114 protein-coding genes (2 of these 114 only partly in view) are annotated in these 112,377 nt (G+C 63.9%); 61 read left to right on the top strand and 53 right to left on the bottom strand.

What is annotated here, in order from left to right; all coding sequences use genetic code 11:
- The 6 genes from HCR84_RS15420 to HCR84_RS15395 form a co-directional block, all read left to right on the top strand.
- Nucleotides 1-136 carry the end of an ROK family transcriptional regulator gene (locus tag HCR84_RS15420; protein ID WP_244972511.1) on the top strand. Its footprint begins 1,100 nt before the window's first position, so 136 of the gene's 1,236 nt are visible here — the last part of the coding sequence; the start codon falls outside the window, past its left edge; it ends in the stop codon at nt 134-136.
- Nucleotides 137-170: 34 nt separating this feature from the next.
- Complete coding sequence (locus HCR84_RS15415; protein ID WP_235940726.1) at nt 171-1,055, top strand: ABC transporter permease; 885 nt, start codon at nt 171-173, stop codon at nt 1,053-1,055.
- Nucleotides 1,056-1,057: 2 nt separating this feature from the next.
- Nucleotides 1,058-1,831 (top strand): ABC transporter ATP-binding protein, encoded by a 774-nt coding sequence (locus HCR84_RS15410; RefSeq protein ID WP_195706660.1) that lies wholly within the window; start codon nt 1,058-1,060, stop codon nt 1,829-1,831.
- A 75-nt stretch (nt 1,832-1,906) separates the two neighbouring features.
- A complete protein-coding gene (locus HCR84_RS15405) occupies nt 1,907-2,914 on the top strand; it encodes an aliphatic sulfonate ABC transporter substrate-binding protein (protein WP_166979584.1) in 1,008 nt (335 codons plus the stop codon).
- Between the two features lies 1 nt (nt 2,915).
- A complete protein-coding gene (locus HCR84_RS15400; RefSeq protein ID WP_276511780.1) occupies nt 2,916-4,412 on the top strand; it encodes a sulfatase family protein in 1,497 nt (498 codons plus the stop codon).
- 49 nt (nt 4,413-4,461) lie between these two features.
- Nucleotides 4,462-5,904 carry a sulfatase family protein gene (locus HCR84_RS15395; protein ID WP_166979588.1) on the top strand — a complete coding sequence of 481 codons (1,443 nt, stop codon included), beginning with the start codon at nt 4,462-4,464 and terminating at the stop codon, nt 5,902-5,904.
- A gap of 7 nt (nt 5,905-5,911) precedes the next feature.
- On the opposite strand, the gene HCR84_RS15390 is transcribed toward HCR84_RS15395, so the two are convergent.
- The 3 genes from HCR84_RS15390 to HCR84_RS15380 are packed head-to-tail and all read right to left on the bottom strand — an operon-like array spanning nt 5,912 to nt 7,793.
- Complete coding sequence (locus HCR84_RS15390) at nt 5,912-6,889, bottom strand: zinc-binding dehydrogenase (protein WP_166979590.1); 978 nt, start codon at nt 6,887-6,889, stop codon at nt 5,912-5,914.
- A 17-nt stretch (nt 6,890-6,906) separates the two neighbouring features.
- Complete coding sequence (locus HCR84_RS15385; RefSeq protein WP_166979592.1) at nt 6,907-7,329, bottom strand: organic hydroperoxide resistance protein; 423 nt, start codon at nt 7,327-7,329, stop codon at nt 6,907-6,909.
- Nucleotides 7,326-7,793 (bottom strand): MarR family winged helix-turn-helix transcriptional regulator, encoded by a 468-nt coding sequence (locus HCR84_RS15380; RefSeq protein WP_195706659.1) that lies wholly within the window; start codon nt 7,791-7,793, stop codon nt 7,326-7,328. Before HCR84_RS15380 ends, HCR84_RS15385 begins: the two co-directional genes overlap by 4 nt.
- Nucleotides 7,794-7,902: 109 nt before the next feature.
- Between HCR84_RS15380 and HCR84_RS15375 the strand changes: the two genes are divergently transcribed.
- Entirely contained in the window at nt 7,903-8,934 is a 1,032-nt protein-coding gene (locus tag HCR84_RS15375; protein WP_491562677.1) for a formylglycine-generating enzyme family protein, read from the top strand.
- A gap of 303 nt (nt 8,935-9,237) precedes the next feature.
- Here the strand turns inward: HCR84_RS15375 and HCR84_RS15370 are convergent, their stop codons facing one another.
- The 5 genes from HCR84_RS15370 to HCR84_RS15350 form a co-directional block, all read right to left on the bottom strand.
- The gene (locus HCR84_RS15370) at nt 9,238-10,215 is read right to left on the bottom strand and encodes an ArsA family ATPase (protein WP_166979595.1); all 978 of its coding nucleotides are present in this window, start codon (nt 10,213-10,215) and stop codon (nt 9,238-9,240) included.
- Nucleotides 10,206-10,502, bottom strand: a complete 297-nt coding sequence (locus HCR84_RS15365; protein WP_235940725.1) for a cory-CC-star protein — start codon at nt 10,500-10,502, stop codon at nt 10,206-10,208. Before HCR84_RS15365 ends, HCR84_RS15370 begins: the two co-directional genes overlap by 10 nt.
- A gap of 4 nt (nt 10,503-10,506) precedes the next feature.
- A complete protein-coding gene (locus HCR84_RS15360) occupies nt 10,507-12,234 on the bottom strand; it encodes a carbon starvation CstA family protein (protein WP_166979597.1) in 1,728 nt (575 codons plus the stop codon).
- Nucleotides 12,235-12,376: 142 nt separating this feature from the next.
- Complete coding sequence (locus tag HCR84_RS15355) at nt 12,377-12,940, bottom strand: DUF421 domain-containing protein (RefSeq protein WP_235940724.1); 564 nt, start codon at nt 12,938-12,940, stop codon at nt 12,377-12,379.
- Between the two features lie 69 nt (nt 12,941-13,009).
- Nucleotides 13,010-13,318 carry an antibiotic biosynthesis monooxygenase family protein gene (locus HCR84_RS15350; RefSeq protein ID WP_166979599.1) on the bottom strand — a complete coding sequence of 103 codons (309 nt, stop codon included), beginning with the start codon at nt 13,316-13,318 and terminating at the stop codon, nt 13,010-13,012.
- Nucleotides 13,319-13,337: 19 nt separating this feature from the next.
- On the opposite strand from HCR84_RS15350, the gene HCR84_RS15345 reads away from it, so the two are divergent.
- Complete coding sequence (locus HCR84_RS15345) at nt 13,338-14,213, top strand: methyltransferase domain-containing protein (RefSeq protein ID WP_166979601.1); 876 nt, start codon at nt 13,338-13,340, stop codon at nt 14,211-14,213.
- A gap of 151 nt (nt 14,214-14,364) precedes the next feature.
- Nucleotides 14,365-15,828, top strand: a complete 1,464-nt coding sequence (locus HCR84_RS15340; RefSeq protein ID WP_166979603.1) for an HNH endonuclease signature motif containing protein — start codon at nt 14,365-14,367, stop codon at nt 15,826-15,828.
- 155 nt (nt 15,829-15,983) lie between these two features.
- On the opposite strand, the gene HCR84_RS15335 is transcribed toward HCR84_RS15340, so the two are convergent.
- The 7 genes from HCR84_RS15335 to HCR84_RS15305 all read right to left on the bottom strand — a co-directional run bounded on the left by HCR84_RS15335 (nt 15,984) and on the right by HCR84_RS15305 (nt 19,729).
- The gene (locus HCR84_RS15335; protein ID WP_208322079.1) at nt 15,984-16,241 is read right to left on the bottom strand and encodes an NAD(P)H-binding protein; all 258 of its coding nucleotides are present in this window, start codon (nt 16,239-16,241) and stop codon (nt 15,984-15,986) included.
- 101 nt (nt 16,242-16,342) lie between these two features.
- Nucleotides 16,343-16,840, bottom strand: coding sequence for an NUDIX domain-containing protein (locus tag HCR84_RS15330; protein ID WP_208322078.1), 498 nt, complete (start codon nt 16,838-16,840; stop codon nt 16,343-16,345).
- 69 nt (nt 16,841-16,909) lie between these two features.
- Nucleotides 16,910-17,149 carry a hypothetical protein gene (locus HCR84_RS15325; protein WP_166979609.1) on the bottom strand — a complete coding sequence of 80 codons (240 nt, stop codon included), beginning with the start codon at nt 17,147-17,149 and terminating at the stop codon, nt 16,910-16,912.
- A 32-nt stretch (nt 17,150-17,181) separates the two neighbouring features.
- Nucleotides 17,182-18,201, bottom strand: coding sequence for an LLM class flavin-dependent oxidoreductase (locus HCR84_RS15320; RefSeq protein WP_166979611.1), 1,020 nt, complete (start codon nt 18,199-18,201; stop codon nt 17,182-17,184).
- A gap of 68 nt (nt 18,202-18,269) precedes the next feature.
- Complete coding sequence (locus tag HCR84_RS15315; RefSeq protein ID WP_166979613.1) at nt 18,270-18,644, bottom strand: VOC family protein; 375 nt, start codon at nt 18,642-18,644, stop codon at nt 18,270-18,272.
- A 93-nt stretch (nt 18,645-18,737) separates the two neighbouring features.
- A complete protein-coding gene (locus HCR84_RS15310; RefSeq protein ID WP_166979615.1) occupies nt 18,738-19,085 on the bottom strand; it encodes an iron chaperone in 348 nt (115 codons plus the stop codon).
- A gap of 41 nt (nt 19,086-19,126) precedes the next feature.
- On the bottom strand, nt 19,127-19,729 hold the full coding sequence (locus HCR84_RS15305; RefSeq protein ID WP_166979617.1) for a nucleoside deaminase: 603 nt from the start codon (nt 19,727-19,729) through the stop codon (nt 19,127-19,129).
- A 135-nt stretch (nt 19,730-19,864) separates the two neighbouring features.
- Between HCR84_RS15305 and glsA the strand changes: the two genes are divergently transcribed.
- Both glsA and HCR84_RS15295 read left to right on the top strand, forming a co-directional pair.
- Nucleotides 19,865-21,241 (top strand): glutaminase A, encoded by a 1,377-nt coding sequence (gene glsA / locus HCR84_RS15300; protein ID WP_166979619.1) that lies wholly within the window; start codon nt 19,865-19,867, stop codon nt 21,239-21,241.
- A gap of 55 nt (nt 21,242-21,296) precedes the next feature.
- Nucleotides 21,297-22,265 (top strand): Gfo/Idh/MocA family protein, encoded by a 969-nt coding sequence (locus HCR84_RS15295; RefSeq protein WP_166979621.1) that lies wholly within the window; start codon nt 21,297-21,299, stop codon nt 22,263-22,265.
- A gap of 43 nt (nt 22,266-22,308) precedes the next feature.
- Here the strand turns inward: HCR84_RS15295 and HCR84_RS15290 are convergent, their stop codons facing one another.
- Nucleotides 22,309-24,606, bottom strand: coding sequence for a heavy metal translocating P-type ATPase (locus tag HCR84_RS15290; protein ID WP_166979623.1), 2,298 nt, complete (start codon nt 24,604-24,606; stop codon nt 22,309-22,311).
- Complete coding sequence (locus HCR84_RS15285) at nt 24,603-26,633, bottom strand: cytochrome c oxidase assembly protein (protein ID WP_195706658.1); 2,031 nt, start codon at nt 26,631-26,633, stop codon at nt 24,603-24,605. Before HCR84_RS15285 ends, HCR84_RS15290 begins: the two co-directional genes overlap by 4 nt.
- A gap of 107 nt (nt 26,634-26,740) precedes the next feature.
- Here HCR84_RS15285 and HCR84_RS15280 point away from each other — a divergent pair, with 107 nt between their 5' ends.
- The gene (locus tag HCR84_RS15280) at nt 26,741-27,316 is read left to right on the top strand and encodes a DUF5134 domain-containing protein (RefSeq protein WP_166979625.1); all 576 of its coding nucleotides are present in this window, start codon (nt 26,741-26,743) and stop codon (nt 27,314-27,316) included.
- Nucleotides 27,316-28,290: a CopD family protein gene (locus HCR84_RS15275; protein ID WP_166979627.1), complete on the top strand. Its 975-nt coding sequence runs from the start codon at nt 27,316-27,318 to the stop codon at nt 28,288-28,290. Before HCR84_RS15280 ends, HCR84_RS15275 begins: the two co-directional genes overlap by 1 nt.
- On the opposite strand, the gene HCR84_RS15270 is transcribed toward HCR84_RS15275, so the two are convergent.
- The 3 genes from HCR84_RS15270 to HCR84_RS15260 all read right to left on the bottom strand — a co-directional run bounded on the left by HCR84_RS15270 (nt 28,277) and on the right by HCR84_RS15260 (nt 30,297).
- Complete coding sequence (locus HCR84_RS15270) at nt 28,277-29,083, bottom strand: M56 family metallopeptidase (RefSeq protein WP_166979629.1); 807 nt, start codon at nt 29,081-29,083, stop codon at nt 28,277-28,279. The two genes, HCR84_RS15275 and HCR84_RS15270, sit on opposite strands and share 14 nt — an antisense overlap.
- Before the next feature lie 7 nt (nt 29,084-29,090).
- Nucleotides 29,091-29,474: a BlaI/MecI/CopY family transcriptional regulator gene (locus HCR84_RS15265; protein WP_166979631.1), complete on the bottom strand. Its 384-nt coding sequence runs from the start codon at nt 29,472-29,474 to the stop codon at nt 29,091-29,093.
- 121 nt (nt 29,475-29,595) lie between these two features.
- On the bottom strand, nt 29,596-30,297 hold the full coding sequence (locus tag HCR84_RS15260) for a TetR/AcrR family transcriptional regulator (RefSeq protein WP_166979633.1): 702 nt from the start codon (nt 30,295-30,297) through the stop codon (nt 29,596-29,598).
- 137 nt (nt 30,298-30,434) lie between these two features.
- Here HCR84_RS15260 and HCR84_RS15255 point away from each other — a divergent pair, with 137 nt between their 5' ends.
- The 6 genes from HCR84_RS15255 (at nt 30,435) to HCR84_RS15230 (ending at nt 38,940) form a co-directional block, all read left to right on the top strand.
- Entirely contained in the window at nt 30,435-33,059 is a 2,625-nt protein-coding gene (locus HCR84_RS15255; protein WP_235940723.1) for a beta-glucosidase family protein, read from the top strand.
- Nucleotides 33,056-34,714, top strand: a complete 1,659-nt coding sequence (locus tag HCR84_RS15250) for an ABC transporter substrate-binding protein (protein ID WP_235940722.1) — start codon at nt 33,056-33,058, stop codon at nt 34,712-34,714. The genes HCR84_RS15255 and HCR84_RS15250 overlap by 4 nt, the downstream gene beginning before the upstream one ends.
- Before the next feature lie 67 nt (nt 34,715-34,781).
- On the top strand, nt 34,782-35,813 hold the full coding sequence (locus HCR84_RS15245) for an ABC transporter ATP-binding protein (RefSeq protein ID WP_166979636.1): 1,032 nt from the start codon (nt 34,782-34,784) through the stop codon (nt 35,811-35,813).
- Nucleotides 35,810-36,790: an ABC transporter permease gene (locus tag HCR84_RS15240; RefSeq protein ID WP_166979638.1), complete on the top strand. Its 981-nt coding sequence runs from the start codon at nt 35,810-35,812 to the stop codon at nt 36,788-36,790. Before HCR84_RS15245 ends, HCR84_RS15240 begins: the two co-directional genes overlap by 4 nt.
- A gap of 3 nt (nt 36,791-36,793) precedes the next feature.
- Nucleotides 36,794-37,843 carry an ABC transporter permease gene (locus HCR84_RS15235; protein WP_218043583.1) on the top strand — a complete coding sequence of 350 codons (1,050 nt, stop codon included), beginning with the start codon at nt 36,794-36,796 and terminating at the stop codon, nt 37,841-37,843.
- Entirely contained in the window at nt 37,840-38,940 is a 1,101-nt protein-coding gene (locus HCR84_RS15230) for an ABC transporter ATP-binding protein (RefSeq protein ID WP_218043582.1), read from the top strand. Before HCR84_RS15235 ends, HCR84_RS15230 begins: the two co-directional genes overlap by 4 nt.
- 48 nt (nt 38,941-38,988) lie before the next feature.
- Here the strand turns inward: HCR84_RS15230 and HCR84_RS15225 are convergent, their stop codons facing one another.
- Nucleotides 38,989-39,786, bottom strand: a complete 798-nt coding sequence (locus HCR84_RS15225) for an SDR family NAD(P)-dependent oxidoreductase (protein WP_218043581.1) — start codon at nt 39,784-39,786, stop codon at nt 38,989-38,991.
- 98 nt (nt 39,787-39,884) lie between these two features.
- Nucleotides 39,885-40,217 carry a hypothetical protein gene (locus HCR84_RS15220; RefSeq protein WP_166979642.1) on the bottom strand — a complete coding sequence of 111 codons (333 nt, stop codon included), beginning with the start codon at nt 40,215-40,217 and terminating at the stop codon, nt 39,885-39,887.
- A gap of 101 nt (nt 40,218-40,318) precedes the next feature.
- On the opposite strand from HCR84_RS15220, the gene HCR84_RS15215 reads away from it, so the two are divergent.
- Nucleotides 40,319-40,690, top strand: a complete 372-nt coding sequence (locus HCR84_RS15215) for a VOC family protein (RefSeq protein WP_166979643.1) — start codon at nt 40,319-40,321, stop codon at nt 40,688-40,690.
- A gap of 131 nt (nt 40,691-40,821) precedes the next feature.
- Here HCR84_RS15215 and HCR84_RS15210 read toward each other — a convergent pair whose 3' ends face one another.
- Entirely contained in the window at nt 40,822-41,433 is a 612-nt protein-coding gene (locus tag HCR84_RS15210; protein WP_166979645.1) for a YdcF family protein, read from the bottom strand.
- A gap of 311 nt (nt 41,434-41,744) precedes the next feature.
- Between HCR84_RS15210 and HCR84_RS15205 the strand changes: the two genes are divergently transcribed.
- Both HCR84_RS15205 and HCR84_RS15200 read left to right on the top strand, forming a co-directional pair.
- Entirely contained in the window at nt 41,745-42,557 is an 813-nt protein-coding gene (locus HCR84_RS15205; RefSeq protein ID WP_166979647.1) for a hypothetical protein, read from the top strand.
- A gap of 219 nt (nt 42,558-42,776) precedes the next feature.
- Entirely contained in the window at nt 42,777-43,229 is a 453-nt protein-coding gene (locus HCR84_RS15200) for an NUDIX domain-containing protein (RefSeq protein ID WP_244972510.1), read from the top strand.
- On the opposite strand, the gene HCR84_RS15195 is transcribed toward HCR84_RS15200, so the two are convergent.
- Nucleotides 43,226-44,638 (bottom strand): xylulokinase, encoded by a 1,413-nt coding sequence (locus HCR84_RS15195; protein WP_166979649.1) that lies wholly within the window; start codon nt 44,636-44,638, stop codon nt 43,226-43,228. The two genes, HCR84_RS15200 and HCR84_RS15195, sit on opposite strands and share 4 nt — an antisense overlap.
- 119 nt (nt 44,639-44,757) lie before the next feature.
- Nucleotides 44,758-45,519 carry a DeoR/GlpR family DNA-binding transcription regulator gene (locus HCR84_RS15190; protein WP_166979651.1) on the bottom strand — a complete coding sequence of 254 codons (762 nt, stop codon included), beginning with the start codon at nt 45,517-45,519 and terminating at the stop codon, nt 44,758-44,760.
- 197 nt (nt 45,520-45,716) lie between these two features.
- Here HCR84_RS15190 and HCR84_RS15185 point away from each other — a divergent pair, with 197 nt between their 5' ends.
- The 12 genes from HCR84_RS15185 to HCR84_RS15130 all read left to right on the top strand — a co-directional run bounded on the left by HCR84_RS15185 (nt 45,717) and on the right by HCR84_RS15130 (nt 58,722).
- Nucleotides 45,717-47,081, top strand: coding sequence for an ABC transporter substrate-binding protein (locus HCR84_RS15185; RefSeq protein ID WP_166979653.1), 1,365 nt, complete (start codon nt 45,717-45,719; stop codon nt 47,079-47,081).
- A gap of 99 nt (nt 47,082-47,180) precedes the next feature.
- A complete protein-coding gene (locus HCR84_RS15180) occupies nt 47,181-48,143 on the top strand; it encodes a carbohydrate ABC transporter permease (protein ID WP_166979655.1) in 963 nt (320 codons plus the stop codon).
- Entirely contained in the window at nt 48,143-49,015 is an 873-nt protein-coding gene (locus HCR84_RS15175; RefSeq protein WP_166979657.1) for a carbohydrate ABC transporter permease, read from the top strand. Before HCR84_RS15180 ends, HCR84_RS15175 begins: the two co-directional genes overlap by 1 nt.
- Before the next feature lie 43 nt (nt 49,016-49,058).
- On the top strand, nt 49,059-49,880 hold the full coding sequence (locus tag HCR84_RS15170; protein WP_166979659.1) for a DeoR/GlpR family DNA-binding transcription regulator: 822 nt from the start codon (nt 49,059-49,061) through the stop codon (nt 49,878-49,880).
- Nucleotides 49,877-51,367, top strand: a complete 1,491-nt coding sequence (locus HCR84_RS15165; RefSeq protein WP_166979661.1) for a mannitol dehydrogenase family protein — start codon at nt 49,877-49,879, stop codon at nt 51,365-51,367. The genes HCR84_RS15170 and HCR84_RS15165 overlap by 4 nt, the downstream gene beginning before the upstream one ends.
- 39 nt (nt 51,368-51,406) lie before the next feature.
- Nucleotides 51,407-52,264: a metallophosphoesterase family protein gene (locus HCR84_RS15160; RefSeq protein ID WP_235940720.1), complete on the top strand. Its 858-nt coding sequence runs from the start codon at nt 51,407-51,409 to the stop codon at nt 52,262-52,264.
- Nucleotides 52,265-52,380: 116 nt separating this feature from the next.
- Entirely contained in the window at nt 52,381-53,985 is a 1,605-nt protein-coding gene (locus HCR84_RS15155) for a PTS sugar transporter (protein ID WP_166979663.1), read from the top strand.
- Nucleotides 53,986-54,028: 43 nt separating this feature from the next.
- The gene (locus tag HCR84_RS15150; protein WP_166979665.1) at nt 54,029-54,676 is read left to right on the top strand and encodes a TMEM175 family protein; all 648 of its coding nucleotides are present in this window, start codon (nt 54,029-54,031) and stop codon (nt 54,674-54,676) included.
- 54 nt (nt 54,677-54,730) lie between these two features.
- Nucleotides 54,731-55,534 (top strand): DarT ssDNA thymidine ADP-ribosyltransferase family protein, encoded by an 804-nt coding sequence (locus tag HCR84_RS15145; RefSeq protein WP_166979667.1) that lies wholly within the window; start codon nt 54,731-54,733, stop codon nt 55,532-55,534.
- Between the two features lie 70 nt (nt 55,535-55,604).
- Nucleotides 55,605-56,588 carry an alpha/beta hydrolase gene (locus HCR84_RS15140; RefSeq protein ID WP_166979669.1) on the top strand — a complete coding sequence of 328 codons (984 nt, stop codon included), beginning with the start codon at nt 55,605-55,607 and terminating at the stop codon, nt 56,586-56,588.
- Nucleotides 56,585-58,060, top strand: a complete 1,476-nt coding sequence (locus tag HCR84_RS15135; RefSeq protein WP_166981796.1) for an alcohol acetyltransferase — start codon at nt 56,585-56,587, stop codon at nt 58,058-58,060. Before HCR84_RS15140 ends, HCR84_RS15135 begins: the two co-directional genes overlap by 4 nt.
- A complete protein-coding gene (locus tag HCR84_RS15130; RefSeq protein WP_166979672.1) occupies nt 58,057-58,722 on the top strand; it encodes a DUF6320 domain-containing protein in 666 nt (221 codons plus the stop codon). Before HCR84_RS15135 ends, HCR84_RS15130 begins: the two co-directional genes overlap by 4 nt.
- 8 nt (nt 58,723-58,730) lie before the next feature.
- Here HCR84_RS15130 and HCR84_RS15125 read toward each other — a convergent pair whose 3' ends face one another.
- From HCR84_RS15125 to HCR84_RS15115, 3 genes are read right to left on the bottom strand one after another with little or no spacing between them, the layout of a single operon-like run.
- A complete protein-coding gene (locus tag HCR84_RS15125; protein WP_166979674.1) occupies nt 58,731-59,174 on the bottom strand; it encodes a rhodanese-like domain-containing protein in 444 nt (147 codons plus the stop codon).
- Between the two features lie 2 nt (nt 59,175-59,176).
- Nucleotides 59,177-59,782, bottom strand: coding sequence for a bifunctional 4-hydroxy-2-oxoglutarate aldolase/2-dehydro-3-deoxy-phosphogluconate aldolase (locus HCR84_RS15120; protein WP_166979676.1), 606 nt, complete (start codon nt 59,780-59,782; stop codon nt 59,177-59,179).
- Nucleotides 59,783-59,784: 2 nt separating this feature from the next.
- Entirely contained in the window at nt 59,785-60,726 is a 942-nt protein-coding gene (locus tag HCR84_RS15115; RefSeq protein WP_166979678.1) for a sugar kinase, read from the bottom strand.
- 168 nt (nt 60,727-60,894) lie between these two features.
- On the opposite strand from HCR84_RS15115, the gene HCR84_RS15110 reads away from it, so the two are divergent.
- From HCR84_RS15110 to HCR84_RS15100, 3 genes are read left to right on the top strand one after another with little or no spacing between them, the layout of a single operon-like run.
- Nucleotides 60,895-62,175 carry an alanine racemase gene (locus HCR84_RS15110; protein WP_166979681.1) on the top strand — a complete coding sequence of 427 codons (1,281 nt, stop codon included), beginning with the start codon at nt 60,895-60,897 and terminating at the stop codon, nt 62,173-62,175.
- A 36-nt stretch (nt 62,176-62,211) separates the two neighbouring features.
- On the top strand, nt 62,212-63,780 hold the full coding sequence (locus HCR84_RS15105; RefSeq protein WP_166979683.1) for an N-acyl-D-amino-acid deacylase family protein: 1,569 nt from the start codon (nt 62,212-62,214) through the stop codon (nt 63,778-63,780).
- Between the two features lie 2 nt (nt 63,781-63,782).
- Nucleotides 63,783-64,517: an IclR family transcriptional regulator gene (locus HCR84_RS15100; protein ID WP_166979685.1), complete on the top strand. Its 735-nt coding sequence runs from the start codon at nt 63,783-63,785 to the stop codon at nt 64,515-64,517.
- Nucleotides 64,518-64,569: 52 nt separating this feature from the next.
- Here HCR84_RS15100 and HCR84_RS15095 read toward each other — a convergent pair whose 3' ends face one another.
- The 4 genes from HCR84_RS15095 to HCR84_RS15080 all read right to left on the bottom strand — a co-directional run bounded on the left by HCR84_RS15095 (nt 64,570) and on the right by HCR84_RS15080 (nt 67,854).
- Nucleotides 64,570-65,838 (bottom strand): ATP-binding protein, encoded by a 1,269-nt coding sequence (locus tag HCR84_RS15095; protein WP_195706657.1) that lies wholly within the window; start codon nt 65,836-65,838, stop codon nt 64,570-64,572.
- Nucleotides 65,839-65,955: 117 nt separating this feature from the next.
- Nucleotides 65,956-66,630 carry an HAD-IA family hydrolase gene (locus tag HCR84_RS15090; protein WP_218043580.1) on the bottom strand — a complete coding sequence of 225 codons (675 nt, stop codon included), beginning with the start codon at nt 66,628-66,630 and terminating at the stop codon, nt 65,956-65,958.
- Nucleotides 66,631-67,029: 399 nt separating this feature from the next.
- A complete protein-coding gene (locus HCR84_RS15085) occupies nt 67,030-67,431 on the bottom strand; it encodes a GNAT family N-acetyltransferase (RefSeq protein WP_166979689.1) in 402 nt (133 codons plus the stop codon).
- Nucleotides 67,432-67,536: 105 nt separating this feature from the next.
- Complete coding sequence (locus tag HCR84_RS15080; RefSeq protein ID WP_434063562.1) at nt 67,537-67,854, bottom strand: winged helix-turn-helix transcriptional regulator; 318 nt, start codon at nt 67,852-67,854, stop codon at nt 67,537-67,539.
- A 160-nt stretch (nt 67,855-68,014) separates the two neighbouring features.
- Here HCR84_RS15080 and HCR84_RS15075 point away from each other — a divergent pair, with 160 nt between their 5' ends.
- Nucleotides 68,015-68,659, top strand: a complete 645-nt coding sequence (locus HCR84_RS15075; protein WP_166979693.1) for an NAD(P)-dependent oxidoreductase — start codon at nt 68,015-68,017, stop codon at nt 68,657-68,659.
- 23 nt (nt 68,660-68,682) lie between these two features.
- Here HCR84_RS15075 and HCR84_RS15070 read toward each other — a convergent pair whose 3' ends face one another.
- Genes HCR84_RS15070 through HCR84_RS15060 form a run of 3 tightly spaced genes read right to left on the bottom strand, consistent with a single transcriptional unit; the run spans nt 68,683 to nt 70,851 of the window.
- Entirely contained in the window at nt 68,683-69,906 is a 1,224-nt protein-coding gene (locus tag HCR84_RS15070; protein ID WP_166979695.1) for an APC family permease, read from the bottom strand.
- A gap of 55 nt (nt 69,907-69,961) precedes the next feature.
- A complete protein-coding gene (locus tag HCR84_RS15065; protein ID WP_166979696.1) occupies nt 69,962-70,693 on the bottom strand; it encodes a VOC family protein in 732 nt (243 codons plus the stop codon).
- Nucleotides 70,690-70,851 (bottom strand): ribbon-helix-helix domain-containing protein, encoded by a 162-nt coding sequence (locus HCR84_RS15060; RefSeq protein ID WP_166979697.1) that lies wholly within the window; start codon nt 70,849-70,851, stop codon nt 70,690-70,692. Before HCR84_RS15060 ends, HCR84_RS15065 begins: the two co-directional genes overlap by 4 nt.
- Before the next feature lie 194 nt (nt 70,852-71,045).
- Between HCR84_RS15060 and HCR84_RS15055 the strand changes: the two genes are divergently transcribed.
- The 10 genes from HCR84_RS15055 (at nt 71,046) to HCR84_RS15010 (ending at nt 86,907) form a co-directional block, all read left to right on the top strand.
- Entirely contained in the window at nt 71,046-72,203 is a 1,158-nt protein-coding gene (locus HCR84_RS15055) for an exonuclease SbcCD subunit D (RefSeq protein ID WP_166979698.1), read from the top strand.
- Nucleotides 72,200-75,151, top strand: coding sequence for an AAA family ATPase (locus tag HCR84_RS15050; protein WP_166979699.1), 2,952 nt, complete (start codon nt 72,200-72,202; stop codon nt 75,149-75,151). Before HCR84_RS15055 ends, HCR84_RS15050 begins: the two co-directional genes overlap by 4 nt.
- An 85-nt stretch (nt 75,152-75,236) precedes the next feature.
- The gene (locus HCR84_RS15045; protein WP_166979700.1) at nt 75,237-76,448 is read left to right on the top strand and encodes a hypothetical protein; all 1,212 of its coding nucleotides are present in this window, start codon (nt 75,237-75,239) and stop codon (nt 76,446-76,448) included.
- Between the two features lie 75 nt (nt 76,449-76,523).
- Nucleotides 76,524-78,689 (top strand): LPXTG cell wall anchor domain-containing protein, encoded by a 2,166-nt coding sequence (locus HCR84_RS15040; RefSeq protein WP_166979701.1) that lies wholly within the window; start codon nt 76,524-76,526, stop codon nt 78,687-78,689.
- Between the two features lie 118 nt (nt 78,690-78,807).
- Complete coding sequence (locus HCR84_RS15035; RefSeq protein ID WP_166979702.1) at nt 78,808-80,196, top strand: HNH endonuclease signature motif containing protein; 1,389 nt, start codon at nt 78,808-78,810, stop codon at nt 80,194-80,196.
- Nucleotides 80,197-80,217: 21 nt separating this feature from the next.
- A complete protein-coding gene (locus tag HCR84_RS15030) occupies nt 80,218-81,168 on the top strand; it encodes an arsenic resistance protein (protein WP_166979703.1) in 951 nt (316 codons plus the stop codon).
- A gap of 84 nt (nt 81,169-81,252) precedes the next feature.
- Complete coding sequence (locus HCR84_RS15025) at nt 81,253-81,612, top strand: GntR family transcriptional regulator (protein ID WP_166979704.1); 360 nt, start codon at nt 81,253-81,255, stop codon at nt 81,610-81,612.
- Nucleotides 81,609-82,490, top strand: a complete 882-nt coding sequence (locus HCR84_RS15020; protein ID WP_166979705.1) for an ABC transporter ATP-binding protein — start codon at nt 81,609-81,611, stop codon at nt 82,488-82,490. The genes HCR84_RS15025 and HCR84_RS15020 overlap by 4 nt, the downstream gene beginning before the upstream one ends.
- An 11-nt stretch (nt 82,491-82,501) precedes the next feature.
- On the top strand, nt 82,502-83,221 hold the full coding sequence (locus HCR84_RS15015) for a hypothetical protein (RefSeq protein WP_166979706.1): 720 nt from the start codon (nt 82,502-82,504) through the stop codon (nt 83,219-83,221).
- A gap of 122 nt (nt 83,222-83,343) precedes the next feature.
- The gene (locus HCR84_RS15010) at nt 83,344-86,907 is read left to right on the top strand and encodes a TM0106 family RecB-like putative nuclease (protein WP_166979707.1); all 3,564 of its coding nucleotides are present in this window, start codon (nt 83,344-83,346) and stop codon (nt 86,905-86,907) included.
- A gap of 11 nt (nt 86,908-86,918) precedes the next feature.
- Here HCR84_RS15010 and HCR84_RS15005 read toward each other — a convergent pair whose 3' ends face one another.
- Both HCR84_RS15005 and HCR84_RS15000 read right to left on the bottom strand, forming a co-directional pair.
- Nucleotides 86,919-87,305, bottom strand: coding sequence for an META domain-containing protein (locus HCR84_RS15005; RefSeq protein WP_235940717.1), 387 nt, complete (start codon nt 87,303-87,305; stop codon nt 86,919-86,921).
- Entirely contained in the window at nt 87,295-87,597 is a 303-nt protein-coding gene (locus HCR84_RS15000; RefSeq protein WP_166979708.1) for a 4a-hydroxytetrahydrobiopterin dehydratase, read from the bottom strand. The genes HCR84_RS15005 and HCR84_RS15000 overlap by 11 nt, the downstream gene beginning before the upstream one ends.
- Nucleotides 87,598-87,713: 116 nt before the next feature.
- Here HCR84_RS15000 and HCR84_RS14995 point away from each other — a divergent pair, with 116 nt between their 5' ends.
- Complete coding sequence (locus HCR84_RS14995; RefSeq protein WP_166979709.1) at nt 87,714-89,399, top strand: glycoside hydrolase family 13 protein; 1,686 nt, start codon at nt 87,714-87,716, stop codon at nt 89,397-89,399.
- 132 nt (nt 89,400-89,531) lie between these two features.
- Here the strand turns inward: HCR84_RS14995 and HCR84_RS14990 are convergent, their stop codons facing one another.
- Entirely contained in the window at nt 89,532-90,041 is a 510-nt protein-coding gene (locus HCR84_RS14990) for a GNAT family N-acetyltransferase (RefSeq protein ID WP_244972508.1), read from the bottom strand.
- Nucleotides 90,042-90,115: 74 nt separating this feature from the next.
- Here HCR84_RS14990 and HCR84_RS14985 point away from each other — a divergent pair, with 74 nt between their 5' ends.
- Complete coding sequence (locus tag HCR84_RS14985) at nt 90,116-92,182, top strand: oxidoreductase (protein WP_166979711.1); 2,067 nt, start codon at nt 90,116-90,118, stop codon at nt 92,180-92,182.
- Here HCR84_RS14985 and map read toward each other — a convergent pair.
- The gene (gene map, locus HCR84_RS14980; protein WP_166979713.1) at nt 92,160-92,936 is read right to left on the bottom strand and encodes a type I methionyl aminopeptidase; all 777 of its coding nucleotides are present in this window, start codon (nt 92,934-92,936) and stop codon (nt 92,160-92,162) included. The genes HCR84_RS14985 and map overlap by 23 nt on opposite strands.
- A 48-nt stretch (nt 92,937-92,984) precedes the next feature.
- On the opposite strand from map, the gene HCR84_RS14975 reads away from it, so the two are divergent.
- On the top strand, nt 92,985-93,260 hold the full coding sequence (locus tag HCR84_RS14975) for a helix-turn-helix domain-containing protein (RefSeq protein ID WP_166979715.1): 276 nt from the start codon (nt 92,985-92,987) through the stop codon (nt 93,258-93,260).
- Between the two features lie 144 nt (nt 93,261-93,404).
- Nucleotides 93,405-94,868 (top strand): HNH endonuclease signature motif containing protein, encoded by a 1,464-nt coding sequence (locus HCR84_RS14970; RefSeq protein WP_166979716.1) that lies wholly within the window; start codon nt 93,405-93,407, stop codon nt 94,866-94,868.
- A 167-nt stretch (nt 94,869-95,035) separates the two neighbouring features.
- Here the strand turns inward: HCR84_RS14970 and HCR84_RS14965 are convergent, their stop codons facing one another.
- On the bottom strand, nt 95,036-95,797 hold the full coding sequence (locus HCR84_RS14965; RefSeq protein WP_166979718.1) for an SDR family NAD(P)-dependent oxidoreductase: 762 nt from the start codon (nt 95,795-95,797) through the stop codon (nt 95,036-95,038).
- 57 nt (nt 95,798-95,854) lie between these two features.
- Here HCR84_RS14965 and HCR84_RS14960 point away from each other — a divergent pair, with 57 nt between their 5' ends.
- The gene (locus HCR84_RS14960; protein ID WP_166979719.1) at nt 95,855-96,478 is read left to right on the top strand and encodes a nucleoside/nucleotide kinase family protein; all 624 of its coding nucleotides are present in this window, start codon (nt 95,855-95,857) and stop codon (nt 96,476-96,478) included.
- A 30-nt stretch (nt 96,479-96,508) separates the two neighbouring features.
- Nucleotides 96,509-97,576, top strand: coding sequence for a VanZ family protein (locus HCR84_RS14955; RefSeq protein ID WP_166979720.1), 1,068 nt, complete (start codon nt 96,509-96,511; stop codon nt 97,574-97,576).
- A 9-nt stretch (nt 97,577-97,585) separates the two neighbouring features.
- Here the strand turns inward: HCR84_RS14955 and HCR84_RS14950 are convergent, their stop codons facing one another.
- The 6 genes from HCR84_RS14950 to HCR84_RS14925 form a co-directional block, all read right to left on the bottom strand.
- Nucleotides 97,586-97,975 (bottom strand): VOC family protein, encoded by a 390-nt coding sequence (locus HCR84_RS14950; protein ID WP_166979721.1) that lies wholly within the window; start codon nt 97,973-97,975, stop codon nt 97,586-97,588.
- Nucleotides 97,972-98,253, bottom strand: a complete 282-nt coding sequence (locus HCR84_RS14945) for an ArsR/SmtB family transcription factor (RefSeq protein ID WP_166979722.1) — start codon at nt 98,251-98,253, stop codon at nt 97,972-97,974. The genes HCR84_RS14950 and HCR84_RS14945 overlap by 4 nt, the downstream gene beginning before the upstream one ends.
- 244 nt (nt 98,254-98,497) lie before the next feature.
- Nucleotides 98,498-99,646: a PheS-related mystery ligase SrmL gene (srmL, locus tag HCR84_RS14940; RefSeq protein ID WP_166979723.1), complete on the bottom strand. Its 1,149-nt coding sequence runs from the start codon at nt 99,644-99,646 to the stop codon at nt 98,498-98,500.
- A gap of 211 nt (nt 99,647-99,857) precedes the next feature.
- Complete coding sequence (locus tag HCR84_RS14935; RefSeq protein ID WP_235940715.1) at nt 99,858-100,199, bottom strand: heavy-metal-associated domain-containing protein; 342 nt, start codon at nt 100,197-100,199, stop codon at nt 99,858-99,860.
- Between the two features lie 31 nt (nt 100,200-100,230).
- A complete protein-coding gene (locus HCR84_RS14930; RefSeq protein ID WP_166979724.1) occupies nt 100,231-100,512 on the bottom strand; it encodes a metal-sensitive transcriptional regulator in 282 nt (93 codons plus the stop codon).
- A 60-nt stretch (nt 100,513-100,572) separates the two neighbouring features.
- On the bottom strand, nt 100,573-100,875 hold the full coding sequence (locus tag HCR84_RS14925) for a hypothetical protein (protein WP_166979726.1): 303 nt from the start codon (nt 100,873-100,875) through the stop codon (nt 100,573-100,575).
- Nucleotides 100,876-100,997: 122 nt separating this feature from the next.
- Here HCR84_RS14925 and HCR84_RS14920 point away from each other — a divergent pair, with 122 nt between their 5' ends.
- Nucleotides 100,998-103,082 carry a heavy metal translocating P-type ATPase gene (locus HCR84_RS14920; protein ID WP_166979728.1) on the top strand — a complete coding sequence of 695 codons (2,085 nt, stop codon included), beginning with the start codon at nt 100,998-101,000 and terminating at the stop codon, nt 103,080-103,082.
- On the opposite strand, the gene HCR84_RS14915 is transcribed toward HCR84_RS14920, so the two are convergent.
- From HCR84_RS14915 to HCR84_RS14905, 3 genes are all read right to left on the bottom strand, one after another.
- Complete coding sequence (locus tag HCR84_RS14915; RefSeq protein ID WP_166979730.1) at nt 103,066-103,989, bottom strand: NADP-dependent oxidoreductase; 924 nt, start codon at nt 103,987-103,989, stop codon at nt 103,066-103,068. The genes HCR84_RS14920 and HCR84_RS14915 overlap by 17 nt on opposite strands.
- A 61-nt stretch (nt 103,990-104,050) precedes the next feature.
- Nucleotides 104,051-104,221, bottom strand: coding sequence for a hypothetical protein (locus HCR84_RS14910; RefSeq protein ID WP_166979732.1), 171 nt, complete (start codon nt 104,219-104,221; stop codon nt 104,051-104,053).
- Nucleotides 104,222-104,271: 50 nt separating this feature from the next.
- On the bottom strand, nt 104,272-104,451 hold the full coding sequence (locus tag HCR84_RS14905; RefSeq protein ID WP_166979734.1) for a hypothetical protein: 180 nt from the start codon (nt 104,449-104,451) through the stop codon (nt 104,272-104,274).
- 89 nt (nt 104,452-104,540) lie between these two features.
- Between HCR84_RS14905 and HCR84_RS14900 the strand changes: the two genes are divergently transcribed.
- From HCR84_RS14900 to HCR84_RS14890, 3 genes are all read left to right on the top strand, one after another.
- The gene (locus tag HCR84_RS14900; protein ID WP_166979736.1) at nt 104,541-105,821 is read left to right on the top strand and encodes a M18 family aminopeptidase; all 1,281 of its coding nucleotides are present in this window, start codon (nt 104,541-104,543) and stop codon (nt 105,819-105,821) included.
- 73 nt (nt 105,822-105,894) lie between these two features.
- The gene (locus HCR84_RS14895) at nt 105,895-106,278 is read left to right on the top strand and encodes a VOC family protein (protein ID WP_338040104.1); all 384 of its coding nucleotides are present in this window, start codon (nt 105,895-105,897) and stop codon (nt 106,276-106,278) included.
- Nucleotides 106,279-106,569, top strand: a complete 291-nt coding sequence (locus HCR84_RS14890) for a hypothetical protein (RefSeq protein WP_166979738.1) — start codon at nt 106,279-106,281, stop codon at nt 106,567-106,569. It abuts the gene before it with no gap.
- 42 nt (nt 106,570-106,611) lie between these two features.
- Here HCR84_RS14890 and HCR84_RS14885 read toward each other — a convergent pair whose 3' ends face one another.
- From HCR84_RS14885 to HCR84_RS14875, 3 genes are all read right to left on the bottom strand, one after another.
- Complete coding sequence (locus HCR84_RS14885) at nt 106,612-108,219, bottom strand: multicopper oxidase family protein (protein WP_166979740.1); 1,608 nt, start codon at nt 108,217-108,219, stop codon at nt 106,612-106,614.
- Between the two features lie 258 nt (nt 108,220-108,477).
- Nucleotides 108,478-108,876, bottom strand: a complete 399-nt coding sequence (locus HCR84_RS14880) for a transferase (protein WP_166979742.1) — start codon at nt 108,874-108,876, stop codon at nt 108,478-108,480.
- A gap of 203 nt (nt 108,877-109,079) precedes the next feature.
- Nucleotides 109,080-110,111 (bottom strand): LLM class flavin-dependent oxidoreductase, encoded by a 1,032-nt coding sequence (locus HCR84_RS14875; RefSeq protein ID WP_166979744.1) that lies wholly within the window; start codon nt 110,109-110,111, stop codon nt 109,080-109,082.
- A gap of 179 nt (nt 110,112-110,290) precedes the next feature.
- Between HCR84_RS14875 and HCR84_RS14870 the strand changes: the two genes are divergently transcribed.
- The 3 genes from HCR84_RS14870 to HCR84_RS14860 all read left to right on the top strand — a co-directional run bounded on the left by HCR84_RS14870 (nt 110,291) and on the right by HCR84_RS14860 (nt 111,949).
- Entirely contained in the window at nt 110,291-110,743 is a 453-nt protein-coding gene (locus HCR84_RS14870; protein ID WP_166979746.1) for an SRPBCC family protein, read from the top strand.
- Nucleotides 110,740-111,072: an ArsR/SmtB family transcription factor gene (locus HCR84_RS14865; RefSeq protein WP_244972507.1), complete on the top strand. Its 333-nt coding sequence runs from the start codon at nt 110,740-110,742 to the stop codon at nt 111,070-111,072. The genes HCR84_RS14870 and HCR84_RS14865 overlap by 4 nt, the downstream gene beginning before the upstream one ends.
- Nucleotides 111,073-111,154: 82 nt before the next feature.
- Complete coding sequence (locus HCR84_RS14860; RefSeq protein WP_166979748.1) at nt 111,155-111,949, top strand: alpha/beta fold hydrolase; 795 nt, start codon at nt 111,155-111,157, stop codon at nt 111,947-111,949.
- A 10-nt stretch (nt 111,950-111,959) separates the two neighbouring features.
- Here HCR84_RS14860 and HCR84_RS14855 read toward each other — a convergent pair whose 3' ends face one another.
- Nucleotides 111,960-112,377, bottom strand: partial view of an MFS transporter gene (locus HCR84_RS14855; RefSeq protein WP_195706656.1) — the end only. The gene runs 911 nt beyond the window's last position; the window shows 418 of its 1,329 coding nt (coding positions 912-1,329); its start codon lies off the right edge, out of view; the stop codon is at nt 111,960-111,962.

The raw sequence follows: 112,377 nt of genomic DNA, 5'->3' as shown, positions 1-112,377 counted from the left end.
TGCCCAGCTCTACGACAACGATGGCGCACTCGGCGCCATCGCCGCCATCTTTCACCAGTCACCGCTTCTCGCCGGATACCCCGAGCCCTCAACGCCCGCCGAGCAGCAGCAGTCGCAAAGGAGCGCGAACTCATGACGCTTTCCACCGCCCATAACGAACGAGTTCTGCCATGGAACGAGTAGCAGAGATGACGAACCCCACAGACAGAGAAAAGCAGTCGCCCGTCACCGCGGGAGGCTCGGCAACCGTAACGATGGCAGTGGCGTCAGACTCACCGAAACCGCCTTCCGGCGCGAAGAAGAAGATGACGAAGCGCTCGAAGCTGCTCACCCTCAATGTGATCTCCGTCGTCGGCGGCATCGGAATCTGGTGGACGCTCGCGCTCGCGGGATTTCAGTTTCCGACCCCTCCCGAGGTGATCGAGAAGGGCGTGCAACTGTGGGCGTCCGGTCTTCTGCAGCAAGACCTGGCAGCCAGCCTCGGCCGTGTGCTCACCGGCTTCATCCTCGGCTCGGCCCTCGCCATTCCCGTCGGGTTTCTCATGGGCTGGTACACGATCGGCCGTGGGCTCTTCGAACCGTGGATTCAGTTCTTCCGCACGATCCCGCCGCTGGCGCTTCTCCCTCTCGTGCTCGTTCTGCTCGGTATCGGCGAAGTTCCCAAGATCTTCGTGATTTTCCTTGCCGCCTTCCTCGTCTGCGTGATCTCCACCTACCAGGGCGTCGTGAGCGTCGACCGAACACTCATCAACGCAGCGCGCGTACTCGGTGCGAAAGACGGGACCATCTTCGCTCGCGTCGTGGTTCCGGCATCCACGCCTTTCATTCTCGTCGGCATGCGCACGGGTCTCGGCTCCTCATGGGCGACACTCGTTGCCGCCGAGCTTCTCGCCGCTCCGGCCGGGCTCGGGTACCGAATGCAGCAAGCGCAGCTGTACTACGACCTCGCGACAATCTTCGTCGGCATCGTCTGCATCGGCATTCTGGGCCTCGTCATGGACAGGCTTCTGCTGCTCGCCGAGAGCAGACTCACGGGCTGGCAGGAACGGATCTGATCATGGTAGCCGCAACGAAAACAGCAAAGATCTCAATTCAGAACGTTCGCAAGACGTTTCAACTGAAGAACAAGGAATTCGTCGCTCTCGAGAAGGTGAACCTCGACATCGCCGACAACGAGTTCGTCACCGTCGTCGGCCCATCCGGATGCGGTAAGTCGACGCTCATGAACATTCTCGGCGGGCTCGAAGAAGCAACGGGCGGACAGGCCCTCGTCGATGGGCGCAGCGTGTCTGGTCCCGGCCCAGAGCGCGGCGTGATTTTTCAGCAGTACGCTCTCTTCCCTTGGCTCACCGTGCGCAAGAACGTGGAGTTCGGCCTCAAGGTCGCCGGCGTGAACGCAAAGGATCGACGGGAGCGCGCCGAGCACTTCATCGACATGGTGGGCCTCAGCCAGTTCGCCGATGCTCTGCCGAAGATGCTGTCCGGAGGAATGAAGCAGCGCTGCGCCATTGCCCGTGCCTACGCGGTGAACCCGTCAATTCTGCTGATGGACGAGCCATTTGGCGCTCTCGATGCGCTCACGAGAGTCAAGCTTCAGGAACAGCTTCTCGACACCTGGAACCGTGAGAAGCGCACAGTCATGTTCATCACGCACGACGTCGATGAGGCCGTGTTCCTTGCCAATCGCGTCGTCGTGATGGCGGCACGGCCCGGCCGTATCCACGAGGTCATTGATGTGGATCTGCCGTACCCGCGCACCGAAGAAGTCCGGCTGAGCCCGGAGTTCGCCGAGCTGCGCAATCGCGTGTGGCACGCGGTGTATCACCAGTAACCCCGGTAACAGCACCGGATCCTCGCCGCCTGAGTCCCCTCAGTCGGCCCCAACCCCCATGAAAGGGACTGCATCATGTCATTCACCACAAAGCTGCTCGGCACCGTCGCCGCCAGCGTCACTGTGGCCCTCGCGTTGGCAGGCTGCTCAAGCGGAGCAACAGATGACGCCGGCAACGAGGTCGAGGCCATCGACGTCAACTTCGGCTACATCGCCGATTACAACGGAACAAGCCTGCTCGCGATTGCCAAGGATCAGGGCCTATGGGAGAAGAACGGGGTGAACATCACAACGACGCCGTTCACCAACGGCCCTCTCCAGATTCAGGCACTGGGAACAGGAGATCTGGACTTCGGCTACATCGGACCGGGCGCGTTCTGGCTGCCAGCATCCGGGCAGGCAAAGCTCGTTTCGATGAACACCCTCGGTCAGGCCGACCGTGTCGTCGCTCAAGAGGGCATCGAGTCGATGGAAGACCTCCGAGGCAAGACTGTCGCCGTTCCCGAGGGAACCTCGGGCGATATGATCCTCACGCTTGCGCTCGAAAAGGCAGGCATGACGAAAGACGACATCAATGTCGTGAACATGGAGCCGTCGGCGATCGTCTCTGCGCTCGCGTCGAAGAAGGTCGACGGAGCCGGCTTCTGGTACCCCGCATTGGCAACGGTCAAGGAGCAGGTGCCCGGGCTCGTCGAACTCGCCGAGAACAAGGACTTCGAAGACACCATCGCGTTCCCCACGGCGTTCGTCGCGGGAAATGACGTCGTCGAAAAGCAGCCGGAGAAGCTCGACCGCGTGCTCAAGGTACTTCGCGAGGCGATCGAATACCGCGCGAACAACGTGGATGAGTCCATTCAGCTCACCGCTGACTTCTCGGCGCTTGACCCCGAAAAGGTGAAGGCCGACGCGGGAAACGTGCAGATTCTGAGTCTCGACGAGATCGACACGCTCACAGAAGACGGCTCGGTGAATGAGTGGCTCGAAGGCATGAACGACTACTTCGTGGATGCCGGAAAGCTGCCCGAGCCGGTTGACCCCGCCGACTACTACACCGGTGATCTCTTCCTGAAAGCAGGCAAATAAGTTGTCACAAGCCAGGAACATCCTCTTTCTGATGACCGACCAGCACCGGGCGGACACGCTCGGCGCCTATGGAAATCAGCTCGCGGAGACGCCCGCTCTCGATGAGCTCGCTCGCACGGGAACACGATTCGACCGGTGGTACACACCGAGCGCGATCTGCACCCCTGCGCGGGCGAGCCTGCTCACAGGCCAAGCGCCGTTCCGACACAAGCTTCTCGCCAACCACGAGCGCAATGTCGGGTACATCGAGGATCTGCCCGAGGACCAGTACGCGTTCTCTGCCGATCTTCGGGCGGCCGGGTACAACTGCGGGCTGATCGGCAAGTGGCACGCGGGAACCGAGCGCACGGCCGCCGATTTCGGGTTCGACGGGCCCGATCTCGCCGGCTGGCACAACCCGGTTGAGCACGAGGACTACCTGGCATACCTGCACGACAACGATCTGCCCGCATACGAGATCAGCGATCAGATTCGTGGGACGCTGCCGAACGGCGGGCCGGGCAACCTGCTCGCCGCTCGGCTGCACCAGCCCGTTGAAGCGACGTTCGAGCATTACCTCGCATCACGCACGATTGAGATGCTCGAGCGCTACGCTGCCGATTACCGTAACGACGGTCAGCCCTTCTACCTTGCACTCAACTTCTTCGGCCCGCACCTGCCGTACGTTGTGCCGGATGAGTACTTCGACATGTTCGATCCAGAAGTCATCGAGATGCCGAAGTCTGTTGCTGAGACGTTCTCGGGCAAGCCGCAGGTGCAGCAGAACTACAGCGACCACTGGGCATTCGACACGATGCCGCTCGAGACGAGTCGCAAGCTCATCGCGATCTACTGGGGATATGTCGCGCTAATCGACAGCCAGATCGCCCGGGTCATGGAGGCCATGACTCGCCTCGGACTCGTCGATGACACTGCCGTGTTCTTCAGCTGTGATCACGGCGAGTTCACGGGCTCGCACCGCCTGCACGACAAGGGCCCGGCGATGTATGAAGACATCTACCGGACCCCGGGCATTGTGCGCATTCCCGGCGCTCCCGCGGGGCAGGTGCGCAACGAGTTCGTCAGCCTGCTTGACTGCACAGCGACGTTCCTCGAGCTCGCGGGGCTCGACCCGGCTCCCGCCGTCGATTCGCGCAGTCTTGTTCCGCTTGTCGAGGGTGAGACTCCCGAGTGGCAAGAAGACATCGTGTGCGAGTTTCACGGACATCACTTCCCCTACCCGCAGAGGATGCTGCGCAATGACCGCTACAAGCTCATCGTCAATCCGGACTCGGTGAATGAGCTCTACGATCTCGAGCGCGACCCGGATGAGCTTCTCAACGTCTACGCGCTTCCGGATATGGCAGAGACGCGCAACGAGATGATGGAGCGACTGTACGCGCTGCTTGTGGAGCGCGGCGACAAGTTCTACCACTGGATGACGTCGATGTACCCGGTCGGCGGCGTCGCCTATGACCCGTCGTTGAGCGGTTTCGACGACGAGGCGTACCAGAAATAGCCTTCCGGCACGGCCAGTGGCAGCATCAAGCGATTCTCGAGAGGGAGCAATGACCGAGCCGAGCGGGCGCCCCAATATCGTCTTCATGCTGACCGACGATCACGCGGCTCACGCGATCAGCGCCTACGGCTCCGTCGTTAACCGCACGCCGCGCATCGATGAGATCGCTGACGCCGGCGTGCGCCTCGACAACTGCTTCTGCACGAACTCGCTGTGCACGCCGAGCCGGGCATCGATTCTCACCGGAACGTACAGTCACATCAATGGCGTGACGACGCTCGAGACGCCTATCGACGCAAGCCAGCCGACGTTTATCTCCCAGCTGCGGGCCGCCGGGTATCGCACGGCTGTCGTCGGCAAGTGGCATATGGGAGAGGGCGATGGTCACGACCCGCAGGGATTCGACTATTGGGCAGTACTGCGCGATCAGGGGGAGTACGTCGACCCCCAGATTCTCACGAAGGATGGCGTCGCCATTGTGGACGGCTACGCGACAGACGTGATCACCGATCTCGCTCTTGACTGGCTTGAATCGCTCGAGGGCGACGAGCCGTGGTGCGTGCTCATTCACCACAAGGCGCCTCATCGGCCGTGGGAACCGGATGAGAAGCACAAAGGCATGTACTCGGATCCGATTCGGGTGCCCGACACCTTTGACGATGACTACTCAACGCGCACGTCTGCGGCGCACCGTGCGGCAATGCGCATCGCCGATCACTTGACGCTGGCAGATCTCAAAGAGTCACCACCAGCCGATCTCACTTACGAGCAGGCGGTGCTGTGGAAGTACCAGCGGTACATGGAGGACTACCTCGCGTGCGTCGCGTCTGTTGACGACAACGTCGGTCGTGTCACCGACTGGCTGCGCGCCCGTGGTGAGTTCGACGACACCCTCATGATGTACAGCTCCGATCAGGGTTTCTTCCTCGGCGACCACGGCTGGTTCGACAAGCGCTTCATGTACGACGAATCGCTGCGCATGCCGATGCTGATCAGCTGCCCGTCGCGCATTCCGCACCGCGACGAGCCGCTCGAGCAGATCGTCACGAACGTCGATTTCGCGCAGACGATCCTCGAGGCGACGGGAACCGATGCGCTCGAACGCATGCAGGGCATGAGCATCTGGCCGCAGCTCACGACCGACCCTGGGCGACCCACGCGCCGTGCCATGTATTACCGTTACTTCGAGAACGACGACATCAATCACCATGCGTTTGCGCATTACGGCATGCGCACGGAACGATACAAGCTCATCTACTTCTACAACGACGGCCTCGGGCTGCCCGGGTCATCGGGCCGAACCTACCCTCCCGAGTGGGAGCTCTACGATCTTCAGAACGATCCAGAAGAATGTCGCAATGTGTACGGCGACGCCGCGTACGCTGACCTGCGCGAAGAACTGACGGTGCGACTCTGGATGCTGCAAGCCGAACTGCGAGACGAGCCGCACCCGTCGCAGCCGGTTCCGGCGTTGCTTCGTGACCGTGCCTGAAGATCGATCAGGGCTTCAGGAGTACCTTGCCAACGCGACCGGGGGTGAGGCTCGCCGTGACCGCGTCGCGCACATCGTCGAAGCCAAATGTCGCGGAGACGGGAAGCGTCAGCTCCCCAGACGACACGCGTGTCGTGAGCTCAGCGAACAGCTCACCCTTTGTTGCGGCATCCATCTCTTTGTTGACGATGCTCCCCCAAAACCCCTTCACCGTTGCCTGCTTGAAGATGAGGTCGCCTGACGAAAGCTCAACGCGTGAGCCGTCCATTGCGCCGAAGACGACAAGCGTGCTGTTCTTGGCGAGAAGCGACAGTACGTCGCCGGCCGAGGAGCCGCCAACCGAATCCACTCCGGCGACAATCGGGGCGCCGCTTGTGATCGCTGCGATGTTGTCACGCCAGGCGGCATCACTCGTGGACACGACGTTCGTAATTCCCTGGTCGCGAAGCTGGTCGACGGCCTCCTGGCGACGAACAAGGCCGACAACATGGATGCCGCGTGCCGCCGCGAGCTGAGCCACCATGCGTCCCACCGCACCGTTTGCCGCGTTCTGCAGCATCCATTGGTCTTTCTCGAGGCCCAACGAATGCAGCAGGCTGATCGCGCTGAACGGCATAGAGACGAACTGTGCGGCTGACTCATCGGGAAGCGCGTCGGGAACAGGGATGAGGCCCGCCGCCTTCGCCGTGAAGTACTCGCCCCACACGCCGAACGTTCCGCCTGTGACGACGCGCTGTCCGACCTCGAGGCCCTCGACTCCGGGGCCGAGGGCGTCGATTGTTCCGACGGCCTCGGTTCCGGCCTGCGCCGGAAGCTCCGGAACGAAGCCATAGGTTCCGCGAACTGTCCACAGGTCGTGGTTGTGAATGGGGGAGAGCAGCGTCTTCACGCGCACCTCGCCCTCGGCCGGCTCGGGGAGCGGGACCTCTTCGACGGTAAGTACCGTTTCGGGCTCAGCGAAACTGTGATGAATGATGGCGCGCATGTGGTTCTCCTTTCGAGTCAGTCGTCTGAGACGCTGATTGTGACGTCGATGTTGCCGCGTGTGGCATTTGAGTAGGGGCAGACTTTGTGTGCAGCATCCGCAAGTTCTTGCGCTTTCTCGTGAGAGAGCTCCGGAATCACGACTTCCAGGTGCACGGCAAGCTCGTAGCCGCCTGTGCCATTTGGTCCGATGTGCACGCGACCACCCACCGATGATTCGGCGATCGCGATCTTCTGGGAACGGGCGACGCCCTGGAGGGCGGAATGAAAGCAGGCGGCATACCCGGCGGCAAAGAGCTGCTCCGGATTGGCACCGGCACCGGGTCCTCCCATCTCGACCGGAACGGCCATGTCAAGCGCGAACGACCCATCGCTTGATGTGACGCGTCCGTTGCGTCCTTCGCCGCTCGAAAGCGCCTCCGCCGTGTAGAGAATGTTCACGTTGCTGCCTTTCCTTTGAGTCCTGCGTGTGGAGCCTGCGCTGCTGAGTGCATGGTCGCAGTCAGCTGCTGGAGCGTGTCGATCAGCTCGCGAGCGGCGTCCTTGCCGGCGAGCCCTGTGCCCTCTGCGATGGTTCCGGGGATGTGAGACAACTCGGAGCGCAATTCAATGCCGCGCTTACCAAGGGCGACGGTCACGATTCGATCGTCGGGCGATCGTCGTTCTCGACGAACCAGTTCTGAGCTCTCCATGCGGCGCAGCAGCGGCGACATCGTGCCCGAGTCCAACTGCAGTCTCTCGCCGAGAGACGAGACGGTCTGGTCGTCCTCGACCCACAGGGTCACGAGAACGAGGTATTGGGGGTATGTCAGCCCCCATGGTTCGAGCAGAGCTCGGTATGCCTGGGTGGTCGCACGTGATGCTGCATAGAGCGAAAAGCACACCATGTCATCTGTCACTGCCATAATCCCAATATTGCACACAACCAAGTTGTGGACAACCTAACTAATGATTGTCTGAGAAGAGCCGTGCGCAGGCACTGCATATCAGCCGAAGCTAAGCTGTTAGCCACGGGTGGCGACGCTCGATTCTGCGACAACGAAGGTGGGACGCTCAGTGGATGATATGGCGCGGATTCCCGCGGGCGAGTTCCGCATGGGTTCAGAGGGTTATTACCCAGAGGAAGGCCCGGTCTTCATGACGCGCGTCGATGAGTTTCTCATCGACAGGCAACCCGTGACCAATGGGCAGTTTCGTACATTCGTCGAGGCCACAGGGTTCGTCACAGTGGCTGAGATGGGCCTCGACGCTGAAGAGTTCCCCCAGCTGAGCGAGGCCGACCGCGCTCCGGGCAGTCTCGTATTCCATGAGACCGACGGCCCCGTCGACCTGCGCAATTGGCGCGCATGGTGGAGCTGGGTGCCCGGCGCCGACTGGCAGCATCCGTTTGGACCCAACTCGAGCATCGAGGGCAAAGACGATCACCCCGTCGTGCAGGTCTGCTACACGGATGCCGCGGCCTACGCCGCCTGGGCAGGCAAGCGGCTGCCGACGGAGCAGGAGTGGGAGCGTGCCGCCCGCGGAGAGCTCGACGGCGCAGACTTCGCCTGGGGCGACGATCTGACGCCCGGCGGTGAATTGCGCGCGAACACGTGGCAGGGAAACTTCCCCTACGAGAACACGGGGGCACGCGGCTGGAAGGGCACTTCTCCCGTCGGCACGTTCGAACCAAATGGATACGGCCTTGTCGACATGATTGGCAACGTGTGGGAGTGGACGTCGAGCGCGTTCACCGCGAGCCATCGTGATGAGGCCCTCGAGGCGAGTCTCGCCGCACCCGTCGGGCGGTCCCTGCTCACGGCATCGCCCGCCGCGGCCGAGCCGGCAGAAGGCTGCGGCTGCGGGTGTGGGCCGGAGTCATCGCGGCAGGCCGCGGCCAGCCCGACGTCGGCGCTGCCCGATTCGAGCATCAGTCACGTGACAAAGGGCGGATCGCACCTGTGCGCCCCCGAGTACTGCCAGCGGTATCGGCCAGCGGCGCGCTCGCCGCAGACCGAAGATTCAGCGACGACGCACCTCGGGTTTCGCTGCGCCCGCTCAGCCTGACGACCGAGGTGCCCACATCGCCCTGATCACGCGCCAAACGGGGGTATTGCTTTGCTCTTCGCGGGCGGGGACAATTAAGTTCAGAGATCGGAGTGAACGATGTATCCCGCACCAATGGCGATGTCGCCGGAGGTTCAGGCCGTTGTCGAACGCGAGCGGCAGAAGCTACCCGGATGGGTAGTCGACGTCCACCGGAATTGGCGTCGATCCCGCCGCCGCACTCGCAAGTTGGCCCGCACCACCTAAGGGTTCCACACACGTGTGAGCCGGCCGGGAGCAGCTCCCGACCGGCGCACCGTAACGTCACAGTTCTGGTGCTGTGACGAGATGCTCAGCAAGCTCGCTCAGGGCGTCGGCACCCGCAAGGTCGCCCGCGAGCAGCGGAATCTGAGTGATCGGGATGCCTCCGACGGCCTCGCGGAGCCGGGCAAGGTGCTCCTCCTCCCGCGCACGGCGGTCGGCGAGCACCTCGCCCGCGTCGGAGGGCGAACGACGGTTGACGACGATCGACGAGGCGTCGATACCGAGCTCGGTGAGCTGTTGCACCACGTCAATCGATTCGGCGACGGGAAGGCGCTCGGCAATGCTGACGACGATGAACGATGTAGCAAGCGAGTCGGTGACGAGACTACGCAAGAGCTCAAAACGGTCACGACGCGCAATGAGCGTTCGACGCAATTCTGCGTCTGCCGACGGCTCGTCATCTTTCGTGCCGACGACGCTGCGGGCCGCTGCCGCGAAACGCTCGGAACGGTCGCGGCTGGCAAGCAGCGTCTCTGTCCAGGTTGTGAGTTTTTCGGGAAGCGAAAGCAGCCGCAGCGTGTGGCCGGACGGCGCGGTGTCGAAAATCACGAGATCGTGAGTGTCGCGACTGATCTCGACGAGCTCGGCAATGCGCTCGAGCACGGCAGATTCGTGGCTGCCTGGTGCTGATTTCGCCTGGTCGAGGTGCTGTTGCGCCGACGCGTGAAGGCGGTCTGGAAGCAAGCGCATCATCGTCGCTGCAACGGTGGCGAAGTGACGTTCGATTGTCGCCTGCGGGTCGATCTCGACAGCATCCACGAACCCGTCTTCGTGCGTGAAGACGCGCGCCAGGCCATCGGAGAGCTGCCGATCCCACGCATGGCCGAGGTTGTGCGCCGGGTCGGTCGAGACGACCAGTACGCGCCCGCCGTCACGTGCGTAGGCGAGGGCAAGGGCAGCCGAGACAGATGTCTTTCCGACCCCGCCCTTGCCCCCGACGAACAGAATGCGGCGCGAGCGCGCCAGGTCTAGCAGCATGCGATGTGATCCAAGGGGGAGTTGGGGATGCCGATGCGCCTGTGCCACGCGTGGAAGTCCTCCCAGACGGCGGGCATCAGCTCTGCCGAGTAGAACGCCGCAGGGTCGGGAACCCCCAGCGCCTCGCCCAGCACGACAATCATGAACAGGTCATCTTCGTCGCGTTTTTCTCGAAGGAAGGTTTGTCGGTACGGGCCGACGTAGAACTCGTGCAGGCCATCGCGAAAAGCGGCCCAGCGCCGAGAGAAATCCTCCCGGCGCTGGGGCGCGCTTTCCGCTGGTGTCACGACGTCAGACGTCTTCTCGCACAGCGGAGAGCTCGGCATCCTCATGCTCAGGCTCTGGCGGTTCCTTCGCCGCGCGGCGCATGGCGAGCACGGCTTCGATGGCGACCCAGATGCTCGCAACGATGATAATCACATCGAGGGCGAACAAGAGCCAATCGGCGTTGCCGGGTTCCGTGAAGCTGGCGAGCTGTTCGATCGCCGCCCAGAATGACAGCACGAACACCAGCACCAGAGGGATGATCGCCGGGAGTGGGTTGCGCCTCTTTCGAATCAGCATCACCGCGATGATCGACAGAGACAGCGAAGCCATGATCTGGTTTGTCGTGCCGAACAGCGGCCAGATGCGCAGGCCGCCTTCACCCCCGAGCCCCTGCGAGAACGTCAGTCCGAGGCCGACAACGAGAACGACGAGAGTGGCTGGAACCTTGGTGATCTTGAACCTGAAGACATCCCCGATTTCTTGCACAACAAAGCGGAGAAGTCGGATGCCGGTGTCCATCGTTGTCGCAGCGAACAGCACAGCCATGGTGGCCAGCACGGTTGCGCTCAAGGATGCGGGGAGGCCGAGACCGTTTTCCATGAGGGCGCCGCCGCCCTGCACGAAAGCGTCAACGCCGCCTGCTCCGAACGAGCTGTAGATCTCGTCCCAGGCGGCAGCGGACTTGATTCCGCCTATGACCGCAAGGATCGTTCCGAGCGAGAGCAGTCCCTCTCCGACGGCCCCGAAGTAACCGACGAATCGAGAGTCTGTTTCTTTGTCGAGCTGCTTGGAACTCGTGCCAGAGGAGACCATGCCGTGAAACCCGGAAATGGCGCCGCAGGCGATCGTCACGAACAGCAGCGGAACCATGCTCGGTGTTCCCGCAGGGAGATCAGTGTTGATCATCGGAGCCACGATCTCGGGCTTCACTGCTGAGAAAAGCGTGGCAACGAGCACAGCACCGAAGAGGAGGATCAGACCGACGAAGAGCTGTACGCCATTGATGTAGTCGCGCGGCTGCAGAAGCACCCATACCGGCAACAGCGATGCGATACCGCCGTAGACAAAGAGCGCGACGATCCAGAATGTCGCCGGGCTCATGCCGAGTGTTGACTCAGGAAGCACAACAGGCACGCTGTTGCCGAGAACAATCAATGCGTATAGGGCAACCACACCGACAACAGTCACCGGAATCAGCGGCCACCGCAGACGGTAGACCGCCACGCCAACAAGCAGAGCGACGACGATTGCGCCCCAGGTGGGAATGACCGCGGTCGGCGTGCTGATGAGCAGGTTCTTGATCACGACGGCAAATGCCGCGATCACCATGAGCAGCAGCAGGAAGATCACGATGAGGAAGAGGTTCGCACCACGCTTACCGATGTAACGGCCCGAGAGCGCGCCAATCGAGCGGCCCTTGTTTCGCACCGAGGCCCACAGTGTGCCGAAGTCGTGCATTCCCGCGAAGAAGACGGTGCCGAGAGTCACCCAGAGGAAAGCGGGCAGCCAGCCCCAGATGACGGCAATCGCGGGGCCGACGATGGGCGCGGCACCTGCCACTGACGTGAAGTGGTGTCCCCACAGAATGTATTTGTTGGTGGGAACGTAGTCGACGCCGTCGTTAAGCTCGTGGGCTGGCGTCTTGAACTTTTCGTTGAGCTTGTATACCCGCTTTGCAAGGTATTTCGAATAGACCAGGTAGCCGATGACAAACATCGCCAACCCAATGATCATGAGAATAAGGGAACCCATGGAGTTCTCCCCTTTCGCGGCGTGCGCCTCTGCAGCGTGGCGGCGGCCCCGATGCCGTCGCTCCCATCGACGCTATCAGAATCTGTGAATAACCTGTGCAAAATTTCCCGACGGGGGGATGCTGTGGGTCTCGTGGCCGAGGCTACTCTGCGGCGCGAAGCTCGGAGGGGATGCGGTCGGCTCCGACGACGCCGTGCAGGAACTCCGGTTCGATCAACTCACCCCGCTTGAGCACACTGATCTGACCTGTCGGTTCGAGAATGACGCAGGCGACCTCGGAGGATCGTCTGACGCCGGAATGCCGCAGTGTCGAGTACACCTCGTCCGCGATGATGTGTGTGCGTGCAAGGTTGTCTCGAAGAAGCTCGTCGCCGGCCATGAGCACGACGGCGGGGTTGTTCACAAGGCGCGCGGCGCCGCGAATGCGCCTGATCTGCCCCGTGACTGCCTGCAGAATCAGCAGGGTGGCCAGACCGAGAAGGCCAGCGAACAGCGTCGGCGTATCGCCGAGGATCGCACGACCGATGACGGCGCCAAGCGCAATGATCGCCGCGAGGTCGAAACTTGACAGACTCGCGAGGGTTCGCTGCCCGAGGACGCGGACGAGGAGGAGCACTCCGCCGTAGAAAGCAATGCACGAGATGACGACGCGAATCGCATCGTCCCAACCGAGCCCGTATTCGACCCACATGTCGTATCCAGCCACATTCCGCACCTCTCTGTCCGCACAGCAGACCGGCGCGATTATTTCACAATGGAGCCGTCGGGACGATTCCTATCGTTTCGGCTTCACGTCCAGTACAACCTGAAACTCGAGCACGTTCGCCTCTGCGAAGACCGGCTTTCCCTGCTCGCCCTTGTGGGAGGCACGAGCCGACCCATCGCGCCACATTTCAAATGATTCGTCGTCTTCCCAGCGGGTAACGATGAAGTAGCGGTCGTCGCCAGCGACGGGGCGCAGCATCTCGAATCCCAGAAACCCGGGGGAATCGTCGATCGTGCGCGCTCGATTGATGAAGCGGCGCTCGAACTCGGCGCGTGCTTCCTTCGGAACGCTCACTGCGTTGATCTTCACGACAGCCATAGTTCAAGTCTAGATTCGGATGCTGTGGGTCGCCCCCGCGGCATCCGTGAATATTCTTCTGCCCCGCACCGGTTCGATAGTGTTCCCTCACGACGACCCGGGAGCAGGCATGGCCGATCAAGGCGACATCGACGAGCGCATTCGCACGTACTACAGGGAGCAGTTCGATGAGGGCGCTCGCCTCACAACCCGGTCGTCGCAGGGCGTGCTGGAGCATCGCCGAACGCAAGAGCTCATCGCGGAGCACGTCGAGTCGGGGCGCGTTATCGACATCGGAGGGGCCACGGGCGTTCACGCGTTGCCATTGCTGCAGCGTGGAGTCGAGGTCGAGCTGATCGATCCGGTGGCAGAACAGGTCGGGAAGGCACGAACCGCGGGCATCAGCGCGCGTGTGGGGGACGCCCGCGACTTGCCGTTTGCCGATGATGAGTTCGACGCTGCACTCATGCTCGGCCCGCTGTACCACCTCGCGGCTGACGATGACCGAGTGCGTGCGCTTCGCGAGGCCTCGCGCGTGACGCGGTCGGGCGGCATTGTCTTCGCTGCGGCGCTTTCCCGAGAAGTCGCGTTTCAGGCAGCGACGCTTACGCGTGAGCCGCACTTGACGTCGGAGCTCACGAACCTGTTCGAGAACGGCGCACCGATCGCCGGCGGTCGATTTCCGGCGGGCCACTTCCACACGGCGGACGAATTGGCGGCCGAGGTGACGGCGTCCGGGCTTGATCTGATCGACGTGCACGGTGTCGAGGGCCCCAACGGTCTTTTGCTTGAGAACGTTGATGTCGGGAACGAGCAGTTGACGGATGCCGCTCTCGCGCTCGCCCGGAGGGGCAGCACAATTCCTGGAATCCGCGACTTGAGCATCCATCTGCTGGCCATCGCTCGCGTACCGTAGCGACGCCAGCAATGCGGAGGGTCACCGCGGAGAACGCCCCCTAGGCTGTTTCTTCGTCCACAGGCAGATACTTTGGTGAGTTATCCACAATGGGTGGTTGACCGGGTGTTCTGTCGGTGGGAGTGTCGGTGGGTCCTGCGATACTTTGGTCATGCAGGAAGCAGTCGCGGCACCTGGTTTCGAACCCAATGAGGGTGCGGATGCTGTCGCTGCGCGCACCGCTGATGGCGCTCTGGCGGGTGTGGCTGAGCTTGCGTCGATCGACCCGACGGAACTCTCCGCGAATGCCCTTCTGAACTACGTCGGCGTCCTGGGAAACATCACCCGCCTTGTCGAAGGCCGCCAAGTCACCAATGTGGGCGATATTGCCCGCCGTTCTGACACGGATGCTGGGTTTGATGGTCTTGCTGCCCGTCACGGGGCGAAGAGCCCCACGGCATTGTTTGAGGTGATCACGGGGGCGAAGAACTCCACAGTGTATCGGTTCGCGACAGTCGCCAAACACACAACACCGAGAGTGTCGGATACCGGTTTGCCCCTCGACCCGGTGTTCGCCCAGACGGCGCAGGCGTTGTCGGAGGGCACGATTGGTCTGGATGTTGCCGAGTCGATCACCAGCACGTTGGCACCGATTCTGCCCCGGGTTTCCCCCGAGCAGATCGACTGGGCCGAGAAGACGCTGATTGGTAATGCGACGGGTGCGTTCGGTGAAGTGCCGTTCACGGCCGATGCTGTGCGGCAGCAGGCCCGCGTGTTTCGTGTTGCTCTGGACCCTGACGGTGTCGAACCCACAGCGGAAGAACTCCATGAGGCACGCAAACTGGTCTTCAAACACCAAGACGACGGATCGATGAAGATCACCGGGGTGCTCTCACCGGAACAGGCTGCGCAGGTGACACCGGTGTTTGACGCGTGCATGTCAAAGCGCACGTCGCCGACGTTTATGCATGCTGAGGAGCTCGCCGCGACCAAGCAAGCACCCGAGGAGCGGACAAAGCAGCAGGAACGCGCAGACGTGTTCACGTCGATCATCGCCGGTGTGGGGAAGATGACCTCCACACCGAAACTGCACGGCCGTGGCCCAACAGTGATGGTGACGGTGAAGAACGAGGACCTCGACGCCGGTACCGGTGCAGCCTGGTCACCGGGAACACCAGCACCATTACCCATGTCGTTCGTGACACAGATGCAGTGCGATGGCGACACCCGCCAGGTGCACATCGACGAACACGGCGACGTGCTCAACCTCGGGACCGCGCAACGGTTCTTCACCGCGAAGCAGCGTTTGGCGTTGATCGCCCGCGATGGGAACACCTGCGCGGCTGCCGACTGTGACATTCCGGCGTGGCTGTGTGAAGCGCATCACGTGCAAAGATGGGAAAACGGCGGCCGAACAGATGTTGCAAATGGCCTGATCGTCTGCTGGTTTCACCACAGACTCCTCGACCACGGCGAATGGTCCCTCACCCGCGACAAAAACGGCCACCCCAGACTGACCCCACCAGACTGGTACGTGAATCGACGGTATCTAGGACAACGACGCCGCATCACAGACAACGAAGACGACGACCGTGACCCTCCAGACGACCGGCGAGATACCGGGCCGCGCACCTGACGTACGCGGCGGCCCCGGAACACCATACGCACGAGTCAAATCACTCGCAGCGCTATGAGGTGTGCTCTGGTACCGCGGAATTCAGAATTTTTGATCACGTATAGCAACGAGATTCCGCGATCAGGGCTGTGGAGTGCGACCGTGCTCCTCCGTTGCTATTTGGCGTCGGTGACGACGACCGTCTGACGGATAAAGCTGTTGTCAACGGCGGTATCGAGCACGAACTCAGCAACATTCGCGCGAGATGTCGAGGGGAAGAGTGGCAACTTCGTGACCTTCTCCAGCATGACCGTGGTGCGCTGAGTAGTGTCGCTGGCATTCAACGATCCCGGGTATGCGAGAGTCCATTTCGCGTCACTGTCCGATAACAGCACCTCCGATGCTGCATTGTTTGCGTAGGTCTTTCGGAGCATGGTGCGGAATATCGGGCGGTCGATGCGATCACGGTGCTGACAGTGACGTCGCCGACGACGATCTGGGTGCCCCGAGTTGCCAGCCGCGTTGGCGCTATTAGTCATTCTGAGGCAGATATCTTCTTGGATTTATACACGCGGCCGTCGGGTAAGTTTCGGAAGCCGCGAATCCAATCAATTACCGCCGCTGGATAGAGGGGCACTTCTGTGTCGGCATCGTCGAATGGCCGCCACACGACAGGTGCAACCGAACCGTCAGACTCAGTCAAGGTGCCACCGTCGTCAGAGGGCGATGGTTCCAGACGGCCAGAGTACAAAGCGACGATCTCATGGCCGAGCTCCCCGTTGTAGTGAAAGATGTTCTCGAGCATGCCGAGGTGAGTGAGGTCAAGAATGCGGGCTCCGAGTTCCTCCTCGACCTCACGGATGATCGCCTCCCTGTGCGTCTCTCCGAGTTCGACGCTGCCCCCGACCAGTCGGTGAAAACCCCGTGGGCTTTCGCTCGTCGGCGCATTGACGCTGACAAGATGGCGAGAGTCGTCGACATGCGGTGCGATCAGCATGGCTTTGACGCGAATGTAGGAGCGATCAACGGGCATGGATCTCATTGTTCCGCGCGCGGCCCGAACCCGCCATCTGAAATTCATGAGTTGGAAACTGCGAGCCGCTCAGCGGTGGCCGGAGCGTATTCGGGGATAGAGCCAAAACAGAGCGATCGTTCCGACGACTGCGCGCACAGCGGCAAAGATGAGCGCCCACCAGCCAACGGGATTATCACCGATGAGCAGCGCGACCCCGATGATGACGAGAACGACGTCGGCGGCATACGGAACTCTCAGCCAGAACAGCAGCCGTGCTTCTGGCGAACGAGCAGCATCTGCGTCGCCCGCAGGCTCCTTGTCGCTCATGCGTCCCGCGCCGGCTCAGCGCCCGTCACGAGTCACCGCCAACCGAGCCCTGGCGCCACGAACTTCACGACGCTCTCGAGCAGCGTCGCGTTGTATTCGACCCCGAGCTGGTTCGGCACCGTGAGAAGAAGCGTGTCTGCCTCCGCAATGGCGGAGTCTTCTGCGAGCTCGGCCACGAGAACATCGGGCTCGCCGATATAGCTTTTGCCGAAGCGCGCCAAGCCACCGTCAAGGTGTCCGACCTGATCGGCACTCTCTGCCTGCGCCCGCAGCCCGAAATAGCGACGATCGTCGTCAGTGACAAGCGGCATGATGCTGCGGCTCACCGACACCCGCGGTTCGCCGTCGTGACCAGCATCCGCCCATGCCTGTCGGTACAGGCGAATCTGCTCAGCCTGAAGCTCATGGAAGGGAACTCCCGTGTCTTCGGTGAGGAGAGTCGAGCTCATGAGGTTCATGCCCTGGGTGCCCGTCCACTCTGCTGTGGCCCGCGAACCGGAGCCCCACCAGATGCGCTTCTCGAGCCCGGGAGATCGCGGCTCGATCGCAAGTGCACCCATATGTCCCGCCATCTGGGGATTGGCCTTCGCGACTCCAGAGCCAATGATTGCCGCTCGGAACACCTCGGTCTTCTGGCGCGCGAAGTCTGCGTCTGTCGTGTCTGCAGGTGTGACGTAGCCGAATGCCTCGAAGCCGCGATCGGCGTGCTCGGGTGAACCGCGACTGATGCCGAGCTGCAGGCGCCCGCCGCTGATCAGGTCGGCAGCAGCCGCTTCCTCAGCCATATACAGAGGATTCTCGTAGCGCATGTCGATGACGCCGGTGCCGAGTTCGATTCGGCTCGTTCGTGCGCCCATCGCTGCGAGCAGTGGAAACGGAGATGCAAGCTGAGGGGCAAAGTGGTGCACGCGCACGTATGCGCCGTCGACACCGACCTCTTCCGCCGCCTCTGCGAGTTCGATCGTTTGCGTCAAGGCATCCTGAGCCGTGTGCACGCGCGAGCCCGGAACGCTCTGGTAATGACCAAACGACAGAAAGCCGATGTTCTTCATAGCCAGGTCAGCGTTGCGATCCTCGCGCTTATTCCCGGTCTGACTCCGCGCCGTTTTCGGGGCCTTGATCAGGACCGGTGGGCAATGTGGCTGGCGACGTTGATCGTACGGCCGCTGGGGTCGCGGACGAAGAAGCGCCGAATGCCCCAAGGCTCATCCCGAAGCTCGCGAATGACGCTAAGCCCGTCAACAACAGCACGCCTGTGCGCCTCATCGACGTTGGCCACCTCAACTGAAACGTCAACCTCGAGCAGTTCCGGGTCGAGCGCAGTCGGGCTACTCCAGGCGATGATGATCTGCGTTGTCGGTGTACTCGTCGACGCGAGCATGAGCATCCCGTCTTCATCCATCGCCACCCGAAAGCCGAGAAATTTCTCATAGAACTCGCGTGTTTGGGCGAGATTGTTCGTCGTGATTACGGGCATCGCGCGGCGGATCTCCATGCGTACCTGCATACCACAGCGCATGCGGATTCACCGTTGATAGATGGCGTTTGACCGGCTACTCGTCCGGGATCAGAACGCCGCGGATCTCACTCACACTCCGAGGTCCTTCCGGGACGCCAGGGCGAGCCGTCGAACGAGGTCGTCCGAAATTGGTTTGCTGGCCGAGAAGGTGACGCCGGTCTTGCTCGCCTTGAGTCGGGCAGCTGCGATGTCGTCTGCGAGCGCCGTGATGGCACCAGGTGACAGGTAAAGGCCACACTGTTGGCTGAACGCGGCGTAGCCGGCGACGATGGAGCCTGCCACCTCAAACCCGGGCATGTTGTACTTCATGACTTCAACTGCATCCGGGAGGGAAGCAGAAAGCTGTGCGCGCACCTGCTTCAAGGTCGGTTGAAGGGCTTCGGGAGCCTTCGTGATGTATGAGTCATGATCCGACATCGCTGTGAATCCTCTCTAGCTTTCTGGTTTCTGGCCGCCCTCTACGCGAGCGGGATGCCCGCTGAACCCTTCGACCGCTGGTACGTCGCCGACAGCTCGTCGTATGTCGCGGCAATGCACGCGATCTGACCATCGAGCTCAGACGGGCCGGCGATCGCGTGACTTGTGAAGAACTCGTTGTCTCGGTTGTAGAGGTCACGGCCCGGCGCCGGAGCGTCGCGGTCGGGGTCCGGCACCGCGTAGACAGCCTTCAGAATGCGGATGTCGTGGGGAATCGCAAACGAGTCGGCCGAGTCCTGGTGGCTGAACAGGTATGCGAACTCGGTGAAGCCGGCCCACGCGATTCCCGACAGGCACAGGGAGCACGGTTCGTGCGTGGCGAGGAAGACGCAATCGGCGGGATCTGGGCGTTGCGCAGAGGGCAACTCGTGGAAGCGCTTGATGGCGTGGATTTCGCCGTGCCAGAGCGGATTCTCCACCTCATTATTCGTCTCGGCGACAATGACGGACAGGTCGTCTCGTCGCAGGATCGCTGCCCCGAAGAGCTTGTTCCCGAGTGCGACCCCCTCGCGAGTGAGCGGGACGATGTCGTGCTCGATGACATCGAGGAGGCGCGTCGATGTGTCCACCGTGCCGAAGGTCATGAATGGAATCATAATTCCGAACAACGAAAATAGCCAGAGCTGACGGGCCATCCGATGCACGCAGGAACACGGGCTTCGGGCCGATGAACGAATCGTGGATGCTGTCTCGGCACTTCTGGCACGTAGCATGGGCAAATGAGGTCTCCCGCGACGCTTTCTGACATCGTCACCTCGTTTCTCGACGTCGTGCACGATCGGCTTCTCGCAGATCGCCGCGGTGACGTTGCCGATTACATTCCCGAGCTTGCCGATGCCGCGCCCGATCAGTTCGGCATCGCCCTGTGCGGTTTGAACGGCCGGGTGTACGAGAGCGGCGATACCGACGTTCCCTTTACGATCCAGTCGGTGTCGAAGGCGTTTGTCTACTCGCTTGCCCTCGACGACATTGGCATGAACGCCGTGCATGACCGCGTTGGTGCCGAGCCCAGCGGCGAAGCGTTCAACTCTGTGAAGCTCGAGTCGAGCACAGGTCGACCGCCGAACCCCATGGTGAATGCCGGTGCGATCGTCACGACGTCTTTGGTCAACGGGTCAACGCCAGAGCACCGCTTCAAGCGCATCCTCACCCGCCTGAGTGCATTCGCCGGCCGTGACCTGTCGATCGACGAATCCGTCTTCACGTCGGAACGCATTTCCGGTGACCGCAATCGGGCGCTCGCCTACCTCATGCGCAGTGCCGGATCGCTGACGGCAGACGTGAACGAGACGCTCGACGTCTACTTCCGTCAGTGCTCCGTTCTCGTCACCTCTCGCGACCTCGCCGTCATGGGGGCAACGTTGGGCAACGGTGGTGTCAACCCCATCACCGGCCGCCGCGTCACCAGCGCCGAGACCTGTCAGCACGTCATGACGATCATGGCCACATGTGGAATGTACGACTACGCGGGCGAGTGGCTGCTGCGTGCGGGGCTGCCAGCGAAGTCGGGCGTTGCCGGAGGGCTTGTCGCCGCATCACCTGGTGAGTTTGGCCTCGGTCTCTTCAGTCCGCGCCTCGATCACAGCGGTGCGAGCGTTCGGGCGGTCGTCGCGGCCCAGCAGCTGGCCCGTCGTTTCGGGCTGCACATTCTGCACCGCCCACTGTCCCTTTCGGCCGCAGAGGTCTCGTCGGCGTCGGAGGAGCTCGACGAAGGGCTCGGTGCGATTCAGGATGCTGACGCAGCACAGCTTCTCGCCGACAACGCCGACGATCTCGCCGTGTGGCGCTTGCGTGGCTACATCGACTTCGATGGTGCTGAGCGACTCATTCTCGATCTTGAGGACTGGCTCGAATCGCGGCCGCCCGATCGCATTGCGCCTGCCGTGATCGTGCTCGACCTCACCGAGGTGACGCAGCTGCAGTCGGTTGCCGTCTGGATGCTCGCTGCTCTCGCCTCGTGGTGCGGCGAGCGCGGAATGCGCGTTATCGCGAGCGATCCGCAAGGCAGAAGCCTCGGTGTCGCCGGGCTGTCGCAGGCGGCTGACTTTGAGGCGGCGGTTCAGGATGCCGCTGACGCGACGTCCGCCGACGACTGACCGCGGGCACGTGAATGGTCGCAACCCGCCTCGCCGACTCGAAAGGATTCCTGACATGCGCATCGGACTCATTGGCGCCGGAGCCGTCGCCGGCTATCACGCGCACGCGGCCCACGAGCTGGGCATTGACCTGGCAGCGGTCTGCGACGTCAGCACCGCGGCGGCGAAAGCTATTGCACCCGTTGGAGCACGGATCTTCGACGACTACCGCGAGATGTACGCGAGCGACAGCATCGACGCCGTCATCGTCAACACTCCCCATGCACTCCACACGCCCATGGCCATCGACGCGGCTGAAGCAGGCCTGCACGTGCTCGTCGAGAAGCCCATGGCCATCTCACTCGACGCGTGCGACCGAATGCGCGAGGCTGCGGCGACAGCATCCACGACCCTCATGGTCGGTCACATTCAGCACTACATGCCTGACAAGCTCGCGGCCGCCGCGGCCATCGCCGAGGGGGCGATCGGGGAGCCGACGCTTCTGCGGGACTATCGCACGACCGACTATCGCCCGGGCACCCGCTCTGAGTGGTTCTTCTCGAAGGCCGTCGCCGGCGGCGGTGCCCTGATGAACATCGGCGCCCATTGCGTGGACCGCACGCTGTGGCTCGCAGCGTCGACGGCGCGCTCGGTGAGCGCGACGGTCATGAACCGCTACGACGTCGACGTCGAAACCGACGGCATCATCACCCTGCAGCTTCAGAGCGGAGCGACAGCATCCATCACCGTGGTCTCCGATGCCCCCGAGTACTCAGACGAGCTCGTGATCGTCGGCGAGCAAGGCGTCATCATCGCCGACCCGATCACCGGCACGCGCGTGCGCATCGATGGACAGACCCGGATGCTGTGGGAGCCCGACAGCGACCCGATTCAGCAGGCGTTTACGGCGGAGCTGAGCGACTTTGCCGCAGCGGTTGGCGGGCAGCAGCCTGCGGTGTCGCTCTACCATGCGCGCCATGTCATCGAGGTGGTGCTCGCCGCCTACGACTCGGCAGAGGCACACGAGGCGGTCACGCTTCCCTGACACTCTGACACTCTGACACTCTGACGTCATCGGCCATCCGTCGTCAGCGCCGTCGCAGCTCGACGTTCTGAAGGCGAAGGCTGTTGGAGACCACCAGCACACTCGACAGGCTCATGGCCGCCGCCGCAATGAGCGGGTTCAACAGCCCGATCGCGGCGATCGGCAGCGCAGCGAGGTTGTAGCCGAACGCCCAGCCAAGGTTCCAACGGATCGTGCGACGTGTGCGTCGCGCAAGCGCGATCGCCTCGGGCACGGCCAGCAGGTCATCGCGCACGACGATGATGTCGGCGGACTTCATCGCGATGTCGGTTCCTGACGCGATGGCGAGGCCCAGGTCAGCGGCCGCGAGGGCGACAGCGTCGTTGATGCCGTCGCCCACCATCGCCACTTTCGTTCCGTTGGTTTGCAGCTCGCGAATCACATCTGCCTTGTGGGCAGGGCGAACCTCTGCGTGGACCTCGGCGATGCCGGCCTCGGCCGCGATGCGGCGGGCGGCGCGCTCCGAGTCACCCGTGAGGAGCACTGTGCGAATGCCCTGAGCACGCAATGCGGCGACAGCCTCTGCGGCATCCGGTTTAATCGTGTCGGCGATCTCGATGACGCCGACGGCGCGCGCGTCGATCGCCACGACAACGACGGTGTGTGCCCCGTCGACGGCGGCATCGATTGCGTTCTCTGCCCGGGTCAGGTCGACGTCGTGCTCACGCATGAGCGCCGGGCTTCCGACAAGCACATCGTGCTCGTCAACGCGTGCCTGCATGCCAAGGCCCGGGTGTGCCGCGACCTCGCGTGCGCCGGGAACATCCGCCACCCGCTGTTTCGCCTCCGCCAGAATCGCTGTCGCCACAGCATGCTCCGAACCGTGTTCGACGGCTGCCGCCGCGCGTAGCACCTCGTGAACCGGCAGCGCGCCCGTCGCCGTCACGGCGTGCACCGACATCCGCCCCGTCGTCAGGGTTCCGGTCTTGTCGAGCACGACAGTCGAGATCATTCCACTTGCCTCGAGGGCGTCGTGACCTTTGATCAGGATGCCGAGGCGCGCGCCTCTGCCGATGCCGACCATGAGTGCTGTCGGCGTAGCGAGGCCCAGTGCGCAGGGGCAGGCGATGATGAGCACCGAGATGCCGATGCCGAACGCGTGAGTAAAAGGTGTGCCCGAGAGCGTCCAGGCGATGGTGACGATGACGGCAAGCGTGATCACGGCAGGCACGACGTAGCCGGTGATGCGGTCCACAAGCGTCTGCACGCCCGCCTTGCGCGCCTGCGCCCGCTCGGCAAGGGCGGCCATCTGCGCGAGTTGCGAGTGAGCGCCCACCGATGATGCCCGCATCAGCAGCCACCCGTTCGTGCTCACGGTTCCACCGGTCACGACCGAGCCAGGGGAGACGTCGTGGGGAACGGGCTCGCCCGTCATCATGCTCGTGTCGACGGCGGCCATGCCATCGAGCACCTCGCCGTCGGCGGGAATCGTCTCTCCGGGCAGCACGACGACATGGTCGCCCGAGCGAAGCGCGGCGATCGGCTCGACGCTGTCGATTGTTTCTGATGCATCGCTGTCGCGACGGATGCGCACGTGCGTCGCCGCGAGTGCGCCGAGCGCCCCGAGCACGTCGCCCGCCTTGCGGCGCGACCGCGTTTCGAAGTAGCGACCGGCCAGCTGAAACGTCGTCATTCCTGCGGCGACGTCGAGATAGATCGAGCTTGCTCCCGCCGGAGTCATGCCGAAGCCCAACCAGAACCCCGGGTCTCCCGTGTCGCCGAACCCGAGCAGCAGCGGCAGCACGGCCCAGCCGAACGAGGCGGCGATGCCGAGTGAGACAAGCGTGTCCATGCTCACCGAGCCGTGGCGCAGATTGCGCAGCGTCGCGCGGTGAAAAGGCCACGCTGCCCAGGTCACGATCGGCAGAGCGGCAAGCACGCACACGAGCTCCCAGCCGGGAAACCGCCAACCCGGAACGAGGGCGAGCACGATCGTGATGTCCATGAGCGGAACCGTGAGCAGAGCTGAGACGACGAGGCGGCGGCGCAGCGACGTGATGCGGTTCTCTGTCGCCCGCTTCGACCAGGTGTCATCGGATTCGTCGTGAACGTGTGCCCCATAGCCGGCCTTCTCGACGCGGGCGATCGCCTCGGCGGCATCCGAATCGTCAATGCCGTGCACGCGGGCGCGCTCGGTTGCATAGTTCACCGTGGCGCTCGCGCCGTCGAGCTGGTTGAGCGTGCGCTCGACTCGGCGGGCGCAGGCCGCGCAGGTCATTCCCGAGATGTCGAGATCGAGGGCGATGTCGGCAACGGCAGAGGCGGAGTCGCGTGGGGGAGTCGTGACGGTTTCGGCGGTCATCGTGAGACCTTCGTTTCTGTGTCGCGGGTGTCTGCATTCTCGGTCTGGGGGCTCGGGCCTGCTGGTGTCTGGCGGTCCCGAAGCGAGGCGAGCATGGCGTTGTACTCGTCGAACTCGTCGTCGCGCCCCAGATCAATGTGTCTGTCGACCCGTTTTGCCTCGCGCCCGTCTTGCCTGGACCATTGAACGGCCAACACGATGATCACGATCATCAGCGGAATCTCGCCTCCGGCCCAGGCGATGCCGCCAGCCGCATACTGCGACGCCGCGAGGTCGGCCCAGGGCATGTCGAGGTAGCGATAGAAGGTCTCGGCGACGATGTCGGTGCTTGTCATGAGGATGACACCGAAGAACGCGTGGAATGGCATCGCCGCGAGAACATAACCAAGCTTGCCGATGTGCGGAAGCGGGCGCGGCGGCCTGTCAACGCCGATCACGAGCGCATAGAACAGGTACCCGATCATGAGAAAGTGCACGTTCATGAGCTGGTGCGCCCAGTGAAACCGCATGTAATCGCCGAAGATCGGGCTGAAGTACAGCCCGTAATACGACACGATGTAGCCGATGAACACCAGCAGTGGGTTGAAGATGAGATGCAGCGGCTTCCACGCCAGAACGCGAGAGATCCACTCGTGCGGCCCCACCGGCCCCGTGCGCGCGGGCCTCGACGCACGCAGCAGCAGCGTGATGACTCCGCCGAGCACGAGGAACAGCGGCGCCAGCATGTTGAGCGTCATGTGCACGATCATGTGGATGCCGAAGTCCGGTGCCGAGTAGCGGCCGAACCCGGAACTTGTGGCGAACACGACGACGGCCCAGCCGGTGATCCACGCGATCGTGCGTCCGACGGGCCACGCGTCGCCGCGCCTGCGCAGCGTGCGAACGGCGATCAGGTACACGGTGACGGCGGCGGTGGCCGCGGCGAGAAACAGGATGTTGACACGCCAGTGTGTGAACAGCACGAGAGGGGCCGGGGCATCCGGTGTGTTGAATCCCATGTACACCTGGGCGATCGTCGTCGCCTGAAAGTAGTTGGGAGGAGGGATGCGGCTGATCGCTACGTCGACAGCCACCCACGATGCGGCGCAGAGTCCGGCGATGGCGAAGCTGGTCGTGAGAATGCGATCGGTAAGCCGGCCGGTTCGCAGCCGGAACACAAGCGCAACGATGACGGCAGCTTCGACCAGCAGCACGGCGCAGCGTGCGACCACCTGCCACCCGGTGACGGAGTCGAGGATGCCGGTGCCCGAGAGTTTGAAGAGCGAGACGATCGGGTCGGCGATGATCAGCACGACGAGACTCACAGAGACGATTCCCGTGAATCGCGTGAGCAGCGCGGGAGGCATCAGCCGACCGGTTGCCGCGCGTGCGGCCGCGACGATGATCACGCCGAAGTGCACGGCGGCAGCGATCGTTACGAGGTATCCGGCATCGCTGCCAACGTCGTGGTTTCGCCCAACGAGCAGCTGGCCGACGGCGGCGGGCACGAGCAGGCCGAAGATCGCGGCCGCAAGTGGAACGAGCAGCCCCGTCCAGCGCGTCGAAAACTGACTTGCAATGCACACGATCCCCGCGAGCACGAATGCGATGGCCCACGCGCCCGGGTGGTAGCTTGCCGTGAACAGGTAGGCGAAGGCGCCCGGTTCGTTGAGCTTCGACAGCGGAACGCCGTTTGCATCGGCGGCCTCGAGTACGACGAGGGCGCCCGCAGAGACCGACCAGACGGCGGAGGAAATGCGCAGCACCGCGAGCTCGATTCCGGCGGGCACCTTCGTCGACGCCGCGCCGTGAGCATCGCGCAGAAACAGCAGTGTCACGAGGGCGCCGACCGTCGCCGTCGACGAGATGCCGGCAATCGTGTGCGCGAGCGTCGTGGCAACCGCCACGTCGAGGCCGGGAAAACCTTTGACGACGGCAGTGTACGGGGCGTCGCCCGAGATCACCGTTGTCGCGATGGGGACTGCGAGAAGCACGGTGAGGCCGAACAGCGAGACGACGGTGATGAGCCCGCGATTTCGGCGAATCACGAGAGTGCCGGCGGCATCTGCTGTCGCATGGGGGAGTCGAGATTGCTCACCGGTTAACTCTACATGAGATAGTAGGTAAAACGGATGCTGATGAGCGGGAGAGATGCATGGTCGAGGGCGCGTGGCTTCAGTGGTCGCTCACACTCCTCTTCGCCGCGACGGCGCTGCATTCGCTGGGCCTCACGGCGGCACGTCGAAGCATCGGCCAGGGCACGGGTCACGTGCTGCACGTGATCATGAGCCTCGACATGGTCGCCATGTGCTGGCCGTGGTGGACGAGCATCCCCGCCCTTCCTCAGGCGCTCGTCTTCGGCGCCGGGAGTGCATGGTTCGCGGGGCGGGTCGTGGTGAAGTGGCGTCGTGGTGAGGCATCACCGCATTTTGCGCTGCACCAGCTGTCGCACCTCGTGATGATGCTCGTGATGGTCTGGATGGTCGTCGCCATGCGGCCGATGACTGAGCACAATGTCGACACGTCACGGGTTATGGCACACAGCCACGGGATGCTCGGGCCTGTCGCCGGACTGAGCGGCTCCGTGCTCGTCGCGCTGCTGATCGCCGGTGGGGTGCTCTTCTGCCTCACGGCCGTGCGACGAGCGGGAAGAGGGCGCCTTCATGCCTCGGCAAATGCGACGATGTGCGTGGGCATGGTCGTGATGTGCTGGCCCATGGTGGCGAGCTGATGTTCTCAATCTCGCCCGCCACCGAGACCGTTGCGCTGCTCGTTCAGGGTGCGCACACGCTCGCGCTGCTCGTGTTCGCCGGAATGGTGTTCTGCGAGGTGCTCGTGCTGGGGTCGAACGCGGCACCGCGGATGCTTCGTCGAGTTCGAACGGCCGCGGGGGCCGCCGCCGTTGTGTTCGCGCCGCTGCTCGTGATCACCCAGGCGCTGCGCGTGTCGGGCAGAGACCTCGGTGACATTGTTGACCCGGACGCGTGGGTTCAGGCGATCTGGTGGCAACTTGCGGCATCCGGTGCCCTCTCTGTCGTTGGCATCGCCCTCGCCGCAGTGATGCTGGCGGTTCGGCGTCGCCGAGGCGCACCCGTCGTGGCGGGATTCATCGCCGTGGTCGGCGCGGCTGCGGCGGCATCCGTTCCCGTTCTACTCGGGCACACGCAGAGCGTCGAGCCGCTCTGGCTGATTCAGACGGTTGACGTCGTGCATTTGGTGGCCGCCGCGTTTTGGGTAGGAGGCACGAGCGCGCTCGCGCTGTACTACGCCGGTGCGCGCGCGGGGGAGCCCGGTGACACAGCGATGGCGGCCGCGCGCGTGACGGCGCGATTCTCGAGCGTTGCGCTCGTGACGGTGATCGTTCTTGCAGCAGCCGGCGGTGCCCTGGCCGTGCTCGTGTTCGACGAGCCAGATGCGCTCGTCACGACGGCATACGGGCGCATTCTCGTTGTGAAGACGGTGCTCGTGCTCTGTGTCGGCGTCGCTGCGGCGTGGAACCGAGGTCAGCTGATGCCGCTCATCTCGCGGCAGGCTAACGACACGGCAGCGTGGAGCGCACTTCGGTACGCGGTGCTGATCGAGGCTGCGCTGCTTGTTGTCGTCGTGGTGATCAGTGGTCTTCTCTCGAACGCTGATCCGCATGCACATGCGGGAATGGATGCCGCTGCCACCGCCGCGACGTCGGCGCTCGTCAGAGGCGAATAGCCACGGGCACCCGCCGCGAGCGCGCTCGCGGCCACCGGCGTGTTGTGAGGCGCTCGGCGCGCAGGTGCAGCCCGGCGTCTCCCGAGAGGTCTCCGATTGCCGCGAGGGCGTTGGCGAGGTGCACGGGGCCCGCCTGCTTGGCTGCGGAATCGTCGGCTATGAGCTCCAAGAGGAGTGTCGTCGCGCGCTCAAAATCGCGGCCCGCGCGCAGCCGAGGCGGAAGGCACGCCGCGTTGATGCGGACGACGCTCTTCAGCAGATGATGGCGACCGCGAAGGTGGGCGTATTCGTGCGCGAGCACCGCCTGCAGCTGAGGGCGCGTCAACGCCGTTTCGAGCCGCGAGGGAATGATGATTGCCGGGTCGCGGCCCGGAAGCGAGCACGCGACGACGTCATTGCTCGCGATGTGCGCGAGCGTGAGATCTCGGCGCTCGTCAACGGAGCCGCTTGCGGGCACGACATCGCGCAGTCTTACTCTCGATTCATGCACGATGGGCTCTGTCGTCGTGACGATCAGCGCACTTGCGGCGCCGACGATGCCGAGGCCGAGCCAGGAGGCGACAGTGAGCGCGATCGCCGTTGCGCCATCCGACGCATCCCCGGCCATGAGCCCACCGACGACAGCCGCGCCGATGGAAGCGAGGGCGCTCGCGCAGCCGAGCGCGCAGGCAGAGAACCACATCAACAGAGCTGTGCGCGGGTGATGCACCGCCCACGGCCCAGCCTTGAGCACAGTGGGCGTGACGACAATGAGCACGAGGGCAGCCGCGAGCAGAGCAGCGGAGAGCAGCATCCGTCGGCTACTTTCCGTGCTTTCGGCGCGGCGAATCGATGGCGGCGCGCAGCACAGCGAGATCGTCGTCGTCAAGGTCTCCCGTGAACTTGAGAAGCGCCGCGCGACGGTCGCCGACGTCGGCGAGAGCCGTGTGCATCGAGTGGCTTGCCTGCTCGGGCTCAGAGCGCACGGGAGCAAAGCGCACCTTGCGAGGAGACTCGGCGATGCGGCTGACGAGATGCTTCGCCTCGAGGCGATCGAGCGTCGTGAGCACTGTCGTGTAGGCGGGGGCGCGGCCGCTCAGCGATTCTTGGATGTCGCGTGCGCTGAGGGCTGTCTCGCTTGACCAGAGCACCGCCATGATGGCGCGCTCGAGCTCACCGCGCTCGCGTGTTCGTGCACCTGCCACCGGGGATCCTCCGGTTCAATGGTATCGCTGGGCGCACTCTCCGGGCGCGGGGCAGTGTGCGCAAACGAGGAAACTGTGCTGAGACGAGGACGTTCTCTCGAAAAACGTCCTCGTCTCAGCACTATGCCCTCGTCTCGGCACGACCGGGCGCCAAATGCGATGCGCGGTCAACGGCGGATGGTGCCGGCGTGCCCGTGGAGAGGCGCTCGATGAGCTCGTCGAGAATCATCGCGACGGTACGCGGCATATCGACAGCATCCGGTTCAAGCAGCCATTGCACCTGAAGGCCGTCCATCACGGCGATCACCGCGTTTGCGGCATCCTTCACCTCGTCGTCTATCTCGCGCCCGGCGACTCCCGCGATGACGCCTGCGATCTTGCGGCGCAGCCCGGCGAACCGGCCGCGAAAGTACTCCTGTGCCGGGTGGCGGTCGGTGACCGACTCTGCGGAGAGCACGGCGTAGGTCTGCACAACGCCAGGGCGTGACATGTTCTCGATGACGGTCTCGAGCATGTGCTCGAGAAACGCAGGGCCTTCCACCTGGGCGCGGGCCTCGACTCCGCTCGTCTCTTCGCCGTCACGGTATTTGAGCACGGCGACGAGCAGGCCCTCCTTCGATCCGAAGTGGTGCAGAACGCCCGCGTGGGTCATGCCAGCCTGCTCGGCGATCTCGGCGAGAGCGGCGTTGTTATAGCCGCGCGTGCCGAACACCGACAGCGCAGCTTTGAGGATGCCTTCACGCTTCGCCGCCGTGCGTGCCTGCGGTTTCGCTACGCGCGCCGCGGCGGGCACGATGCGGCCATCATCGGTCTTGCTCCCCATGCGAAGTTCCTCTCATCGCTCACATTAACGTACAGCGCTGTTACCAAAATGTGACAGAAAAAGCTTACTAACTTGTTTGTAAGTATTGCTACAGTCTCCCCTACGAGTCAACATCGGTTCCTCAGAGTGGAGAGAACGTGAGCATTGCCCCCACCGCGGCTGGCGGCCAAACGGATGCCAGCGCCGAAGCGCCAGACAACGAGCATCAGCCCATCGGGTCGGATGCCGAGCTGCGGCAGCGTCTTCGCGCCGTGCCGCTGGAACAGCGTATTCGGCTGCTGACGGGAGCGACGCCCTGGGCACTCCACGAGGTTGCAGAACTCGACCTCGGCGCGATTGTCGTTTCCGACGGCCCCATCGGTGTGCGCGGGGTTGACGAAGAACTCACGCCATCGGCCCAGCTGCCGAGCCCCTCGGCGCTCGCCGCGACGTGGAACCCGCAGCTCGCTGCCGACCTCGGCGCACTCGTCGCGCGTGAAGCCAAACGCAAGAACGTCGACGTCGTGCTCGCTCCCGTCGTCAATCTGCAGCGCACACCCGTCGGTGGGCGGCACTTCGAGTGCTTCTCGGAAGACCCGCTGCTCACGACCGCACTCGCCACGCCGTACATCGACGCCATTCAGCGCAACGGTGTCGCAGCCTGCGTCAAGCACTACGTCGGCAACGAGTCCGAGACCGACAGAACGAGCTACATCGCCCGCATCGACGAGCGCGCACTCCGCGAGGTGTATCTCGCACCGTTCGAGGCACTCGTGCGTGACGTGGGCGTGTGGTGCGTCATGGCGGCGTACAACCGCATCGATGACGGCACAGAATCGAACCTCGCAACGGAGCATGCACACCTGCTCGTCGACGTGCTGAAGAACGAGTGGGGATTCGACGGCGTTGTCGTGAGCGATTGGCTTGCCACGCAGTCCACCGTCGCGAGCGCAAACGCGGGCCTTGACCTCGTGATGCCGGGGCCAGGCGGGCCGTGGGAGCAGAACCTTCTCGACGCTGTGCGCAGCGGCCAGGTGAGCGAAGACACAATCGACGACAAGATCGAGCGGATGCTGCGGCTCGCCGAGCGCGTCGGGGCCATCGGACGCGAGGCATCCGTTCCCCCTGGCGTCGACGTGCCGCGTGACGGCGTCGACCCCGACACCCACTCGGCCGAGGCAACCCGAGCGCTGCTTCGCGAAGCCGTCGCACGTTCGATCGTCGTGCTGCGCAATGACGGAGTGCTGCCGCTCGCCACAGACAGCAGCGCAGGCACGAGCACAGACGGCGCCGCGCCACGCCGCATCGCTCTTCTGGGCCCGAACGTCGTCGACCCGTTCATTCAGGGAGGCGGCAGTGCATTCGTTCATGCGCCATACGCGACGCACCCCGCAGACGCCGTGCGCGCTGCCTTCCCCGCGGCCCAGCTCACCGTCTCGCGTGGCGGCTCGGCGCGAGCGCACGCACCGGGCATCGACCCGGCCCTCGTCGAGACGCCAGACGGCGAACCCGGCTACGAGCTCACACTTCTCGACGACCACGGCTCTCCGCTCGGAGATTCGGTCGTTGCACCGGGCGGCGAGGCCTGGAACCGCCACGTCGACAGCCGCGCGCGCAGTGCGCGGGTTCGGGCACGCGTGCGACTCGCGGCAGGAACGCACCGCATTGACGTGGGTACCTGCGGCGCCCACAGCATCCGGTTCAATGACGAGATTGTGTCGGAGTCTGATGTGCTCGCCGGGTCAGAGGTGATTCTCAATTCGAGCGCCAACAACCCAGACGGCCCTGCGCGCCTGTTTGCACGCGACGTGCCGTTCGATGTGCACATCGACGCGCGCCTTCAGGTTGTGCACGCCGACGGCTACGGCACCTTCGTGCGCTTTGCGCTGCGGCACGAGCCCGATGCCCTTTCACTCGAGGAGGAGATCGCGGATGCCGTCGCGGCAGCGAGCGACTCCGATGTCGCCCTCGTGATCGTCGGCACGAACGAAGAGACCGAGTCCGAAGGCTGGGATCGGCAGAACATCGATCTGCCCGGACGGCAGGACGACATGGTGCGTGCCGTCGCAGCGACAGGGACCCCCACCATCGTGATCGTGAACGCGGGCGGCCCCGTGCTGCTGCCGTGGATCGATGACGTGTCAGCCGTTCTGTGGTGGTGGCTGCCGGGGCAAGAGGGCGGCACCGGCCTCGTCGACGCGCTCACCGGCCGCACCGAGCCCGCCGGGCGGCTGCCGTGGACGCTGCCCGCCCGTCTCGACGACTGCCCTGTTCCGAACGCGGTGCCGATTGACGGCATCGTCGACTACGCCGAGGGCGTGCACGTCGGCTATCGCGGCTGGCTCGCCGGCAGCGCCACGCCGGCCCGCGAGTTCGGCTTCGGGCTTGGCTACGGAACGTGGCGTTACAGCGCCGTGCGCGAGATCGAGAGCGCAGACGGCGACGTGCGCATCGAGGTTGAGCTGCAGAATATCGGCGACCGGTCGTCGTGCGAGACGGTTCAGGCGTATATCGAGGATGCCTCGGGCGACCCCTCGCGCCCTGTGCGGTGGCTTGGCGGCTTCGCGCAGACGACCGTCGCCGCCGGAGCAACAGGCATCGTCGACGTGAGGCTGCCGCGCCGCGTGTTCGAGACGTGGAATGTCGCAACGTCGTCATGGGAGCATCCGCTCGGCCCCTATCGCATTCGTGTCGGCAGCTCGAGCACAAACCTTCCACTCGAAATCACCCTCACAAAACCCCACCGCCCACTCGGGCGCAATGTGCAAGGAGGCACACAGTGAAGAAAGGAATGATGGCCAAACTGGCCGTCGGGGCAGCAGCATTCGCCCTGGTACTCACCGGCTGCAGCGGTTCGGGAGGCGACGATGGGGGCGGTGCCGAGCACCCCCTGACCATCGGCATGCCGAATGGTCCGCAGACAGACAACAACAACCCGTTCATCGCCACATCCGCGGCATCCAGTCTCGGTTATACCTGGCTCATGTACGAGCCGCTCGCTCAGTGGAACCCGACGGATCCCGCAACAGAGCCAGAACCATGGCTCGCGAAGTCGTGGGAGTGGAACGACGACTACACGTCGGTATCCATCACCCCTCGCGACGACGTCACCTGGTCTGATGGCGAGAAGATGACCGTCGACGACGTCGCATACACGTTCAATCTTGTGAAAGACACCGAGGGCTTCAACGCGAATGCCATCGGGTACAAAGACATCTCCGTCGACGGCGACTCGGTCACCGTCACGTTCGATTCGTCGCAGCTGCTCAACAAGACGAAGGTGCTCGGCACGTTCATCGTTCCCGAGCACATCTGGTCGAAGATGGATGACCCGACGAAAGACACGAACAAGGACCCAGTGGGAACCGGGCCGTACACGTTGACGTCGTGGACCCAGCAGGTGATCTCCTTTGAGCCGAACGACGATTACTGGGGCGGTCAACCTCCTGTGCCCGAGATTCGGTACACCTCCTACACCGATAACAATGCTCAGCTGACGGCGCTGCTCTCTGGCTCGGCCCAGTGGAGCTACGTGTTCATTCCCGACATGGAGAAGACCTACATCTCGAAGTCCGATACCAACAAGGCATATATGCCCACGGGCCTCGGCATCGACGCGCTGTTCCTCAACACGCAGGAAGCGCCATTCAACAACGTGGCAATGCGCAAGGCGGCGAACATGGTGATTGACCGAGGTGCCGTGCACAAGCAGGGCTACTCCGGGTTCAAAGGTCTCGTTGACACCGTCACCGGATTGCCCTCGCCCGCCGGTGACGCATTCACAGCCGAGAAGTACAAGGGCAAGACGCAGAAGGTCGACGTCGATGGAGCCAAGAGCGTGCTCGAGGATGCCGGTTACACCTGGGACTCGAACGACAAGCTCCTTGACCCTGACGGTAACGCCGTGACCGTTGAATTCATCGACCCGGCCGGCTGGTCTGACTACCTCGCCAGCCTGCAGATCATGGCAGACAACCTGTCGCAGATCGGTGTCGACGCAACAGTCGAGACCCCCACCGTCGACGCGTGGACGAGCGCGCTCGCCGAGGGCGACTTCCAGGCATCGCTGCACTGGACGAACACCGGGGCAACCCCGTGGGACATCTACTCGAACATCATGGACGGAGCTCAGCTCAAGCCGATCGGCGAGGGCGCATCGTGGAACTTCGGCCGGTTCGAGAACGACGAAGTCACGCAGCTCCTCGCCGATTACGCTGTGACGCCAGACGAGGACGCACGCCAGAAGATGATGGACCGCATTCAAGAGATCTTCGTCGAAGAAGTGCCCGCGATTCCGATGGCCGCCGGCCCGATCGGCGCGGAGTACAGCACGAAGTACTGGACGGGATTCCCGAGTGAAGACGACCCGTATGCCGTGCCGCAGCCGACGCAGCCCAGCATCTCGATGATCGTGATGAAGCTCACACCGGCGAAGTAGCACCCTGCCGGGGCGGGTTCGCGCCCGCCCCGGCTGCTGCTTCACGCACACAAGGAAGGCAGGAACGATGAGTGACGAGCCACTTCTCGCCGCGAGGGACCTCACAAAGCATTTCCCCGTGAAGGGGGCGGGACGTCGTGTGGTTCACGCTGTCGACGGAATCGACATCGAGCTTCACGCAGGCGAAGTGGTAGCGCTCGTCGGCGAATCGGGCTCGGGCAAATCGACGGTCGCCCGTCTGCTCGCCAAGCTCATGCCGAACACAGCTGGTGACGTGCTGTTCGACGGACGCCGGGTCACCGCTCGGTTCGGCCGCAAGTTTCGGGCGTACTGCCGCCGCGTGCAGATGATTCTGCAAGACCCGTTCGCATCGCTCAATCCCATTCACCGCGTGCGCTATGTGCTCACACGCTCTCTCACCATCCATCGAGGGCGCATGACGACAGACGAGAGGGAGCGGATGCTCCGTGAGCTGCTCGAGCGCGTCGACCTGACTCCTCCCGAGCGCTACCTCGAGAAGTTCCCCCACGAACTCTCGGGAGGTCAGCGTCAGCGCGTCGCCATCGCCCGTGCTCTCGGAGCGGATCCCGAGGTGCTACTTGCAGACGAGCCCGTTTCGATGCTCGACGTGTCGATTCGCATCGGCGTTCTCAACCTGCTGCGCGACCTCAAAGACCGCTTCCACCTCGCTGTTCTCTATATCACTCACGACATCGCGTCTGCCCGGTACTTCGCCGATCGCACGCTCGTGATGTACGCGGGGCAGATCGTCGAGCGTGGTCCGAGCGAGGCTGTCACGCAGCATCCTCGACACCCGTATACCCAGCTGCTCATTGCCTCTGCGCCCGACGCCGACCGGCTCGAAGAGCTCGAGAAGACCGAAGCGACGGGGGAGCCACCGAGCCTCATCAGCCCGCCGACCGGATGCCGGTTTCATCCACGCTGCCCGTTTGCCATGGAGCGCTGCCGCACAGACGCACCGCCCATGTTCGCCGGTGACGACGGCCAGGAGTCGGCGTGCTGGCTCTATGCAGATGACGCCGCGGCCGAACGCGAAGCCGCGTTCGGGGCCAAGGAGCCAGGGGCGGCACAAGCATGAAGTATTTTCTGCGCCGACTCGGCTTCTATCTGTTCACAGCGTGGGCGGCCGTCACACTCAACTTCTTCATTCCCCGCATGTTGCCTGGCGACCCCGTGCAGTCCCTGATCAACAAATTTCAGGGGCGACTCAACACGGATGCTGTCGAATCGCTGTATGTGCTGTTCGGCCTCGATGAGAATCGCACCCTGTGGGAGGACTACGTCGCCTACCTGAACAATCTGTTCCACGGCGATCTCGGCATCTCGTTCACGTACTTTCCCACCCCCGTGAGTCAGATTCTCACGCAGTCGCTCCCGTGGACGATCGCGCTCGTCGGGCTCTCGACGATCATCGGCTTTCTTCTCGGCACTCTCGCGGGTGTCGGGCTCGGCTGGCGACGCGGCACCTGGGCAGACAACCTGCTGCCGATCGCCAACTTCTTCTCTGCCATTCCCTACTTCTGGCTCGGCATCATCGCAATCGCCCTGTTCGCCGTGACGTGGCCGGTCTTCCCCGCTGCGGGCGGCTACGACCCCGGCACGCTGCCCGGGTGGAACATGGAGTTCATCGGCGGGGCGATCTACCACGGCATCCTCCCCGCCCTGACCATCATCATCAGCTCGATCTCTGGATGGATTCTCGGCATGCGCAACATGATGGTGACGGTGTCGAGCGAAGACTACGTCACCGTCGCTCAAGCGAAGGGTATTCCCGAGCGAAAGGTGATGTTCGGCTATGCCGCGCGCAACGCCGTGCTGCCGAGCATCTCCGGGTTCGCGCTGTCGCTCGGCTTCATCGTCGGAGGCACGCTCGTCGCCGAAATGGTGTTCAGTTACCCCGGCATCGGCTACATGCTCTTTCAGGCAATCGGCTCGAAGGACTACCCGCTCATGCAGGGGGCGTTCCTTGTCGTCACGATCTCGGTGCTTGTCGCGAGCATGCTCGCCGACTTCGTCTATGCATTCCTTGACCCGCGCACGAGAGTGGAGGGCTGATCGATGTCCGTACAGGCAGATCCCATTGGTCTCACCGATGTAGCGCCCGCAGAGAAAGCTGCGGCGAAGGGCAAACGCTCGCTCGGCATTCTGCAGAATCGCAAGGCTCTCATCGGGCTCATCATGCTCGCGTTCTTTCTCGTGCTCGCCGTGATCGGGCCCTGGATTGCCCCGCACGACCCCAACGCCGTCACACAAGACTCACTGCAGCCACCGAGCGCAGACCACTGGCTCGGCACAACGAACACGGGGCAGGACATCTTCTCGCAGCTGCTCGTCGGCACGCGTGGCGTCATGCTCGTCGGTCTGCTTGCCGGCGTGCTCGCCACGGCGATCTCGGTGATCGTCGGCGTGACGGCCGGTTTCATCGGCGGGCTGGGCGACGAGCTGCTTTCACTGCTCGCCAACGTCTTCCTGATCATCCCGGCGCTGCCGCTGATCATTATCGTTGCCGCTCTCGTGCCGTCGGCAGGCGGAGTGACAATCGCGCTCATCATCGCGCTCACCGGGTGGGCGTGGGGTTCGCGCGTGCTTCGAGCGCAGACGCTCTCGATTCGGGGGCGTGACTTCGTCGAGGCGGCTCGCGCCAACGGCGAACCGATGTGGCGCATCATCTTCTTCGAGATCATGCCAAACCTCACGGCGATCATCGCCTCGGGTTTCATCGGAACGGCGATCTTCGCCATTCTCTCCGAGGTGACGCTCGCATTCATTGGTGTCACGAGCATCTCCGAGTGGAACTGGGGAACCATCCTGTTCTGGGCGCAGTCGAGCCAGGCGCTCGTGCTCGGCGCATGGTGGTGGTTCGTGCCCGCGGGGCTGTGCATCGCCGCCGTCGGCACATCGCTCACGCTCATCAACTTCGGCATCGACGAGTTCGTCAACCCGCGGCTGCGCAACACGGCGGCCTCGGCCGCTCTGCTGCGCAAGAAGAAGATCAGGGCGCGCATCGGCTTCACGCCGGTCTACCATGGCGGCGAGCCGCAGCATCCGAAAACCACTGTCGCCCGCTCGGGCGCGAACGCAGAGACAGCAGAGGAGGTCACCGCGTGACCATCACCACACCGCAGCGCACGCAGGCCGAGCCGCTGCTTGAGATCCGCAACCTCTCTGTCGACTATGGGTACGACGATGACGCGGTGCGCGCACTGTCGAACGTGAACCTGACGCTGCACCGGGGCGAGATCCTCGGGCTCGCCGGCGAGAGTGGATGCGGCAAGTCGACGCTCGCCTACGCGGCGACAAGGCTGCTGCCTCCACCCGGCGTGATCACCGGGGGAGAGGTGATGTTCACCAGCTCACGCAGCCGCGAGTCAGGCGACCTGCTGCGCATGAGCGAGAAGCAGCTGCGGGCGCAGCGCTGGCGCGACACGGCGATTGTCTTCCAGGGGTCGATGAACGCGCTCAATCCCGTTTACCGCGTGGGCAAACAGCTGATCGACGGCATCGCCGCGCACGAGAAGATGTCGCGCTCGGCGATGCGCGAGCGGGCCGCCGAGCTGCTCACGATGGTGGGGATCTCGACCGACAGGCTCGACAGCTATCCGCACCAGCTCTCCGGCGGCATGCGTCAGCGTGTGATGATCGCGATGGCGCTGGCTCTCGAGCCTGAGCTGGTGATCATGGACGAGCCGACGACAGCGCTCGACGTGGTGATGCAGCGGCAGATCGTTGAACAGATCATCGAGCTGAAAGACAAGCTGGGCTTCTCGGTGATCTTCATCACGCACGACGTGTCGCTGCTCATCGAGCTGGCCGACCGCATCGCGATCATGTATGCGGGCGAGATCGTCGAAGATGCCGGAAGCCGCGAGGTCTACCACGAGCCGCGGCACCCGTACACGGCTGGACTGCTGCACTCGTTCCCGCCGCTGCGGGGGCCAAAGCGTGAGCTCGGCGGCATTCCCGGGTCGCCGCCGGATCTGCTGTCGTTGCCGAGCGGATGCCGCTTTCGAACGCGGTGCCCGTATGCGGTCGACGCGTGCGCGCAGCTCGTGCCGGAGCTCGGCGGCACGGTGTTCGGCGATGACGAGCCGCACCGCAGTGTGGCGTGTCATCTGCACGACCCCGCTGTCGAGACTCCGCCTGTGCCGTCGGAGCTCGCAGTGCGTCCGGAGGGCCGTCGTCTGCTTGGCGTCGCCCCGCGCTAGGTGTCACTATTCCCGATCGCTCGCATCTGAGCCGTTGCGCACACGGCGTCACCACGGCACGTGCGCTGTCGCATCTCCGTTATCGTCGCCGAGGAAGCATCCGGTTGGGCCATCTGTCGCGAGCGCAAGTTTGACCGGAACCCGCGCTCCATCAGCCGCGGATCGGATGCCGCGTGGATACGGAGAGTCCCGGTTCAAATCGCTCGCTACAAGTCCCGGATTTGCTGCATTGACTCTGGTTCCGTCCGGTGCGAGAGCTCGTGCAAACAGCAGAGTGACGGCATTCAGCGCGGCTTTGGAAGAGCTGTATGCCAGCAGACCGCGCTGCGCGACGGGGTGGTCGGCGTTCCCAAGTAGAGTCAACGATCCGAGGGGGCTGGACAGATTGACAACTCGGGCGGACGGCGCGCGGCGCAGCAGCGGGGCGAACGCGTGCAGCATTTCTGCAGCGCCGAAAACGTTAACCTCGTATGCATCGCGCATCTGCTCCACAGTGACGTCGGGTACGGGTATGCCCCATTCGACAACGATTCCCGCGTTATTTACGAGCGCGTCCACGTGGCCATGCTCTGCCTCGATGTGCTCCGCTGCGGAGCGGACATCGCCAGGGCGGGTCACGTCGAGAGTCATAGGGCGTGCGTCTGACCCTTCGGCGCACAACGCATCAGCTGTTCGACGGGCAGCGTGAGGATCGCGGGCCCCGACGTAGGTGATCATCCCTGCGGCTGCGAGTTGGCGGGCGATCTCGGTACCGATGCCTCGTGCTGCGCCGGTCACAAGAGCCACCTCTCCGGCGCGGGAAGTGTGCGGCGAGTGAGGTCGGATGCTTGAGAATGTATCGTTCACGGGTTCACTCCTCGTGGTGGGCGGACAGTGCTGAGTCGTCGTGCCCGCCCAATACCCGAGCCAACGAGACAATAACGGTAACACTCGGTAATCCGCGCCTACAAGCGTGCCGACGATCTGCGTGCTCCACCGAGCTGTGCAAGCGCCTCGTTCGCCGCGCCTGCAGCTCGGGCGACGAAGAGGGGTGGATCGACGATCTCGGCTAACCAGTGCCGAGACGAGGGTACTGTGCCGGGGCGAGGGCGTTCTGGCGAAAACGTCCTCGTGCGGGCACTCTGCCCTCGTGCCGGCACGTTGTCATTGCGTCCCGAGTCGTAAGACGTCTCTGTGCCGTCGCCGAGTCGCACGGCATGGTCGACGATCGTCATCCGACCGCGGTACGACACCGTTCGTGACAGCGTCGTCCATTCCGTTTCTGTGCTCGTTCCCATGCGAACCACACTACGGAACTGCGAGACGTTGCCTTGTGCTGCGTTCTCTGGCAGCCGAGCAATCCGTCGGGCAAGGTCACTGGTGCGGTAGCCTCGCGTGCATGGACACCGGAATTCGGTACAGCACGACGACGCTTGCCTGTCCCGACCCGCTCGCGCTCGCCGACTTCTACGCAAAACTCACGGGAGGCGAGGTCACGTTCGCTGCCGAGCGCGATAGCGCATCGATGAGAAGCGCCCGTGGACGACTGGACTTCATGTGGGTGCCCGACTACCGGGAGCCGCAATGGCCCGAAGATTCGTCGTTGCTCCACCTTGATTTCTTCGTGACCGACCTCGCGACCTCAGCCGAGTGGGCGATCCGCTGCGGCGCGCGACAATACGATTTCCAGCCGAACGCCGGTCGATGTCTCGTCTTCGCCGACCCGGCAGGGCATCCCTTCTGCCTGACCACGGTCGACGATCTCGGCTGAACGTCCCACACCCGTGACGATGATCTTCGACGCCATTCTCTCGAGACAATGCGACGCGGCGCGTTCCGCGGGTGGCCGCCGGAACCTTATGGATGCCGCGGCCATTCGCGTACCGCGGAATGAAACGCAGCTTAGTCCTGCGTACGTGTCCATCCGCTGTTCGTCCGAGTGAGGAGATCTGTTCCCTCGTCCCTGAGCGAACGCAGGTATTGCGTCTCTCGATCGACGCGTTCCAGGCATGACGTTTGCCAGGTCGAACGGGAGAGTGTCGACCGGGAGTCCAGGTCGAAAGGCTCGTAGTCGGCTGCATAGATGCGCTCGAGAGAAGGGATCTGCTGAGCGAGCGTAATGAGTGCGCGTCGGTGAAACCACTTTACGACGGCAATAACGGAACGGATCGATCCAAGCTGGTTGAGTAGAGGAAGGGCGTGAGCTACATTCTCCCCGGTATGGCGGGAGGTCTCTTCACTGAGAATGTCATCACCGGGAACTGCGGCAGTCCGAAGCAGGTCATAATGAATGCGTGATTCTGCCAATCCGCGAGGGTGTCGTGAAGGGCCTCCCGTGAGCACTATCTTCGGGGCCATTCCTTTGAGATACAGCGACGCGGCAACTTCCGCGGGGGACCAATACCGAGTGCCGAACACGAAGATGACGTCGGCAGAACGTATCTCTCCGGCGCGCGCGTCGACAAACCCTGGGATTGCAGTTCCGACAGACTCCATCGACTGCAATGATGTCACGTGAACGATAGTGATGTCATCACAAAAGATCAGTTCTGTCGATTCGACAGTGCCGAGACGAGGGCACTGTGCTGGCGCGAGGATGCTTTGGCGAAAACGTCCTCCTACCAGCACACTATCCTCGTGTCGGCACCACGAGTGTCGGCGAAAACGTCAACGCCGGAGCCGCGAACATCGGCGTGAAATCGTGCTTGGTAGTGTGACGGATATGATCGCTGCAGTTCGTTACAACTCGATGACGTTGGCACGCCCCGAGCCGCACACCCTCGCAGCTCTCACAGGAGACAAAGCGCCATCACTGATCCACGTCGATGTCGTTGTCTGACGTGGCGCCAGGCGAGAGACCTGGCGACGACGTGCTCGTTGCGTTCGGCGCAGGGCCCGAACGTCCACGGAAGCTGACCGGCGGCCGCGGCCGAACCTGGATGGTTGGCAACGTGGTGTTTCGGCCGCACGGCGACGCAGAGGAGTCCTCCTGGAAGGCGAGAGTGCTCGCCGATCTTGAGCCGAATCGCGGCTTTCGAATGTCACGACCCATACCCGCAGCAGACGGAAACTGGGTCTACGGTGGATGGGAGGCATGGGAGTGGCTGGCAGGAGAGGCAGACGAATCCCGCGCTGTTGCCGTCATTGCGGCCGGAGCCGCCTTCCACGAGGCGATCGCTCACCTTCCCCGCCCAGCCTTCATTGATCACTCCGATGACGCATGGAGCAACGCCGACCGCATGGCGTGGGGGGAGAACCCTCTGCCCCGGGGCAGCTTTATGAGAAGCCTTGAGCGTGAGTTTCAGCCCGTGCACTCCCTGTCGCAGGTGATTCACGGCGACCTCTTGGGCAATGTGTTGTTCGCTCCCGATCTGCCGCCGGCCATCATCGATTGGGCGCCGTACTGGAGACCGGCAGGCCTGGGCGCCGCAATCGCCGCGGTTGATGCCGCGAGCTGGCATGGGTGGCGTGCTGACCGGCTTGCTGAGCTGGGCGGCGGTATTCCGGAATGGCGACAGCTGCTCGTGCGTGCCTTGGCGTTTCGCATTGCGACGCTGCACAATCTCGACGCCTGGAGCGCAGAAATGGACGAGCGTCACGAACCCGTGGTGAACGCAGTGATCTCCATCCCGTCGTGACTTTCGGTGGCGCAAAATGACGCATCTCGGGACGCTGGCATACGCAGGCGACTTCCTTGCGCTGTGCGCGGAGGGTGCATTCTGATCGCGCCCGAGGTGCGAGGGCGCCGGTTTCGTTACCGTGACCGAAATGAACCGTTCGGACGTTCGCGCAAAGGCTCTAGCGCTCCACCGTTGAGGCAGCAGTATGTGGACGACCGGCGGTCGTATGCTGACGTCGTGCCCATCTCTCCGTACGTTCGTGGTCTTCGTTCTCAGGTTGGCCATTCCTTGCTGTTACTTCCTGGCGTAACGGCAGTTATTCGACGGGAAGACCGTTTTCTGCTCGCGAAGCAACGCGATACGCAGCTGTGGAGTCTCATTGGCGGCGGGATTGAACCCGGGGAGCAGCCTGAGGCCGCAATTGCGCGCGAGGTCGAGGAGGAGCTCGGAGTGGCGCCGAACGTCGGCAGAATCATCGGCGCATACGGTGGGCCGGAGCTCATGAATACCTACCCGAACGGCGACCACGTCAGCTACGTGACAATCGCGTACGACTGTTCGCTTGTGAGCAACTCATTTGATCTTGAACAGCAGGAGCTCATTGACGTCGCTTGGCTCGATATCGACAGCATTTCGGGGCTTGCCCATCACACCTGGATCGACCGAGTCTTAGCCGACGCGGGGCGTTAGTCGATGCGGCGCGCGTCGTACTGCTGCATGATGATCGGACGGTGATCGGATGTAGGCTGCGCCGCGATCTCCACAGGCCAGGTCGGGCGCTCGCCCGCGAGCGCCCACGCAGCCTGCCGTGCGGCACCGTCGGCGACATACTCTCCCGGGGTCGGCACAACGATCGGGCGACGGAACACCTGCGAGGCGACGGTCTGCACCGCGAGGTTCTGGGCGGCGCCGCCCACGAGAAGAAGCCGCTCGGCAGCGACGCCGTGGTGCTCGACGGCGTCGACGCCCGCGGCGAGTGCACACAGCATCCCCTCGACCGCTGCCCGCGCCAGCGCCGGCCTGGTCGTCGACGCCATGGTCATTCCGAACAAGCTCGCTGTCGCATCGGGCAAGTTCGGCGTGCGCTCCCCCTCGAAGTACGGCTGCAAGACGAGTCCGTTCGATCCCGGTTCTGCCCGCATCGACAGCTCAGCCAGCTCCGAGTGCGTGACGTCGAGCAACCTCGAGATGGTGTCGAGCACACGAGCGGCATTGAGCGTCGCCACAAGGGGAAGAAAACGCCCGGCCGCATCGGCGAACCCCGCGACCGTGCCACTTGCATCCACGACAGGGTCGGGCGTGACGGCGAAAACCGTTCCGCTCGTTCCGATCGAGATCACGACATCGCCGACACCGGCATCGAGACCGAGTGCTGCGCCCGCATTGTCGCCAGCGCCCGCTCCGACGACGGTATTTCTGAACAGACCGCTGCCGATCCCGGCGCGTTCGTATGGTTGAAGAACGCGCGGCAGCACGGCATCGTGGCCAAGGGCCAACTCGAGCAACTCGCGATCGTAGTCACCGGTTGTCGGCGACCAGTACGCGGTGCCTGATGCGTCAGATCGATCGGTGGTGAGCTCATCGAAATCGGGACCGAAGTCACTCGACCCGAGCGGCCCGAAGCCGCGCATGCGCCACGTGAGCCAATCATGCGGAAGAGCGACGGCGGCAACACGGTTCGCGTTCTGCGGTTCGACGTCGCGCAGCCACCGCAGCTTCGTCGCCGTGAACGAGGCAACGGGGACAACGCCCGTCCGCTCGGCGTACTCAGCCGTTCCGCCGAGCTCGGCGGTCAGATCGAGCGCTTGCGGGGCACTGCGTGTGTCGTTCCAGAGCAGCGCGTCTCGCACAACCTCGCCATCGGCATCCAAAGTCACCATGCCGTGCTGTTGCGCGGCAACACTCACCGATGAGACATCGTCGAGACCACCAGCCTCGGCAATGGCAATGTGCAGAGCGCGAAGCCATGCTTCGGGGTCGACCTCGGTGCCGTCGGGGTGTGGGGCACGACCGCGGCGAATCACGGCGCCGGTTGACGATTCGCGAACCACGACCTTGCAACTCTGCGTTGACGAGTCGATGCCTGCTACTAGCGTCATTGCGCACCTTTCGCTGCGTGAACGAGCGACCGCATGTCTGGGGGCTCACGATGCGGCCGAAAAGCGAGACAAGCTCGCACACCCCAGTCTGCCAAATCTTCGGCGACGCTGGGTGCGGGTTAGACGACCACGATGTCCGGCCCTCCGGCATGCAGCTCGTCTGCGGTATCCCGTTCGATCCTCGAGTCGGTGATGATCGTGTCGAGCTCTGCCAGATCTGCAACGTGGCAGAACGATGTGAGACCGACCTTGCTCGCGGTGATGGTGAGCACTCGACGCTTTGCCGACAGCAGCATCGCCCGCTTCACTTCGGCCTCATCGGGAATCGTCGTCGTGACGCCGGCCGACGCGGTGAGACCGTTTGAGCCCAGCAGAACGAGATCCACGTTGAGGGTGCTCAGGCGTTGACGCGTCCACTCATCAACGGCGCCCTGGCTGATTGTGCGCACCCGTCCGGGCAACGCCATCACCGTCACGTTCGGGCGCTGCTTCAGCACGGGAATCGCCGGCAGGTTGTTTGTGACGACAATGATCGATGCATCAGGAAAGACGGATGCTGTCACGAGTGCCAGAGATCCCGAATCAAGAAGCACAACTCCATCGCTCGGCAGCTCCTCGATTGCCCGAAGGGCGATGCGCCGTTTCTCGTCTGCCTCTTCGGCTTGGCGCTTTGCGAGAGAGATCTCAAACGGCATTCCGTGCGCGAGTCGTGCACCACCGTGCGTGCGCACAATGATTCCCTGGCGCTCGAGAGCAGCAAGGTCGCGTCGGATCGTCTCGGTTGTCACCTCGAGCTCGGTGCTGAGCGAGGTCACCGAGAGCATGCCGTCGTGCTCGTGCGCTGCCGCGACGATTGCGGATTGCCGTTCGGCTGGGTACATCGTCAGCTCCCTTGCTGGTGTCAGATGCCTATCGTCCCTCACAAAAGGCAAAAACAACAAAATCAAACACAAAACAGACAATTGTGGTTACGATACCGTTACGAACCAACATTACTGGTTGCTTAAACACACATATTCGGGCGATTGTGGGTGTGCGTCGCGACAGCGACGGGTCAACGATGACGAAAGGCAAAGAGATGACGAAGTCGAATCTTCGCGGAAGGCGGTGGCTCTCCCTGGCCGCCGTCGTATCAGCCGGTGTAATGCTCGCCGGCTGTTCCGGCGCCGGGGGCGGAGCAGGCGGAGGTGGCGGTGACACGGTGACCCTCACGCTGGCCACGGTGAACAACCCGCAGATGAAAGATATGGAGCAGTTGAAGGGGAAGTTCGAAGAGAGTCACCCCGACATCAAGGTCAAGTTCATTCAGATGGAGGAGAACGACCTGCGTGACGCCGTCACGAAAGACGTCGCGACGAAGGGCGGTCAATATGACATCGTCACCGTCGGAAGCTATGAGGTGCCGATCTGGGGCCAGAACGAGTGGCTGACAAACCTCAACGACTACACGACAAAGGACGCCGATTACGACGTTGACGACATCTTGAAGCCAGTGCGCCAGGCACTGACCGTCGACGACAACCTGTTCGCCGTGCCCTTCTACGGTGAGTCGTCGTTCCTGATGTACAACAAGCAGATTCTCGCTGACGCCGGTCTTGAGGTGCCCGAGCACCCGACGTGGCAGCAGGTTGCCGACATGGCACGCCAGGTGAACAACGACGACCATGCGGGCATCTGCCTGCGCGGCAAGCCGGGCTGGGGTGAGCTCTTTGCTCCGCTCACGACGGTTGTGCAGACCTTCGGAGGCAATTGGTTTGACGAAGACTGGAACGCCACGGTTGATTCACCTGAGTTCACGAAGGCCGTGCAGTTCTACACCGACCTGGTGAAGGATGCTGGTGAGTCCGACCCGGTGTCGTTCGGCTTCACCGAATGCCTCAACCTCTTCTCGCAGGGCAAGGCGGCGTTCTGGTACGACGCCACGAGCGCTGCGGGCTCGCTGGAATCTGAAGACCTCAGCGAGGTTGCCGGCAACGTCGGCTATGTGCACGCACCAACTGTCGAGACGGAAGAATCCGGATGGCTGTGGTCGTGGAACCTGGCGATCCCCGAGACATCTAAAAAGAAGGATGCCGCGTGGGAGTTCGTAAGCTGGGCGACGAGCAAGGACTACATGAAGCTCGTCGGCGAGGAGCTCGGCTGGAGTCGTGTGCCGCCGGGGTCACGTGCATCGACATACGAGATTCCTGAGTACAAAGAAGCGGCAGGGGCGTTCGCCGGAATCACGAAGGACGTCATGCTGGCCGTGAATCCCACACAGCCGGGCGTCAACCCGCAGCCCTGGGTCGGCATCCAGTACGTCACCATCCCTGAGTTTCAAGACCTGGGAAACCAGGTATCTCAGAGCATCGCCGACGTCTTTGCCGGTCGATCGAGTGTCGAGGATGCCTTGAGTGACGGGCAGAAGCTCGCCGAGAAGGCGGGCGAGGCGCAGAAGGAATAGCGTCGGCTTCATCGTTGGCGAGCTCACGCCGCCCTCCGGCTCAGCCGGTCGGTGGGCGGCGTGACCGCTTCGGTATTGGACATCTCGAGAAAGACGACAATGACTGCGACAGCCATCCGACCCGGACGGGTCGAGAACGACGGCGAGGTTAAACCTCGCCGAGGCCGCAAGCCCGTGCTCACGCAGCGGGAACGCCGAGGGCTCCGGCTCTCCAGGGCCCTCGTGTGGCCGGCGTTGGCCGCGGCCATCACCATCACCCAGATTCCGTTTCTCGTCACGATCTACTATTCGTTTCAGCAGTGGAACCTGCTGCGCCCCGGAGACCAGAAATTCGTCTGGTTCGACAACTACGCAACTGTGCTCACCAACGGGGCGTTTCTGAGTTCACTGCTGGCGACCGTGGTGATCGTGGGCTTCAGCGTGCTCGTCTCGCTGGTCTTCGGCATGGTGCTGGCGCTGCTTCTCGACCGTAAGTTTGTCGGTCAAGGGTTTGCGCGCACACTGCTGATCACCCCGTTTCTCATGATGCCCGCGGCTGCGTCGCTCATCTGGAAGTGGTCGATGCTCGATTCGAACGTCGGCATGGTCAATTGGCTGTTCAGCCTGGTTGGCATCAATCCGGTGGCGTGGAACACTGACGTGCCGATTCTCACCATCATCATTGTTCTCACGTGGCAGTACACGCCGTTCATGATGCTCATCCTCCTCGCCGGGCTGCAGAGTCAGCCGTCAGACGTGCTCGAGGCGGCATCCGTTGATGGGGCTGGTCCCATTCGCACGTTCTTCTCCATGACGCTTCCGCACATGCGCCAGTACATGGAGCTGTCGATTCTGCTCGGCACGATTCTGCTGCTGCAGGTGTTCGACCCGATTGCGATCATGACGCGAGGAACCGGTGGAACGAAGACTCTGTCGTATCTGCTGTACGAGCGGGCATTCGTCGGCCTCGAGATCGGCGAGGCTGCGGCATACGGTGTGCTCACGGTGATTCTGACGATCATCGTCGCCATGGTGGCTCTTCGCTCCCTGTTCAAGATCTTCAAGAAAGAGGGGATGAGCTGATGTCGACGACGATGCTGCTCACGACTGGCCGCACCACAACCCGTCGCACGAAGCCGTTGCGCAAACGGGCCGGGTCGGTCGTGCTCACCTTCATCACCTGGGTGCTCACCGTTGGAATGTTCTTCCCGATCGCCTGGATGGTGTTCACGGCGTTTAAAACAGAGAAGGCCGCCGCCACGAGCCCGCCGACGTTCATCACGCAGCTCACACTCGACAACTTCGCTGCAGTTTTCGATCGAGGCTTTCTCGTCTACCTCACCAACTCCTTCACAGCGAGCGTCGTCTCGACGCTCATCGTGATGGTTCTCGCGATTCCCGCAGCATACGGACTCTCGGTGCGTCCACTGGTCAAGTCGACGGACGCACTGTTCTTCTTCATCTCGACGAAGTTCATGCCCCTCGCGGCGATCGTGATTCCGATCTACCTCCTCTTGCAGAACATGGGGATGCTCGACAACATCTCGGCGCTCTCGATTCTGTACGTCGGAATGAACCTGCCACTCGCCATCTGGATGATGCGATCATTCCTCAGCGAGGTGCCTGGGGAGATCATCGAGGCGGCACAGGTCGACGGCGCCAACTTCTGGACAGAACTCGTGCGCATCGTGATGCCGATCGTGGCGCCCGGCATCGCCGCAGCCGCGCTGATCTGCTTCATCTTCGCGTGGAACGAGTACTTTCTTGCCAACCTGCTCACCTCGACTGTCGCCCGCACCACGCCGCCGTTCCTCGGCAGCTTCGTCTCGGGGCGCGGGCAATTTCTTGCCGTGCTCTCGGCTGCGGCGACGTTGGCAGTTCTGCCCGTCGTCATAGCAGGATGGATTGCTCAGAAGCGTCTCGTACGCGGCCTCGCGATGGGTGCCATCAAATGACACGAGCGCAGCAGGCACCAGCATCCAGACCTGAGGAGCTCACATGACTCTCACCCCAGCAGCAGGCATGCCCGTCGAGCAGCGGCACACGGTCATTCTCGCCATGCTCGAGCGCGACAAGCGCGTCGAAGTGTCTGATCTCGCCGAGGCGTTCGCCGTTGCCGAAGAGACGATCCGGCGCGATCTGCGCACCCTCGAGCAGCGCGGCACGCTCACGCGGGCGCACGGCGGCGCGATTCTTCAGACATCGCTCGTCGAGGAGTTCCCGCTTCTGACCGGCGCGAAGGTGCCTCAACTTGAGCTCGCCCGTGCCGCACTCGCGTTCGTCCCCGAGCAGGGGAGCATCTTCATCGACTCGGGAGAGACCTGCCAGTCGCTTGCCGCAATGCTTCCGGATGCCGCAGGGCTGCAGGTTGTCACCAACGCCGTTCCGGTGGCGCTGACGGCAAGCCGCAAAGAACACGTCGCCGTGTACAACCTGGGCGGCACCGTCGGCGACGACGGTGAGCAGTCGGGACAGTGGACGCGCGAAGCGCTCGCGAGCGTGCGCGTCGACGTTGCATTTCTCTCGTGCACGGGTGTCGACGAGGCGGGCAGCCTGACGGCATCCACTCCCCGCGCCGCGGCCATCAAGCGTGCGGCTTTCGACGCGGCAACCACTCGGGTCGCTCTCGTTCACGGCGACCAGCCGGCGCAGGGGCTCGTGACCTTCGCCCAGCTGAGCGACTTCACGGCCGTGTTCGCCGATCCGCCCCTGTCGCGTGCCGCCGAGACGGCCGTGCGTGAGGCCGGAGTCGATTACCGAGCGCTCGAAGCACAGGCGGGCGCGGAACAAACGCAGAAACAGGAAGAGGCACAGCCATGACCACTCAGAACGCGACACAGCTGAGCGCGGCGGCGCTGGCAACGCTCGACGGCGTCGCCGTCCCCGCGTACGACCGCAGCCAGGTCACCGCGGGAATCGTGCACTTCGGCGTCGGCGGCTTCCATCGCGCGCACCAGGCGAAGGTGATCGACGATCTGCTGGCGCAAGGTACAGCGAACGACTGGGGAATCTGCGGAATCGGCGTGATGCCGAGCGACATGCGCATGCGCGATGCGCTCACCGCGCAGGATTACCTGTACACGCTCGTCGAGAAGCATGCAGACGGCGAGCTGAGCGCGCGCGTCATCGGGTCGATCATCGACTACCTCTACGCGCCAGACGACACCGAGGCCGCGATCGAGCGCATGGCCGACCCCGGCATCCGGATTGTGTCGCTTACCGTCACCGAGGGTGGATACAACATCAACCAGGTGACGGGGAAGTTTCAGCTTGACGACCCTCGGGTTGCGCATGATCTGGGTTCGGATGCTCCCGAGACGGTGTTCGGTCTCGTCGTCGAAGCGCTGCGGCGTCGACGTGATCGCGGCATCGTGCCTTTCACCGTGATGTCGTGCGACAACCTGCAGAACAACGGCGAGGTCGCCAGGCACGCGTTCACGACCTACGCGCACGCCAAGGATGCCGAGCTCGCGGCGTGGATTGACGAGAACGTGGTGTTCCCGAACAGCATGGTCGACCGCATTACGCCCGTCACAACAGACGACGACCGCGCCGAGATCGCCAGCCGGTTCGGCATCGCCGACGCCTGGCCCGTCGTGTGCGAGCCGTTCTTCCAGTGGGTGCTGCAAGACACGTTCACCCATGGCAGGCCGCCGTATCAGGATGCCGGTGTCGAGGTGGTCGACGATGTCGAGCCGTACGAGTTCATCAAGCTGCGCCTGCTCAATTCGAGCCACCAGGGGCTCTGCTACTTTGGCCACCTCATGGGGTATCGCTACGCGCACGACGCCACGCAGGACCCCCTCATCGCCGAGTTTCTGCTTGCCTACATGAACGTCGATGCGACGCCGACGCTCAAGCCGGTTCCGGGGCTCGACATCGAGAAGTATAAGCCGCAGCTGATCGAGCGCTTCTCCAACCCCGGCATCCGCGACACCGTCGCTCGGCTGTGCGCGGAGTCGAGCGACCGCATTCCGAAGTGGCTCGTTCCCGTCATTCGCGACCAGCTCGCGCGGCCGGAGCCGCAGGTGCAGTTTGCCGCGGCGATCGTCGCCAGTTGGGCACGGTATGCGGAGGGCATCGACGAGCAGGGTGAGCCGATCGAGGTTGTCGACCGCCTGAAGGATCGCGTGATGGCGGCGGCGAACCGATACCCCGAAGACCCCCACTCCTTCTTGCGCGACGAGGAACTGTTCGGAAACCTCATCGACGAGCCCGTGTTCGTCGCCGCGTACGACCGGGCGCTGTCCTCGCTGCACGAGGTGGGAGCGCGAGAGACCCTACCGATGCTGCTCGGCACCGCGTAGCTGTGCCACGACGTCGGGTGTGCGTCGTAGGGTGTTCGCGTGACTGAACGCGATACGCAAAGCCTGCACGACCGCCCGCTGAGGGTTCTGCATCTCTCTGACACGCACGTGTATGCGGACGGCTCGCTGCATTACGGCGTCGTCGACACGACGGCGGCGCTGCAGCGCACGCTTGAGCGCGCCGCTTCGGTCGACGGCATCGACGCCGTTGTGCTGAGCGGCGACCTCTCAGACGACATGAGCGCGGGTTCTTATGCAAAGCTCCGCGAGCTCGTCGAGCCGTGGGCCCAACGGCGCGGAGCCGCGGTTGTCTACGCGATGGGAAACCACGACCGCGTCGCCGAATTCGAGAGCGTTCTTGGTGCGCATGCGGGAGCAACCGAGGTGCGCGGCGTTCGCATCGTCTGGCTCGACTCGGCGGTTCCGCGGGCGGGGTACGGGCACGTCGGTCCCGAGCAGCTGCGCATGCTGAGCGACGAGCTCGCCGCGGCATCCGGCCCTGCTCTCGTCGTTGTGCACCACCCCCCGACTCCCGCGTACGGGCCGCTGTTGAAGGCGCTCGAACTGCAGAATGCGAGCGAGCTGCTCGACGTGTGTGCGGCGGGCGATGCGACGGCCGTGCTGAGCGGGCACTACCATCACAGCCTCGTCGCGACCCAGCGGGGCGTTCCGGTCATCGTCGCGCCAGGCATCGCAAACACCTCTGATGCGTGCGTTCCCGGCGGGCATGAGCGAGCGACGATGGGTTCGGGCTTCGCCATCGTCGATGTGCCCGGTATCGGCACGCCTACAGTCACCTTCTTCTCGGTTCCCTCCGATCGAGACGGCACCGAGATCTTCAACCTCGACCCGGCTGAGGTAGCGCAGATCGCGCGCGCGGCCGGCCTGCCCGAGTAGCTGGCCGACGCCAGGCAGTCGCACCGGGCGATACCGCCCTGCGGCGTGGACTACGGCTGGAGCGCGTCGACGTGGCACACTGACGTGATCGTTGATCTTTCACCGAGAGGAACCATGTGCCCACGCCAGACGAGGCCGCGCCCGCGCGCAGCATCGCCCTCCTCGGCAGCAGCGGAGGCAATCTGCGCAGCCACGGAGGCGACGACCCCGATCGCCTTCTTCGCGACGTCGTCAGACAGGCGGATGCCGCGGGCTTCAGCATCGCGGCAGTGCAGTTCGTCTCGGCAGACAACTCAATGGATCAGGCATCGTGCGACACTCCGGCTGCGCTCTGGAGCCTCGTCGATGGAACACCCACCGTCATCGTTCGCGGCGGACTCTCTGAGGTGAACACGGCGGCCCGTGAGATGGATGCCGAAATCGCCAACCAGGTATCGGCGGGCGAAATCGACGGGCTCATACTGATGAGCGCCGACCCAGACGACACGAACGAGCGCACGATGGTCGCCGCCGCGGCCGCCGAGATTCCCGCTGCCGGCACGGGAGGCACCTCCATCGCCGGGGCACAGCAGCTCGGCGTCAAGCTCATCGCAGCCTCGGGCACAACCGGAACGACGAGCACAACGCGCGCGGTGTCATACATCTCGGGCCTCGCCCGGTACTGGGGCGTCGGCTACCGGCCATCGCTCGGCGGCAGCTCATCGGCTCCGGGGTCGACGGCGCCCGAAGCAGCGTGGCGGCGCATCAGCATCCGCGGCATCATGGTCGGCAGCATTCCGGCGTTCATCGCCCTCGCTCTTGTGCTCGCGCTGAGTCAGATCCCCTGGCTTTCCGCACTCACACCCGTTTTCGACACGTTGATCGCGGGTCTGCCCGTCGTCGTCTCTGCCGTGGCCGCACGCAAGATCTCCGGCCTCGGCGAGGTGGGGCTCGTCGCTGGCGCGGTCGCGGGCATCCTTGCCACAGAGGGCGGCCTGCTGGGCGGACTGGTAGCGGGAATCCTCGCCGGCCTGATCAGTGCCTGGCTCATCAAATGGACGCTGTCACACAGCTTCCCCGCGACCACGGCGAACATCGTCACCGGTGCCATCGCCGGCCTGCTGCCCGGTCTTCTCGTCTACTTTGCGCTTGCCCCCGTCACCGACGCGCTCGGACTTGGCGTGAAGGGCGGAATCGAATGGGCTGTCGACGTCAATCCCGCTCTTGCCGGAGCGTTGGCGGGGCTTGCGATCTGGCCCGCCATCATCGGCGGTGTGTATCACTCGGTGATTCTGCCGCTCGTGCTGCTGGAAATGGGGGAGAAGGGCTACAGCTTCTTCGGGGCGATCGACATGGTGTCGCTTGTGATGGTGTCGCTCGGCATCACCCTCGCCAACGTGATTGTGCCGCGAACGAGCGGCGAACGCGCGCTGGCCGGGTCGGGTGCCGCCGTCAACTTCTTCTTCGGCACGTTCGTCGAGTCGTCGTATCCGTTCATGTTCGGAGACAAGAAGATCTTCGCGACCGCGCTCATCGCAGCGACGGGCGGTGGCGTCGTCGTCGGGCTCACCGGCGCGGAGGCCACAGCGTACCTTCCGGCCGTCGTCGCTCCCTTCGTGTCGACGACGGCGCTCGGCATGACGCTGTCGATGCTCGTGGCATTCGGCATCGCCTTTGGCCTGACGCTGCTCGTGGGGATCGCGCAGAGACGAGCAAACGGCCGCGAGGTCGCCGCCGCCTGACGCCGCGCTTCAGAGGCCCGCCGTTCAGGAGTAATCTGGGCGCATGGCGATGAGAAAGAGCCCCGAGCGGCTTGCCGCATTCACCGATGCCATCGTGGCGATCGCCATCACCCTTCTGGTGCTGCCTCTTGTCGACGAGGCATCAGACGAGATCTACGCCGGGTCGACATTCGCTGCCTTCTTCACCGAGCACTGGGGCCAGATCGGCGCGTTTCTCATCAGCTTCGCGGTCATCGCTCGTCTCTGGGTCAGCCACCACGGGCTCTTCGAGCACCTGAGCGGCTACACCCCGCGCATTCTCACACTCACCATCATGTGGTCGTTCACAATCGTGCTGCTTCCCCTTCCCACGGCGATGACCGCGAACTTTCAGATTGAGCCGGGCGTCATCGCGTTCTACATTGCGACGATGGCGGCGAGCAGCCTCATGCTCACGCTCCTCGTCATGACGATTCGGGGCTCAGCCAGTGAGAACCCCGACAACCCGCTGTCGACCCACACTCTCGCGAACAGCGTGCTGACGACTGCTCTCTTTATCGTCGCGCTCATCATCGGAACGTTCGTACCCGTCATCAACTACTACGCGCTGTTCGTCTTGATCTTGAGCTGGCCGATCAATTCGATCATCGCCACGCGGCTGCAGAACCGCGATCCCGAATCCAGGTCGCGCACACCCCATGCGGGGGCGTAACCTTGGTTTCCGGTCGTTCGAAGAAGCCCCGCGGCCGACGGATGAAAGGTTCACTTGACCGACGAATGTAGGCACGGCTTCGAGCCCGAGCTGTGTGCCGTCTGCAACCCCCCGAAAACACCCGAGAAGCCAGCTGCCGCCCGTCAGAGCCGCGTCGCTGGCATTCGTACGACGCGCCCCTCCCGCCCGGCCGCGCAGCGCGGTTCATCTGCAAAGACGAAGACCGTTCGCGTCGACCAGCAGCGTCTGTTTCACGTCACGCACACACGCAATCTTCCCGCGATTCTCGCGGGCGGCAGCATCCTCTGCGACGATCTGCTTCACGACGACGCACAATCCGGACCGTGCGAAGTGGCGCTCTCCAGTGAAGAGAACCGTGCGGCCCGACGCCGCATCACCATCGACGACGCAGCGGTGTCTGCGTATGTGCCGTTCTTTCTCTCGCCCGACGCCTCGGTGTGGGGAAGCATCCGCTCTCGCGAACCGAACGTTCGTCTTGACTCCGATCTCGTGCGCACCTCGCCAACCGACTACGTCATGCTCGTTGCAACTGTCGCGAGCATTCGCGCCATCGACGGAGACATGGTGATCGCCGACGGCGATGCAGCGGCAGGACTCACCCGTTTTGCGAGCGAACCAGATCAGGCAGACCGGATGTTGGCACGCTTCGCCCTTGACGACAGCGGTGAGCAGAAGCTCGTCGCTGAGGCTCTCGTGCGCGGTGAAGTGCCGGTGTCTGCACTGAGCATCATCGGCGTCTCGAGCATCAAACAGCGGGAGCGCGTGAAGCAGATGCTTGCCGACGCCGGCCTGCGCACGAAGGTGGCGGCACACCAACCCTGGTTCGTCGCGCAGTAGTTCGGCAGAGCGGCGAGGCCCTTTACGCTGAGTGTATGCACACGCCCGCCCGCGACAGCACCGCCCGCCCATGAACCGGCTGACGCGGGCATTTCTCGGGCTGTTCGCCGCCCCGCGGATCAACATGCGCGAGGACTACGGGAAGGTACGGCGCTTTCAACGTCGACTCGCCATCATGTCGATGCCGTGGCGCCGGACGCTGTATCGGCAGACCGTTGCCGATGCGGGGAGACGCTCGGTCCCTGTTCGCGTCTTCCAGCCGAAGGAACGTCGACGTGATGATGTGCTGCTCTTCTTCCACGGTGGCGGCTGGGTCACGGGTGACATCGAGACATACACGCCGGCCTGTGCCACGATCGCCGACCTCACGGGGTGTGTCGTGGCCTCAGTCAACTACAGACTGGCGCCGGAGCATCCGTTCCCCGAGGGTCTCGACGACTGCTTCGGGATTGTTGAGCAGCTGCTGGCGAACCCACAGCGCGCGGGCATCGCTGATGCCGCAGACATCGTACTGGTTGGGGATTCTGCCGGAGGCAATCTCGCTGCCGCTGTCTCCCTCAAACTCCGCCGACAGGGCCTCTGCGGTGCGCGACGGCAGATCCTGCTCTATCCGGTGACGCACTGGGACCACACTCTGGACACGTCTCCGTTCGCCTCGGTACGCGAGCACGGCGAAGACCTCAGGCTCACCAGCGCTGAGGTGCAGGACTATTTCGATCTGTACGTGCCCGACCCGGAACGGCGCCGAGATCCTCTCGTTGCTCCTCTGGAGTCGACGGATCTGTCTGGGCAGCCGACAACTCTCGTGGTGACGGCGGAGCTTGACCTTCTGCGCGATGAAGGTGAAGCATACGGTCGAGCTCTCGCACGGGCGGGGAACGCCGTGCGGATTCATCGTGTGCGCGGAGCCTTGCACGGGTTCATCCAACTGCCGCGGTTCTCACGGCCGGTGCGGGAGGCCTGCGCGGTGATCAATGCGTTTCTCGATGACCCCCTCGCGTCCGACGAGAGCGTCACCGATATCGGAGGGCCGGGGCAGGAGGCAGCGTGGTGACCCGCGGGGATGGGACGCGCCGCAACTGGGTGCGGCTCGACAACGCGTCAAACATCTTTCTTGCCGCGCGAAGCGACTCCGATCCCAAGGTATTCCGCATCAGTGCCGAGATGGATCATGATGTGGACCCGGTGCTGCTGCAGCAAGCGCTGGATGCAACGTACGACCGTTACCCCCTTTACCATGCCGTGCTGCGTCGAGGCGTGTTCTGGTACTACCTTCAAGACAGCGACCTTCGCCCCCGCGTCACCGGCGATCGGCAGCACACCTGTGCTCCCATCTATCAAGCGGATCGGCGCAACCTGCTCTTCCGCGTGATGCATCACCGCCAGCGGATCATCCTCGAGATCTTCCACGCTTTGTCTGACGGCACCGGTGCGCTGTGGTTTCTGACCGACCTTGTTACCGCCTACGTCAGCCTGCGGCATCCCGAGCAGCCGAGCACTCAAGGCGAGTCCGGTGCCGGTTCCGACGCTCACGCCGACCGAGGCCAGCTCGACGCACGCACGCCAGCTGGCGAGGGAGCCGAGCCGACGCACGGGCTTGTCGCCGACAGCTTCGCGCACTATTTCCGCCGCCGTCGCCGCCACGAAGCACCGGCATCGGAGCCCGACTTCAGCACGGGCCCGGGCCCCGCAGCACCAGGTTCGGGCGTTGTCGGAGGGCGCGCTCGATTCGCGCGGGGAATTCCTCGCAGGATCGGCCGATTCTTCCATTTGCCTGAGAGGAAGGTATATCGCGTCAGAGGAACGCGCACCCCAGATAACCGGACGCGCGCCGTCGAACTCACGATGCCCGCGCACGATGTCCTAAACCTCGCGCGCGCCGCAGAAGTCCCGCTGACGATGTTCTTGACTGCGCTGTTCTTTGAATCCATTCGTGCGTCGGCAGGTGACCTGGGCAAGGCCCGCACGCTGTCGGCGTCGGCGCCGGTCAATCTGCGTCAGTTCTTCCCCTCGACATCGCCTCGGAACTTCTTTGCAACGGTCCGAGTGGACCACACGTACGGCGAGGGTGCCGACGACGTGGGCTCAATCGGCAGACAGCTTGATGCCCAGTTCAGCCCGAAGGTCAGCCCCGAGGCCTTGGAGAAGACGCTGCGTCAGTTCATCCGGCTTGAGGGTCTGTTTGTTCTGAGGGTCATACCGCGGCCGCTGAAAGATGTGATTTTGAGGCTGGTCAATTGGGGGAACAACCGCGGTCTCAGCATCGCCGTCTCAAATCTCGGCCGCGTCAGCCTGCCCGATTCCGTCGATGAACACGTGGGACGCATGTCGTTTCACGTATCAGCGGCGCGTCCGCAGATCTGCGTCATGAGTCATGCAGGCGTGCTCACGATCAGCTTTACGTCGCCATGTGTCGAGACCGATCACATTAAAGAGTTCGCGCGGCTCCTCACCGACCGCGGTGTCGCTGTCACGGTCGCAGCCGCGCGCGTGACCGAAGAGGAACTCGCGGAGGCGGCATTATGAGGCGGTGCGACGCATGCGCGGTTGATATCGAGGGAGCCTGGGTTCGATGCCCTCTGTGCGGAACAGCGGTCGCGGGCGAGGCAACACCCAGCCCGCTGCCGTCGATCCCATTGACATTCTCGCGGCGTCGCGTGGTGAGGGTGCTCTTCTTCACCTCTCTCGCCGTGATTCTGGCGTCCTTCGCTGCCCAGCTGCTGTTCAGCCATGAGCTCACGGGTCTTGGCATGATCCGCTCCGTCTGGCTGGGGCTGAGCGCCATGTGGCTTGTCGTGCTGATGGCCGTGCGCAAACGTCGCAATCTCGCCAAGAGCACGGTCTACCTCGTCGTGATCGTCGGCCTCATCTGCGTCTACTGGGACTATCTCTCGGGCTGGCCCGGCTGGTCGGTGACGTATGCGATCCCGATTCTCTGCGCATCGTCCATCGTCGCCTTGCTGATCACCGTCCGGCTGATGCGCATCGAGACGAGCGAGCACGTCGTCTACAGCGTATTGACCGTGCTTCTGGGGCTTGCGCCCATTGGATTTCTCGCGTTCGGCTGGGTGACGAACGCCCTGCCGTCGATCATTTGCGGTGGACTCAGCCTGATCGTCCTCGCGCTGCTGCAGCTCGTCGGGGGGCGTACCGTCCGCCATGAGCTCGGTAAGCGCCTGCACGTGTGACAGACGCGCTACTCTGCGGTGACGAGCGGATCGGCCGGGCGGGTGAGGTCGACGATCGCGCCGTCCTCACCGACACCTTCGATGGGAAATCCGTTGCGCGCCCAATACTCGTAGCCGCCGATCATCTCGCGCACATCAAATCCCTGCTCGAGCAGCGTCTTCGCCGTGTATGTCTCTCCATTGCAGCCCGGCCCCCAGCCATACAGGATGAGCGTGCGGTCAGTCGGCAGAACGCCCAGATCGCCCTCTAGCGCGTCGTTCGGCAGATGAAGCGCCCCAGTCACGTGGCCGTGATCCCACGAAGCCTGCTTGCGCGTATCGACGATCACCGCGCCGTCAGCCTGAGATGCGCGCGCTGCCACGACGTCGATCTCGTAGGCGAGCCGTGCTTCCACATGAGCAAGACGGGAACGGATGCTGTCAGCAGCGCTGCCCTTCGCGGAGACCGCCATGATCAGCGCTTCAGCAACTCAGCGAGCTTCGGCAGCTGCGACTCGTCTTCGAGAGCCGAGCCCACGGCGACGACACGCACACCTGCGGTGAGGAAGTCGCCGGCGTTACCGGCATCCATTCCGCCTGTTGCCACGAACTTCGCCCCGGGAAACGGCCCACGCATCGCACCGAACCACGGTGTGCCGAGAAGCGAGGCGGGAAAGGCCTTGAGCCAGGTCAGGCCCTCCTTCAGGGCAAGCTGCACCTCACTCGGGGTTGCGACGCCAGGGAGGGCGGGCAGACCGGCCTCCGTCGAGGCGCGCACGACCTCCGGGTCGAAGCCAGGGCTCACCGTGAATTCGGCTCCGGCGGCGGCGGCCTGTGCCACGTGCTCGACCGTGACGACGGTGCCGGCGCCGACGCGCTTGCCGCGACCGCGGCCGGCCTCGGCGACCGCTCGCAGAGCCTCAATGTCGTCTGCAGTCTGAATCGGCAGTTCGACAACGTCGATGCCGAGGTCCCATGCGGCGGCGGCGACGTTCAGGCTGCGTTCCACGCCCATGCCCCGCATAATCGCCATGAGTGGGGCGCCCGCGAAGAGAGTGTCGAATTCTGTATTGCTGGCCATGGTCAGCCCTTCTGCTTGTCCGGATCGATGATCAGTTCTTCGACCTCGATGATGAAGTCGCTCGTCGATTGCAGCACGAGACGTGCCCGTGCGTGTCCTGCCGCCAGCCGATCGGATGCCGCTTCGCCACGCAGTGCCGCCGCGAGGTAGCCAGCCGCAAACGCGTCGCCGGCGCCAACCGCTTCGACGACATCGGCCGGGGTCGTTGCGACGAAGACGCGTTCGTCTGTTCCGTCGGCGCGGTAAAACTCGGTGGCCCCGATTTCGCCGTCTTTGACGACGAGTCGCTCGGGTTCGGGGAGAATTGCGCGAACGTCGTCTGCCGTCTCGGTTCCCCAGAGCGTGTGCGCTTCGTCGAGTCCGACGAAGACGATGTCGGCTCGGTTGGCAAGGGAACGCAGGGTGGGGGAGGCGGCGCCCCGCGGCCACAGGGCAGCGCGGTGGTTCACGTCGAAGCTGAGCGTCGCGCTGCTCGCCGCCACGCGTTCGACCACGGAGTCGACAAGGTCTGAGCAGCTTGGCGAGAGGGCGGGAGTGATCCCTGTCAGGTGCACGATCTCGGAGGCTTCGAGAGGCACGTCGCGTACGGTTTCCGGCCCCATTCGCGAGGCCGCCGAGCTGCGCCGGTAGTACAGAACGCCGTCGCCCGGGTCTTTGAAGTACACGCCCGTTGGTGCCTCGGCATCCGATGTCACCCACCGAGTATCGACGCCGCGGGCGCTGATCGTTGCCCGAAGGCGCTCCCCGAGTGCATCGTCTCCGACGGCGCTAACCCAGGCGGCGCGAACTCCGAGGTGGGAGAGGTGCGAGGCGAGGTTCGATTCGGCGCCACCCGCGTCGAGCCGAAAATCTGTCGCCGTCCCGAGCGGTTCGGCCGATGCCGGGGTGACGAGCGTCATCGTCTCACCGATGGTAATCAGGCGTGGAGCGGCCTCGGAAGTCATGAGTCAATAATGCATTCGTTGTGCGCCGTATGCAATTGGTGTTGCAATATGTGCAACACGTCGCGAATGCCGAGGAGTTGCATGAGTCCATTGTGCGCGGTTAGCGTTGCTTTAGTACGCAACACCTTGTGCAGAAATTGCACACCCGATCGGTGAGTAGGCATCACGATGACGACATCGCTTCATCTCGGCGACCTGGCAAGCGAGCGGCTCTCCGCGCGAGACAAGGGCATTCCCGCTCGGGCGTTCGGCCTCACTGTTCGAGAGTTTCTCGACAGTGAGCCGCGGCTCGGCGAGTTCTGGACTCCGATCATCGCGCTCGATGACGAGGCGATGCAGAACAATCTCGACGTGATGCGCGAGTGGACGGCCGCGCGCGGGCTCGAGCTGATGCCGCACGGAAAGACGACGATGGCGCCGGCACTCTGGCAGCGACAGCTTGATGCCGGATGCACGGGCATCACGCTCGCCACGATGGGGCAGGTGCGCACAGCGCGAACCTTCGGGTTGAGCTCGATCATGCTGGCCAATTCCGCCGTCGACGAGCGCTCGCTGCGCTACCTCGCCGCAGAGCTCGCCGACCCGGACTTCCGGTTTTCTTGCTGGGTCGATTCGGTGGCGACGATCGAGGCGATGGAAGATGCGCTCGCGAGGGTCGCCCTCGACCGTCCGATCGACGTGTGCATCGAGCTCGGTCAAGACGGCGGCCGCACGGGAGCGCGCACGCTCGACGAAGCCATTGCCGTCGCGCAGCGTGCCGCGGCATCCGGTGTCGTCCGGCTTGCCGGCGTTGGCGGATATGAGGGGAGCCTCGGCCACGATCGCTCAGCGCATTCTGTCGATGCCGTACGCCGCTATCTCGAGCGACAGGTCGAGCTGCACCGAGCACTCGGCGACCTCTACGACGACGGCGATATCTCCGTGACGGCGGGAGGCAGTGCCTACTTCGACATCGTCGCCGACGTGTACGCGGAGGCAATGACCGACGACGCGCACACACACTGGACATTGAGATCCGGCGCCTACATCACCCACGATGACGGCTTCTACCGCAGCATCTCGCCGCTTGACGAGGCCGGTGACAACGTGGCGAACCCGCTTCGCTCTGCCATGCACGGCATCGCCCGCGTTGTCTCGCACCCGGAACCGGGCCTCGCGCTGCTCGACGGGGGGAAGCGTGATTTTCCGTTTGACGAGGGGCTGCCGATCCCGCGCGCAATCGCCGCCGACATCGGGCAGTCGCCGCGTGCGCTCGTCGGCGCCGAGATCTCGGCGATGAACGACCAGCACAGCTACCTGACGCTGACCGAGCAGGATGCCGCTATCGGCGACGTCATCTCACTCGGCCTCTCGCACCCGTGCACCGCGTTCGACAAATGGCACTACCTCCCGGTCGTCGAATCGGCCGCGTCCGACCGTGTCATCGACCTCGTTCGCACGTTCTTCTAGAGCATCCGCGTCACCAGCTACAACCGAGGAGCACCCATGCGAACCATCCTGCAGGGCGGAACCGTTGTCGATCGCGACGGCGAGCGGGTTGCCGACGTTGTCGTCGACGGCGACACGATCGTGGCGGTCGGCGCCGACGTCGCCATCGAGGGGGCCCGCGTAATCGACTGCGCCGGGCGCTTCATCCTGCCGGGATTCGTCGACGCGCACTCGCACGCCGATGGACTTCTGGCAGACGACGACGTGCAGCGTGCGCTGCTGAAGCAGGGCGTCACGAGCATCATCGCCGGGCAAGACGGCGTCTCGTTTGCCCCGGGAGACGGCGCCTATGGCAGCGAGTACTTCGCAGCCATCAACGGGCCGCACCCGAGCTACGCGGGCGGCGGCGTTGCGGAGTACCTGGCCGGGGTCGACGGAGCGTCGAGGCTCAACGCCGCCTACGCGATTCCTGGCGGAACCGTGCGCTGGGAGGTGTGTGGGCGTTCGACCGCGCCAGCGAACCACGCCGAGCGTGACGCGATGGCGGCGCTCGTCGAGCAGGGAATGCGCGACGGCGCCGTCGGGCTATCGACAGGGCTCGACTATGTGCCCGGCATTTTCGCCGATGCCCGCGAGATCGCGGCACTCACCGCGCCCGTCGCGAAGGCGGGCGGCGTCTACATCAGCCACATGCGCGGCGGGTACGAGGCGAACTCCTCCGAGGGTATCGACGAGATCGCCGCCATCGCCGCGGCGACGGGCGCCCGAGTGCACATCTCGCACTTTCACGCCGAGGCGCACATTGTGCTTGCACAGCTCGCAGCCCTCGACGATTGGGGTGTCGACGCCACGTTCGATGCCTACCCGTATACGCGCGGCTGCACGCTGCTGGCGATGCCGCTACTGCCGCCCGAGCTCGTGGCGAAGCCCGTCGACGACGTAGTGCGTGTGATCGGCGACCCGGTCGAACGCGCGCGACTGCGCCGCGACTGGTTTCCCGAAGTCGACAGCAAGCCGAGCCTCGGGCCCGAGTGGCCGAGCATGATCACCCTCGCGCACGTTGCAGCGCCCGAGTATGCCTGGGCACACGGCATGACCGTTGAGGATGCCGCTGCGGCGGCCGGCGTGGACGCCATCGACCTCGCTCTCGACGTACTCACGGCATCCCGCCTGCAGGCGAACGCGGTGATGGCGGTGCGCTACGATCGGCCGGTCTCTGAGCTCGCGCAGATCTTTGCGCACCCGGCGCACATGGGCGGCTCTGACGGCATCTTCGTCGGCGCGCACCCGCACCCGCGTGCCCGCGGCACGTTCGCCCGCTACCTGCGCGAGTACGTGCGCGAGACCCGCACCTGGTCGTGGCCGGATGCTGCCTCGCACCTGTCGGCCGCGCCCGCGGAGCGCTTCTCGCTCGGCCGTCGCGGTCGCGTCGAGCCGGGCTGGGTCGCCGACCTCATCGTCGTTGACCCGGAAACCGTCAGCGATACGGCGACCTACGAGCATCCTCTGGGTGAAGCCGTCGGAATCGACGACGTGCTCGTCGCCGGCGTGCCGGTGCTCAGAGCTGGCGAGCTGCAGGAGTCATTGCCTGGCCGGGGTCTTCGTCGCTCGGAAACACAGGAGTAGCCATGTCGCAGAGCGTGAAACGGGCGGCTCGCATTGTCGATTCGATTGCCGCGGAGCCAAAGAGCGTCGTGCAGCTTGCAGAGGAATTCGAGCTGCACCGGTCGACCATGTTTCGTGAACTGCAGTCGCTTGAAGAGGTGGGCTACGCCCGACGTCGCAAAGATGGAACGTACACTCTCGGTTTCCACCTCGTCTCGCTCGCGCAGAGCTCACTCGAGAGCATTGATCTGCGGGATGTGGCGTCGAGCCTGCTGCGTCGGCTGCACAAGGTTGTGGGAAACACGGTGCACCTTGCGGCGCTCATGGACGACTCCATCATCTATGTCGACAAGGTCGAAGACGCCAGCGGTGTGCGCATGTACTCGCGGGTCGGCGCGCCCGTGCGCACCCACTGCAGCGGGGTGGGTAAGGCGATTCTCGCCCATCTCGACGTCGGCAAGCGGGATACTGTGCTCGCGAGCACCGACTGGAGGAAGTACACCGAGAACACGATTACGACGCGCAGCGGGCTCGACGTGGAGCTCGCGGCTATCGCCGAGCAGGGCTGGGCTGTTGACGATGGCGAGTTCGAGGACTTCGTCAATTGCGTCGCTGTGCCGATCGTCACGCGCGCCGGCATTGTGGGCGCGCTGTCGCTCACGGCGATTCGCATGGTCGAAGACCTCGATCAGTTGAAGACGCGCCTGCCGCTGATGCAGCAGACGGCGCAGCAGATCGCCCGTGAGCTTGGACCGTGAAAACGCGGCGTCGAGTTGCTTCCGTTGGGCGAGGCTGCTCGTTGTGCTTGCGTCATGGCCCGAGCAACGCTAAGGGGACGACAGCAACGCCGTCGGGTCGTCGATAGGCGTATGGCCCTGTGTTGACGACGACCTTGTCGGCAAGACGGTCACCGATTTGATCCTGTAACCAATTCAGATGACGTACGTCGCGATCTCCTATTGTCGCCGCAAGTTTCACCTCGATGGCGACCACGCCGCGATCTTCTCCCTCAACGATGAGATCGATCTCTCGCCGATTATCGCTGGTGCGTAGATGCCCGAGTTGGGCGCCATGAGGTTCCGCGTACACTCTGATGCTTTGTGTAGCCAACGATTCGAACAAGGCACCGAGCCATGTACCTGTTGATTGCGACACGGTGCCTTCGCCGTGAAGCAGACCGGATTTACCCACACCCACGAGGCGTGCTGCAAGTCCAGGATCAACAAGGTGATGCTTCGGAGACCGCCTCAGTCGCTTAAGGGGGTTAAAGGTCGGGATCCACGGTGGAAGTGGATCGAGAACATAGAGCCTCTCCAAGTGTTCTCGGTATGACTCGATCGTAGAGCGCGCCGGTTTGTCTGCCACGCCCGCAGACGCGGCGTCAAGGAGGGTCGTGTAACTCGCATCCGTGGACGTTGCGGCCCCGTATGCAGCCAGCCATTTCATGAGCGCTCCTGGGTGGCGGATACTGACGCCATTTTCTGGGAGCTCCCGGGCCACGAGGCGTGAGAGGTAGCTGTCGAGTTGCATTTTTCGGCCCCGTTCGCCGAGACCGCGTATGCCGGGGAATCCCGATCGGAGAATCTCATCCGTATATGTGTCAAGACTGACCGAAGTGGTGCCCGTGACGCGTGGCCGCACGCCCGAGAGAAGTTCCCCGAGCGAGACAGCTGGCGTGGCGATGCCGCGTTCGCTGAACGCGAGGGGTCGCATCGTGAGGCTGATGATGCGACCTGCGCCAGAGTGGATTCGTACACCGGGTGCTATTCCTGCTGATCCGGCAAGCAGAAACTGTCCGCCAGAAGTGTTGTTATCTACCGCGCTGCGTACTTCTTCCCATACATCGGGTACGAGCTGCCATTCGTCAATGAACGTTGGCTTTGCGGCCAGAGTCACGGCCTCGGGGTCCGCGGCAACGACGGCGCGTTGCGCCCTCTTATTCAACGAGAAGATCGTCGCAGCGCGCTGGGTGGCAGTTGCGGTCTTACCGACGCCCTTCGCGCCCTCCAGCGCGATTGCAGCAAGTTCTGGAACGAGATCGTCCAAGAGCGAGTCAATGATCCGCGGAGAGTAGGTCACGCGCAATAGCGTACTATTCCTCGCGGGAAATCAGACAAATTTCCACGTTTCTATCAGACAAATTTCCACGCCTCTATCAGGCAAAGTTCCGAGTCGTTGACGGTTGGACCCGTGTGTTTACGCAACGTGGAGGCGGAACCCGCCCTCGACGAGCTCGACGGAGATCTGATCGAGGCTCGTGATCACGAGGTCGGCGTCGAGCTGATCCGGTGTGTGCGTTCCCGGAAGGCCGATCGTGAAGCATCCCGCAGCACGCGCTGAGGCGAGGCCGGCCGGAGCATCCTCGAAAGCAACGCAGTCGCTTGGGTGTGCGCCGAGGCGGGCGGCACCGGTCTCGAACGCCTCGGGGTCGGGCTTGCCCGCGACGACGTCGTCGAACGTGACGAACGAATCGGGGCGGGGAATTCCGGATGCCGCGATGCGCACATCAGCGAGAGCCTGCGTGCACGAGGTGACGATCGTCCACGAGTGCTCGGGCAGCGCTGTGAGCAGGGCGAGTGCTCCGGGCAGGGCGACGACGCCGTCTGTGTCTTCGATCTCCAACTGTGTGACGCGGGCGAGTGCCTGTTCAACCTGATCGGCAGGCAGGATGCTGGCAAGCAGCTCGCGTGCCGGGCGGCCGTGGTGATTGCCCGTGCCGAGATCTGCCTGCACGCCCTGCTCTTCGGCGAGGCGCGTCCAGGAGCGCACGACGGCGGGCGTCGAGTCGATGAGCGTGCCGTCCATGTCGAAGAGCGCCCCGCGAAAGGTGCGGGTCTGAAGGGCGGATGCTGCGTCGAGATCGAGTGTCACCGGTGTTCTCCGTTCGTTGCCCCGATCGTATCGATTCGACCCGAGGAAACCCTCAACTGTTCCGCGTTCCGCATAGGATTGCCCCATGGACGAGCCTTACTTCCGTAGCGCGACAAGTTCGGATGATCAGCCGTCGACACCAGTCCGCAGCGAGTCGGTCGCGGCGGGTCGCGCGCTCGGCACAACGCTCCAGAATTCTTTCGTGGAAGCGCAGCTCGTGAGTCACGAACTCGACGACGTTGTGCACGCTGTTCACTCGGCCGGTTCCGACGTGGATCGCATCGCCTCTGATCTGGGAATGAGTCTTGATCTCATCGATTACATCCTGCGAGGAGGGACTTCCTGGACATGGTTTCTAAACCGCGGACTTTACTCAAATGGGAGCGAACCTTCGCCGAATCACCCCGCGTAATCGGGGTAAATACGAAAACCGGCTTTCTCGCGATGGGCAAATGAGCGATAGAACTCGTGGGCGTCGTCGGTGATGAGATCCAGCCTTTGTGCTCCGGAATTTTGAAACGCCGCGATGACGAGTGCTCGTGCGATCCCCTGCCGGCGATGTTTCTCGCTCACCCCGACCTGTGCGAGGAAAGCTTGTACTATTCCGTCGCTCAACACCTGAGCGAAACCGATGACTTCGTCGTTTGACACAGCGACGAACGTACTGACGCCCGGCGCCGAATAGCCTCGTTTTGCCACGCGCGCATCAGAGTATGAGTGCCAGCCGAGTTCTTTGCATAGCGAGGCAACTCCTGCGGCCCAGCGCGCGTCGAATCGATGAACTTCGCACTTATTGCCCATGGCTGTCAGGGTACCGCGGTTGCAATCGACGCACTGTTCCGTGCATTTGTGAAGCAAATGCACCGTTCCCGACACGGGATGTATGCATTTCACTCAAACAAGCGGCTACTGGTGAGCGAGGTCGTACGTTTTCTGCGATTCCGCCACATCGCTCATGTGGGCGATTGACCATTCCTGCAGCGCGTTCAGAGGTTCGAGGAGGGTGCGACCCGCGTCTGTGAGCGCGTACTCCACGCGGACGGGCACCTCCGGAAACACGGTGCGGCGCACGAGCCCGTCGCGCTCCAGGCCGCGGAGGGTCTGGGTGAGCATCTTCCGCGAGACGCCCTCGACCTGGCGACGCAGCTCAGAGAAGCGCGCGTCGCCATTTCCGAGGATGCCGACGATCAGCACAGTCCACCGGTCGCCGATGCGGTCGAGCATGCGTCGCGTCGGACAGTCGGCGTTGTAGGGGTTGCCGGGGAGCCCAAGCGACGCTGTAGTGGTTACCACAAAGTGCCTTCTTCCGATCAGAGACATGCTCTCTTATAGTAACTAAGGGTTGCCGTTTGGCGCCACCATTTCGAAGAAGGAAAGGCATTCAATGTCTCGCATCACTGTCATCGGCGGCACCGGTTACGCCGGATCCGCCATCGTCGCCGAAGCAGCCTCGCGCGGCCACGAGGTAACAGCCCTGAGTCGCTCGCTGCCCACCGAGCCCGTTCAGAATGTGAACTACGCGCAGGGTGACGCCACAGACGAAGCAACGCTGATTTCGGTCATCGAAGGCTCCGATGTTGTCGTGGGTGCGCTCGCCCCACGCGGAGAGCTCGCCAGCGCGTGGCGCGACTTCTACCGCTTCCTCGCTCGCCGAGCGGATGCCGCTGGCGTGCGACTGTATATCGTTGGCGGCGCCTCGTCGCTGCGTCCCGCGCCCGGGGCAGAGCGCTTCGTCTCAGACCTCAGCGGCATTCCCGACGAGCTTCACGACGAAATTCGACTGGGCGCTGCGTTCATTGTCGAAGATCTCCCCGCCACTCCGGCATCTCTCGATTGGGTGTTCGTCAGCCCGGCGCTTCACTTCGGCGCGTTCATGCCTGGGGAGCAGCTCGGCCGATACCGTCTGGGCGATGACGTCGCCGTCGACCCAGAGGGCGGCGCCATCTCTGCAGCCGACTACGCTCTCGGGTTCGTCGACCTCATTGAGAAGGGCGAGCACCACAGAGCGCACGTCAACATCGGGCACTGAGGCGTCGGGCGCTGACACGGCGGCTATGCGGCATGGGGGCGGTGAAACAGCATCCGCCCGATCAGGCCGATCGTGAGAACGACGACCCCGGCAACCAGGCTCTGCCACGGCACGGCCGCGGCCAGAGCGATGCAGCCCACCATGCCCACGGCTTGCAGCCACCTCGGGAAGCGGCGGTGCGCAGCGGTCTGCGTCCACGCCGAGACGTTGGCAATGAAGTAGTAAAGCAGCACGCCAAAGCTCGAAAATCCGATCGCGCCGCGCAGATCGAGCGTGAGCACGAGCGCGATTGAGATGACGGCGAGCAGCAGCTCAATGCGGTGCGGCACACGCCAGCGTTCATGAACGGCGGCGAGCGGTCGCGGCAAGTCACCCTCACGTGCCATGGCGAGTCCGGTTCGCCCGATTCCCGCCATGAGTGCGAGCAGGGCACCAAGAGATGCCGCGGCCGCCGCGATCTGCACGACAGGCTGAGCCCACGCGGGCACGGAGTCGCGCAGCGGCGAGACCGAGTGCGCGAGCTGCTCGGGCCCCAGCGTCGTGAGCACGCTGACAGCCACGACGCTGTAGACGATGATGGCACCAAGGAGCGCGATAACGATTGCCCGAGGAATGGTGCGCGCGGGGTCGCGCACTTCTTCACCCATCGTCGCGATGCGCGCGTACCCGGCGAAGGCGAAGAAGATCAGCGCGGCGGCCTGCACGATGCCATACGGTCCGCCCGCGAACACGTCGCCGATCGGCGTACGATCGGCGCCCACGTTCGCCACGACAAGGGATGCCGCGAGACACACCAGAACAATCACGACGATCACGCGTGTTGCCAGCGCTGTTCGTGTCACGCCCAGGTAGTTGACTAGGGCGACGGCGGCAACGGCGAGCGCGGCGACGGGCTTCTCCCATCCGGCCGGCGCCGCATACGCGGCAAATGTGAGCGCCATCGCCGCCGTTGACGCGGTCTTGCCGATCAGAAAGCACCAGCCCGCCGCGAACCCCCACCAGGGCCCGAGCTGTGCGCGACCGTACGCGTAGGTTCCCCCAGATACCGGATGCTGCGCGGCAAGCTGCGCCGACGATGTCGCATTGCAGAAGGCGACGATTGCCGCGATTCCGAGCCCGACGAGCAGCCCGGAGCCTGCCGCCTGCGCTGCCGGGCCAAACACGGCGAAGACGCCAGCGCCGATCATCGAGCCGAGCCCGATGACGACGGCGTCGGTGAGGCCGAGGCGACGCGCAAGCGTGGTCATGGTGCCCAGAGTATGACGGCCGGGTGTCCACGTGGAAACATCCGATTCGGCAGGCTCAGCTGTTCTCTGTGTATCCGTAGAGGTCGGTCTGCGCGCCATTCACCCAGAGCTGGCTTCCCTCGGGCGTCGTGGCGCGGAGCGTGCGGTTGTACGCCTCGTCGACGACGGTGCTGTCGATTCCGGATGCGGTCAGCCGCTCGGCTGCGGCGTCGAGGTCGCCGCGATGCTCGAAAGACAGGCCTACGCGATTCGCAACGGGGTTGCTGGCTGAGCCGATGTCGTGAAGTGCGATGGAGCCGCCGCCCTTGGCGTCGAACACCGCCCATCCGCCGGAGTCGGAGGTGATCTTCAGTGTGAGTCCGAGCGCGGTGAGCACACGCGATGCGCCGTCGACGTCTGCTGTGAAGATCAGCGGCAGAAGCGAGACGTCGCCGTGCGGCGGTCGCGCGGCGCCCACGGCCACGTGCACTGTCGTCACGTCATCGACCGAAATCTGCAGTGTGGCACCGATGCCCTCCATCTCCCCGCGAGCGATGGCGACGCCCTCGGCTGTCGCCCGTGACTCGAGGGCATCGAGCGCGGCGGCGTCATCGACGAGCATCCAGATCTCGGCCGTTCCCGCCAGCGGGTCGCTCGACTCGACGCCGTGCACTGCAAGCATGCCACGGCCGTCAAACTCCGACCAGGAATCGTTCGCCTCGCCCTGTGCGGTGAGGCCGATGCCCTCGGCCAGAATGCGCCACTTACGCGGATTCTGGGTGAACTGAATCACCTGGATGGCGGTCATGGGGTGCCCTCCTCTGAGACGTAGTCGGTCATGATGCGCTCGACGAGCGACGACAGCGACGTGCCCTCGTCAATTGCGCGGTGCTTGATCTGCGTAACAAGCGAAGCGGGCAGATACACGTTGAACTGCACCTTCTTCGCGTCGGTGTCTTCTACCATGCTAGCAATCTAGCGTGCTTCCAGCACCTCGGCAACTCATGCGTCCCATATGGCGGCCGGGTGGGGTGCAGGCACGCATATGGGACGCATGAACGCGAGGCGACGTGTGCGAGGAGAGCCCGGAGCGTGTCGGCGCCATCCACAGGCGACATCGCGCGGGCACGAGTGTCGGCCACAGCCGGTAGCGTCGAGACATGCGCATTCTGCACACGTCCGACTGGCACATCGGGCGCACATTTCACGGGCACCCGACGCTCGGCGCACTCGAGGGCGTGCTTGAGGCGCTCACCGAGATCGTGCGCGAGCAGAGCATCGACGTTGTGATCGTCGCCGGAGACGTCTTCGATTCGGCGACACCCTCCGCCGACGCCTACCGCCTACTCACGCGGTCACTCACGCGACTGCGCGAGACGGGCGTCGTGATCGTCGCGACGAGCGGCAATCACGACTCGGCTGCGCGGCTCGGGTTTCAATCGGAGTTCGCGCGCCTCGCCGGCATCCACGTGCTCACCAGTGACGAAACTCTCGACGTTCCCGTGACTGTCGATGACGACAGCGGACCCGTGCATATCTACGGCATCCCGTACCTCGAACCGGCGCTCATTCGGCACAGGTACCCAGACGAGACATTGCGCACGCAGGCCGACGCCGTCGCGTTCGCGATGCGCCGGGTGCGTGCCGACGTCGACGAGCGGGGCGGGCGCAGCGTCGTTGCGTCGCACTGCTTTGCCCAGGGCGTGGCGGATGCCGCGAGCGACGTCGAGCGTGACATCACGTCTGGCGGCATCGACCTCGTGCCCGCGAACGTATTCGAGGGAGTGGACTACGCGGCGCTCGGGCACATTCACGGGCGGGCGCGGCTGACCGACAGCATCCGGTATTCAGGGGCACCGCTGCACTACTCGTTCAGCGAGGCGGGCAAGCCGCGCGGCGGGTGGATTGTCGATCTGGATGCTAGGGGGCTCGCAGGAGTGGAGTGGGTCGACCTGCCGATTCCGCGGCGCCTGAGCGTTGTGACCGGAACCCTTGAGGAGCTTCTGACCGACGATGCGTACGCCGACGTGGAGGACGACTGGGTGAGCGCGGTGCTGACCGACACAGTGCGCCCGATCGACGGCATGCGCAAGCTGCAACGGCGGTTTGCGCACTGCGCCGCGATGGTGCACGAGCCCGCCGTCGTCGCCGATCACGGCGAGCGAACATACGCCCAGCGGGTGCAGGGCAAGAGCGATTCTGAGGTCGTCGACGAGTTTCTCTCGTACGTGCGCAACGGGCAGGGCGCGAGCGATGCCGAGAGCGAGATCATCGGTGAGGCGATCGCCGAGTTGCGTGCGGCGGAGGCGAGCGCATGAAAATCAACCGGCTGAGCATCACCGGGTTCGGGCCCTATCGCATGACGCAGACCGTCGACTTCGATGCGTACACCGATGACGGCATCTTCTTGATCACGGGGAAGACGGGCGCGGGAAAATCCAGCATTCTCGACGCGATTTCGTTTGCCCTGTACGACAGCGTGCCGCGCTACGATGGCACAAAATCGCGGTTGCGCAGCGACCATTGCGCCTCGGGAGATGAGACGAGCGTCGAACTCGAGTTCACGATCGGCGACACGCGCTATCGGGTGACGCGGTCTCCGGAATACGAGCGGCCCAAGTCGCGAGGCACGGGGACGACAACGCAGAAGCCCACCGCGCAGCTTGACGTATTCGGGACCGATGGGTGGCAGGGGATTGCATCGCGGCCCGTTGACGTCGGGCACGAGCTCGGCGAGATTCTCGGGTTGAAGAAAGAGCAGTTTCTGCAGGTGATTCTGCTTGCCCAGAACCGGTTTCAACAGTTTCTGCTTGCGAACAGCCGCGACCGCGAGGCAGTGCTTCGCAGCCTCTTCGGCACGCAGCGCTTTGCCGACTACGAAGAAGCCGTCTCCAACCGACGGCGCGAGCTCGAGAATCAGCTGGCTGTGACCCGGGCCCAGATCGATCAGGGCATCGCCGATGCGGCAACACTCGTTGACGACGACGCGCCCGAGACCGATGCAGTGGCGTGGCTCGAACAGCAGGTTCTCAACTTTGGTGCACGAATCGCCACGGCGATCTCCGATGCGAACGCTGCAGACATCGTGCGTGACAACGCCGAGGCGAAGCACGCCGAGGCAACCGAGCTTCGTCGACGTCAGAAGCGTCGAAGCGATGCCGACGCGCGCATGGCCGAGCTCGACGATGCCGAGGGCGGCGTCGGCGAACGGCGCACCGAGCTGAAGCGTGCCGATGTCGCTGAGCAGGTGTGGCCCTATGTTGCGGCGAAGCGTTCCGCACGCGATGCCGCGTCACGAGCAGAGGTGAGTGTCGAGAAGACGTCAGATGCACACGCCACGGCAGGAGGTGACGCGACCCTCGATCCCGAGCAGCTTGACGCCGTCGCAGAGAAACACTCGGGAAGACTCGCGCTGCTTGCCGATGTGCTCGCTCGCGAAGAACGCCTTGACGGGCTCGCCGACACCGAGACGAACGCGGCACAACGCGCGACGTCCGCGAATGAGGAGCTTGGCACCTTAGAGGCGCGGCTTGCGCAGCTGCCGCACGCGATTGAGGCGGCGAACAACGATCTCACCGCGACGCGGGTGGAAGCGTCGCGCGCTGACGCGGCATCCGCCGATGTCGACCGCCTTGTCACGGCGCGTGCCGCGGCCGAGCGAGCCGCCGCCGTGGAAATCGAGCGTGATGATGCACGCCACGTCGAAGCAGAGCGTGTGCGCGAGAACACCGCTGCGTCGGCCGACCTGCAGCGCCTTCTCGATGAACGCCTCGCTGGCCACGCGGCCGAACTGGCATCGGAACTGCGCGACGGCGAGCCGTGCGCTGTGTGCGGGGCCACACGGCATCCCTCACCCGCAGCCCACACGGGCGACCCGGTGACCGAGTCAGACATCGACGCGGCACGCGAACGCCTTGCCAATCGAGAGAAGGCGAAGGCGAATGCCGCGGGCATCGTCTCGGCGCACGAAGCGACGCTCGCCGAGCAGCGTGCCGTCGCGGGTGATCGAACTGTTGAGCAGATTGACGGCGAACTTGAGCCCGCGCGCGAACGCCTCACGGCGGCGAGGGAGGCGACGAAGCGGTGCGACGATCGGGACAAGCAGCTGGGCGTGCTCATCGCGGAGCGGGATGCCGGTGATACGAAGCGAGAGCAGCTGCGCACCGCTCGTGACGAACACGTGGCGGCAGAGAAAGCAGCACGCACCGAGATTGTTCGCATCACTGCCGAAATCGACGCGCAACGCGGCGATGCGGAATCCATAGCCGAGGTCGTTGCGACGGTCACCGCACTGCGCGACACCGCTGCGACGCTTGCCGCTGCGCTGCGCACACGAGACGACCGAGAGTTCTCAGCGAGGGAGGCCGCGAGCAACCTGGAACAGAGCCTCAGCGAGCACAGCCTGGCAGACGAGGGCGAGGTCGAGAGCGCTCGACGCACGGACACCGCTCGCGAACGGCTGCGCGAGAGCATCCGCACTCATGACGACGCGCGAGCGAGCGTTGCATCGATCCTGGCGGAACCCGAGCTTGCCGATCTTCCCGCCGAGCTGCCCGATACAGAAGCGACCGAAACCGCTGTCGTCGACGCACGGAGAGTGCGCGATGAGTTTTTTCGTGCTCGCGACACGCTCAGCGAGCGACACACGACCCTTGTGCGCACAGTGTCGAGTGTAAAAGAGCGGCTCGCGGCATCCGTCGAGGCAAACGCCGAGTTCGACGTTGTGCAGAATCTGGCGAAGACCCTCGCGGGCGACGGCCCGAACACGCGCAAGATGCGCCTCGAAGGGTTCGTGCTCGCCGCCGAGCTCGAACGCATCGTCACGGCGGCGAACGCGCGCCTCCGCACGATGACGGGCGGTCGGTATGCACTCGAGCACGACGATTCGGTGCAGTATCGCAACGTGAAGTCGGGGCTCGGGCTGGCGATCTTCGACCAGCACACCGGTGTCGCGCGGGCAACGCACTCGCTGTCAGGGGGCGAAACGTTTCTGGCTTCCCTCGCGTTGGCTCTGGGACTTGCCGAGGTTGTCACCGCTCGCGCTGGCGGCATCACTCTCGACACACTGTTTGTCGACGAGGGCTTCGGATCACTCGATGCCGACACCTTGGAAGTGGCGATGTCAACGCTCGATTCGCTGCGTGCTGGCGGGCGAACGGTGGGCCTGATCAGCCACGTCGAAGGCATGAAGGAGCAAATACCAGCCAAGCTGCGCATCACCGTCGCCGACGGCGGGTGGAGCGAGATTCACCAGGGCAACGGGTAGCCAATCGCACGATCTCCCTGGCCAAGACGCACCGAACGTGCAAACATGGGTGCCATCGGCGTTTTTGGCGACGAGCTTCAGGGGGGTGAAGCACGTGCAATCGGCAATGGGGAGCAGATTCCGTCTCTCGCGCGTGCTTCTTGCCGCAGCGGCTGTCGCTCTTGTCTGGTTCTTCGTTCAGCTGTTCTTTGGGGCCTCTCCCGCTTCGGCGGAGGAGAGCGATGGCTCAGATTCCGGCAGCGTGACCGACCTCGTTTCGCAGGTCACCGACGCGGTGAAAGACGATGTCACCGATCCCGTTACCGACGTTGTCGATACCACGACGTCGGAGGTCGTCGACGTTGTCGACGAGGTGGCGGATGCTGCTCGGCCGCCCGCCGCAGAATCGGAACCGCCCGCAGAGGAGCAAGCGCCGCCGAGTGACGCGACGCCGCCTTCCGAGCCGTCGACGCCACCCGCAGATGCGTCTGACGAGGGCTCTGGTTCCGCGGCCGAAGGTACAGATCAGGCGGCCGACCCGGCGCGCTCGACGGATTCACCACCGCCGTCCGATCCCCTTACCGAGGTGACCGACTCCGCGATTGACGCGGTCGACTCCGCCGTTTCCGACACTCCAGTTGCCGACGTGACGGTTCCTCTTGCGGCGACCATCGACAGCGCCGTCGACCCGCTCATTTCAACCGTGCCGCTTGCGGGAAACACGGTGGCCGACCTCGTCGGCGGCCATGCGCTCGAGGTGACGATCGGCGCGGTGACGTCCATCGTCGACCCGCTCGTCGCCGACGTCGTTGACACGACGACGCACACGACCACGGTCGCGACACACACCGTCGGGGGAGTCGTGTCCGAGGCTGCAGATGCCGTCGCGGTGGTCGCCGAGCCGCTTGATCTCGGCCCTGCCGACGTGGCTCAATCGCCATCACTGCGCAATGTCTCTGAGCGTGCTGTGCCGTCGCTCTCGGGCGAGGCAGCGACCGGTGCTCTTCACAAAGCGCCCCGGGGCTATGCGGCGGTGAGCCCGACGGGCGGCGACGCAGAAGCCTCTCTCGCTGGAGTCGACGCGACGCAGTCCGCCTCCGCAGCGGACGCTCCCCTCCCGATCGCCCCGCCGGCCCTCGGTGCTGCGGCGGTCGGCAGTGCCGCACTTTCGGCTGGATCAGCGGGCGGAGCGGGCACGGTCGCTGACAGCACATCGGCAAGCGCAACGGCGTTAGGCGACGGCATCCGTTCTGGCTCCCTTGACGACGACGATCTCCCTGAATCTCTGACACTCACGCTCACTTGCTCTCCTGATTAATGGTCGCGATGTCGCCATCGAGGCGACTCGCACCCATCTGGTCGATGGGACCGTTTATCAATCAGGAGAGAGAAAATGAAACGCACATTGACAAGGTGCCTCTATGGAACCTTGATAGCCGGGGGGATCATCTTCTTCGGCTCGACTGCGGCAAACGCCGCGGAGCAACCGTCTGGTGATGAAGGCACGAGCTGCGGCTGTGTCACGAACATCATCACCGACGTGACCGACACGGCGACGGATGCCGTCGACGACATCGTTTCGTCAGCGACCGAGCATGGTTCTCAGCCGCCGGCTGACGATACGGCACCGCCTGCGGAGGACACGGCACCGCCTGCGGAGGATACGGCACCGCCTGCGGAGGACACGGCGCCTCCTGCCGAGGAAACGAGGCCCCCTGCGGAGGACACGGCGCCTCCTGCCGAGGAAACGACGCCCCCTGCGGAGGACACGGCGCCTCCTGCCGAGGAAACGACGCCCCCTGCAGAGGACACCGCGCCCCCTGCCTCAGGTGACGCTGACGCCGACTCAGCAACCTCTGGCGACGACAGCGTCGCTGGCGGCACGAACGCAAGTCCGGTGGTGAACATCCCGATCACTGCGAACGGTGTTGCCGTTTCTGGGCTCGGTGATTCCGTTACGTCTGGTGCTGCCACCGGGGCGAGTGCTTCCGACCCGATGGGCGCGGCTTCGGACGCTTCCACCTCTGGTGATGATGGCATTGCCAGCGGCACCGCTGTTGCCCCTGTGGTGACTGTGCCGGTGGATCTCGGTGGTCTCGCGATCGCCGGTCTGGGCGATGCCTCGACGACACGTGCTGGTGCTTGGGTTCCCGAGGGGAACGCTGGCGCTGGCTCGGCTCCGGTTGGGGGCACGTCGGACGTCGTCACTTCTGGTGACGACAGTGTCGTTGGTGGTTCGGTCGTGGATCCCACGGCCACGTTGCCGATTTCGCTGCGCGGCCTTGCCGTTTCGGTGATCGGTGATTCCGCCACGTCCGGTGCTGCCACCGGGGCGGCCGCCGACATGGGGGCTTCCGATCCGGTGGGGGCGGCTTCGGACGCTTCCACCTCTGGTGATGATGGCATTGCCAGCGGCACCGCTGTTGCCCCAGTGGTGACTGTGCCGGTGGATCTCGGTGGTCTCGCGATCGCCGGTCTGGGCGATGCTTCGACGAGTGTTGGTGCTTGGGTTCCCGAGGGGAACGCTGGCGCTGGCTCGGCTCCGGTTGGGGGCACGTCGGACGTCGTCACTTCTGGTGACGACAGTGTCGTTGGTGGCACTGCCGTCTCGCCGGTGGTGGACATTCCGGTCGATCTCGCTGGAATTGCGGTTTCCGGTCTCGGCGACGCAACATCCAGCGGCGGCGGTGACGTTTCTGACGTTGCCCGCGCCGATGCAGATTCGGCAGGTGTCGCATCAAACGCTGTGACCTCTGGTGACGACAGCATCGCTGGCGGCTCGGTTGTGAGCCCGGCAGTTGAGGCACCGATTACGGTGAACGGTTCAGCCGTTTCCGTGGTCGGTGACTCGACGACATCGGGTGCAGCAACGACTGTCGACACTGAAGGTGCAGTCACTGAGCCGGTCGCTGACTCAGGTTCGCAGTCGTCTGGCGACGACAGCGTTCTCGGCGGCTCCGTCGTTGATGGTCCGGTTGATGCCCCGGTGACGGCAAATGGCAATGCCATTTCAGTGATCGGCGACTCGACGACATCGGGCGCAAGCACCGTGTCTGAAGGGAGCGCAGGTGTTGATTCTCCGATGACTTCGGGTGACGACAGCGTTCTGGGCGGAAGCCTCATCGATCTCGAGACCAGCGTTCCCGTCACCATCGGCGGAAACGCGATCTCGGTGATCGGAGACAGCACGACCGAGGTCCCTTCTGGCACTGACGACCCGGGCACAGATGACCCGGAGACTGACAACCCGGAAACTGACAACCCGGAAACTGACAACCCGGGCACTGATGACCCGGGCGCAGACAACCCAGGGACCGATGACCCGAGCGCAGACGAGCCCGACTCAAATGACCCGGACGTTCTCGAGCACGGCAGTAGCGACAGTGGCGCTTCACCGGCCGCGTCGTCCGTGCGCTGGAGTAACAGCGGCGCCAGCCAAGAGCTGCCTGAAACGGGGGCTGACGGGAGCACTGCCGTTCTCGGACTCGCGGCACTTCTGCTTCTCGCTGGGGCGGGGGTGAAACTGGCTGGGCGTAAACGCGCGCTTCGCCGACGCTGAGATCCCCATCGATGAGCGGTCGCTGAACTCAGCGACCGCTCATCGGGGCGCTTGGCCACGACAAGGTACTCGAACATAACTACGAAACACTGTCGGTGGCTCATGATGGTGTTTCGCCATGGTTAATTTCACAGACACCCTCTCAGTCCCAGGCGGTGATGACGCAGGGCGCAACTTGTTCGGTTCGCAGGCAAACCTCCTCTCGCTGATGATCGATGGAATTGCAGAAGAGAACGAGATGCTTGCAGTTGTGCATGCGCGGTTGGCCGGGCTCATGTGCCAGGCGCTTCGATTCTCACTCGAGCATCAACGCTTATTCACCGAGTCGGAAGGGTCAGCTTCCTCACGAGACGAATGGGCTCGCCGCGCCTTCGTCTCCGAACTCGCCACGGCGTTGAAACTGTCTGAGCGCAAGGTTGAGTCGATGCTCGCGAGCAGCGAAGCGCTCGTCGCCGACCTTCCCGAGACGCTCGATGCGCTTCGTTCGGGCGAGATTTCCTACCGACATGCAGAGCTCATGGTCTCCCAGGCCAATGGGCTTGATGCGTTGGAAACGCGCCGGTTCGAATCCGAGGCGATCGCCGTCGCCGCGTCGTCGACGCCGCCGCAGTTCAACCGATCGGCACTGGCGCTGCGCGAGAGAATGCACCCCGAAACAGCGGTCGAGCGAAAGAAGGCGGCAAAAGCTGACAGACACATCGAGAACTATGGAGAACCCGACGGCATGGGCTGGTTCTCGATCTATGCACCGATCGAGATGACCGAGAGCTTTGCGCACGTGGCGCGCAACACTGCGCTGTCGCTCAAGGCGGTGGGTGACGCTCGAACCCTCAGGCAGATCGCTGCGGATGCTGTCTCAGACGCCCTCATGAAAGGTTTCGCCTGGTCAGGCGAGCCCGCGGACAGCGGCGAAGACGAGCCGCGTTCAGCTTCGGGCGCGGTTCGTCCAAGCGTGCACGTCACCGTTCCTGTGATGACCCTGCTCGGCCATTCTGAGGAGTCTGCCGAACTTGAGGGCTACGGGCCGATCGACGCCGAAACGGCGCGGGAGCTTTCCGCGAATGCGCCGAGTTTCACTCGGATTTTGACACACCCGGAGACAGGTGCTGTGCTCTCCGTTGGCCGTGATCGTTACGCGGTTCCCGCAGACTTGCGTAAAGCCGTCGAGATTCGTGATGAAACCTGTGGTTTCGCAGGGTGCAACCGTTCAGCGTCCTCCTGCGACATCGACCACCGCCAGGATTGGCAGTACGGCGGGAAGACCGAGATAGACAATCTGAATGCATTGTGTCGACCACACCACCGGCTCAAGCACGAGACGCGATGGGCCGTGGATCGCACAGCCGACGGATACCTCGTGTGGACATCTCCACTCGAGCGTCACTATGTTGTTCGTCCGTATTCGGAGCCGGGTTTTACACGAATCGAGTCGAACGTCGAGGTCGTGGAGCCAGAGGGTGACGCGCCGAGCCTTTTCGATTCGCTCCCCGACGACCCACCATTCTGATCTGGTGCGAGACTTGCCTGCATGGGTGGCGTCGTTGCGGGGTTAGAGCGGTATCAGGTGACTCTCTACATAGCCGCGATTCTCTGCGCGGCCGCCCTTGGTTTTGGTTTGCCCGAAATCGGACTGTGGCTGGGCCCGCTGATTACGCCGTCGCTCGCGGTGCTCATGTACGTGACTTTCCTGAGCGTGCCTGTGGCTGCGGTCGGCGCGGGGCTCCGCGATTGGCGATTTCTGCTTGCTGTCGGCGGCGTCAACTTCGTCATCGTACCAATCGTCGTCTTTGTGATCTCTCGCATTATCGCGAGCAATGAGCCTCTCTTCATTGGTGTGCTTCTTGTCTTACTCAGCCCGTGCGTCGACTATGTGATCGTCTTCGCGCGGGTCGCTGGAGGCAGCGCAAATAAGCTGCTCGCCGTCACTCCGATTCTTCTGGTGCTGCAGATGGCGTTCCTTCCGTTGTACCTCGGGGCCATGGCGGGGCCGGCGCTTCTGGCAGGCCTTGCGGCCCGCCCGTTTGTTGAAGCGTTTCTGCTTCTCATCGTTGTGCCGTTCGGCATGGCGGCGCTGACACAGGTGGCCTCACGCACGCGCGTCGGCGGAGGTCTTCGACACCTGGGCAATGCGGTGATGGTGCCGTGCATGATGCTTGTGCTCATCGTCGTCGTTGCCTCTCACATCGCGGGAGTCGGTTCGCGGATCATCGAACTCGCAGCGGTCGTACCGGTCTATGTGCTGTTCATCGCCGTGCTCGTTGGGGTTGGGGCGATTGTCGGGCGCCTTCTGCACATGTCCCAGCTGGATCGGCGCGCGCTTATCTTCAGCGGGGTGACGCGCAACTCGCTTGTCGTTCTTCCGTTTGCCCTTGCGCTGCCCGCACACCTTGACCTTGCGCCCCTCGCCGTCGTCATGCAGACCCTTGTCGAGCTCATTGCGATGGTCATCCTTGTGCGACTCGTACCTCGAGTCGCGTAGAACGTCTTGCGACCGCGCGTCTTGACACCAGCTTGGTTATGTGGTTCATTAGTTGAGTAACGAACCAACAAGGAGTCACTCACGATGCTTGATGAAGGTCGCCCGCTGTTCGTTCAGATCGCAGAGCAGATCGAGAACGACATTCTCGATGGCACGTACCCGGAAGAAACCGCGGTGCCCTCGACAAACGCGCTTGCGGCATTTCTACGCATCAACCCCGCAACGGCGGGCAAAGGGCTCAACAGACTCGTTGACACAGGAATTCTCTACAAGAGGAGGGGAATCGGCATGTTCGTCGCCAGTGGGGCCAAACGTCAGCTCATGGAATCACGAAAGACGTCCTTCGCAATGGAGTATGTCGCCCCTCTCGTGCATGAGGCTTCGAAGCTGGGGCTCAGCACAGACGATCTCATCGCATTGATCACGAAAGAGGCACAATCATGACCGCGATTTCCACACGCGATCTTGCCAAGGTCTATAAGGATGTTCGCGCCGTCGACGGTGTCACCATCGACCTCGAACCGGACCGCATCTATGGACTGCTCGGCAGAAACGGTGCAGGCAAGACCACGCTGATGCAACTGCTCACCGGCCAGATCTTCGCTACGGCCGGTTCGATGACGGTGCTCGGGGAGAACCCCGTCGAGAACGCCGAGGTTCTCTCGCAGACCTGCTTTATTCAGGAGAGCCAGAAATACCCCGACACCTTCAAAGCCGGAAACGTGCTCATGGTGGCGGCATCCGTCTACCCGAATTGGGATGCCGCTTTTGCCGCGCGCCTTGTCGATGAGTTTCGGCTGCCAACGAAGCGTCTCGTCAAAAAGCTCTCACGTGGTCAGCTCAGCGCTATCGGCATCATCATCGGGCTCGCATCGCGTGCGCCACTGACATTCTTCGACGAGCCGTATTTGGGCTTGGATGCCGTGGCGCGACAGCTCTTCTATGACAGGCTGCTTGAAGACTTCGCGGAGCACCCGCGCACAGTAGTGCTCTCGACGCATCACATCGACGAGGCTGCGAATCTGCTCGAGCATGTGGTCGTTCTCGACGATGGACAGGTGCTGCTCGACGAAGACACCGAGGAGCTTCGCGGCCGCGCAATCCAGGTCTCGGGTCGTGCCGATGCGATTGACGCGTTCGCCGAACATCGAGAAGAGATTGCTCGTGAGCGAATGGGCGGTCTGGCAACGGTCACGCTCATCGCGCATGAGGGCGATCGGGATGCCGCCCAGCAGGCGGATCTCGCGGTGGCTTCTGTCTCGCTCCAAAACCTCATCGTCCATCTGACCACGGGCATAGAACGCTCCGCGGTCTCCGCTTGAAAGGAGTGATCATGCGAATAGGATCCGTCGTCAACCTGCATACAGCCAACCGATTCACTGCCATTGGGCAGCCACTGATGATCGCCGGAATGTCGTTTTCTTTCATCCTGGTCATTGGCATCGTCGCCAACCTCGCGACGGGCGGTCAAAATCTCGTAGATATGTATAACGGCATGGTGTGGAATGGTGCCATCTTCGCGCTGCTCGGGCCGCTGATGGGAATTGGCATCGCCGCGATGACCCAATACTTCCCGCTCGCTACCGGCTTCGGGCTGACTCGAAATGAGTTCTCCCGTGGCACGTCGCTCGTGTTCATCGCGAATGCCGTCTTCTTCTCGATCATCGTCACGGTCGGCAAGATGCTTGAGGAAGTCACCGAAGGGTGGGGCCTGCACATACGATTCTTCAACGTTGTTTACACAGGAACAGGGCCCGCGTGGCAGACGCTCGTGCAGACCTTCCTCCTGATTCTGGCGTTCATGTTCGTCGGTGCGGCCATCACGACAGTATTCAATCGATGGGGTCAGCTTGGCCTGTGGCTTGTACTTCTCGCATTCACTCTCGTCACCGTGGCCGGCGGCGCCCTGGCGTTCCTTAACGACAGCTTCGCCTCATGGCTCTTCTCTTTACTGTCGATGGGATGGGCCCCGTGGATGGGCGTGCTGCTCGCCGTCGGCGTTGTCGCTGCTACGATCTGGGCCGTGCTCGTGCGCCGGGCACAAGCGCGCTGACACACGCCGTCAATTGACCGGCTCGACTCGCACCCGCGGGTCGAGCCGGTTCTGTGTCGATTGGATGTCTGCCGTGCCGCATAGTGTGATGATGCACGACAACGCACGATCGAGGAGGCCCGATGTTTCTGCTGCGTGAGAGGGCGGATGCCGGCACAGACGATCCGCACGTCGTGACGAGCGCCAGCGATCTCACCCAGGCGTCCGCCTGCGAGTGGGCGTTTCTGCGGAGGCTTGATGCGAAGCTCGGGCGCATCCCCGCAATCGTCGAGGAGCGCGACGCGATGAACAAGCGCACATCGGCTCTCGGCGACGAGCACGAGGCGCGGGTGCTTCAACAGTATCGAGACGACTTCGGTGACGGCGTCGTCGAGATCGCCCGACCAACGTCGATGTCGGCCGAACACCTTCAGGATGCCGCTGACGCGACGCTCCGCGCCTTCGAGGCAGCTGCCGACGTGGTGTTTCAGGCGACATTCTGGGACGGCTCGTTCGTCGGGTTCGCCGACTTCATTGTGCGTCAGCCCGACGGCAGCTACGAGGTGCAAGACACAAAACTCGCCCGGTCGCCCAAGATCACGGCGCTGCTGCAGCTTGCGGCATACGGCGAGAAGATCGCGGCGCTCGGCATCGCGGTGAGCCCTGTCGCCCGGCTCATCTTGGGCGACGGCACCCAGAGCGAGCATCGTCTCGCCGATATCGCTCCGGTATACCGGCGGCGTGTGGCAAGGCTGCACGGCATCATCGCCGAGCGCCTCGCAGCGCCGGAGCCCCTGGCATGGGGCGACGCACGCTATACGGCGTGCGGTCGTTGCGATCAGTGTGAGCAGGCCGTGCAGCTGCACCGCGACGTGCTGCTCGTCGGCGGTCTCAGCACGCGGCAACGGGCGCGGCTCATCGCGGCGGGCATCGACACGATCGACGCGCTCGCCGCGGCATCCGGCCCGGTCTCCGACATGACAGAGGCGACGTTCGCGAATCTGCGAGAGCAGGCGAGGCTGCAACTCGAGAGCGAGCGCCCCACCGACGCGGCGGACTCCGCTGGGGCCATACCTGGCGCCCCCGCCGTTCGCGTGTTCGCGCCCGAGGCACTTGCCGCCATTCCCGAACCCGACGCCGGCGACATCTTCTTCGATTTCGAGGGCGATCCGCTTTACAGCGAAGCACGTTCTGACGGCACGGCGGAGTGGGGCCTCGATTATCTGTTCGGGCTCATCGAACCCGATGGCACGTTTCTGGCGTTCTGGGCGCATAGCTTCGCCGAGGAGCGCGAAGCGTTGCGGGACTTTCTCGACTACGTGCGACGTCGGCGGGTGCAGCATCCGAATATGCACATCTACCATTACGCGTCGTACGAGCGGACGCATCTGCTGTCGCTCGCCGCGCGGCACGGAGTAGGGGAGTCATATATCGACGAACTGTTGCGTGCGCACGTGCTCGTCGATCTGTACCCGATCGTGCGCCACAGTGTGCGCGTCGGCTCGCGGTCGTACTCCATCAAGAAGCTCGAGCCCCTCTATATGGGAGACGAGCACCGCGAGGGCGATGTCACGAACGCGGGCGATTCGATCACCGAGTACGCCGAGCTCAGCGAGCTGCGTGTCGCCGGAGAAGCAGGGGATCCGGATGCCGCCGCTGAAGCGCAGCGGATGCTCGACTCGATTGCCGATTACAACGAATACGACTGTCTGTCGACGCTGCGCCTGCGTGACTGGCTGCTCGGCTTCGCTCGCGACGCCGAGGTAAGGCCGCTCTCGGCGGCGGAACGCGACCCGCTCGACATCGAGCCTTCTGCATTGCATGACGCGCTCAAAGAGTTTGGGGGCGACGCTCTCGACCCCGAACGCACGGCAGACCAGCGCGCTCTGGCCATCGCCGCGGCGGCCATCGACTACCACCGACGTGAGCAGAAGAGCTTCTGGTGGGCGCACTTCTCTCGGCTCGTCGAGCCGCTCGATGATTGGGCCGACACGCGAGACTGCTTCGTCATCGATCGGGCGACGCTCGACCGCGAGTGGCATCGAGAAGGCAAGCAGCGCAGCGATCGCCGACACATTGTCGTGCGCGGGTCATGGGCGCCAGGAAGCACCGTGAAAGCCGGCGCGAAGCCGTATGCCCTCTACGAGCATCCGGGCCCGTGGTTTGACGATCGAGGCGATCCGGGGGCGCGTGTTGCCAAGGCGGTGACGATTCTCGAGGTGTTCGATGATGGCCGGATGCTTCTCGAAGAGACCCTCGGCAAAGATATCGACCGCTACGACGCCATGCCCGTTGCGCTCACTCCCGAGAGTCCACCACGACCGGGAACGCAGGTCGACGCCATTGAATGGTGGGGTCAGAACATCGTCGATTCACTCGGCGGCGCTGGCAGGTCACCGGATTCCGATGTGAGCGAGATCGCTGCGGCGCTGCCGCGGGAACCTGTTCTCGATCTGCTGCGCCGCGTGCCGCCGCATACCCAAAGGGGTGCGCTGCCGCGAACCGGAGACAACCTCGCCGATGTGACGGCGGCAGTGCTCGATCTCGACGACTCGTATCTCGCCGTGCAGGGCCCTCCCGGAACAGGCAAGACCTACCTTGCTTCGCATCTGATCGCCGAGCTCGTGCGGACGCACAAATGGAAGATCGGCGTCGTCTCGCAATCGCACGCCGTTGTCGAGAACGTGCTTGATCGCGTGGTGACGAGCGCGGGGCTCGACGCGTCGCTTGTCGGCAAGGCGCTCAAACAGGGCGACGATGCCGATCACGCATTCACGGCGATCGACAAAAAGCAGTACCTGACGTTCGGCCTCGACCACGCAGAGAGCGGCTACGTCATCGGGGGCACTGCATGGACGTTCAGCAACCCCGCATACGTCGGGCGGCGCGACCTTGACCTGCTGGTCGTTGACGAAGCGGGGCAGTACTCGCTCGGTTCGACGATCGCGGCGAGCGTCGCGGCGCGCAACCTCGTTCTGCTCGGTGACCCGCAGCAGCTTCCGCAAGTGAGTCAGGGAACGCATCCTGAACCCGTCGACGAATCGGCGCTCGGCTGGGTGAGTGCAGGGCACGATGTGCTGCCTGAAGAACTCGGCTACTTTCTCGCCGAGAGTCGCCGCATGCGTGAGGAGGTGACGGCCGTTGTCTCTGACCTCTCGTACGAGGGAGAGCTGAGCTCGCACACGTGCGCGGCTGACCGCCAGCTGCAGAACCGTTCACCTGGGCTGCACATCGATGCCGTTGACCACACGGGCAACGCGACGTCCTCTCCCGAAGAGGCGGCACGTGTCGTCGAGATTGTTCGCGACTACCTCGGGGGCAGGTGGACCGACCCCGACAGCGGGCGCGACGGCGAGCCGCTGACCGAGCACGACATCATCGTCGTCTCACCGTACAACGCGCAGGTCGGGGTCGTTCGCGAGGCCCTCGATGCTGCAGGCCACTCGGCCGTTCGGGTTGGAACCGTCGACAAGTTTCAGGGGCAGGAGGCCGTGATCGCGATCGTGAGCCTCGCGGCATCCGACCCCACCGAGGTGCCCCGGGGCATGGGCTTTCTGCTGATGAAGAACCGGCTCAACGTGTCAATCTCGCGTGCGCAGTGGGCTGCGCACCTCGTGTTTTCGCCGTCGCTCATCGACTACCTTCCGCACACGCCAGAGGAGCTGGCGCAGCTGAGCGCGTTCATCAGGCTCGTTGACGGTCGCTGATCATCGAGCGGTCAGTCGCCGGCGAGGGTGCCGATCTTCTCGTCGTTCTCGCCGTAGACGACGAGATCGCCGTCAACGACTTTCGCGGTTGCCGCCTTCGAGAGCCACGTGTCGACGCCCTCGCAGGCCTTCATCGTCGACACGAAGTGGCCAAACGTGAACGTCTCGCCCGAGATGGTGCCCTGACCGTTGAGACGATTGCACCCGTCGGTGCCCGAAAACGAACTGTCGTCGTCGATCGTGAGGTTCGGCTGGCCGGAATCGGTGCTTCCCCACGCGCCGGAAAACGACTCTTCGCCAGACGAACACCCGGTCAGGCAGAGCGCAAGCGCGGCGGCGGCCGCCAGCATCCGTGCCTGTCGTCGTGCAATCACCGGCACAGCGCGGTCACGTGGCATGGATGCCGCTGTCGTGCGCAACCTGTGAGATCTGGCGCGCCAGCTCGACGTCGCGTTCCGACAAGCCGTCGACCTCATGAGTGGTGAGTGTGACGGTGACCGCGGGATAGGTGAGCTCCACGTCGGGGTGATGCTCGGCGGCATCCGCAAGCGCCCCGATCTCATCGACGAACGAGACTCCGCTTGAGAATGTGCCTGTCGCGAACGTGGCGGTGACATGCGCCTCGTCTGCTTCCCAGTCGGCTACGCCGGGAGCCTCTATGAACTCTTCTGCGCTGATTCGATCGACCATGCTCCCAGGCTACGTCGGGAAGTGCGCGGGCAACAGGGGGATGAGGAGAACGTTCCGTGTTCTGCTCTAGGGTGAGAACACTCCTTCTCACGTTGCGCAGAAAGGCCCCTCGATCAATGACCGATGTGCTCGACAGTAGCCCGAACCCCGACACTCGTGACAATGACGAGGATGCCGGTGCCACCTGGTGGCGCCAGGCTGCCGTCTACCAGATCTACCCTCGCAGCTTCGCCGATGCGAATGGTGACGGCATTGGCGACCTTGCTGGCATCACTAGCCGAGTTCCCTACCTCAAGCGGCTCGGCATCAACGCCGTCTGGCTCAGCCCGTTCTACCCGTCGGCGCTCGCTGATGGCGGATACGACGTCGATGACTACCGCGATGTCGACCCGAAGATCGGAACGCTCGACGATTTCGACGAGATGATCGCTGCGTTGCACGAGGCGAACATCAAGCTCATCGCCGACATTGTGCCGAACCACAGCTCTGATCGGCACGTGTGGTTTCAGCAGGCGCTCGCCGCAGGCAAAGGGTCGCCGGAGCGCGCGCGCTACATCTTTCGTGACGGGCTCGGCGCGAACGGCGAGATTCCGCCCTCCGACTGGGTGTCGATGTTCGGCGGACCCGCGTGGACGCGGGCCCGCGATGGCCAGTGGTACCTGCACCTCTTCGCGACAGAGCAGCCCGACTTCAACTGGAAGAACCCGGAGGTGCACGAGGATTTTCTGACGACCCTGCGCTTCTGGAGTGACCGCGGCGTCGATGGGTTTCGCGTTGACGTCGCCCACGGCTGTGCAAAAGAGCTTCCCGATGTGCTGCCCACGCAGGCAGAGCTCGATGCGACCCCCACCACAGACGGCCAGCACCCGCTGTGGGATCGCGACGAGGTGCACGACATCTACGCCGAGTGGCGTCAGGTGCTCGACGAGTACGATCCGCCGCGCATCGCCGTCGCGGAGGCCTGGGTCGCCTCGGCTGAGCGCCGTGCACGCTATGCGAGCCCGAAGGAGCTCGGCCAAGCGTTCAACTTCGACCTGCTCGAAGCCGACTTCGATGCCGGAGCGTTTCTCGAGATCGTGAGCACCAACCTCGCCGAGGCGAAGATCGCGGGGTCGTCGACGACCTGGGTGTTCTCGAACCACGATGTCGTGCGCCACGCCACGCGCTATGGCCTTCCGCCGCGGGGAGGCAGTGACGTCAAACAGGGTGCCGAGTGGCTGCTCTCGGGCGGAACGACGCCCGAGCTCGACGTCGCGACCGGGCTGCGCCGCGCTCGCGCGGCATCCCTCTTCATGCTCGGCCTGCCTGGCTCTGCCTACCTCTACCAGGGCGAGGAGCTCGGTCTCGGAGAGGTCGCCGACATTCCAGCGGATCAGCACCAGGACCCGGCGTATTTTCGCAACCCCGGGGTTGATCCCGGTCGTGACGGATGCCGCGTGCCGCTGCCGTGGACGGTCGACGGGCCGTCTTTCGGATTCGGTCCGGCCCGTGCGCACTTGCCGCAGCCGGAGTGGTTCAGCGCGCTGTCTGTTGAGGCCGAGGACGACGACCCGGCATCGACGCTCACCCTGTACCGCACGGCGCTCACCCTGCGCAATCAGCTGCAGACGACCGAGGCACTTGACTGGCTGGGGTCTGATGCTCGCAGCGTGCTGCACTTTCGGCGCCCGAACGGCTGGGAGGTCGTGACAAACTTCGGCACCGAACCGATTGCGATGCCGGCTGGCGAGGTGCTTGTGTCGAGCGGCCCGCTCAGCGAGGGGACGTTGCCCGGTGAGACGACGGTGTGGCTGAAAGCCTGACCGTCACCACTTGGCGGCTCGGCCCGCTCGTCCTGGCGTTCATGCGTCCCATATAGACGGTGCGCATCACCGTGAGCGACCATATGGGCCGCCTGAACCTTGCGCGAGATCAGGCGAGCGAGAGAGCGACCGTCACAGCCGCTTGATCATCTCGAGCTCACGTCTGCTGGGGTCGAGGTTGTACGGCACGGTGTGTCCGGTCAGCACGAAGCCCCGGCGCTCATAGGCGATGCGCGCCCGCGCGTTGTCTTCGTGCACGTGAAGCAGCAGGCGGTTGCTCTCGGTGCGCGCCCACTCCTCGATCGCTTCAAGCAGGCCGTCTGTGACTCCTGCTCCTCGGCCGCGGTGACGGGGAGTCACATACACGCCGACAAGAACCGGCGTCGTCTCGTGATCGGGCACGAACCCGCCCATGGTGCCAACCCAGCGGCCGGAACCGTCAATGGCAGCGAGCTTGATGCCGTGCGCGGCCATGCCGCGTTGCGCGTTCATGCGCCAATCGTCCTCACCGTGGCTGAGGGCAGTCTCGAGTGTCTCGGCGAACCCAATCGGGGTGTCGCGAATCATCTCCAACCGAAGGTCGCGAACTTTGCACCAATCGTCTTCTGTCGTGCGTCGGATCGTATACTCGCGGGAGCTCACGCCCTTGAGCCTATATCGGGATCGAGCGCGAATCTGCCCACCATGGCGGGTGCCCGCGAAAGTACAGTGGGCGCATGAGCATTGTTCCTGCAGGTCGCAGCGACGCGGCATCCGACCCGCTCTTCTCGCCCCTGCGCATCGGAAACATCACCGTGCGAAACCGGCTCATGCAGGCGGCGCACTCCAAGCTGTATGCCGTCGAGGGGCACGAGTCGCAGCAGGAAATCGACTACTTCTCGCGCCGCGCGGAGGGTGGCACGGCGCTCTTCATCGCGGGCAACCGGTTTGTACACCCGTCAAGCGCGATCCGCGGGTTCGTTGATGGCTGGCGCACCGACATCGTCGATGCAGACAGGCGATTGACGGATGCTGTTCACACACGCGGTGCGAAAATTTTTGCGCAGCTCAACCACCACGGTGCCCAAGCTGTGCCCGACGGTCCAGATGGCCCGCGCCCGGTGTTCAGCGCCAGCCGGATGCTGTCGCCGGCAACCGGCGCGGCAACCGTCGAAGCGACGCCCGATGACCTCGCCGCCTTCGTCGAGGGCTGGGCGCTCTCTGCCGAGAACGCCGTGCGCGGCGGCTTCGATGGCGTCGAGGTGCACATGGCGCACGGCTACCTGCTGCACCAGTTTCTCTCACCGCTCTACAATCGGCGCACAGACGAGTACGGCGGCACGCTCGAGAATCGAGTGCGATTTCCGCTGGCGGCGCTGGCCGCCGTGCGCGATCGCGTGGGCGACGACGTGGCGGTCGGCATCCGCATGGTCGCGAATGAATTTGACGAACAGGGGCTGACGCAGAGCGAGTGCCTCGAGATCATCGACCACCTCCGCGAGCACGTGCGCATTGACTACATCAATCTCGCCGGTGGTGAGTATCACCAGGTGCACTATGTGTTCCCCTCCGCAGCGATGCCCGCGGCATGGTTGCGTGATGACGTTGCCGCCGTCAAACGGCGCAACGCAGACATTCCCGTCTTCGGGGTCGGTGCGGCCGCCACCGTCGACGATGCACGCGGTGTCATCGGCGACGGCGTTGCCGATATGGTCGCCCTCACCCGCGCGCAGATCGCTGAGCCCGACCTTGCCGTCAAACTGCGTTCGAGCGAGCCCGTCACCCACTGCATCCGACTGAATCAAGGCTGCCTTGCGCGCACGGGCAACGGCCTTCCAATGGGTTGCACAGTCAACCCGATCGTCGGCCGTGAGTCCACCCGCAGCACGCCGCAACGTGCACAGCGCGAGCGGCACGTCGCCGTTGTTGGCGGCGGGCCGGCGGGCCTCAAGGCCGCTGTCGAGCTGCGACGCAACGGGCACAGGGTGACGCTTTTCGAAGCGGAAGAGCATCTGGGCGGGCAGCTTCGCCTTGCCGCTCGCGTGCCCGGTCGCGACAGCATCCGCCTGCTCGTTGACGACCTCACGCGCGATGCCGCTGGTGTCGACGTGCGGCTCGGGGTACGCGCCGATGCGAAGCTGCTCGCCGCGGCATCCGACCGGTTCGACGACGTGATCATTGCCACAGGATCGCGGCCGGCTGCACACGAAAGATCGGTGGCGGATGCCGCTTCTCTGCGACTTTCTGAGCTTTCTGAGCTGCCTGGCGTTGTGACCGCATGGCAGGCCGTTGACCAGCCGGAGCTCCTGCGGGGCCCTGTGCTGATCGTCGATCATGACGGAACTCCGTATTCCTCGGGAATCGCGCTCGCCGTCGCGGCGGCGGCCGGCGACGTGCGGCTCATCACCCGCTTCGACACGGCGTTTCCGTTCATCCGCGGCAGCCAAGACCGCGACCATCTGCACAGGCGGCTCTTCCGAGTGCCTGGAACGCCAGGCGCACTGCCGGGTGACGGCGCGTTCGCGATTGACGTATCGGCGACACTCACCGATTTCGACCCGGATGCTGCTCGCGCGACCATCCGCGACCTGCACTCGGGGCGGGTTCGCTCTGTTGCCGCGCGCACTGTCGTTCTGGCGACGCCGCGGGAGCAGGTTCCGTTCGAGACCGCCGACATGCCGGCATCCATTCCCCTCACCGTTGTCGGCGATGCCCGCGCGCCGCGCTCCATCGATGCCGCGATCTTCGACGCCTTCGAGGCAGCGTTCGCGTTCGGCGCTGTCAGCGACTCATCGGCAGGGTGAGAATCTCTGCGCCGTCGTCGGTGATGGCGATCGTGTGCTCGGTGTGCGCTGTGCGGCAGCCCGTCGCGCTGCGCAGTGTCCACCCGTCGTCGTCCATGACGAGCTCAGTCGTGTCGGCCATCACCCACGGCTCCAGAGCGAGCAGCAGTCCGGGGCGCAACGTGAATCCGCGACCGGGGCGACCGGTGTTCGGCACATGGGGGTCTTGATGCATTGTCGTGCCGATGCCGTGCCCACCAAACTCGGTGTTGATGGGGAACCCCGCTTCGCTGAGCACGGAGCCGATCGCGTGCGAGAGATCGCCGATGCGCGCGCCTGGCCCGGCGGCGTCGATTCCCGCGGCAAGTGCTCGTTCTGTTGCGTCGATCATGGCGGCGCTCTCGGCCGGGCGTGAGTCGCCGACGATGAAGCTGATCGCTGCGTCTGAGGCGATGCCGCGCAGCGAGACCGCCAGGTCGAGGGTCAGCAGGTCGCCGTTGGCGAGAGCATAGTCGTGAGGAAGTCCGTGCAGCACGGCATCATTGACAGCCGTGCAGATGTAGTGGCCGAATGGCCCGCGGCCGAACGACGGTTCATAGTCGACGTAGCACGACTGCGCCCCGGCCTCAGTAATCAGGGACATGGCCCATCGGTCGATGTCAAGAAGGTTTGTGCCGGCAGTGCTCCGGCTCTTCAGCGTCTGCAGAATGTCGGCGACCAGCGCTCCCGTCTCTCTCGCGCGAGCTACCTCGGCAGGGTTCAGGATCTCGATCATGGTGCCTCTCATCGTGCCAATAACTATCCCGGTACTATAATCGGAATCATGGTCAGATTGCCACTTACGCCCGAGGAGGTCGGTCGCGGACGGCGACTTGGTGCGCTGCTGCGTCGCGCCAGGGGAGAGCGGCCGATGCTCGAGACCGCGCTCGCTGCCCGCGTGTCTCCAGAAACGCTTCGCAAGATCGAGACGGGGCGGGTGGCAACACCGTCCTTTCCGACCATTGCGGCGCTCGCCGATGTTCTCGGCCTCTCGCTCGATGATGTGTGGTCAGAAATCAGCGAGCTTGAGCGTGAGCCTGCGGCATTGGGTAAGAGGTAGTCGGCCACATCCACCCTCCACTCTCTCCTGGCAGCTGCTCGCTTCTTCGTCCACAGGCAGAAACTTTGTCGAGTTATCCACAATGGGTGGTTGACCGGGTGTTCTGTCGGTGGGAGTGTCGGTGGGTCCTGCGATACTTTGGTCATGCACAAAGCAGCGGCGGCACCCGGTTTCGAACCCAATGAGGGTCCGGATGCTGTTGCTGTAGAGGCTGCGGAAGACTTGCTCTCTGCCGCGTCACGACTCGCGTCGATCGACCCGGCAGACCTCTCCGCCAACACACTGTTGACCTACACAGGCCTTTTGGGAAACAGCACCCGCATCATCGAAGGCCGTCAGATCTCAAATGTGGGCGATATTACCCAGCGCTCTGATACGGATGCCGGGTTTGATGGTCTCGCTGCCCGTCACGGGGCGAAGAGCCCCACAGCATTGTTTGAGGTGATCACGGGGGCGAAGAACTCCACAGCGTATCGGTTCGCGACAGTCGCGAAACACACAACACCACGCGTATCCGATACCGGGCTGCCCCTCGATCCGGTGTTCGCCCAGACCGCAGGCGCGCTGGCTGACGGTGTGATTGGTCTGGATGTTGCCGAGTCGATCACGTCGACGTTGGCACCTGTCCTGCCCAGGGTGGCGCCGGAGCAGATCGACTGGGCTGAGGAGACTCTGATTGGTAATGCGACGGGTGCGTTCGGTGAGGTGCCGTTCACGGCGGATGCTGTGCGGCAGCAGGCCCGCGTGTTTCGTGTTGCCCTTGACCCTGACGGTGTCGAACCCACAGCAGAAGAACTCCATGAGGCACGCAAGCTGGTCTTCAAGCACCAAGACGACGGGTCGATGAAGATCACCGGCACACTATCACCGGAACAGGCGGCGCAGGTGACACCGGTGTTTGATGCGTTCATGTCAAAGCGCACGAGCCCGACGTTTATGCATGCTGAGGAGCTCGCCGCGACCAAGCAGGCACCCGAGGAGCGGACAAGGCAGCAGGAACGTGCCGACGTGTTCACGTCGATCATCGGGGGTGTCGGCAAACAACACTCCACACCGAAACTCCACGGCCGTGGCCCAACAGTGATGATCACGGTGAAAGACGACGATCTGGAGAACGGTACCGGTGCAACTTGGTCACCGGGAACACCAGCACCACTACCGATGAGCTTTGTGACACAGATGCAGTGCGACGGCGACACCCGCCAGGTACACATCGACGAACACGGCGACGTGTTGAACCTCGGGAACGCCAGGCGGTTCTTCACCGCGAAGCAACGTTTGGCGTTGATCGCCCGCGACGGGAACACCTGTGTTGTCGATGACTGTGACATTCCGGCGTGGCTGTGTGAAGCGCATCACGTGCAAAGATGGGAAAACGGCGGCCGAACAGATGTTGCAAATGGCCTGATCGTCTGCTGGTATCACCACAGATTGCTGGAACGCGGCGAATGGTCCCTCACCCGCGACAAAAACGGCCGGCCGAAGCTGATTCCACCGAACTGGTACGTGAACAGACGGTATTTAGGACGGCGACGCCGCATCACAGACAACGAAGACGACGACAGTGACCCGCCAGACGATCATCGAGATACCGGGCCGCGCACCTGACGTACGCGGCGGCCCCGACACACCATACGCACGAGTCAAATCACTCGCAGCGCTATGACGTGTGCCCGGTGGCCGCCGATACGCGGAGATGAGCCAAACGCAGAACCCTGGCGCAACAGCAATGTCCGTCATTTCTGTCGCTTGGAGCACGACGGTGACTTCACGAGTCAATTGCGCAGGTGCGAAGCTCCATTCGCATCGAGAATCGTTCCCGAACACCACGCAGCCTCGGGCGATGCCAACCAGAAAACGGCTTCGGCAATCTCATCCGCGGTGCCGACACGGCCAAAGGGACTCTGAGCTCGAAGCGCCTCGCCCGCTGGGCCCTCCAGCTTGGGCAGCTGCCGCGGGGTGGCGACAAAGCCAGGCGCCACAGACGTCACCGAGATGTTGTGGGGCGCCAACGCCACAGCGAGGGACTGCCCCAGTGCATGAAGACCAGCCTTGCTCGCTGCGTACGCCGGGTGCTCGGGCTCACCGCGGAACGCCCCGCGCGACCCGATGTTGACGATCGCACCGGGGGCCGCACGCTCAATGAGCTGAGACGCAACCGCCCATGCGAGGTTCGCTGCGCCGAAAAGATTGACGTCGAGCATGTCGCGAAATGCGCTCGTCCAGTCGGCGTACGACACCTCTCCGATCACGTGCCGGTTCGCCGCCGTCGGTGCAACGCCGGCATTGCACACAAGCACATCAATGCTGCCCAGCTGATCGGTCGCCGAGTCGACGATCTGAGTCACAGCTTCGGGTGTCGCAATGTCGCCAGCCACCAGTGCGTGGCCAGAACCGGGCAGGTTGCGAAGAGTGACCTCTGCACCGTCGCGATTGCGGGAGAAGTGTACGGCGACGCGATCGCCTGCCTCGGCAAAGCGGCGGGCAACGGCAGCGCCGATTCCTCCGGAGGCACCGGTGACGAGGATCGATCTCACGCGACCTCCAGTTGTCGATGCGGTTTGATTCGGTGTCGACTCTGCCACACTCAGAGGGTGACAACAGCGCTCTCTGATCTCGCGACGGCAGTTCGCGGCATCCGTTCCCTGAGAAATCGCACGATGCTCGGCATCGTCGGCACACCTGGCGCGGGCAAGACGACATTCGCGCAGGTACTCGTTGCCGCGCTTGGCGACACGGCCGTCAACGTGCCAATGGATGGGTTTCACCTCGCCGACGTGACGCTTGATGCTCTCGGACTCCGTGCCCGCAAGGGTGCTCCCGAAACCTTCGACAGCCACGGCTATGCGAGGCTGCTCACGCTTCTCGCCGAGCGTCCGGATCACAGCGTGTACGCCCCGGGCTTCGAGCGCGACATTGAGCAGCCCATCGCCGCTGCCCTCACCATTGAACCTCACTCCGACATCGTCGTGACCGAGGGCAATTACCTGCTGCTCGACGGGTGGGAAGACGTGCGGGAGTCCCTCGACGAGATATGGGTCGTTCATGAAGACGATGCGCTGCGACGTGAGCGACTCATCGCCAGGCATGTGAGATTCGGAAAGACTCCGGATGCTGCCCGCGAATGGGTTGCGAACGTCGACGATCTCAATGCGCGCCTGATCGAAGAGACGGCTCACCGTGCCGACCGAGTGATCGATCTGGCCGAGCTGAGCTGACGTCTCACCGACCGCCGATACGATCGACGGGTGAGTTCCGCGTTCACCCCAGCACTGATCGCCGTTATCGGCGGCTGCGTTATCGCCGTCGTGGCGTTCGTGCCTTTCGTTGCGATGAGCTACCGTCGGCGCGGCGAGATGACGTTCTGGCGCAGCATCCTGTGGTTCGTCGCCGTCATCTACGTGATGGCGCTGTGGACCTACACACTGCTCCCCTTCCCCGAGACTCGCGACGTCACCTGTGTTCCTCTGCAGACTGCGCCGTTCGCGTTCGTCGGCGACATTGCGCACTACGGCGTCGGCAGCGTCGGCGCGCTCATGCAGAACCCCGCGGTCGTACAGGTGGCCCTGAACGTCGTGCTTTTCATGCCGCTTGGCTGGTTCATTCGGCATCTTGCCGGTCGAGGCGTCGTCGTGGCGACACTCATCGGTTTTGTCGTGTCGATGCTCATCGAGGTGACCCAGGTGACGGGCATCTGGGGGCTCTACTCGTGTGCGTACCGTGTGTTCGATGTCGACGACCTGATTGCCAACACGGCGGGTGCGCTGCTCGGATCGATTGTCGGGATGCTGCTGTGGAGGCGCTCGGAACGGCGCCTGGATGCTGGTGCACCGCGCCCGATCACCGCACCGCGTCGTTTCGTCGGCATTCTCAGCGATGTCGCTGTTCTCTGGATCACCGGCTGGGTCGTCATTGCTGTCAGGCTTGGCATCGCGCTGCTCGACGGGCGGCCGGAGCTCGCCATTCCCGAAGAGGTATTTGGCGTCGCCGCCTATGCGCTGCCGATCATCGTGCAGCTGCTCTCGGTGCTGATTGGCGGTGTGACGATTGGCGAACGCATCGTTCTCATTCGTGCTGTGCACGGATCGATGCCAGCTATGATCGCCCGTCCCGTGAGATTTCTGCTGGGCATCGGCGGGTACATGATGCTTCTCGCGTCGGAAAGCTTCGTGAGCAGCATGCTTCTGCCGGTTCTTGTGCTCGTGTCGTTCATCATGGTGTTCACGACCCGCAATCACCGTGGGCTTGCGTCAGTGGCCGCACGGATGGATGTCGAAGACGTGCGCGTGCGCGGTAACGATCGTGCGGCGAGTTGAGGCGCTTGGCTACGCGATGAATTGAGCGAGCTGCAGCAGATTTCCGCACGTATCGTCTAGCATCGCGGTGATCACGGGGCCCATGGGTGTTGGCGGCTGGGTGAACGTGACCCCCAGCTCGGTGAGTCGCTTGTGCTCCGCGCGAATGTCGTCGACGGCAAGCATGCAGAAAGGGATGCCGTCGGCGACGAGGGCCTCGGTGAACGGGGCGACGGCAGGGTGTCCCTTCGGCTCGAGTGAGATCTGGGTGCCGTCTGGTCTCTCGGGATCGACCACCGTCAGCCAGCGGGCATCGCCGAGCGGAACGTCGTCGGCGACAATGAAGCCGAGTGCGGTTGTGTAGAAATCGAGAGCCCGCTGCTGGTCGTCGACGAAGATGCTTGTTGCCTGGAGTTTCATTGTTGTGCCCTTCTGGTCGGCCAGCGTGCCGCAATCTGCGCCAAGGGCGCTGTGTCAATCGAGTGGAGCTTGTATCGGCCGTTGCGCTCTGTGTGCACGAGCCCGGCGCGCTCAAGCACATCGAGGTGCTGAGAGACCGCCTGCCGAGACATGCTCATGTCGTAGTTCATCGCCAAGCGACCACAGATCTCGAAAAGCGTCTGATCATCGCGATCGAGAAGCTCGTCGAGCAGCACGCGGCGGGTTTCGTCAGCGAGCGCCTTGTAGATGTCGGCCATGACCTCATGTTAGGCAAGTGGATACTTGCATGTAAAGCCACACTTGCAGGAAAAAGCGCACCGCCGGCAGGGGGCTGCCGGTCCAGATGTCGTCGCCGCGTATCGACGCGTCTGCACCACCATCGATGTACATCGTCTGCCCGGTCACGTGCGTGTTCTCCCACGAGTCACTGTCGCGCCGACAGTAAATCGCGTGAACTGTGAGACTGCTGGAGAGGCCGAGAGTGCGTTCGATGCTTCGGGACTACACCTGCGAGATGAGCTCGAGCACGGGCCCGAGGTGAACCGCGCGATACACCTCGTCTCGGATCTCATTCGCCTCGGCATCCGTCATCGTCGACGTCAGCGGGCGCAGCGTGACGCGAAGAAGCGCGTTGACCTGGTCGGGTGCGAGCGCAAGCCTGCGGCGTGCCGACTCGGGCAGATCATCGTGGTTCGTCACAGACAGAAGCTCGACGGACTCGAGCATGCAGGCGCGGGCGCCGAGTGCTGTGCGCACGGAATCTCCAAGCGTCTCGGCGTTGGCATCCGCGTTGACGACAACCGAGAGGTCACGTCGAATCGGCGGGAGAGATGAGACGGGCCGCCACGGCTCGAGATCGCGCATCTGCTCGGCAATGCGCGGGTCCTCCGCGCGCAGCAGGCGAATGTCGTCGATGCCCTTGCGCAGCATGAGCGCGCGATCAAGACCCATTCCCAGAGCGAGGCCCGTCCAGCGGGATGGCGTGAGCTTCTGCCGTGCCAGAAGTGCGGGGTCAACAATGCCGCATTCAGCGAGCTCGAGCCACTGCCCGTGCGCGCGCACATCGATTTGCAGGCCGACGACGGTGTACGGATGCGGTGAGGGCACAGCGCGCCACTCCGCGCCCGGAAGCACAGCGTCGACGACGATCGCGGCGAGGCGCCGCAGATCATCGATGCCGAGGGGAGCACGTCGTGCGATACGCCACAGGTCGACCTGGTGCGGTTCGCCGACGTGCATGCGGTCGATGGCATCGCGCCGATACACAAGGCCGGGCAGCACGTGGAGCGCGTCGCGATCATCGGAATTGGTCGATCCGCTCTGCTGTGCAGTGGCGATGCCGGAGAGAATCGCGGGGATCCCCGCGGAGGTGTGGCTGCGCAGCATGACCGTGGGACTCACATAACGCGAGTAGCGGCGGTCTCGCGTGAGCGCGTCGAGGCTGAAACCGAGATTGTCGTAGTTATCGTCGACGCTCGTCAGCGGGCTTGGGCGGTGCGTGCGAAGAGAAATGCCGACGTCGTGCGCAACGGCGGTGACGACGTCATCGAGAAGTCGCTGCATCGCGTGTTCGCCCTGTGTGGGATCACTGAGGTCACGCAGCGTGAGGGCGGCGTGAAGCTGCTCGTTTGTCAGATAGTCGGAGGTCATGAGTGGATCCTGTCGTCGATGTGAGTGGGGGATGCCCCTCGACCGGACCCGTCTGACTAGGCGCGCCTCAAGAGTGCCCAGCGACCGGTGATCGGTCGAGGGCTGAGAAATCGGCATGACTGACGCATAGCGACAAGTGTAGCTGCGACGGCACGATGGCAAAAGCGACGGGGCCCCGCATCAGTTGGGCCCCGTCGCTGAAAATCTGTTGCTACACGAGCGAGTAGCCGGCGTCTTCGATAGCCGCGCGCACCGACGCTGTCTCAAGAGGCTCGTCGCTCGTCACGGTGACGATGGACTCTTCATTCGGCTTGAGGTCGACAGAGACGTTCGTGACGGTTCCGAGAGCCGAGAGCTCGTCGGTTACCGCGGAGACGCAGTGCCCGCAGGTCATTCCCGTGACGCCGAACGTTGTCGCGAGTGCGCCGTTGACAACCGTCGCGACAGCGGCAGATGACTCCGCGTTGCCGTGTCCGCACATGCACTCGCCGCCTCCGCAGCATCCGCCGCCTGAGGTGTTCTTGTCGGTGAGTCCGAGATCAGTGAATGACATTGAGTGTTGTTTCCTTTGCGAGTTCGTGGTGTTAGCGGACGAGGCGGGCGATCGCAGCGGATGCTTCTTTGAGCTTCTCGTCTGCGACCGGTCCGCCTTCTCGCGTCGCTTGCGCAACGCAGTGGTTGAGATGGTCATCGAGCAATTGCAGCGCGACGGTCTCGAGCGCCTTCGTCGCGGCAGAGACCTGCGTCAGAATGTCAATGCAGTACGTGTCATTCTCGACCATCTTGTGAATGCCGCGCACCTGTCCTTCTGCGCGCTTCAAGCGCTTGAGCAGGGCGTCTTTGTCGTCGACGTATCCGTGTTGCATGTTGCCTCCCAGCCGAAAGTATACCCCCTCCCGGTATGGATCACACGGATGCCGCCGACGTCAGTGCTTGCGTCGCTCAGACGAGTCTCGTCCCGGGTCGCCCCCGCCTTCGGGGTTGTCGTCGATCGCGTGCCGATCTGGGCGGCTCCACGACGCGCCGCCTGGGTCGCCGCCGGGGTGCGGATCATCTGAGCGGGCGAACTCGTCTGGGCGGTGCGCCGAATCCGTTCCGGGATCCCCGCCGCCCTCCGTGTGCTCGCTCATGCCCGCCGCGTCCGGTCGCGACCAGGAATTGGCTCCCGGGTCGCCGTGGTGCGCCGGTGACTCGTTGCGTGGTCGAGGAGAAACATCGTCGTTTGTCATGGTGATCACTCCCTTAGACCAGGTCTACGCCGAAACCCGAGAACTTACAAGGGCGCGAGGCGGGCGTCAGAGCCTTGACATTATACCCCCTAGGGGTATAGTGTCAGGCGAGAAGGAGAGGTATGTCGCACGAACACGCCAGCAACGCCCCAGCACACGACCTTGACGTCGATGGTGAATACCACGAAATGACTGATGGCGGTCACGATCACTCCGGTCACGAGGGCCACGACCACTCATCGCATGTCGCACAGTTTCGACGACTGTTTTGGGCGATGCTTGTTCTCTCGCTGCCGACAGCCTTCTTCAGCGCGATGTTCGCCAGCATCCTCGGGTACTCTCGCCCCGAGTTCCCCGGTGTCGACTGGATCTCTCCCGTGCTGGGAACGATCATCTTCGTCTGGGGAGGCAAACCGTTTCTGACCGGTGCCGTCTCAGAACTGCGGTCGCGGCAGCCGGGCATGATGCTGCTCATCGGCATGGCAATCGTTGTGGGGTTCATTGCCTCGCTCGGGTCGAGCCTCGAAATCTTTGACCACCAGCTCGACTTCTGGTGGGAGTTGGCGCTGCTCATCGTTGTGATGCTGCTCGGGCACTGGATCGAGATGCGCTCACTCTCGCAGACGTCGTCTGCCCTCGACTCGCTCGCCGCGCTGCTGCCAGACGAAGCCGAGCGCGTTGTGCGCGACGGGGTCGAGACGGTGTCGCCAGACGAGCTCGCCGTCGACGACCTCGTGATCGTGCGCCCAGGCGGGCGCGTTCCCGCAGACGGCACGGTGGAAGAAGGCACTGCCGACGTCGACGAGTCGATGGTGACGGGGGAGTCCGTTCCCGTCGGTCGCGGCCCCGGAGACCGTGTTGTTGCGGGAACAATTGCGACGGACACGGCGCTGCGTGTTCGCGTCACGGCGATCGGAGACGACACGGCGCTCGCCGGCATCCGCAAACTCGTCAGTGATGCGCAGAACTCGTCATCACGCGCTCAGCGTCTCGCCGACAAGGCGGCGGCTCTGCTGTTCTGGTTCGCGCTCTCGGCCGCAGTGATCACCGCGCTCGTGTGGGTGCTGATCGGGCAGCCGGACGCCGCCGTCATTCGCACCGTCACCGTGCTCGTCATCGCGTGTCCGCACGCACTCGGGCTGGCGATTCCGCTCGTCGTCTCGATTGCGACGGAGCGCGCTGCCCGAGGCGGCGTTCTGGTGCGAGACAGGCTCGCCCTCGAGTCGATGCGCTCGGTCGACACCGTCGTCTTCGACAAGACGGGAACGCTCACGCGTGGCGAGCCCGCGCTTATCGAGATAGCGCCGGTCGGGGAGGTCGCCGACGACACGGTGCTCGCCCTCGCGGCGGCCGCGGAGGCAGACAGCGAGCACCCGCTTGCTCGAGCAATCGTCGGTGAGGCTGAGCGTCGTGAGCTCCGCCTCTCCGCGCCTGCGCACTTCCATTCCGAACCGGCGCTCGGCGTGACGGCCACCGTCGACGAGAGCGAGATTCGGGTCGGCGGGCCCGCGATGCTTCGCGATGCCGGAGTGGGCGCCCATGGCACGACGGAGGCGTGGTCTCGCGACGGCGTGATCGTGCTTCACGTTCTGCGTGATGGCGCGGTGATCGGCGCGCTCAAGCTCGCAGACGAGGTGCGATCAGAGTCGGCGATCGCCGTCGAACAGCTGCACCGTCGCGGCATCCGTGTTGTGATGATGACGGGTGACGCCGAGCCGGTGGCGCATGCTGTGGCGAGAGAGCTCGACATTGACGAGGTTCACGCTGGCGTGCGTCCCGAAAGCAAGGCCTCTGCCATTGCGCAGCTGCAAAAAAATGGTCGACGCGTCGCGATGGTTGGCGATGGCGTCAACGACGCACCGGCGCTGGCGCAGGCAGATGTCGGTCTCGCCATCGGGGCGGGAACCGACGTGGCAATTGGATCGGCCGGGGTCATTCTCGCCGGCGACGACCCGCGGTCGGTCTTGTCTGTCATCGATCTGTCGCGTGCGACCTACCGCAAGATGACGCAGAATCTTTGGTGGGCGGCCGGGTACAACCTGATCTCGGTGCCCCTCGCAGCTGGCGTGCTCGCACCGATCGGATTCGTGCTGCCCGTCGCGGTTGGGGCGCTGCTGATGTCGGCGTCGACCGTGGTCGTGGCTCTCAACGCGCAGCTGCTGCGTCGACTCGACCTCTCGCCTGCCAGCGTCAGTCCTCGAGCGTGAGTACGATCTTGCCCCGCACGTGGCCGGTGAGCAGGTGCTCGTACGCCTCGCGCACGTGATCGAGCGGGTACGTAGCCTCGATCGGCAGGTCGATCGTGCCTTCGGCGACGAGCTCGGCAAGTGCACGCAGCTCGTCATGCGTGCTTTCAGCGCGGGCGTAGTCACTGAATCCGTGCTCGGCAGCGAAGGGCCGGTCGGCGATCGTGTTTACACGATTTGCGGGAACACCAAGAGCAATGGCCGTTTCGAGGGTCTCGCGGCCGGAGTGGTCGAGAACGATGTCGATTCCCTGCGGCGCTGCCTCGCGCACACGGTCGGCGAGGCCGTCGCCGTAGGTCACGGGAAGGATGCCGCGGGAGCGCAGCAGCTCGTGGTTTCGCTCACTCGCTGTTCCGATGACCGTGGCACCGCGAAGTCGGCATAGCTGGGCCGTGAGCGCTCCGACGCCGCCGGCCGCCGCACTCACGAGCACCGTGTCGGCGGGCGAGATCTCCATCTCGCGCACCATCGCCATTGCCGTGCGCCCGGCGATGTCGAGGCTCGCTGCCTTGGGGACGCTGAGACCGTCGGGAATCAGCGTGAGCGCGTCGGGGCCGACCACGACGTAGTCGGCCTGCGCGAGCATGCGCGCGCCCCCGAAGACCATCTGGCCGACGTCGAAGCCGATTGCGCGAGCGCCGACCTGGTCGATGCGTCCGGCGAAATCGTTTCCGCTCCCCGCGGGAAGGGTGACTCCGTAGCGCTCGGCGTTCGCGGGGTCCGCGGCAATCTTCGCGTCAACGGGGTTGAGTCCCGCCGCGAGCACCCGCACACGAAACTCGCGCAATCCCGCATCCGGAATCTGCTGGTCGACGACCTCGAAGTTCTCGGGCCCACCGAAGTCTGTGATCTGAACACGCCGTGCCATGGCACTCCTTTCGCCTGGTCTCAGCTTGTCACGTCGAGGCGGAATGCGCGGCTCGTTGGCGCTACTGCTCGTCGTCGCTCGATTCGCGGTCGTCGACCTCCGAGATCGGAGGGTAGGACGACTCATCGGCACGGCTGTCAACGGCATCCGTGCCCAGCACGACGTTGTCGTCGATGTGCTCGTTCAGCTCCGGATTGTCGGCGAGCGGCTCGATCTCGCCGTCTTCGTCCACGGCGAACTCGGGTGCTGTCTCGGCGAGCGTCTCGGGGTCAGGCTGTCGCGTCAGCGCTTGCGCTTCGTGCGACCAGGCAGCATCTCTTTGACCATGTAGAAGCCCAGCAGCACGACGCCAGCGATCTCGAAGACCAGTGCGACCGTTGCGAGGTCTTTGTTCGTGAGAATGATCACGATTCCGATGAGGAGCAGGATCGCACCGGCGATGGGAATGAGAAAAGGGCGCACCCCTCCAGCTTAGGCGGGTTCGAGTCCGCGAGCGCTGGGAGTGTCGGTGACTCGGTCGGGAGCGAAGCGACCCGTGATTGGATGGAGGAATGGATGCTGTGAACGACTACATTGCCGATTTCGCCCGATTCATCGCCGCATCGCCGTCGTCGTACCACGCCGCGGCCGAGGTGGCGCGGCAGCTCGATGACGCCGGGTTCACGCGCCTCGACGAGGAAGAGGCCTGGAGCGGCGAGGCGGGCGGACGCTACATTGTGCGAGACGGCGCCGTGATCGCATGGCTGCAGCCAGCGGCATCCTCACCAACGGCACCGTTTCGGGTGCTCGGCGCCCACACCGATTCGCCCGGCTTCAAGCTCAAGCCGTCGCCGACGACCGGTAGTCACGGTTGGCTGCAGGCCGGCGTTGAGGTGTACGGAGGCCCGCTGCTCAACTCATGGCTCGATCGCGAGCTCGAGCTGGCCGGTCGACTCGCGCTTCGCGATGGCGCAGAGAAGCTTGTGCGAACGGGTCCGTTTCTGCGCATTCCGCAGCTCGCCATTCACCTGGAGCGCGGCGCGAACGACGGCCTGACGCTCGACAGGCAGCGCCACGTTCAGCCTGTCTGGGGTGTTGGGAGCGCGAGCGAGGCAGACCTGCTCGCGCACATTGCCGCGTTTGCCGGCGTCGATCGCGATGACATTGCCGGCTACGACCTGCTGACCGCCGACACTCACGCGCCGGAGCGCTTCGGGCTCGACGGTGCATTCTTCGCTGCCGGCCGCATGGACAATCTCTCGTCTGTGTATGCCGGTCTCGTTGCGCTGCTCGACGCGCAGCGCTCGGGGGCCGACTCCGACCACATCTCGGTTCTCGCGGCATTCGACCACGAAGAGCTCGGGTCGCAGTCACGTTCGGGCGCGAGCGGACCCATTCTCGACGACGTGCTCACGCGCGTTGCGGAGGGCCTCGGGGCGACGCGGTCCGAGCAGAAGCAGGCCTATGCGGCATCCTGGTGCCTCTCGGCAGATGCCGGGCACGCCGTGCACCCGAACTATTCAGAGAAGCACGACGCGGCAAACCAGCCGCACGCCGGCGAGGGAGTTCTGCTGAAGATCAACGCCAACCAGAGGTACGCGACGGATGCAGCCGGGGCGGCGCTCGTCTCCCGGCTCTCGGCAGCGGCGGGCGCTGGCTATCAGGAGTTCGTGTCGAACAACACGGTGCCCTGCGGGTCGACGATCGGGCCGCTGACGGCGACGCGCCTCGGCATCCGCACCGTCGATATCGGCGTTCCGCTGCTCTCGATGCACTCCGCACGCGAAATGGTGCACGTCGACGATGCCGCGGCGCTCGCGGACCTTGCAACAGCGTTCTTCGCCGGGGAGTAGCTCGTCGCGGAGTGTCGGTGGCTCGCGCTAATGTCAGCGTGAACTGCAAGCGATGTGCAAAGGAGCAGAGCAAATGGTGCAGATGAGACTCGAATTGATTCCGATTCCCGTGAGCGATATCGACACGGCGAAAGACTTCTACGTCAGGGCGGGCTTCAACGCCGACCATGACATCCCCGTCAGCGACGATCTCCGGTTCGTGCAGCTGACGCCTCCCGGCTCGGCGTGCTCAATCGTTCTCGACGTGAACATGACAGAGATGAACGCGGGATCGAGGCGTGAAACGCAGTGCGTCATCGACAACGCTGAGGCGGCACGAGATGATCTTCGCGAGCGCGGAATCGATGTGAGCGACGTCGACGAGCAGCCTTGGGGCCGATTCGTGCATTTTTCCGACCCCGACGGCAACACATGGGCGCTGCAGCAGGCACCCGAGCAGACGGGACAGTCTGCCTGAATGCCGTCCTACCGCGTGACGTTGTCGCCAGGGGCGATGCGCGCCGGTGTCGATCCTGAGCGTGTGATCCCGACAATGGCGGATGCCGCAGCGGAGCTCGTCACCGTCGAGGCAAGCGATGTGCAGCTGGTGCGCGGCACCCCGCGCATCGTCGTGCGCTTCACGTGCGACGACGACGAGCTGGCCGAGCAGGTCGCCGCCCACACGGCATCCGTCGCTTCTACCGTGGTCGAGGTGGTCGGGTGGTTTCTCGCCCGGCGCGACGGCGGCCGGTGGAAACGAGTGGCCTGACGGTGCCGACGGCCTGGCGGTGGCCCAGCTCAGTGGCCCGGCTCAGTGCTGGTGGTCGCCCGGGCCAGCCTCGTCATCATCGCCCGGTGTCTCATCGAGGGTCCACCGTGAAGGCACGACTGATCCCGGCTCCACCACGAGAAACTGCCCCATCATTCCGGCGTCTTCGTGCCGCAGCAGATGGCAGTGGTACATGTATGGGTTGTCACCGTCGGCGTAGTCGGTGAACTCCATGATGATGCGATACTGCACGTCGGGCTCGAGGTAGATGGTGTCTTTCCACCCGGAAAGCTCAGGGGGCGGCGGCATGCCATCAACGCTCAGCACCTGAAACTGCACGTCGTGCACGTGAAAGTTATGCGGCGCCGGCATCTCGTTCAGAACATGCCAGATCTCCGTCGTGTCAACCGTGGCGACGGCGTCGATGCGCTCCATCTTCATCTGCTTGTCGTTGATGCTGTGCCCGTTGAGTGTGAAGGAGCGCTCGCCGACGGCATCCGCTGGGTCAAGGGACTCGATCGTTGTGAGTGCATCGGGGATCTCACCAACATGATCAAGCTCGGATGCTGCCCGAAGCTGCAGCACATCGAAGCGGTCTTCGTGGCCAGCCGATCCAGTGATCGCCTGAAAGCCCTCCCCGAGGTTCGGCGGATTGCTGCGCAGCGTCACGGACTCGCCCGGTTCGAGCTTCACCAGAATCTCTGCGCGCTCCGCCGGTGACAGTCGAATGTGATCGAGCTGCGCTGGCTTTTCGAGAAGCCCACCGCCGCTGGCGATCATCGCGAATTCGCGGTTGTCGTCAAACGCGAAGTCATACACACGGGCGGACGACGCATTGAGAATGCGCAGCCGCACGACGTCTGTCGTCGCCTCAAAGTAGGGCCCGATTGTGCCGTTGACGAGCAGCGTATCGCCAAGCGTTCCGACGAAGTCGCCGGTCTTCTGAAACTCGCCTTCGTCAGAGAAACGGGCATCTTGAATGATCACGGGCACGTCATCGACGCCGTAGTCGCGCGGCAGTGGCAATGCCGCCTCGACGTCGTCTTCGATCTGCAGCATCCCGGCGAGCCCGTGGGTTACTTGCTCTTCTGTGGACTCATGTGCGTGAGGGTGGTACCAGAGCGTCGCCGCTGGCTGGTCTATCGTCCAGTCGGGGCACCAGTCTTCGCCTGGGGCGACAGGTTGATGGGGGCCGCCGTCTGCCGCCGCCGGCAGATGCATTCCGTGCCAGTGCAGCGTCGTCACCTCGGGCAGTTCGTTCGTCATGCACGGGGCGAAGCTCTCACCGCGATTCACCCGAATCGTCGGCCCGAGGTACGACCCGTTGTAGCCCATTGTGGGAGTCTCTGTGCCGTCGACAAACGGGGTGGAACCAGACTCTGCCGTGAGGTCGACGTGCACAGTGCCGTCGGCGTCCACTGTGCGCTCGGCAAGCGGTGGAATCGCCAGCGGCGTCTCGAAATCGACGGCGCCGACCGTGTCGACAGTAGGTGAGCTGGGGGCGCAGGCCGTGATGCCGATTGTGAGGCCGAGGCCGCCGGCAACGAGGGCGGATGCTGTCGCGAGAACGGCTCGCGGTCGGCGGAGGCGGTGCGTGCTGGTGTGGGAGCGGCGTGACCGCGCTGTGCGGAAGGCAGGAATGTGAAGCATGAATCCAGCCTCGCGGCGTGGCAGCGCCGCGGCATCCGGGCCTCACCCCATTCGCCTCGGGGGCTCACCCTGACCTGACCCTGACGTGGCTCCCCGCGACAGGGCAGTCACAGTGAGATGCCAAAAACCGTCGTGACGGCGTGGGCCGCAAGCGACAGTTTCTGGCACCTCACTTTTTGGGCAGCCTTCACGGCAAACGAAAGCGGCGAATGACGGCTCCCGGGAGAGCGCCATTCGCCGCTGACGAAGTGCGTGCCGTTAGGCCGGAATGTCTCCCGGACCCGAGATATCGGCGAAGGCGTCGATCTGGCTGTCGCCTGGCACGTTCGCGCCATTGCCGACGCGGGCATTCGCGCCGATGCGCGAGTGGCCACCGACGCGTGCGCCGTGGCCGACGTGTGCGTTCTGGCCGACGTGCACGTTAGCGCCGACGACGGCAGCGGCGCCGATCGTCGCGTCGCGATCGATCCACGCGGTTGCGCCGATCCATGCTCCGCGGCCAACAACTGCGCCGGGCTCGACATAGGCGGTTCGTTCAATGTGGGCGGTCGGGTCGACCGTTGCTCCCGAAGCAACCAGTCCGCGGCCAAGGGGGTGGCGGCGGTAGCGGGTGATTGTTCCGGTGTCGGTCTCGACGACCTCAGCGGGTGTGCTCAATCAAACTCCTTGGGAATATGGCTCAGAGGAGATAACAATGCATGCAGATGAAAGATTCCTGCGTAAGACGTGGGTAGCGTCTGATTGCGTGGCAATCAAGAGGCGGAACCTCGCACGTCGTCGGTTCTGCAGTATCTCCCGAAAAACCCTAACAAATGCCGGGTGAAAGGTAAAAACGAGCGGATGTTGTCAGACGGCACGAATTAGCGCCTGAGCATATCCTTCACCATCGGAATGACGGTCTGACCGTACAACTCGATTGACTCGGCGAGCTGGTCGTGCGGCATGGGGCCGTTTGCGTACTTGAGGTCGAAGCGGTCGAGCCCGAGCGTCTGCACCGTTGAGGCAATGCGTCGGGCGACGGTCTCGGGCGAGCCGACGTAGAGCGATCCGCTGTCTGCTTCGTTGAGAAAGTCGTCGTGACTCGTGGGTGGCCAGCCGCGCTCGGCCCCGATGCGATCGCGGTTTGCCTTGAAGTGCGGGAACAGCTGCTCGCGGGCACGCTCGTCTGTCGCGGCGATGTGGCCGGGAGAGTGAGCGCTGAGTGGCATCCGGTCTCGCCCGATCTCGTCTTGCGCGCGGTGGTAGAGATCGACGTACGGCGCAAAGCGCGCGGGGTCGCCACCGATGATGGCGAGGGCCATGGGGATGCCGTACTTCACCGAACGGATGACGGACTCGGGACTGCCGCCGACGCCGATCCACGCGGGGAGGCGCCCAGCGGCGGTTTTGGGGTAGACGTTGGCTCCGTGCAGCGGTGCGCGGTGTGTGCCCTGCCAGTGCACGGGCTTTTCGGTGAGCAGCTTCGAGAAGAGGTCGAGCTTCTCGTTGAAGAGCGTCTCGTACTGCTCAAGGTCGTAGCCGAACAGTGGGAACGACTCGGTGAAGCTGCCTCGGCCGAGCGTGATCTCGGCGCGGCCGTTGCTGACAGCATCCAATGTGGCGAATCTCTCGTACACGCGCACGGGGTCGTCGCTTGAGAGTACGGTGACAGCGGTGCCGAGGTGAATGCGGCTTGTCTGGCCCGCGATGGCGGCAAGAACCATGTCGGGTGAACTGATCGCGTAGTCGTCGCGATGGTGCTCACCGAGTCCAATGGCGTCGACGCCGACCTGATCGGCGAGAGTCGCCTGCGCGATCACATCGCGGATGACCTGGTGCGCGGGCGTTGGGACGCCAGCGTCGTTGACGGTGACGTCGCCGAACGTGTCGAGGCCGAACTTTGTTTCGCTCATGGTGTCCTCACGGTAGTGGGTGGCAGGGCGCTTCATGCATTGTCTATGCATTTGCATAGACAATAACGAGTGGTGAGCGAGAACTATTCCGTCGACTTTTCCGTTGTATGCAACAAAAGGGTTGCACATTGCTATCCTACCTGCAACTCTGAGGTTGCAGGTTATGAAATGAGGACCCAATGGAAGACATCGACACAATCGAACGGCACGTAGACATCGACGCCACGGCAGCACGTGTTTGGGAGTTGATCAGCGAGCCGGGCTGGTACGTCAATGACGGAGAACTTCGCGATCATCGACGAGAGAATCGCGGCGACGTCACCGTTGTGCACGATAGCGTGCACGGCGAGTTCGCGTTCGTCACAGTCGAACTCGATGAGCCGAGATATGCGGCATTCCGTTGGTTGCAGCAGGCAGACGATCCGGCTTCGGCGTCGACACTTGTTGAATTTCGTATCGTCGAAAGGCCGTCGGGTGGCGTGACATTAAGTGTCACGGAGAGTGGATTTGCTTCGCTCCCCGGAAGCGCTGCAGATCGGCGCAAAGCCTTTGATGGAAATCTCGAGGGATGGATCGAGGAGCTCGAGGTGGCGAAAGCCCACTGTGAATCGTCGCCGCAGGTACGGCCGTGACGACGCGCATGCCGAGTGATGTCGAGGTTTTTGCTGCGCTCGCCGATGACACACGGTGGACGATCTTGCAACGAATCGGCAGGGAAGGAGCATCTGCCTCTACTCTCGCTTCTGAACTGCCTGTGACCCGGCAGGCTATCGTGCGGCACCTCAGCGTGCTCGAAAACGCGGGGCTCGCCGAGTCGGAACGCTTCGGAAGAGAGCGCAGGTACACAGCACTTGGCGTTCGCCTCAGCGAGGTAGGCCGCCTGCTTGAGTCGGTTGGAAAAGGCTGGGAAGCGCGGATGAGCACGATCAAGGCGGCTGCTGAGCGCGACGCTTCGCACTGAATGTACGGCACAGGGTAGTGGCTGCCCGTGAGCGGGTGGCAGGCTGGGGGAAGCAGCCGAGATTGATCACGAAGGAGTGGCAATGACTGACTTTGCGATATCAGCCGATGGAACACGCATCGCGTACGACCGCTACGGTTCCGGGCAGCCGGTGATCCTTGTCGCGGGAGCAATGCAAGAGCGCAGCGGCGACACAACGACATCGCGCATGGCCGAGCTTCTCGCCGAGCGAGGCTTCGCCGTCTATAACTACGATCGGCGCGGCCGCGGTCAGAGCGGGTCCGTTAAGGACGCGGATGCCGGCACAGAGCTGCAGCGGGAAGTTGACGATCTCGCAGCGCTCATCGACGTTGCCGGCGCGGAGGCGTTTGTCTTTGGAAACTCATCCGGTGGGGCGATCGCGCTGTGGGCGGCCAACGCCGGTCTGCCGATCACGCGCCTCGCCGTGTGGGAAGTGCCGTTCGCTGTCGACGACGACGGGGAAGCCGCCCAGTTCGTTGACGAGCTTCGCGGCCGAGTCGCGGCTGGAGACGGCGAGAGCACCGTTGAACACTTCATGAAGGACATGCCGCGTGCGTGGCTCGAGGGGGCCAAATCGAGTGATGCATGGCCGTCAATGGTGGCGCTTGCACCGTCGCTCGTCGCCGACGCGGCATCCCTCGCGGTTCACGATGTGCCGCGCGGTGAGAGGTGGTCGAACGTGACGCAGCCGATGCTGGCAATGGTGGGAACCGAGACGCTTCCGATCTTTCCGCCCGCCGCGGAGATGCTCGTGAGCGATCTCGCGAATGCACGCATGCGAACCGTTGTCGCCTCGTATCACCAGTGGGACGCTGACGTGATGGCGGGCGTGCTTGCCGAGGAGTTCGGCCAGTAGGGCGAGCGACTCAGGGCTGTGGGTCGTGTGCATCGTAGGCGGCGAAGCGCGGGTGCGTGCGCACCAGAAGCCAGACGACGATGATGATCACGATGCCGCCGAACAGGGGCGGCACCCAGAGCGCCGTCAGAGCAGTGAGCGAGCCCGCGAGAAGGTCGCCCACGCGGGGGCCGCCCGTGACGACGACGGTGAAGATGCCCTGGATGCGTCCGCGCATGGCATCGGGAGCCGACGCCTGAAGCAGAGTCATGCGGAAGATGGAGCTCACGTTATCGGCGCCGCCCGCCACAGCCATGCAGAGCGTCGCGGCGATGAGAGCGGGCCAGTTGACCTCTGATTCGCTCGCGACCCCGCCGGAGAGGGCTGCGACGAGAAGCACAACGCCGAATGCCAGCGTTGCCGCGCCGAAGGCGGCGATCGAATTGCGA

It is taken from the genome of Paramicrobacterium fandaimingii (assembly GCF_011751745.2).
GTDB classification, from domain to species: domain Bacteria; phylum Actinomycetota; class Actinomycetes; order Actinomycetales; family Microbacteriaceae; genus Paramicrobacterium; species Paramicrobacterium fandaimingii.
The sequence above is the reverse complement of the archived record's forward strand: the minus strand, read 5'-3'. Positions and strand labels throughout refer to the sequence as shown.

Bases quoted from the DNA above. Each gene is read 5' to 3' on its own strand.
- HCR84_RS15415 (WP_235940726.1), top strand. From the start codon at position 171: ATGGAACGAGTAGCAGAGATGACGAACCCCACAGACAGAGAAAAGCAG.
- HCR84_RS15410 (WP_195706660.1), top strand. From the start codon at position 1,058: ATGGTAGCCGCAACGAAAACAGCAAAGATCTCAATTCAGAACGTTCGC.
- HCR84_RS15405 (WP_166979584.1), top strand. From the start codon at position 1,907: ATGTCATTCACCACAAAGCTGCTCGGCACCGTCGCCGCCAGCGTCACT.
- HCR84_RS15395 (WP_166979588.1), top strand. From the start codon at position 4,462: ATGACCGAGCCGAGCGGGCGCCCCAATATCGTCTTCATGCTGACCGAC.
- HCR84_RS15390 (WP_166979590.1), bottom strand. From the start codon at position 6,889: ATGCGCGCCATCATTCATCACAGTTTCGCTGAGCCCGAAACGGTACTT.
- HCR84_RS15380 (WP_195706659.1), bottom strand. From the start codon at position 7,793: ATGGCAGTGACAGATGACATGGTGTGCTTTTCGCTCTATGCAGCATCA.
- HCR84_RS15370 (WP_166979595.1), bottom strand. From the start codon at position 10,215: ATGCTGCTAGACCTGGCGCGCTCGCGCCGCATTCTGTTCGTCGGGGGC.
- HCR84_RS15360 (WP_166979597.1), bottom strand. From the start codon at position 12,234: ATGGGTTCCCTTATTCTCATGATCATTGGGTTGGCGATGTTTGTCATC.
- HCR84_RS15350 (WP_166979599.1), bottom strand. From the start codon at position 13,318: ATGGCTGTCGTGAAGATCAACGCAGTGAGCGTTCCGAAGGAAGCACGC.
- HCR84_RS15345 (WP_166979601.1), top strand. From the start codon at position 13,338: ATGCTGTGGGTCGCCCCCGCGGCATCCGTGAATATTCTTCTGCCCCGC.
- HCR84_RS15340 (WP_166979603.1), top strand. From the start codon at position 14,365: ATGCAGGAAGCAGTCGCGGCACCTGGTTTCGAACCCAATGAGGGTGCG.
- HCR84_RS15335 (WP_208322079.1), bottom strand. From the start codon at position 16,241: ATGCTCCGAAAGACCTACGCAAACAATGCAGCATCGGAGGTGCTGTTA.
- HCR84_RS15330 (WP_208322078.1), bottom strand. From the start codon at position 16,840: ATGCCCGTTGATCGCTCCTACATTCGCGTCAAAGCCATGCTGATCGCA.
- HCR84_RS15325 (WP_166979609.1), bottom strand. From the start codon at position 17,149: ATGAGCGACAAGGAGCCTGCGGGCGACGCAGATGCTGCTCGTTCGCCA.
- HCR84_RS15320 (WP_166979611.1), bottom strand. From the start codon at position 18,201: ATGAAGAACATCGGCTTTCTGTCGTTTGGTCATTACCAGAGCGTTCCG.
- HCR84_RS15315 (WP_166979613.1), bottom strand. From the start codon at position 18,644: ATGGAGATCCGCCGCGCGATGCCCGTAATCACGACGAACAATCTCGCC.
- HCR84_RS15310 (WP_166979615.1), bottom strand. From the start codon at position 19,085: ATGTCGGATCATGACTCATACATCACGAAGGCTCCCGAAGCCCTTCAA.
- HCR84_RS15305 (WP_166979617.1), bottom strand. From the start codon at position 19,729: ATGACCTTCGGCACGGTGGACACATCGACGCGCCTCCTCGATGTCATC.
- glsA (WP_166979619.1), top strand. From the start codon at position 19,865: ATGAGGTCTCCCGCGACGCTTTCTGACATCGTCACCTCGTTTCTCGAC.
- HCR84_RS15295 (WP_166979621.1), top strand. From the start codon at position 21,297: ATGCGCATCGGACTCATTGGCGCCGGAGCCGTCGCCGGCTATCACGCG.
- HCR84_RS15290 (WP_166979623.1), bottom strand. From the start codon at position 24,606: ATGACCGCCGAAACCGTCACGACTCCCCCACGCGACTCCGCCTCTGCC.
- HCR84_RS15280 (WP_166979625.1), top strand. From the start codon at position 26,741: ATGGTCGAGGGCGCGTGGCTTCAGTGGTCGCTCACACTCCTCTTCGCC.
- HCR84_RS15275 (WP_166979627.1), top strand. From the start codon at position 27,316: ATGTTCTCAATCTCGCCCGCCACCGAGACCGTTGCGCTGCTCGTTCAG.
- HCR84_RS15270 (WP_166979629.1), bottom strand. From the start codon at position 29,083: ATGCTGCTCTCCGCTGCTCTGCTCGCGGCTGCCCTCGTGCTCATTGTC.
- HCR84_RS15260 (WP_166979633.1), bottom strand. From the start codon at position 30,297: ATGGGGAGCAAGACCGATGATGGCCGCATCGTGCCCGCCGCGGCGCGC.
- HCR84_RS15245 (WP_166979636.1), top strand. From the start codon at position 34,782: ATGAGTGACGAGCCACTTCTCGCCGCGAGGGACCTCACAAAGCATTTC.
- HCR84_RS15240 (WP_166979638.1), top strand. From the start codon at position 35,810: ATGAAGTATTTTCTGCGCCGACTCGGCTTCTATCTGTTCACAGCGTGG.
- HCR84_RS15235 (WP_218043583.1), top strand. From the start codon at position 36,794: ATGTCCGTACAGGCAGATCCCATTGGTCTCACCGATGTAGCGCCCGCA.
- HCR84_RS15220 (WP_166979642.1), bottom strand. From the start codon at position 40,217: ATGGGAACGAGCACAGAAACGGAATGGACGACGCTGTCACGAACGGTG.
- HCR84_RS15215 (WP_166979643.1), top strand. From the start codon at position 40,319: ATGGACACCGGAATTCGGTACAGCACGACGACGCTTGCCTGTCCCGAC.
- HCR84_RS15205 (WP_166979647.1), top strand. From the start codon at position 41,745: ATGTCGTTGTCTGACGTGGCGCCAGGCGAGAGACCTGGCGACGACGTG.
- HCR84_RS15195 (WP_166979649.1), bottom strand. From the start codon at position 44,638: ATGACGCTAGTAGCAGGCATCGACTCGTCAACGCAGAGTTGCAAGGTC.
- HCR84_RS15190 (WP_166979651.1), bottom strand. From the start codon at position 45,519: ATGTACCCAGCCGAACGGCAATCCGCAATCGTCGCGGCAGCGCACGAG.
- HCR84_RS15185 (WP_166979653.1), top strand. From the start codon at position 45,717: ATGACGAAGTCGAATCTTCGCGGAAGGCGGTGGCTCTCCCTGGCCGCC.
- HCR84_RS15180 (WP_166979655.1), top strand. From the start codon at position 47,181: ATGACTGCGACAGCCATCCGACCCGGACGGGTCGAGAACGACGGCGAG.
- HCR84_RS15175 (WP_166979657.1), top strand. From the start codon at position 48,143: ATGTCGACGACGATGCTGCTCACGACTGGCCGCACCACAACCCGTCGC.
- HCR84_RS15170 (WP_166979659.1), top strand. From the start codon at position 49,059: ATGACTCTCACCCCAGCAGCAGGCATGCCCGTCGAGCAGCGGCACACG.
- HCR84_RS15165 (WP_166979661.1), top strand. From the start codon at position 49,877: ATGACCACTCAGAACGCGACACAGCTGAGCGCGGCGGCGCTGGCAACG.
- HCR84_RS15150 (WP_166979665.1), top strand. From the start codon at position 54,029: ATGGCGATGAGAAAGAGCCCCGAGCGGCTTGCCGCATTCACCGATGCC.
- HCR84_RS15140 (WP_166979669.1), top strand. From the start codon at position 55,605: ATGAACCGGCTGACGCGGGCATTTCTCGGGCTGTTCGCCGCCCCGCGG.
- HCR84_RS15130 (WP_166979672.1), top strand. From the start codon at position 58,057: ATGAGGCGGTGCGACGCATGCGCGGTTGATATCGAGGGAGCCTGGGTT.
- HCR84_RS15125 (WP_166979674.1), bottom strand. From the start codon at position 59,174: ATGGCGGTCTCCGCGAAGGGCAGCGCTGCTGACAGCATCCGTTCCCGT.
- HCR84_RS15120 (WP_166979676.1), bottom strand. From the start codon at position 59,782: ATGGCCAGCAATACAGAATTCGACACTCTCTTCGCGGGCGCCCCACTC.
- HCR84_RS15115 (WP_166979678.1), bottom strand. From the start codon at position 60,726: ATGACTTCCGAGGCCGCTCCACGCCTGATTACCATCGGTGAGACGATG.
- HCR84_RS15110 (WP_166979681.1), top strand. From the start codon at position 60,895: ATGACGACATCGCTTCATCTCGGCGACCTGGCAAGCGAGCGGCTCTCC.
- HCR84_RS15105 (WP_166979683.1), top strand. From the start codon at position 62,212: ATGCGAACCATCCTGCAGGGCGGAACCGTTGTCGATCGCGACGGCGAG.
- HCR84_RS15100 (WP_166979685.1), top strand. From the start codon at position 63,783: ATGTCGCAGAGCGTGAAACGGGCGGCTCGCATTGTCGATTCGATTGCC.
- HCR84_RS15085 (WP_166979689.1), bottom strand. From the start codon at position 67,431: ATGGGCAATAAGTGCGAAGTTCATCGATTCGACGCGCGCTGGGCCGCA.
- HCR84_RS15080 (WP_434063562.1), bottom strand. From the start codon at position 67,854: ATGCTCGACCGCATCGGCGACCGGTGGACTGTGCTGATCGTCGGCATC.
- HCR84_RS15075 (WP_166979693.1), top strand. From the start codon at position 68,015: ATGTCTCGCATCACTGTCATCGGCGGCACCGGTTACGCCGGATCCGCC.
- HCR84_RS15070 (WP_166979695.1), bottom strand. From the start codon at position 69,906: ATGACCACGCTTGCGCGTCGCCTCGGCCTCACCGACGCCGTCGTCATC.
- HCR84_RS15065 (WP_166979696.1), bottom strand. From the start codon at position 70,693: ATGACCGCCATCCAGGTGATTCAGTTCACCCAGAATCCGCGTAAGTGG.
- HCR84_RS15060 (WP_166979697.1), bottom strand. From the start codon at position 70,851: ATGGTAGAAGACACCGACGCGAAGAAGGTGCAGTTCAACGTGTATCTG.
- HCR84_RS15055 (WP_166979698.1), top strand. From the start codon at position 71,046: ATGCGCATTCTGCACACGTCCGACTGGCACATCGGGCGCACATTTCAC.
- HCR84_RS15050 (WP_166979699.1), top strand. From the start codon at position 72,200: ATGAAAATCAACCGGCTGAGCATCACCGGGTTCGGGCCCTATCGCATG.
- HCR84_RS15040 (WP_166979701.1), top strand. From the start codon at position 76,524: ATGAAACGCACATTGACAAGGTGCCTCTATGGAACCTTGATAGCCGGG.
- HCR84_RS15035 (WP_166979702.1), top strand. From the start codon at position 78,808: ATGGTTAATTTCACAGACACCCTCTCAGTCCCAGGCGGTGATGACGCA.
- HCR84_RS15030 (WP_166979703.1), top strand. From the start codon at position 80,218: ATGGGTGGCGTCGTTGCGGGGTTAGAGCGGTATCAGGTGACTCTCTAC.
- HCR84_RS15025 (WP_166979704.1), top strand. From the start codon at position 81,253: ATGCTTGATGAAGGTCGCCCGCTGTTCGTTCAGATCGCAGAGCAGATC.
- HCR84_RS15020 (WP_166979705.1), top strand. From the start codon at position 81,609: ATGACCGCGATTTCCACACGCGATCTTGCCAAGGTCTATAAGGATGTT.
- HCR84_RS15015 (WP_166979706.1), top strand. From the start codon at position 82,502: ATGCGAATAGGATCCGTCGTCAACCTGCATACAGCCAACCGATTCACT.
- HCR84_RS15010 (WP_166979707.1), top strand. From the start codon at position 83,344: ATGTTTCTGCTGCGTGAGAGGGCGGATGCCGGCACAGACGATCCGCAC.
- HCR84_RS15005 (WP_235940717.1), bottom strand. From the start codon at position 87,305: ATGCCACGTGACCGCGCTGTGCCGGTGATTGCACGACGACAGGCACGG.
- HCR84_RS15000 (WP_166979708.1), bottom strand. From the start codon at position 87,597: ATGGTCGATCGAATCAGCGCAGAAGAGTTCATAGAGGCTCCCGGCGTA.
- HCR84_RS14995 (WP_166979709.1), top strand. From the start codon at position 87,714: ATGACCGATGTGCTCGACAGTAGCCCGAACCCCGACACTCGTGACAAT.
- HCR84_RS14985 (WP_166979711.1), top strand. From the start codon at position 90,116: ATGAGCATTGTTCCTGCAGGTCGCAGCGACGCGGCATCCGACCCGCTC.
- map (WP_166979713.1), bottom strand. From the start codon at position 92,936: ATGATCGAGATCCTGAACCCTGCCGAGGTAGCTCGCGCGAGAGAGACG.
- HCR84_RS14975 (WP_166979715.1), top strand. From the start codon at position 92,985: ATGGTCAGATTGCCACTTACGCCCGAGGAGGTCGGTCGCGGACGGCGA.
- HCR84_RS14970 (WP_166979716.1), top strand. From the start codon at position 93,405: ATGCACAAAGCAGCGGCGGCACCCGGTTTCGAACCCAATGAGGGTCCG.
- HCR84_RS14950 (WP_166979721.1), bottom strand. From the start codon at position 97,975: ATGAAACTCCAGGCAACAAGCATCTTCGTCGACGACCAGCAGCGGGCT.
- HCR84_RS14945 (WP_166979722.1), bottom strand. From the start codon at position 98,253: ATGGCCGACATCTACAAGGCGCTCGCTGACGAAACCCGCCGCGTGCTG.
- srmL (WP_166979723.1), bottom strand. From the start codon at position 99,646: ATGACCTCCGACTATCTGACAAACGAGCAGCTTCACGCCGCCCTCACG.
- HCR84_RS14935 (WP_235940715.1), bottom strand. From the start codon at position 100,199: ATGTCATTCACTGATCTCGGACTCACCGACAAGAACACCTCAGGCGGC.
- HCR84_RS14930 (WP_166979724.1), bottom strand. From the start codon at position 100,512: ATGCAACACGGATACGTCGACGACAAAGACGCCCTGCTCAAGCGCTTG.
- HCR84_RS14925 (WP_166979726.1), bottom strand. From the start codon at position 100,875: ATGACAAACGACGATGTTTCTCCTCGACCACGCAACGAGTCACCGGCG.
- HCR84_RS14920 (WP_166979728.1), top strand. From the start codon at position 100,998: ATGTCGCACGAACACGCCAGCAACGCCCCAGCACACGACCTTGACGTC.
- HCR84_RS14915 (WP_166979730.1), bottom strand. From the start codon at position 103,989: ATGGCACGGCGTGTTCAGATCACAGACTTCGGTGGGCCCGAGAACTTC.
- HCR84_RS14900 (WP_166979736.1), top strand. From the start codon at position 104,541: ATGGATGCTGTGAACGACTACATTGCCGATTTCGCCCGATTCATCGCC.
- HCR84_RS14895 (WP_338040104.1), top strand. From the start codon at position 105,895: ATGGTGCAGATGAGACTCGAATTGATTCCGATTCCCGTGAGCGATATC.
- HCR84_RS14890 (WP_166979738.1), top strand. From the start codon at position 106,279: ATGCCGTCCTACCGCGTGACGTTGTCGCCAGGGGCGATGCGCGCCGGT.
- HCR84_RS14885 (WP_166979740.1), bottom strand. From the start codon at position 108,219: ATGCTTCACATTCCTGCCTTCCGCACAGCGCGGTCACGCCGCTCCCAC.
- HCR84_RS14875 (WP_166979744.1), bottom strand. From the start codon at position 110,111: ATGAGCGAAACAAAGTTCGGCCTCGACACGTTCGGCGACGTCACCGTC.
- HCR84_RS14870 (WP_166979746.1), top strand. From the start codon at position 110,291: ATGGAAGACATCGACACAATCGAACGGCACGTAGACATCGACGCCACG.
- HCR84_RS14860 (WP_166979748.1), top strand. From the start codon at position 111,155: ATGACTGACTTTGCGATATCAGCCGATGGAACACGCATCGCGTACGAC.